Raw genomic sequence first — 112,468 nt, 5'->3', positions numbered from 1 at the left:
CGGCTCCCCCGACGGCCGGCTCGGCTCCCCCGACGGCCGGCTCGGCTCCCCCGACGGCCGGCTCGGCTCCCCCGACGGCCGGCTCGGCTCCCGCGACGTCCGGCTCGGCTCCCGCGATGTTCCGCGTGTGGGCCTGGCGCTCGTCGAACTCGGTGATCTGCAGGTGCCGCTGCCCCTTCAGATCGACATACCGCACCTCGACCCGCTGGTACGCCGGCGCCTCGCCCCCACGCCGCCGCCCGGACGCGACCGCCCGCACCAAACCGCTCTGATCCAGCAAGGCAGCACGAACCACGCCCAGCGCCCCGGCCTCCGCCGCCCGCGCCGGCTCGCCCGACCGCACCACTGGTTGCATCGCGCCATTGTCTCCGACCCCCACCCCCGATCTCAAAAGGGCCTCGCAAACCCACCGTCGCCGCCGCCCAACTCCGTGTACATTTCCTCCGCACCCCCGACGCAGTTGTGGCTTGTTCACGACGGTCGGTCATGTAGCACATGTGCTACCTTGGATCCATGGACGCCTTGGGACTTCGTGAGCTGCGGCAGCACGCAAGCGATCTCGTCCGCCGAGCCGAAGCCGGCGAGCACTTGGTGATCACCGTCTCCGGCCGCCCCGCGGCTGTGCTCGGCCCGCCCGAACGCGACCATTGGCGGCATTACGACGAGATCGCAGACGTCCTGAGTCGGCGCGCCGACGATGACTGGGAGACCGATCGCGACCTGATCGACCAAGACCTCGTCGACCCCTGGGAGCCGACGGAATGAGGGCATTGCTCGACACCAGTGTCCTGATCAAGGGCCTGGAGGAGCCTGTCGATGCGGAGTTCGCGATCAGCACCGTCAGTCTCGCCGAGTTGCACTTCGGCGTGCTGGTCGCGAAGTCGCCGGAGATCCGCGCCGCCCGACTGCGCCGCCTCGCCGGTATTGAACGTGCTTTTGAGGCACTACCCGTGACTGACGCCGTGGCCCGCACATACGGCTCCTTCGCAGCGGCGGTCGCGGCAGCGGGAGCGCAGCCCCGCGCCCGCGCCTTCGACCTGCTAATCGCGGCCACAGCAGCCACCCACGAGGCCGCCCTCTACACCCGAAACCCGAAGGACTTCCGCGCAGTCCAGGAATTCGTCGAGATCGTCGCCGTCTGACCGGCCGCGAGCCGGAGACTGCTCCGGTAAGCGCCCGCCTGTTAGGCGAGCGAGCCGGAGACTGCTCGGTAAGAGTCCGCCGCGACGACCTTCGCTCGATTCACGCGCGCAGAGCTCCGCCCTGGACAACGCAGCCCGCAACACCTGAGGCGGCGGCCTTTGCGCAGTCCCCCTGCCCGCAGTCCGGCACGAGCGGAGAGCACGCATCACCACAGTCCACGCGCCGCCGAAGGCGGCCAAAAGAACAGTCGCCGCCTCGGTTGCCCCGAGAACCTGATCGTGACGAGGGACGGCAGGTAGGAGGCGGCGGCCTTTGCGTGATCTCCCGTCTGCAGTCCGGCCGGAGCAGGCAGCACACCATTACACAGTTCGCGCGCCGCCGAAGGCGGCCAAAAAGACCAGTCGCCGCCTCGGTTGCCCCGAGCACCTGATCGTGACGAGGGACGGTCGGTAGGAGGCGGCGGCCTTTTGCGGGCGTCTGGGGGGTTGGGTTATTCGAGTTTTTGGTCGTCGGTGAGGAGGCCTAGGGAGCGGAGGCGGGTGGCTATGCCGCCTTCCTGGCGGCCGAGGGTGGTGACGAGTTCGTCCTTGGTGGCGCCGTTGTGGAACATCTCGATCAGGGTCTGCTCGTCTTCGGGGGACCACTGGCTGAAGGCCTTCGGGTGGTTCTTGCGGGCGCGCTCGATCTTGCGGGTCATCGAGCGGACGTTGAGCAGTTCGAGGGAGCGGATCCGGGCCTGGCGGTGGCGGCCGACTTCCTCGCCCTCGCGCCAGAACACCACCGCCCCGTCGTCGAACGTCATCAGGTCGGCGGGGACGTCGCAGTAGTCGGCGTCCTCGAGCGTCACGCGCATCATTGCTGGTTCTCTCCATTCACGGTGGATGCGTGGTCGACAGAGAAGATGCCGCGATCCGGCCCACCCCGACGCCCCGATCCGCAACCTGTGGACAACCAACCGCAGAACTTCTTTGCAAAATCTCTTTGCAAAGAGTCTTTGCAGTCCTATGCTCAACACCATGAGCGACGAGACCACCCCCGCGAGCGCCACCCCAGCCACTCCCGAGCCGGGCCGCACAGTCCGGCTGGACCGCCACCTGGTGCGCGCCCTCGCCCACCCGATGCGGAACCGGATCGTCGGCCTGCTCCGGGTGTACGGCCCCCAGACCGCCACCACCCTGGCCGGTCGGCTCGGCGTGAACACCGGCGCGACCAGCTACCACCTCCGCCAGCTGGCCGACGCCGGCCTGGTGGTCGAGGACGACACCCGCGGCAACGCCCGCGACCGCTGGTGGAGGTCCGCCCACCAAGGCACAGAGTTCAACAAGGCCGAGCTGCTCGAGCAGGAGCCCGAGCTCGCGCTGGGCTTCCTGCACGGCGTCGGCCAGACGTACGCCGAGAACATGTTCGGCTACATCGACGCGATGCAGACGATGCCCGAGGACTGGCGTGACGCCAGCGTGCTCTCCGACTACTTCTTCCACCTGCGGGCCGACCAGCTCGACGCGATGATGCACGAGGTCATGGCGGTGCTGGAGAAGTACAAGACACCCGACCTGACCGCTCCCCTGCCGGAGGGCGCCGAACAGGTGACGGTCCAGATCCAGGCCTTCCCGCGCGAGACGCGGCAGTAGGGCAGAGGGCGGTGAGGCAGATGAGCGACAAAGGAAACCGCGCCCCGCTGATCGCGTTCCTGGTAGCGAACGTGGTGTCGATCTGTGGCACCCGGGTGAGCGCCATCGCAATCCCCTGGTTCGTACTGATCACCACCGGCTCGCCGGTCAAGACCGGTCTGGTCGCCATGGCCGAGATGACCCCGCTGGTCATCGTGAAGGCCGTCGGCGGCCCGCTGATCGACAAGGTCGGCGCACGCCGGATCAGCGTGGTCGCGGACACAGCAAGTACTGCGATTGTCGGCCTCGTCCCGCTCCTCCACACACTCGGCCTACTGCACTTCCCCACGCTCCTCGTGCTGGTCGCCATCGCCGGCGCCTTCCGCGGCCCGGGCGACTCCGCCAAAGAGACCCTGATCCCGGACATCGCCCGAGCAGCCCGCGTACCCCTGGAGCGAGTGACAGGCCTGGAGAGTACGACGGAACGCCTGGCCGGCTTCTTCGCGTACGCACTGGCCGGCGGACTCATCACCCTGGTCGGAGCGGTCAACGCACTCTGGATCGACGCCGCATCGTTCGGCGTGTGCGCCCTACTCATTGCCCGCTGGATCCCCAAGCTCGCCAAGCCGGAGATCACCAACGAACCCGAGCAGGGCTACGGACAACGGCTCCTCGTGGGCTGGCACTTCCTCCGCTCCGACAAGCTACTGCTCCCCCTCGTCACGATGATCGCCGTGACCAATCTGCTCGACGCCGCGACCAGCACGGTCCTGCTACCGGTCTGGATCAAGACACACGGCTACGGCCCCGGACACACCAGCCTGATCCTCACCGCGTTCGGAGTGACCGCGACCGCATTCGCCTTACTGGCTTCGGCAATCGGCGACCGCATCCCGCGCAAGCTGGTCTTCACCGTCGCCTTCCTCATCGCCGGCGCACCCCGCTTCATCGCTCTGGCGGCAGGCGCACCGATCTGGGTGCTGATGGCGGTGTACGCCGTAGGCGGTATCGGAGCTGGCTTCATCAACCCCGTGCTCGGCGCGATCCGGGCCGAACGGATCCCGCGCCACCTGCTCGGCCGAGTCAACTCGCTGTCGAATGCCGCCTGCTGGACCGGCGTACCGCTCGGTGGTGTGGTCGCCGGCGTGGCCATCGCAGCCGTCGGCTTTGCGCCTGCCGTACTCGCGGGCGGCGCGATCTATCTGATCGCGACCATGTCCCCGGTGCTGATCGGCCGGCACGAGAACTGGAAGGCTACACAGGATCCGACGGGTCCTCCGGGAACGGTGGCTGATCCGGATCGGGTGGCAGTCGCAGCGCCTTAGTCTTCGTAGCGCTCGCCAGCTCGCGCTGCATCCGGTCCCGCTCCGCCCGCAGCAGACCGAGCATCACCAGGTCCAGCAGCATCCCACCGGCAGCCGCGAACTGGGTGGCAGCGAACTGGAAGACCTGTGTCATCAGCAACGACACCAGGACGGCCAGCTCGAACAGCCGCACCGCCCGGACCCGGTTGCCCTTCCGCAGCGCCAGCGCGCCCCGCACCGTGAACGTTGCTGACAGCAAGCTTCCTACGGTCACCCCCAACACAGGAAGGTGGTTGAGCCCGTCGCCGACCACGATCGCGATCAACAGCGCACCGACAACCTGCAGAGCCAGTACGGCGACAGCCACCCGCGGAGCCTTCGGGTGGGTGGCCAGCCGCTCGAGCCCACGCTGCAGCGCCTGCCAGCCCGCGTCGATCGGAGCGGCCAGCTCGACCTCGTCAGCAGGGCAGGCGGCGAGCAGCTCCCTGGTCTCGCGCCGCCCCTGCACCGCCTGGGGTACGGCGCGCAGCAACGCCGCCGCCTCCGCACGGCGGCGACGGGAGAGGCCACCGGCCACACCCTCGACGGCGTGGTCGATGACGTTGGCCAGCTCCTCCCGCGGGTCGATCGGCCGCCGCGTGCTGAGGAACCGGAACCCGAGCACGATCAGCACGAAGACGACGTACACGATCGCCGCGGTCGGCTTGTAGAAGTAGTTGTTGTCCGAGGTGACGAACTTCCCCACCTCGTCGATGAACAGCCCGAACCCGATCCCGCCGACCGTCGCGGCGGCCGGCCGGACGACGGGTCCGACGTACCCGAGCAGCAGTGAGATCGCGATCAGCATCAGCAGACCGCCGGGCAGCACGTGTGCGATGTGCAGACCCTTGCCGCCGATCTGCGGGTAGCCGCTGAGGCTGAGGATCAGCCGGGTCACCAGGACGGTCGCCACCCCCGACACCACGAACGTGGTCAGGTGCTCCCCGGACCGCACGTTGCGGACCAATCCGGCCCGCATCAGGTACGACGACCGCGCGGCGGTGCTGTTCGTCATTGGCGGGACGTTACCGCTGCCTCGGATCCAGCACAGCAGCAGAGCGTTTGAGACGTGTGAATACGAATCCACTGAGCTATTGCGCTTCAACGCACAGCGACCTAATCTCTCGCGTAGCGGAATGCCACTTCCACTAAGTGGTACCCGTTGGTGCTGCCCACAGACCGGCCGAAGACCTTCACAGACCGCCCCCGAAGGCTTCGGCCGATTTTCCGGCCAGTTTCTACATCGGTGAAGAAGGACTCCTGAGAGGAGGCCACCATGAGCACGAGCACCGAGATCTCTGCTCCGGCAGGCCGCGAACCGACAGCTGAGATCCCTCCCCCGGCAACCCGTCCCAGACCTGCCCGGCGCACGGACCGGGTCGCCTATCTCTTCCTGCTCCCCTGGTTCGCGGGACTGCTGCTGCTGACCGCCGCACCCCTGCTCGGATCCCTGTATCTGTCGTTCACGAAGTTCAATCTGCTGCAGGCGCCCGCCTGGAACGGCTTCGGCAACTACGTGAAGATGTTCACCGACGACCCGCGCTACCTGCAGTCGTTGAAGGTCACCTTCATCTACGTCGCCCTCACCGTCCCGCTGCAGCTGGGATTCGCGCTCGCGGTCGCGGTCATGCTGAACCGGCCGATGCGCGGGATGGCCTTGTACCGCTCGATCTACTACATCCCGTCGCTGCTCGGCGGCAGCGTCGCGATCGCCGTGATCTGGGGTCAGCTGTTCGACAACGACGGCGTACTCAACGCCTTCCTCGCGTTCTTCGGCGTCGGCGGGCGTAGCTGGATCTCCAACCCCGACACGGCTCTCTACACGCTGGTCCTACTGAACATCTGGCAGTTCGGCTCGCCGATGGTGATCTTCCTGGCCGGGCTCAAGCAGATACCGCAGGAGCTGTACGACGCCGCGTCGGTCGACGGCGCGAACGCCTGGCGACGGTTCTGGTCGGTCACCGTGCCGCTGCTGACACCGATCATCTTCTTCAACGTCGTGCTGCAGATCATCCAGGCCTTCCAGGCCTTCACCCCGGCGTACGTCGTGAGCGGCGGCAGCGGCGGCCCGTCCGACTCCACGTTGTTCTACACGCTTTACCTGTACCAGCAGGGATTCACGAACCTGAACATGGGCTACGCCTCCGCGATGGCGTGGGTGCTGCTGCTGATCATCGCGATCTTCACGCTGATCAACTTCGGGCTCGCCCGTCGCTGGGTCTACTACGAGGACCGCTGATGACGACACTCCAGCACGCTCCCGCAGCCCGGCGTCGTACCCGCAGGTGGCTGACCCATCTCGCGCTGATCGCCGGCACCCTGGTGATGGTCTATCCGCTGCTCTGGATGGTCGGCGGGTCCTTCAAGGACGAGTCCGACATCTTCTCGCAGCTCAACCCGTTCCCGAGTTCGTTCGACCCGCGCAACTACATCGCCGGCTGGACCGCGACCGATCCGACGTTCACCCGGTTCTACCTCAACTCGATGCTGATCGCGGTGCTCGCGGTGGCCGGCAACGTGATCGCCTGCACGCTGACGGCGTACGCGTTCGCCCGGCTGGAGTTCCGCGGCAAGAAGGTGTTCTTCGCGATCATGCTCGGCTCGATCATGCTGCCGGCGCACGCGCTGCTGATCCCGCAGTACGTGCTGTTCTTCCACCTCGGCTGGGTGAACACCTATCTGCCGCTGGTGGTGCCGAAGTTCCTGGCCACCGACGCGTTCTTCATCTTCTTGATGGTCCAGTTCATCCGCACGATCCCGCGGACGCTGGACGAGGCGGCGATGATCGACGGCTGCGGCAAGGTCCGCATCTTCAGCCGGATCATCCTGCCGCTGACCGGACCGGTGCTGATCACCACGATGATCTTCACCTTCATCTGGACGTACAACGACTTCTTCTCCCAGCTGATCTACCTGTCCTACCCGAGCAGTGAGACCGTGCCGGTCGCGCTGCGGCGGTTCGTCGACGCGACCGGCGACTCGTCGTACGGACAACTGCTGGCCATGTCGGTGCTGTCGCTGGTGCCGACCTTCATCGTCTTCCTTCTCGCCCAGCGCCGGATCGTCGAGGGCATCGCCACGACCGGCCTGAAGGGCTAGCCCGAAAGGACCCCAGTCATGACCACACAGCTCAACCGGCGGCGCTTCCTGCAGGCCGGACTCGCGGCCGGCGTACTCGCACCTCTGCTCTCGGCCTGCAACCTCGACCCGGCGGCGAAGGAGGCGAAGAACTCGGTCCGGTTCTCGAGCTACGGGGACCCGACCAAGCTCGGCCTGCGCAGCAAGCTCGCGGACCAGTACACCGCCAGCCATCAGAACGTGAAGATGGTCTTCGAGGGCACCGCGACCGCGGAGTACTGGGACAAGCTCGCCACCCAGATGGCCGGCGGCAACGCCCCGGACGTGATCAACATCGACGCTCCGCGGATCGGCCAGTACGGCGCGGCCGGAGCGCTGCAGTCACTGCAGAAGTACATCCCAGACACCATCGACACGAAGCCGATCGACCACAACCTGCTGATCCAGGGCCAGTTGAAGGGCGAGCAGTTCGGCATCCCGGTCGCGATGAGCACCTACAGCATCGGGTACGACGTGACCGTGCTCGATCAGCTCGGGCTGGAGCACCCGCAGGAGACATGGACGTGGTCCGACTACGCGACCCTGGCCAACCAGATCCGGCAGAAGTCCGGCAAGAAGGTCTACGGCGCGGAGGACCCCAGTGGAGACACGGCGTCGTTGCAGATCTTCCTGCGCGGTAAGGGCGAGGACCTCTATAAGGACGGCTCGCTCGCGTTCACCGATGCGTCGCTGACCGAGTGGTTCGAGTACTGGGCCGCGCTGCGGGCCAGCGGCGGCACGATCCCCGCCGACATCGCGGCGCAGGCCGTGTACGGCGACTGGCCGAACAGCCCGCTGGTCAAGAAACAGGCGGCGCTCGCGCACATCCAGACGCCCAACCTCAAGGGCGGATTCCAGGACCTGACCGACCACACCATCGACATCACCCTGCCACCACGGCACACGAAGAGCGGCAAGTGCGGGACCTTCCCGGCACCGAGCAGCTTCCTGTCGCTGAACGCGAAGAGCCAGCGCCAGGACGACGCCGCCGCATTCATCAACTGGTTCGCGAACGGCGCGGATGCCGCGAAGACCTTGCGGCTGATCAGCGGCCCGCCTGCCTCGGCCGCCGGCCGGGACGTGCTGTTGAAGGGCAGCGACCTGTCCGCGAGCGAGAAGCAGGTGCTGGCCTACACCGACCTGGCACTGAAGAACTCGTCCGCCCCGCCGCAGGCCTCCCCGGCTGCATCGACCGCGGTCGGCGACCTGTTGCTGAAGGTCAGCCAGGACATCGCGTTCAACAAGATCTCGATCAAGCAAGGCGTGCCGAAGTTCATGGCCGACGCCGGCAAGACCCTCGACGGCAAGTGATTGGAGACCCCTATGAACCCCGTCACCACCGGCCGCACCGCGACCTGGGCGATGGAGCAGCTCGTCCGAGCCCTGGCGGAGAAAGGCATAGCCGACGTACCGGTCCGGCTGGCCACCCCCGACGAGGTGCCCGCCCCGGACCTCGCAGACGTTCCCGAGTCGTACGCCGTAGTCCGTGACGGCGACGAGATCGTTGTCGTCAGCAACGACGAGACCGGCCTGCGCTGCGGCGTACTCGAGCTGGCGGACCGCGTCGCCGCGGGCGAGGATCTCGCCGGTACGACGTCCTACGCCGAGCAGCCCGCCGTACCCGTCCGGGGTGTGGTGCGGTCGTTCTCCAGCGTGGACGAGGACACGCCCTGGTTCCACGACCAGCAGTTCTGGACCGAGTACCTGACCTGGCTGGCCGCGGCCCGGTTCAACCGGTTCCACCTGGCGCTCGGGATGCAGTACAACTACGGCGCCGATCGGCACGGCGCGACCGACAACTACCTGTGCTTCGTGTACCCGTTCCTGTTCGACGTGGACGGGTACGACGTACAGGCCGAGGGCGTCGGCGCGGACGAGCAGAAGCGCAACCTGGACACGCTGCGCTTCATCGCGGCCGAGAGCAAGCGCCGCGGGCTGAAGTTCCAGCTCGGTCTGTGGAACCACGCGTACGACTACGGCCGGGACTCGGTGCACCGCTACCCGATCACCGGGATAAGTCCGGACACCCATGCGGAGTACTGCAAGGCCGGTATCGCCAAGCTGCTCACGGAATGCCCAGACATCGACGGGCTGACGTTCCGGGTGCACTACGAGGGCGGTATCGCCGACCATCAGCACGAGATCTTCTGGCGGGCGGTGTTCGAAGGCGCGAACTCGGTCGGGCGGCCACTGGAGATCGACATGCATGCCAAGGGCGTCGACCAGGCCCTGCTCGACGCCGTCGACCTACCGAACCTCTCGCCGGTGCTGTCGGCGAAGTACTGGGCCGAGCACGTCGGGCTGCCGTACCACCAGGCCTCGATCCGGGCGAAGGAGGCGGCCAAGCCGATCCCGCCCGGCCACGAACTGAAGGGCATCACCGAGTTCTCCCGCCGGTTCACCCGCTACGGGTACGGCGACTTCCTGCGCGAAGACCGGACCGTCGACCTGATATTCCGGGTCTGGCCGGGAACCCAGAAGCTGCTGGCCTGGGGCGATCCCGCGATCGCGGCCGGGTACGGGCGACTGTCGACGTTCGGCGGATCCCGCGGCGTCGACCTGTGCGAACCCCTGTTCTTCAAGGGACGCAAGGGCAGCGGCGAGGTGGGCAAGCGCGACCCGTACGTCCGCGAGGACCTCAGGTTGTCTGACAACCGGGAGTGGACCAAGTACCGCTACGGCTACCTGTTGTGGGGCCGGCTCCTCTACAACCCCGATGCCGAGCCCGAGACGTGGCGCCGCCACCTGAGGTCGACGTACGGCGAGGCCGCGGCGCACGTCGAGGACGCCCTTAGCCCGCTCAGCCGGATCCTCCCGCTGGTGACCGTGGTCCACGGCGTCGGCGGATCGAACAACGGCTACTGGCCCGAGGCGTACCTCAACCTCCCGATCTCGTCGCGGGTCGAATCGCCGCACTACGCCGGCGACACCGATCCGCCGGCGAACTGGGGCGGCGTCAGCCCGTTCGACCCGACGACGTTCTACGCCATCGACGAGTACGTCGCGGCGGTGGCGAGCCGCTCGGTGTCAGCGAAGTACACGCCGCTCGAGGTGGCCGCGTGGATCGAGCGACTGGTCGACGACGGACAGCAGGCCCTGGCCCGTGTCCGCCAGACCGCGGACCAATCGGACGCACAAGTCCGCCGGGTACTGATCGATCTGGAGATCCTGGTCAGGCTGGGCCGGTTCTTCGCCGGCAAGTTCCGGGCGGCGGTCGACTACTCGATCTTCCGCACCACCGAGGACGTCGCTTCGCTGCAGTCAGCCCTACGGCATTACCGGGCCGCGCGGGACGCGTACGCCGAGATCCCGGTCCTCGTCGAGGGTGTCTACCAACGGGATCTGCGCTTCGGGATCGAGACCTCCGAACACGGCCACTGGGCCGATCGAGTCCCGGACATGGACGTCGATCTGGCTGCCCTCAACGAGGAGCTACGGGAGGCAGCAGGCACGGAGCCGGCTGCCGCGTTGCTCGCGGCACCAGTCCGGCCAGCTGCGCCCGGCGTGGAACACACGGTGCCGGAGAGCTTCGATCGGGGCAGACCGGTCACGCTGTCGCTGGACGTCGTGGACCCGGACGTGATCGGCGCAACACTGCACTACCGGCACGTGGACCAGTCGAAGCCCTGGCAGCAGGTCCCGATGGAGCTGTCCGGGCAGACCTTGTCCGGCACGATCGACGGTGACTACACGGCGTCGACGTACCCGCTGATGTACTTCTTCAGCGTGCAGCACCGGTCCGGTGGGCAGGCGCTCTACCCCGGTCTGGCCGCCGACCTGTCCAACCAGCCGTACGTCGTCCTGGACTCCGCAACCGTCAACGGATGATCGCTGCGATCACGACGATCGCGACGAGCGCTACCAGCACGACAGAGGTGATGAGTCGACGGGTCCGGGGGTCCACTTGCTCAGGCTAGTGGACCCCCGTCCGGGTCGTTCACACCAGTGGGTAGTTGCCGACCAGCACACCGAGTGGGTCGACCCGCTGCTTGATCTCACGGAGTCTGGCCAGGTCGGGCTCGCTGATGGAGTCCTGCAGCGACTCCCACGCGGACAGACCGGTCGGCGGCAGCTCATCGGCGTGCCAGGGCGCCAGAGTCTCCTTCAGCGCGCGCAATGCGGTCTCCGCTGACTCCTGCAACTCCGGCACCGGCACGATCGACACCGCCAGCACCATGTACTGCGCTGCCGGGTCAGCCGCCGCCACGCCGGGGTGACCAACCTCACCACTCGCCCGCAGGTGGCGGATCTGCACCTGGAAGATCAGCGACGGCTGACCGGCGTACTCGAGCAGTGTGCCGATCAGCTCCGGCGTGAGCTCGTCGAACGTGCTGGTGATCAGTGACAGCGCCTGCGGCGGCGCCGGCACCGCATTTATCTCCGCAACCCCACTCGGCGACAGCGGAGTGAACGAGTCAGCAACAGGTGATCCAGCCGCGCGGATAGTGGAAAGCACTCCTTCAAGCGCGGCTGGCTCGTACGGCGTGATCGCGTCGACCATGCAGAACGACTTCCCGCGTACTGCGTCCGGCAGCGTCGGCGAGTGCGGGTAGTGGATCAGGTACGCCCACAACGTCACCTGCTCCGGCGCCTCCTGCGTCGCCTTCGCGTACGCCGTCAGCACCGCCTCGGACTGCTCGATCGGGAACATCAGCCGCCCACCGGTGATCTCCGGAGCCGGATGCAGCTCCACCTCGACCGACGTCACCACACCGAAGTTCCCGCCGCCCCCACGCAGCGCCCACATCAGGTCCGCGTCAACCGAGTCGTCGATCCATCGGCAGATCCCGGAACCGTCGACGATCTCCGCAGCCCGCAGACTGCCCGCACCGCTCCCGTACGGCCGCGAGAACCACGAGAACCCACCACTCGTGCAGAAGCCGGCCACCGAGATGTTGCTGCTCGTTCCAGGCAGTCCGGTGAGCCGGTGCCGTCGAGCGCGGCCTGCACAGTCCCCCAGCGCACTCCGGCACCCAGCCGAGCGATGCGGGCCTGCGAGTCGACCGAGATGTCATCCAGCGCGGAGGTCCGCACCACGATCGTCCCGTCGAGCGCACGAGTCGCACCGTGCCCACCTGCTTGCGCAGCCACCTTCAGTCCGCGTGCACCGGCGTACGCGATCGTGAACTCGATGTCGTTCGGCCCACTCGCCTCCACGACGGCCGCAGGCTGCTGGTCGACGGACAGGTTCCACCCCCGCCGCACCTGCTCCCAGTCCGGGTCGTCGGGCGTCACCAGCCGACCCTTCAAAACCTGACGCAGTTCATGCATGATCCGGCCACCTCTCCCCCGGCGGTATCCCTCGGATCCATGATGGCCCAGCAGCGGTCCAGACCGATTAGTGCAGATTGATCAGGGGTTCCGGGCGGTGGACGCCGCGGGGGCGGTAGCCGAGGGCGTCGGACAGGCCGAGGTAGTCGGACAGCAGCCAGATGATGGCCAGCCACATCTCGGTGCCTTGCAGGCCGGGGATCGCGCGGTCGTCGGTGCCGTCGGGAGCGAACGCGAAGCCTGCGCCGTCGACCCAGCGCGGGAGGATCGCGCGCAGTTGTTCCTCGGCCCAGCGGCGACCCTCCTGCTCGCCGTACGTCGTCTGCTTGCGGGCCAGCCACAGCGGGTGGATGACGTCGAGTACGTTGCAGGAGTTGTAGTTGTCGCCGGTGAACATCCGACGGTCGTTGCTGTGGGCAAAGACGGTGGCGACAGCTTGTTCGGGGTACGGCAGCGGGAGGCCGAACTGGGCGTAGGTGCCGCGGGTCAGACGGTAGAAACCGTTGACGACCTGCAGCCAGCCGTCGTCGGGGTGCTGGTGACCCCAAGCGCCGGTCGTTGGGTCGACCCTCGTTACGAGCCAGCCCATCAGGGCTTCGAGCGGGCCGGATTCGTTGTGGTCGTGGAGATTCCGGGCGATCGCGGTGCCGAGGTGATCGATACCAGCTCCGGCCGACCAGGCTTTCCTTGCCCAGGGCAAATTGTCCAGATCGGCAAAACCGAAGGCCGTGTCGATCGGGTGCTCGAAGCTGCTGTCGAGGACCTGGAGCGCGTAGCCGACACACAGCACGTGATAGCCGGCCGGCCCTTCCAGGACAGAGAGTTTGCTGTCGTCCGGCAGGTCCAGCCCGGCGTCCGACAGGTCTCCTGGTGCGACCAGTCCGGTCTTCGGATCCTGCCGGTGACGGAGACGGCGGACCAGGTCGTCACGGGTGTGGCCGGCCGGAGTTCGGCGTACCAGCAGGTCGGCGATCTCGATCGCGTCGCACCATGGGCGAACCGCCGGCTCGTGGCCGAGGTCGGGACGGTCGACGAAACGCTCACCGTCCCAAGAGCGAGCGAGCACGTCGTCGACCTGCGCACGCGCTTTGGCGGCGAAGGCGGTCAGTTGGGTGCGGAGGTCACCTGACATGGAGGATCCTGTTCGCGAGCGGAGGACGCGGGCGGGGTTGCCGGCGGCGACCGAGTTGGCCGGGATGTTCTTGGTGACGACCGCGCCGGCGCCGATGATGGTGTGCGGGCCGACGGTGACGCCGTCGAGGATCGTCACGTTGGAGCCGATCCAGACGTCGTCGCCGATCGTGATGCCGAGGGCGGTGTGAGGTTGCTTGAAGATCGGCTGACCGGGAGCCGTGCCGTGGTTGAAGGCGAGCAGCGACGTGTGGGCGCCGATCCGTACGCCGTCGCCGATCGTCACGTTGCCGCGGACGGCGGAGAACGGGTTGATCGTGGAGTCGGATCCGAGCGTGATGTTGCCGGTGACGTAGGCGTGCGCGGCGACGTACGAGCGCTCCCCCATCGTCAGTTCGTCGCAGTACACCGCGGCCGACTCCGCGACGTACACGTCGGCGGCGAGCCGGACCGACCCGCCGAGCCGCGCCTGCCGTTCGGCCTGGCGTTCGCGGTCGGCGTCGGAGGCCGTTCGCTTGTACTCCCACGGCAGGAAATCGAGTCGCAACGGCTCATTCGGCAGCATGGGAAAACGCTATCCAAAACACCGCAGCCCCGCCAGCCCCGAAATGCCGCTGCTAACCTCCCGTCTGTGCGGGGAGCCAGGCGATGACGACGAGCGGATCTGTGACCGACGGCGGTGAGGTCGGCGACGACGGCCCGCAGGGCGGCACGCGCCGCAGTCATCGGGTCACGATCAGCGATCTCGCGCGGCGGCTGCACATCTCGAAGGCGTCGGTCTCCTACGCGCTGAACGGGCGGGCCGGAGTCAGCGAGGAGACCCGGCAGCGGGTGCTCGATCTGGCCGAGGAGCTGGGCTTCCACCCGAACTCCGCCGCGGTCGCGCTGTCGGCCAGCCGGACGCGGACGATCGGGATCGTGATCGCTCGCGACCCGGCGCTGATCTCGACCGAAGCGTTCTACATGCGGACGCTGGTCGGCATCGAGCAGTACCTGAACGAGGTCGATTCGTCGCTGCTGCTCCGGCTCACGGGCGAGCACGGCGAGGATCTCGACGTACTGCGGCGATGGTCGCGGCAGGGGCGGGTCGACGGGTTCATCCTGTTCGACGAGCACGACGACGACCCGAGAATCCCGCTGCTGAAGGAACTCGGGGTGCCGTGTGTGGTGGTGAGTTCGAACGCGCCGGACGACTCGGTCGGGCGGTTGATCAGCTCGCCCGAGGAGACGGTCGGGCTGCTGCTCGATCATCTGGTCGAGCTCGGACACCGGAACGTCGCGCATATCAGCGGGCCGTTCACGTTCGTCCACGAGCGGTTGCGGGTGAAGATCCTGCAGGAACAGGCCGCCGCGCGCGGGGTCGCCGTACGGCATATCGAGGGCAGCTACCGGTACGACGACGGCGCCGAACTCACCCGTCAGTTGCTGACCGATCCGAACCCGCCGAGCGCGATCGTGCTCGGGAACGACTTGATGGCGGTCGCGGCGCTGCGGGTCGCGCTGGACCTCGGTACGGCGGTGCCGGCCGAGGTCTCGATTCTCGCCTGGGACGACTCGCCGCTGTGCGAACTCGCCCGCCCCGGCATCACCGCGGTCGACCAGAAAACGATGGAACGCGGGCGCGCGGCCGCCGATCTGCTCCTGCGAATCGTCACCGGCGATAACGAAATTCACGAGGAAGCACCCGCGGGCGAGCTGCGCCCCCGCGATTCGAGCGGACCGGCACCTTTCTGAGCACTTTCAAGACTCTGTGAATTCATTCGGATTCGGAGGGTGTTGGATTGCGTTTGCCGTGGGCACACGAGAGGTTGGATCAGTCACGAGGTCGTAACGAAGACCCCGGAACTGAACCGGTTAGGGTTTCGAAACTTAACCGGTTAGGTCAGTATGGGGCCGATCCGCCTTCGCAGCTCTGTGGAGGCTCGACGGGACGAGGGAGTCCGACGTGAGACTGCGTTCGTTTGTAGCCGCGGTGGCGGCGACCGCCATGGGAATCAGCCTCGCCGCGTGCGGTGGTGGCGACAAGAACGATTCCTCCGGCGGCGGTTCTGGTGGTGACCAGACGCTGACCTACTGGGCCAGCAACCAGGGCACCAGCCTGGACAACGACAAGGAGGTGCTGACCCCGGTCCTGCAGAAGTTCACCCAGGACACCGGCATCAAGGTCAACCTCGAGGTGATCGGCTGGAACGATCTGCAGACGCGGATCCAGACCGCGATCACCTCCGGCCAGGCGCCGGACGTGGTCAACATCGGCAACACCTGGGCGGCCTCGCTGCAGGCGACCGACGCGTTCCTGCCGTTCGACGGCGACGCGATGGGCGCCATCGGCGGGAAGGACAAGTTCGTGCCGACGGCTCTGGCGACCGGCGGCAAGGAAGGCACCGACCCGACCTCGGTCCCGCTCTACGGTCTGGCCTACGGCCTGTACTACAACAAGGCGATGTTCGCCGCGGCCGGCCTGCAGCCGCCGAAGACCTGGGAAGAGATGGTCACCGACGCGCAGAAGCTGACCGTCCCCGCCAAGAAGCAGTGGGGGATGGCGCTCGCGGCCGGCAGCTACACCGAGAACGTGCACTTCGCGTTCATCAACGCCGCGCAGAACAAGGCCGACTGGTTCGACGCCGACGGCAAGCCGACCTTCACCGGTGACGGCAACGTGCAGGGCGTCCTGCGGTACCTCGACCTGATGCAGAAGGACAAGGTCGCGAACCCGTCGAACGCGCAGTACGACAACGGCACCAAGTCGGTGAACGACTTCGCCACCAAGAAGGTCGCGATGGTCATCAACCAGAACAACGCCGACTCCTCGATCGTTGCCAACGGCATGAAGGCCGGCGAGTACGGCGTCGTACCGTTCCCGGCTCCGTCGGGCGCCGAGCAGGTCGCCAGCCACGTGGCCGGTATCAACCTGTCGGTGTTCAAGAACACCAAGCACAAGGACGCGGCGCTGAAGTTCGTCAAGTACATGACGGACGCGACCACGCAGACCACGCTGGGCAAGCCGTTCTCCTCGCTGCCGGTGCTGAAGGACGCGAAGCCGGTGTTCACCACCGACGCGGCCGAGGCGGCGACGTTCCAGGACGTCTACAACACCAAGTCCAAGCCGCTGCCGCTGGTGCCGGCCGAGGACCAGTTCGAGAGCACCGTCGGCAAGGCGATGAACTCGATGTTCGCCAAGATCGCGACCGGCGGAACGGTCACGGCCGACGACGTGAAGGCGGCGCTGAAGACCGCCCAGGATCAGGTGGCCGCAGGTAGCTGACCCGCGCTCAGTGGCCCGGACGACCCGTCCGGGCCACTGCCCGCGTCAGCCCCCACCACCGATCCGACAGACAGGAGGCGACCAGTCGATGTCCGTCGCCACACAGGAAGCGACGCCGGCCGCCGCGAAGCCTGCGAAGAAGAAGACCAAGCGCAGCCCCGAACACCGTCCCGGCCTGAACCGGTGGCTGCCGTATCTGCTGCTGGCACCGGCCGTCCTGGCCGAACTGCTGATCCACATCATCCCGATGGTGGTCGGCATCTGGATGAGTTTCATCAAGCTGACCAAGTTCTTCATCGCGAACTGGTCCGCCGCGCCCAGCGCCGGGCTCAACAACTACAAGGTCGCACTGGACTTCAATAACGCGGTCGGTGAGGGCCTGCTGAAGTCGTTCGGCGTCACCGTCGCGTTCTCGCTGATCACGGTCGCGCTGTCCTGGGTGCTCGGCATGGCCGCCGCGGTCGCGCTGCAGCCGCCGTTCCGCGGTCGCGGCATCATCCGGACCTTCTTCCTGGTGCCGTACGCGCTTCCGGCGTACGCCGGGATCCTGACCTGGAACTTCATGCTCCAGCGCGACACCGGCGCCGTGAACCACGTGCTGAACCAGCTGCACCTGAGCGACGGCCGGACGTTCTGGCTGATCGGCAGCAACGCGCTGGTCTCGCTGATCACGGTCGCGACCTGGAAGCTGTGGACGTTCGCGTTCCTCACGCTGATGGCCGGCCTGCAGAGCATCCCGGGCGACCTGTACGAGGCCGCGTCGGTGGACGGCGCGGGCAACCTCCGGCAGTGGCGCAACATCACGCTGCCGTCGCTGCGACCGGTCAACCTGGTGCTCGTACTCGTCCTTTTCCTGTGGACGTTCAGCGACTTCAACACGCCGTACGTGCTGTTCGGTACGGCGCAGCCGCCGGCCGGTGACCTGATCACGTTCCACATCTACAACGCGTCGTTCCTGACCTGGAACTTCGGCACCGGTGCGGCGATGTCCGTGCTGCTGCTGATCTTCTTGATGATCGTCACCGGCGCGTATCTGCTCGTCACCGGAAGGAGGTCGCGTCGTGCGTGAGACCCAGGGGTTCAAGATCTACCGCGGTGTCGTGCTGACCGTGCTCGGCCTGTTCGTCCTCGTCCCGCTGTACGTGATGATCACGTCGTCGCTGAAGCCGCTGAAGGACGTGCAGGGCGCGTTCAGCTGGTGGCCGTCGAACCTGACGCTGGCGCCGTTCGTGGACATGTGGAAGACGGTGCCGCTGGCCCGGTACTTCGTGAACAGCACGATCGTGTCCGTGTCGGCGACGGTGTTCTCGGTGGCGATCGCGATCCTGGCGGCGTTCGCGGTGTCGCGGTTCCGGTTCCGCGGGCGGACGGCGTTCACGACGACCGTGTTGTCGACGCAGATGTTCCCGGGTGTGCTGTTCCTGCTGCCGTTGTTCCTGATCTTCGTGAACATCAACAACTCGTTCGGGCTGCAGCTGGTCGGGACGCGGCTCGGCTTGATCATCACGTACCTGACGTTCAGCCTGCCGTTCTCGATCTGGATGCTCGCCGGGTACTTCGACAGCATCCCGCGCGAGCTCGACGAGGCCGCCCTGGTCGACGGCTGCGGACCGATGGGCGCCCTGTGGCGCGTCGTACTGCCTGCTGCTCGGCCCGGCGTGATCGCGGTCGCGATCTACTCGTTCATGACCGCGTGGGGCGAGGTCCTGTTCGCCTCGGTCATGACGACTGAGGCGAACCGCACGCTGTCCGTCGGCCTACGCCAGTACTCCACCCAAACCAACATCTACTGGAACCAGATCATGGCCGCCGCCCTGGTGGTCAGCATCCCAGTAGTAATCGGCTTCCTCCTCGCCCAACGCCACTTCGTCGCCGGCGTCACCGCCGGCGCGGTGAAGTAGTCAGACGAAGAGTTTTTCGCCCCAGTACCCGCCGGGGGTTACCCCCGGCGGGCAGGCGAAGATGCCGGAGCCTACGTGGTGGATGTATTCGTTCATCGTGTCGTTCTTGGCCAGTTGGTTCTGGATGGGGATGAACTGTTTGCGGGGGTCGCGTTGGTAGGCGAGGAAGAAGAGGCCGGCGTCCAGGCGGCCGAGGCCGTCGGAGCCGTCGACGAAGTTGTAGCCGCGGCGGAGTAGTTCGGCGCCTTTGTTGAAGGTGGGGTGGGCCAGGCGGACGTGTGAGTCGGCCGGGATCTTCGGCTGGCCGTCCGCCTGTTTGGCGTTGAAGTCGATGGTGTCGAACTCGTCGGCCTTGCCGAGTGGCGCGCCGGTGCCTTTGCCGCGGCCGATGATGCCTTCTTGTTCGCCGAGCGAGGTGCGGTCCCAGATCTCGATGTTCATCCGGATCCGGCGCGAGACCAGGTAGGAGCCGCCGACCATCCAGTCGGGGCCGTCCTCGGGCTGGACCCAGAGCTGCTGCTCGAGCTTGTCGGCGTCCTCGAGCTTCAGGTTGTTGGTGCCGTCCTTGAAGCCGAACAGGTTCCGCGGCGTCGACTGGGCGCGGGACGTGGACGACGTACGGCCGAAGCCGAGCTGGGAATACCGTACGGCGACGCGTCCGAAGCCGATCCGGGCCAGGTTGCGGATGGCGTGTACGGCGACCTGGGGGTCGTCGGAGCAGGCCTGTACGGCGATGTCGCCGTACGAGCGGTTGGGGTCGAGGTCGTCGCCGATGAAGTGCGGCAGGTCGACCAAGGCCTTCGGGCGTTTCGCGGCCAGGCCGAAGCGCTTGTCGAACAGGGTCGGGCCGAAGCCGACGGTGATCGTCAGCCGTGCGGGTGGCAGGCCGACTGCTTCGCCGGTGTCCTCGGGCGGGGCCTCGTCCGGCCCGTTCACCGCGCCGTACTGGCCGATGTCGCGGCCGGCTGTCAGGAGGGCGGCTGCGGCGGTCCATTCCTTCAGCAGCCCGATCAGCTCGTCGCGGCTGGTCGTCGTCACATCAAACGCGGCGAAGTGCAGCCGATCCTGAACCGGCGTGGTGATGCCGGCCTGGTGCGGCCCGTGAAACTCAACCGGTCCGTTGGCGTCAGCAGCCTGCGACGGCTGGGTGGAGACCGCCGAGCGCACCGCATAACCGGCGACCCCGGTTGCCACCGCGGCACCGGCGGCGCCGAACAGTCCGCGCCGCGAGAAACCCCGTCGCGGGTTCTCGGTTGGGGGTGTGGGTTCGTCGGTCATTTCTGTGCGATTGCTCCTGCTACCTTGCTGACCGGTTCGGCCAGGCCGTCGACCACGGCGCCGAGGGCCTTCTTCTCCGCCTCGGATGCGGTGTACGGCTTGAAGCCGTCGCCGTCGCGGTACTTGTCGAGGGACGCGAAGACCGCCTTGAAGTTCGTGTCCAGCTGCGTCACCAGCGCCGCGTCACGCGACTGCAGCGCGGGACGGAGTGCCTGGACCGCGGCTTGCGACCCTTCGACGTTCGCCTGGAAGTCCCACAGGTCGGTGTGCGAGTAGCGGTCCTCCTCGCCGGTGACCTTGCCGGTCGCGACCTCGTCGAGCAGTTCCTTCGCGCCGTTGGCCAGCTGCAGCGGAGTCAGCTTCACGACCTTGGCCTTCGCCACCACCGTCTTCACGTCGGTCAGCAACTGGTCGGCGTACTTGTCCATGCCCTTGGTGCTGTTGGAGACCCACAGCGCCTGCTCGATCCGGTGGTACCCGGTCCACTCGGTCCCCGGCTCGACGTCGTTGACCCGGGCGTCGATCTTCGGGTCGAGGTCGCCGAACGACTCCGCGACTGGCTCGATCCGCTCCCAGTACGTCCGCGACACCGGGAACAGCGCCTTCGCCTTCGCGACGTCGCCGGCCTTCACCGCGGTCACGAACTCGGTGGTCTTCTGCTCCAGCGCGACCGCCTGCGAGTTCACGTACCGCTGGTAGCTCTCGGTCGCCTGCTTGAGCTCGGTGTCGGTGTCGACCTGCGCGGGCGCGTCACCGCTGACGGTCAGGTCGCCACGGATGCCGTCGCCGACCATGCCCGGCTTGCAGACCGCCTGGTACTTGCCGGTCGGCAGCTCGACGATCAGATCCCGCTTCAGGCCCGGGCCGATGTTCTCGACCTCGCCCATCACCCGGTCGCCATCGGCGTACACGTAGAACTCGGTGACCTTGCTGCCGCCGTTCGACACCGAGAACGTGCTGGTGCCGGACTTCACGTCGCGGCGGCTGAGGTCACAGCCCGAGTCGGACGCCTTCACCGAGACGGGGCCGGTGCCGTCGTCCTTGGCCGCGGGCGTGTCCTTCGCGCACGCGGTCAGCGCGCCGATACCGATGACGACGCCGAGGACGGCGGCCCGACGGGGCAATGAGCTGGACATGGTTCTCCTGAGCGGGGATGTGAGGGGTGGATCAGGCCGCTTCGCCGGCGGTCTTGGCCGCCGGTACGGCGGGCGGCGTGGAGCTCTTCACCGGACGGAAGTAGAGCACCATCACCGGGACCAGATAGACGACCCACGCGGTTGCCTCGAGCACGGTGGGGGTCGGGTTGAAGTTGAAGATGCCCTTGAGCAGTACGCCGTACCAGCTGTCCGGCGGGATCACGTGCGAGATGTCGAACGCGAGATGGTCCAGGCCGGGCAGGATGCCCGCCTCCTGCAGGTCGTGGAACCCGTACGCGAAGATGCCGGCCGCGACCAGGATCAGCACCGCGCCGGTCCACTTGAAGAACACGGCCAGGTTGATCTTCACCGCGCCCTTGTAGATCGCGACCCCCAGCAGCACCGACGTACCGAGGCCGAGCAGCACCCCGATCAGCGGTACGGCGGTGGTCGCGGTGGCGGCCGACGCGTACACGATGAACGCGGTCTCGATGCTCTCCCGGAACACCGCCAGGAACGCGAGGATGACGACGGCGCGGGACCCGACCTCGAGCGCCTGCCCCATCCGCTCGCGCAGTTCCTTGGCGATACTGCGGGACGCCTTGCGCATCCAGAAGATCATCCAGGTGACGAAGCCGACCGCGAGGATCGACATCACCCCGCCGACGGTCTCCTGGGTGGTGAACGACTTCGCGGTCAGCGAGGTGACGAACTGGAGCAGGCCCCAGGCGACGGCCGCGACACCGAGCGCCGTCGCGACACCGATCCAGACCAGTTTCAGGCGATCGCGATGCCCCGATTTGACCAGGAACGTGGCGAGGATGCTGACAACCAGCGAAGCCTCGAGTCCCTCACGGAGTCCGATCAGATAGTTCGCGAGCATGGCGGCGACACTTCCAGAGCATTAGGTACGGCTAACCTTGCTGAGGTTAACCTAAGAAGTCCCATTCGCCTACTGTGTCGTACGCCGCACTTTGCCCCGGACCCTCACCGAGCCGGGATTGAATCAACTGCAGGCTACCCGCGGTCCAGACCGGACCGTCGTAGGTGTCGAAAACCCTGACCCACCTGGTCACGTCGATCGGTCGCCGCAACCTTGCCAGGGTCACATGCGGGGTGAACTTACGGCCCTCGACGGTGACGCCGGCCCGACTCGCCGCCGACCGCGTGGTCATCGACAGGTGCTTCAGCGATTCGGTGTCGTCGCGTACTCCGGCGTACAGCACCCGCGCATCCGGTACGCCGGGGAACGCGCCCGCGCCGGTCAGCTGCAACTCGAACGGCTTCTGCCGTTGCGCGACCGCCTCCAGCCGCTCCTCGAGCTCCTCGTTCTTCCAGTCCGGTACGTCGCCGAGGAACGCCAGCGTGATGTGCCAGTGCTGCTCCGAGGCCCACCGGATGTCGTCATCCGGATGCTCTCGCCGCGGCTCGACGAACTCGCTCAGATCCTCCACAACTTCGATGGGCGGCACCACGGCCACGAACAATCGCATCCCGAAATGCTATCGGTGGTGGAAACTGCTTTGTGTGGAACTCAAACTGCCGTCGCCGTGTGTGGTGATCCTGGTGGGGCCAGGGGCGTCGGGGAAGTCGACGTGGGCGGCGGAGCTGTTCGCGCCGGAGCTGGTCGTGTCGAGTGATCGGTTGCGGGCGTTGGTCGGGGCCGGGGAAGACGATATTGCGGCCAGTGCGGATGCGTTCGCGTTGCTGGATGTGGTGGTGCGGCAACGAATCGGGCGGCAGTTGACGACTGTGATCGACACGCTGGGGCTGGACAAGGAACGGCGGGTGGAGTGGCTGCGGCTGGCGCGTGAGGTCGGGATGGCCTGTGTGGCGGTGGGGTTCGATACGCCGGCCGAGGAATGCCGGCGGCGGAATCGGGAGCGGTCGGCCAAGCGGATCCCGGCTGATGTGCTGACCTCGCAGTTGCGGTCGTGGACGGCGGTGAAGAAGGAGTTGCCGGACGAGGGGTACGACCAGGTTCTACAACCGACGGCTGTTCGGGTGGTCCCTGAGGCGTTTGTGGACGCGGGCGCGGCGGCCGTGCGTCAGGTGGAGAAGCCGAGCGGGCTGAGGTTCGGGTTGCAGCTGAGCAGCTACACGCATCCAGGTGGTCGGGCGGGGCTGGCGGCTTGGGTGCGGGAGGTGGCTTCGAAGGCTGAGGCGGTGGGGTTCGACTCGATCTATGTGATGGATCATTTCCGGCAGATCCCGCAGGTCGGGCGGGCGTGGGACGACTTCCTGGAGAGTTGGACGACGCTGGGGTATCTGGCCGCCTGCACCACCCGCGTACGCCTCGGCACGTTGGTCTCGGGGATCACGTACCGGAACGTCGCCCACCTCGGGAAGATCGCGGCGACGCTCGACGTGTTGACTGGTGGGCGGGCGGTGTGCGGCGTCGGGCTCGCGTGGTTCGAGGCCGAGCACAAGGCCTACGGATGGTCGTTCCCGCCGGTGAGTGAACGGTACGCCTTGCTCGAGGACGCGTTGCAGTTACTCCCGGTTTTGTGGGGACCAGGCAACAAACCGTTCCACGGCAAGGTTCTCGACGTACCGGACACCACGTGCTACCCGCGGCCGCTGCAGGAACACCTGCCCGTGCTGGTCGGCGGGAGTGGGCCGCGGACGCTCAGGCTGGCGGCGCGGTACGCCGATGCCGTGAACGTCTTCGGGGACGCCGCCGCGGTCCGGAAGGCTGCCGGTCACCTCGGCGATCGCCCCGTCGAGTTGACCCACCTGTCGACAACCCTTGTGGGTAAGGACTCCCGGCAGCTGGACGAGCTCGTGCAGAAGCTGCGCCCGCGGAACGTGAACCCGGCGCGGTATGCCGCGATGGTGAACGCCGGCACCGTGGACGATCAGATCGGTCGGTTCCGCGAGCTGTCCGAGGCGGGGGTGGCCGAGGTGATGATCAGCCTGCCCGACCTCGAGACGCTCGACACGGTCGCCGACGTGATCTCAGCCTTCCGGGTGTAGATCCAGCTGCAGCAACGCGTTCTCGATCAGTTCGGGCATCGCCGGATGGATCCAGTACTGCTGACGCGCCATCGAGTACGCGTCCAGGCCGAAACTCATCGCCTGGATGATCGGCTGGATCACGGTCGGCGCCTGCGGTCCCATGATGTGCGCGCCGATGATCTGACCGGTCTTCGGGTCGGCCAGGATCTTCGCGAACCCGGTCGTGTCCTCCATCGCCCAGCCGTACGCGATATCGGCGTACCGCTGAACCGCTTTCACATAAGGGATCCCGCGCTCCTTCGCCTGCTCCTCGGTCAGGCCGACGGAGGCGATCTGCGGCGCGCTGAAGACCGCGTGCGGTACGAAGCGGTGGTCGGACTCGACCCGGTCGTCCGGGTTGAGCAGGTTGTGCTTGACCACCCGGGCCTCGTGGTTCGCGACGTGCTTCAGCTGGTGCGGGGTGGTCACATCACCGAGCGCGTAGATGCCGTCGACGGTGGTCTGCTGGTACTTGTCGACGACTACGCGTGCCTCGCTGTCGATCTCGACACCGGTGGCGTCCAGGTTCAGCAGGTCGGAGTTCGGTTCCCGGCCGACCGCGACCAGGAGCTCGTCGACGACCAGGGTGTCGACCCCGGCCGGGTGCAGCATCTTGAGCGCGATCGAGCCGTCCTCATGGCGTGCCACCCGGACGGTCTCGTGGTTCAGGCGTACGTCGTACAGCTCCTGGGCGATCTTCGTGTACGCCGAGGCGAGCTCGCCGTCCTCGTGCCGGAGCAGCACGTTCGAGCGGGCGATGATCGTCACCTCGACCCCGAACGACGCGAACACGTGCGCGAACTCGGCCGCGACGAACCCGCTGCCGATGATCGCCAGCCGGCGCGGCAGCTCGTCGAGCCGCATGATCGTGTTCGAGGTGTGGAAGCCGGTCTCCTCGAGCCCCGGGATCGGCGGCACGATCGGCCGGCTGCCGGTGGCGAGCACGAACTGGTCGGCGCTGAACACGCTCGTCGACCCGTCCTTGTTGTCGACGGTCAGCTCCTTGAACCCGGTGAACCGGCCGGTCCCGTCGTACACGGTGACGTTGGCGTTGTCCGGGCTGTGGTGCCGGTACTCCGAGCCGCCCGCCGCGATCGGGTCGATCCGGCCGAAGATCCGGTCCCGGACGTCGGGCCAGCGGACGTCGAGCAGTTGCTCGTCGACGCCGTACCGTGAGCTCTCCGACGGGGTCGCGGCCACGTCGGCGGCGTGCACGAACATCTTGGTCGGGATACAACCGACGTTGAGGCAGGTGCCGCCGAAGGTACCGCGCTCGACGATCGCGACCTTCCGGTCCGCGAACCGCTTGTTCACGATCGTGTTGCCGGATCCTGTCCCAATGACTACCAGGTCGTAATGGGTCACACCTCATTGTGCCGCTTACACGCAAGAACCTGCGGTGGACCCGCTCAGGAGGGAAGATGGGGAGGGTGGGAAGCGGTGAGCTGAAAAGCACGAACGGCACGGTCGTCTGGGACGGCATCGGGATCCTTCGCCTCCGGTACGACGGAACGCAAGCCGGACTCGATGCGCTGACCAGCTCGTTGCGGACCCGCCTGGGCGAACGGATCCTGCCGGTCGAGGCCCTGAACGCGGTCGAGGTCAGCGAGGCCGGTCTCAAGCTCATCCTGCGCGACGGCGCCGACCCGCTGCAGTCAGTGACCGGCGGTCAGGTCGTGATGGATCTGTACGACTTCCCGGAGGTCGACCCCGCGCTCGCGGAGCAGATCGCCCGCGACATCCGCAGTACCCTCGTCCGCCGCGACGTACCGGCGACGACGTCCGCGCGTTGGTTGCTCGCACCGCCGGTCGCGCCGGACCGGCTCACGGGCCGGGACGCGACGCTGTCGGTGGCGAACGGGCGGCTCACGTTCGACTACAAACGGTCCGCGGGCCGGAGGAAGAAAGCGCTCGGCGCGCAGTGGTCGGTGCCGCTGGTCGACATCATCGACGTCGAGTGGTCGCCGACCCCTGGGCGATTCGGCGCCCGCGGCTTCCTCCGGATCGCCACGGCCGGTACGCCGGACGAGCGCCCGAAGCCGAAGCACGACCCGGCGGCGATGCTGATCGAGGCCGGCGCCGACGTCGACGCCCTGTTCTTCGCCGCCCGCCTGCTGACCCGGATCCGGCCCTAAGCGACTCTCGGTCCGACGTCCTGCTTCGCGCCGGGCTCGTCCTTGAGCGCCACGGGCTCGTCGTCGAGCGGGACGGTCTCGAGGACTGCCTTGTCGCCGAGCAGCTCGGTCTGCGGCAGCACCTCGAGATGCGGGCGCGGCAGCAACCGCGGCCGGATCGCGAGACCGCGTCGGCGGGAGAAGTACAGCACCGAGGCGACGGTCCCGAGCACGGTCAGTCCACCGCCGACGATCAGCGAGTACCGCGCGCCGAACACCTGCCCGATCCAGCCGATGAACGGCGACCCGATCGGCGTACCACCCATCAGGACCGTCATGTACAGCGCCATCACCCGGCCGCGCATCGTCGGCTCGATGCTCAGCTGCATGGTCGCGTTCGCCGAGGTCAGCATGGTCAGCGAGGCCAGACCGACGATCGGCAGCACCAGCGCGAAGGTCAGGTACGTCGGCATCAGGGCGCTGACGATCTCGGCGATACCGAACGCCAGCGCGGCGCCGATCACCAGGCGGGCCCGGATCCGGACCCGGCGTGCGGCGAGCAACGCACCGGCCAGCGAGCCGATCGCGAGCACCGAGCCGAGGATGCCGTACTCCCCCGCGCCCTTGTGGAACACACTCGTTGCCATCAGCGCCGAGGTCAGCTGGAAGTTCAGGCCGAACGTGCCGGCGAAGAACACCGCGACCAGGACCATCATCAGGTCCGGCCGGCGCCACAGGTAGCGCATGCCGTCCCGGATCATGCCCTTCTCGCGGCCCGCGGGCTTCGGGGTGTGCAGCTCGGAGACGCGCATCAGCCGCAGCGAGAGGATCACCGCGGCGTACGTGAAGCCGTTGACCAGGATCACCGGACCGGTGCCGATCCAGTTGATCAGCAGACCGGCCAGCGCCGGGCCGAGCAGCCGGGCGGCGTTGAACGAGGCCGAGTTCAGCCCGACGGCGTTGGACAGCTCGTCGCGGCCGACCATCTCGACGACGAAGGACTGCCGGGTCGGGGCGTCGAACGCAGTACCGACACCGAACAGCAGGGCGAGCAGGTACACATGCCAGGTCTGTACGACGCCGCCGATCGTGAGGCCACCGAGCGTCAGGGCGACGCTGGCCATCGCGATCTGGGTGACGGTCAGCACGGTCCGCTTCGGGAAGCGGTCGGCGACCAGACCGGCGTACGGGCCGAGCAAGAGGGCAGGCAGGAACTGGAGTCCGGTGACGATACCGAGCGCCGTACCGGAGTGGGTCAGCTCCAGGACCAGCCAGTCCTGGGCGACACGCTGCATCCAGGTGCCGACGTTCGAGACGATCGCGCCGGTGGCGTAGAGACGGAAGTTACGGACTTTGAACGCGCGGAAGGTCGGGCTCACTGGGCCGCCAGGCGTTCGAGAACAGGTGCTGCCTTGCGCAGGATGTCGCGCTCCTCGGGGGTCAATTGCTTCAGCTTGGTCTGCAGCCATTCGTCGCGGCGCCGGCGGTTCGCCAGGATCAGCTCATCGGCGCGGTCGGTCAGCTCGACGACGATCTGGCGCTTGTCGGTCGGGTGCGGGCGGCGGATCACCAGACCCGCCTCCTCCATGTTCGTCACGATCCGCGTCATCGACGGCGGCTTCACCTGCTCGTGGGAGGCCAGCTCGCCGATCGTCATCGACTCGTGCTTGGACAGCGCGCCGAGCACGCTGAGCTGGTTCGCGGTGAGGTCGTGACCGGGCTCACGCTGACGCCGGATCTGCCGGGACAACCTGAGCGTCGACGACCGCAGGGCACTGGCCAGCCCGACGTCACTCTTCACCTGCTGGGCTACGACTTCGGGCATGTCTTTACCTTAACTCATTACCTTTGCTAACTAAAACCGGTGACCGGTGGCTGGTATTCCCGGCCCCGCTAGAGTTCCGGTTCATGAGCGCCGAGCTGGAGCGGTACGAGCAGCGGTTCCGGCAGGCCGGGCTACCGCTGTTCATCGAGGACTTCTCGCCGACGCACGACATCTTCACGCGGGCGACACCGCTGCTGGTGCTGGTGTTCCTGGCCGAGATGCTCGGTGCGATCTCGCTGAACTGGCCGCTCTGGGTGAACCTGCTCGCCGCGCTCGGCGGTCTCGCGTTCCTGATCGGCGGGTTCGGCGTCCTGAACCGGCTCCGCGGCCGGCCCTTCTGGTCGCTGCCGAAACGCTTCGGAACCCCCGAGCTGGCGGTCTTCGTGCTGCTGCCGGCCAGCCTGCCGGTGGTCTCCGACGGTCAGGTGCGTCAGTTCTTCGGAGTTGCCGCCGGCAACCTGCTGCTCGTCGGCCTCGTGTACGCCGTGGTCGGCTACGGCCTCGTCGGTACGACGCTGTGGGGGCTGCGCCGGCTCGCGGGTGAGCTGGCGAACTCCGTGGCCAGCCTGGTCCGGGCACTACCGCTGCTGCTGATCTTCTCGCTGGTGCTGTTCATCACCGCGGACACGTGGCAGGTGTTCGCGGGCATGCCGGTCGCCTTCGTCGTGTTCCTTGCGGTCGGCTTCGCCGTACTCAGCAATCTGTTTCTGATGCTGCGGCTGCCGCGAGAGCTGGAGGCGATCGAGCGCGACGTCAGCTCCGGGCCGCCACTGCGCCGGGTCCAGCGGATGAACCTCAGCCTCAGCCTGGTGATCCGGCAGTGGATGCAGGTCCTCGTCGTCAGCAGTGGGGTCGGCCTGTTCTTCGTTGCCTTCGGCATGCTCGCGATCAGCGACCACATCTACCAGCAGTGGGGCATCGACCACGGCGGGTGGTCCCACACGTTGCTGATCCTGAACCACCCGGTGGTGATCAGCTCGTCGCTGGTGAAGGTTGCCGTCGGCATCGCAACCTTCACCGGCCTGTACTACTCGATCGCGCTCCTGACGGATGCGACGTACCGTGCCGACTTCCTCGAAAGCCTCACCACCGAACTCCGCGAGCTGTTCGTCACCCGCGCGGAGTACCTCGATCAGCGCGCTCAGGTGAGCCAGTCGGTGAGCGGGCCGATGGCGAAGTAGATGACGAACAGGGCGGCGACCACCCACATCAGCGGGTGGACCTGGCGGGCCTTGCCGCGGACGGACTTGAGGATGACGTAGAAGACGAAGCCGGCGCCGATACCTGCCGAGATCGAGTACGTGAACGGCATCAGGACGATGGTCAGGAACGCCGGGAACGCGACCTCGATGTCGTCGAAGTCGATGCCCTTGACCTGCGTCATCATCAGGAAGCCGACCAGGATCAGCGCCGGCGTCGCGGCCTCGTACGGGACCAGCGTGACGAGCGGCGCAACCACCATCGAGATCAGGAAGCAGATCCCGGTCACCACGCTCGCCAGACCGGTCCGCGCGCCTTCACCGACACCCGACGCGGATTCGATGTACGACGTGTTGCTGGAGACGCTCGCCGCGCCGCCGGCCGCGGCCGCGACGCTGTCGACGATCAGGATGCGCTGCGAGTTCGGCGGGATGCCGTCCTTGTCGAGCAGGCCAGCCTCGGCGCCGATCGCGGTCATCGTGCCCATGGTGTCGAAGAAGTCGGCCAGCATCAGCGTGAAGATCAGCAGGATCGCCGACACCGCGCCGATCTTCTCGAACGAGCCGAACAGGCTGAACTCGCCGATCGTGTCCAGGTTCGGTTTCGTGAACCACTGGTCCGGCAGCTTCGGCACGCTCAGGCCCCAGCCGCCGGGGTTGTCCGCGGTCCGGGCACCGACGTTCGCGATCGCCTCGATGATGATCGCCAGCACGGTCGAGGCCAGGATGCCGATCAGGATCGCGCCCTTCACCTTCCGGGCGTACAGCGTGACGATCAGAATCAGCCCGACCACGAACACCAGCACCGGCCAGCCGCGGAGGGTGCCGCCGACGCCCAGTTCGACCGGTGGGCCGGTGGGCGCGGCGGGACGGCGTACGAAGCCAGCGTCGACCACACCGATGAACGCGATGAACAGGCCGATGCCGACGCTGATCGCGATCTTCAGCTGGAGCGGGACCGCCTCGAAGACCGCCTTGCGGAACCCGGTCAGCACCAGGATCAGGATGATCAGGCCCTCGAGCACGACCAGGCCCATCGCGTCGGCCCAGGTCATCTTGGTCGCGACCGAGAACGCGATGAACGCGTTCAGGCCGAGCCCGGTGGCGAGCGCGAGCGGGAAGTTCGCGACCACGCCCATCAGGATCGTGACCACACCGGCCACCAGCGCGGTCGCGACCGCGATCTTCGCGATCGCCGCGGCCGGGTCGGTGCCGCCGCCGACGAACTGGCCGGCGCCGTCCTTGACGGTGCCGATGATCAGCGGGTTCAGCACGACGATGTAGGCCATCGTGAAGAACGTGACCAGCCCACCACGGATCTCCCGGCCGAGCGTGGATCCGCGTTCACTGATCTTGAAGTACGCGTCGAGAGGACCGGAACCGGAGCGGGCCGTCGAGGCCTGGGGCGAGCTCATGCCCGCATCGTGCCAGGTCCTACCGGCCAGTTGCGAGCACTTACACCAATCCGTTGCGGGTTAGAGTGAGGGTGTGAGCGAGGAGCAGGACGGACCGAAGAAGCGCACCGACCCGACGAGCCAGTTGGCCCGCGGGGAGCTGGTGCACGCCGAGGTCAAACCGCTGGACCTGTCCGGCATCCCCAGCGTCATCACCGGCATCGCCCTGTGGGCGGTCGCCTTCGTCGTGCTGCTGATCTTCCGCGACCGCCTGAAGGACAACGGCCTCGGCTGGTGGCTCTGGGTCCCCGTCGCCGGCTTCGGCCTGGGCCTGATCGGCCTCTGGTACTGCAAACGCCGCTGGACCGCCATCCAAGCCGGCCACCGCCCGGCAACGGAGGACTGAGCCGTACCGGAGGAGAGTCGGGTTGCCCGTCGAGTATGAGGCGAAGGTGCTGGACGTTGATCCGGCGCTCGTCGCGGAGAAGATCCTCGGGCTGGGTGGGCGTCGGGTCGCGGACCGGGTGATGCGGCGGTTGGTGTACGACGTTGCCGTGGGCGACGAGTCACGCTGGATCCGGCTGCGGGACAGCGGGACCGAGGTGACGCTCACCGTAAAGGAGATCGCCCACGACGGGATCGACGGTACGACGGAGACCGAGGTCGCGGTCAACTCGTTCGAGACCACGGCCGAACTGCTCCGCCGGATCGGCTTCGCACCCAAGTCCTACCAGGAGAACCGCCGCACCAGCTTCGAGCTGTACGGCGCCCAGCTCGAGCTGGACCACTGGCCCCACATCCCGCCGTACCTCGAGATCGAGAGCCACTCTCGCGAACACGTCGTAGAAGTCGCCGCGACCCTCGGCTACCCCGAACACGACCTCACCGGCGAGAACACCACCAAGGTGTACGCCCGCTACGGCATCAACCTGTCCGACATCTCAGACCTCAGGTTCACTACAACCTGACACCCAGCCAGTTCCTGTTGCCGCGGGGAGTCAGGCGGGGTCGACGTACGGGAAGGCCGGTCGGCGCAGGTTTTCGTTGGCCGACGGGTCCAGGCCAGACGGTACGGCGGTGCCGGCAACCATCGAGAGCATGAGCTCCGGGGCGTTGTCGGCGAGACCGCGCCCGTTGCGGGTCGCGAATCCGAAGCTCGCCGGCGTGCCGACGACGTACGGGAGAACGTCGGGCAGCAGTTGGCGGGCGACCGTCTCACCGTAGCCGTGCGAGTCGCCCGCGGCGCCTCCGGCCGCGACCACCGCGGCGACCCTGTCCGCCAGGTTCTTGCCGTCGGCAGTGAAGTCCTGCGACGGGTGGCGGGTGTTGGCCGGGTACGTGAAGCGGGTGTCGTCCGGCCAGAAGATCGGCCACATCATCGGATTGCCGGCCCGGTTGATCTGCCGCCAGCCGCCGGCATCGGTCGCCAGCTTCGTGGTGCACCACACACCGGTCCGCGTACCCGGCGTAAGCACCGGGTGCTGGTGTGAGATCTCCAGGACGATCGACTCGACAGTGGTACCCGCGAAGCTGTTGCGCGCCTCCTCGGGCCGCCATCCGGACAGGGCAACCGCCGTACCGTCGTGTACGGCGGCGTTGACCCGGGAGAGCAGCGACAGGTCGATGTAGAACGAGTCGTGGATCCGGCCGGCCCACACCCGCAGCCCCGCACCCTCGGCCTGCTCGCCGGTCCTCCCCTCGAGGACGAGCTCTCCGTCGACGCTGTCCTCCCGGGCGTCGTCGCCGGTCAGCACGTGTACGGCGAGGGGCTGCCGGCCGGCCGCATCGTGTTCGCCGAAGGAGATCCGGTAGGTGAGCGACTCGTACTCCGCGTCGTCGACGTGCACCTTGAATTCGTAGCGGGCCTCGTGGTGGAACCCCGGCTGGACGTCGTCCCCGGTGATCGTGGAGTTGACGTCCATGACGAACACCGTGCTGTCGTCCCCGGAGAAGACGTAGAGGTCGTCGATGTAGAGCTGTCCGTTCTGCCTGGCGAGTGGTGTGTCGAGGTGGTGCGACATGGTCCGCTTCCCTTCGTTCGGTGACCGTTGTCGGCCTTGCCACCGAGCATCACCGGGTGCGGCGAACGGGAGTACCCGCCAATGCAGTAACTCCTCATAATGAATGGTTATGAGCGAAACCTCGCTGGACCTCGACAGCCTGCGGCTGCTGACACTGGTCGCCGAGCTCGGCAGCCTCGGCCAGGCCGCGGAGCGGATGCGGATCAGCCAGCCTGCCGCCAGCAAACGTCTGGGCATGCTGGAACGCCGGCTCGGGCTACAACTTGCCGAGCGTGACACTCGTGGCTCGGCTTTGACCACCGAAGGCAAGGCCGTGTGTCACTGGTCCGAACAGGTACTTGCCGAGGCCGCGAACCTGCTGGCCGGTGCGGCGGCTCTTCGTGCCGAGCGCGGGCGTGACCTGCGAGTGGCGACCAGCATGACGCTGGCCGAGAGCTTCCTGCCGGGCTGGGTCGCCGAGCTCCAGCGGCAGTCGCCCGGCGTACAGCTCAGCCTGAAGGTGACCAACTCCGAGCAGGTCGCCGCGCTGGCGTCACGCCACGAGATCAGCATCGGGTTCGTCGAGGGACCCGCGGTGCCGCACGGACTCAGCTCACGGACAGTCGCCACCGACCGGCTCGTCGTCGTAGTCACCCGTGCACATCCCTGGGCACGACGTCGCCAGCCGGTACAACTCGCCGAACTCGCGGCCACCCCACTCATCGTGCGCGAGCCAGGCTCCGGGACCCGGGAGACCCTGGAGCGGGTCTTCACCCGCGCCGGCCTCCAACCGGTAGACCCCCTGATGGTCCTCGACGTCAACGCCGCCGTCCGCAGCGCAGCCGCCGCAAGCATCGGCCCCGCCGTCCTGAGCGCCGCCACAGTCGAAGACGACCTGGCCCTCGGCCACCTAGTCGAGATCCGCCTAGCCGGAGCCGACCTCCACCGCAAACTCCGAGCCATCTGGCCAAAAACCCGCCCCCTACCACCAGCCGCCGAGACGTTACTCCAAATAGCCCGCAGCCCCCGCTGACCGCGATTCCCCAACCCCACCGAAGGCGTCGCAGCCGCTAGGCCGTGCCCGACTGGCCTCACCCGCCAGCAAACGCGTCCACCAGACCCCACCCCAGCCGCGGTCGTTAGCCCGTGCCCGATCCAGCGCACACGCCGGCGCACCCGACCAGCAGCCCCCATCGCAGCTGCTTGGCGGCCAACCCCTACGCTCGAGCGCGGGACCAACTCCCGCCGAAGGCGGCAACAAGAACTGTCGCGGCCGTTAGGTCGTGTCCGATTCCGGTCGTACGCCGGCGAACGCGGCCAGCAGGCTCCGCCGCAGTTGCATGGCGGCGACTTTCCCGCTCGAACGCGTGACCAGCCCCGCCGAAGGCGGCTAAAAGAGAACTGTCGCGGCCGTTAGGCCGTGTCCTTTGCCGTTAGTCTTCGGCGAGTTCTTCGGCGGCTCGGGGGGTTACGGCGACCTCGGGCTCGGTGAGTTCGAGGTTGTCGTAGCCGGTGGTGTCGAACGCGTGGTCGGGGGTGGGGGGTTCGGGGATGTCGATGGTGGCGTCAGAGTGCGCGCCGCAGCCGTAGTCGTACGCGACGACGCGGGCCTCGCCCGGAGCCATCTCGTTGGCACATACCCCGAACGCCTGGCCGAGGCTGTCGGCGAGGCGGATCCAGTAGCCGCAGGAGTGGCACTTGTACGGAACGGCCTGCGCGATCGGCGACGTCGGCCCGAAGTCACCGGCGTACCAACGCTCGGCCGCCTCCTCCCGCCCGAACGGCGACAGCACCCGCTCGCGACCGAGACCGAGCTCCTCGACCACCGTGAGAACGTCCTCAGGAGCGTCCGCGGTGTCGGTGAACCCCGGCTCGAGGCGCGGGTCCTCGGGAGCGGTCGGGAAAAGGTCGCCGGGACGAAGATCCCCGGGCTGCACCCGATCCGACCACGGGACCCACTCAGGCGCGACGATCGCGACGTCTCCCGGCAGCATCACGACCTCGTTGATCGTGACGGTCTTGGCGCGGGAGGCGCGCGTGACGGTGACCGCCCAGCGCCACCCGCGGTACCCGGGATGCGTGGACGCGAAGTAGTGCGTGACGAGGCGCTCACCCTCGACCAGATGACCGAGGTGCTCACCGACCTGCGCGGCGCCGGCCTCGGCGATCGCAGCCTCACGGGCCGGTTCGACCGCCGCGACGCAGACGGCGTCGGGCTTGGCACGGACCGGTTCCGGAGTTCTGACGGGAGTCACAATCGCCCATTCTCGCACGCCGCTCCCAGTACGCCGAACCGCCCGTCGCAGCACGCCGGACCTGCCTGCCGCCGTACGCCGGCCCTGCCTGTCCCCGTACGCCGGCCCTGCCTGTCCCCGTACGCCGAACCGCCGTCGCCGAACCGCATCCGGGCCGCTCGCACGCGCGGTGACTGCGCTCTGTCCCCGGTGCGAGGCAGGATGGTTCCATGCATCCCCCCGACTCCGACGACCCGAACGCCGGACGCGGCAGGCGCGACGGCGACGCCGCCGGCCGGTCGCGCGGCGACACGGACCGAGGCCGGGAGGAGAATAGGGACGGACGCGCATCGAACCGAGCGGCTGCGGACAAGCGGGCGGGTGGTGGCATGGGGGGCGACACGGGGGAAGCCGGCCGGTCCGGCGGAGCAGAGCGCCCCGGGGCGACGAGCGGCGGACCACGCCCCGGCGCGCCCGGCGGCGCACGTCCGGGGCCGACCAACGGCGGAGCACGCTCGGGTGCGCCTGGCGGCGAGACTGGCGGCGAGGCTGGGAAGTCGGCGGGTGATCGGTTCAGTGATGCTCGGGGGCGGGTGGGGTCTGCGAGCAAGAAGGTCGGGCATGCCTCCAAGGTCGGTGCCGAGGGCGTCGCGTCGGCGTCGAAGAAGGCGGCCGAGGTCAGCGGGAAGGTCGGTCGTGCGACCGGCCGACGGATCCGCGGTCTGACGGGCGCTCAAGGCGCCGGTGAGTCAGGACTTTCGCGGCTGATTGAACTGGGCGCGGTCAACGCGGCCGGCGATACGGCGTTCGCGGTGTCGCTCGCCGGGACTGTGTTCTTCACCGTGCCGAGCGACCAGGCGCGCGACCGGGTGGCGTTGTTCCTGCTGCTGACGATGGCTCCGTTCGCGTTGATGGCGCCGCTGATCGGCCCGATGCTCGACCGGTTCAGGCACGGTCGGCGCTGGGCGATCGGCGCGACACTCGGCGTACGTGCGTTCCTGGTCTGGAGTCTCGCGTCCTCGATCTCCGGCCACGGATCCGCCTGGCTGTATCCGGCCGCCCTCGGCTGCCTCGTCGCATCCAAGGCGTACGGCGTCACGCGCGCCTCCGCCGTACCGCGCCTGCTCCCGAAGCAGATCACGCTCGTCACGGCCAACTCGCGCATCTCGCTGGCCGGTGTCGCCGGTGCGACCATCGGCGCCGGGATCGCCGCTGCGTTCGCCGCGATCGGGCCGGAGTGGTCGCTGCGGTGGGCGGCGCTGGTGTACATCGTCGGGCTGATCCTCGCGATCCGGCTGCCGAGCGCGGTCGACTCCCCCGCGGATGAAGAAGTCACGGGTACGGCGGGACGCGATGCGCGGCGGCGGGCGATCACGGCCGCGGTGTCGCGCGGGATCCGGTGCAATCTCGGGCTGCGGTTCGTGTCCGGGTTCCTGACGATGTATCTGGCGTTCCTGTTGCGGGACCAGCCGATCAGCGGAGTGAAGGGCGCGGTCGCGGCCGGTGCGGTGATCGCGGCGGCCGGGATCGGGAACAGTCTCGGCACCGTCCTCGGATCGTTGCTCAAGGCACGTAAACCGGAAGCGGTCGTGCTGGCGGTGCTGCTCGCGGACGCGATCGTCGCGGTCGCGGTGGCCGTTCTGTACGGGCTGCCGATCCTGATCGCGCTCGGGCTGGTGGCGGGGTTGTGCAGTTCGCTCGGGAAGCTGTCGCTGGACGCGATGATCCAGCGGGACGTGCCGGAGTCCGTGCGTACGTCGGTGTTCGCGCGCTCGGAGACCGTGCTGCAGCTGGCCTGGGTGATCGGCGGCGGGTGCGGAATTGTGCTGCCGCTGATCCCGCGGCTCGGGTTCGGGTTCCTGGCCGGGGTGCTGGTGGTCGTGGTCTTCCTCGTACTGCGGATGCGCCCGGCGGCTCGCCCCGCCGACGGACCGCTGCGTCCGGGCGGTCTCGGCGGGCCGCGAACCGGGTCGCAGTCGAGGCGGCCGTCCGGGGATCGACACGATGACGGGTCGCACGACAGGCCGCGCCCGGAGAGCACCACGCGGACGATCCTCACCACAAGCGTCGCCGAGCAACGCGCGAACCGGGCGCGTCGCTCGGACTCCGGCGAAGAACCGACCATCGAATGGCGTGGCGATCAGCCACCAACAGTCCCCCCATCGGACCGCCGCCCAGAACCCGCGAGCCCTCCGAACCCGCCTGCCGGCCGGTGGTGGAGCGGCCAGCCCGACGAGGACGACGACACCCAGAACCAGTCCCCCTGGGCCGAAGAACCAACCGAAGAACGCACCCGAGGCAACCTCTTCAAACGCCGCCCCGGCGGAACCAACCCCCGCCACCCACCCCGCTAACCCCAGCCTGCGGCTGAGGGGTCGGGGGGATCGAGACAGCCGCGCCCGGCGGCGAAGACCAGGCGCGGAGCGGCGGCGGGCGCTAGGCGGCGGGCGCGGGGCGGCGGCTGAGTAGTCGAGGGGCGGCGCAGCCGCGGCCGGGCGGAGTGGCCAGAAGCCGAGCGGCGGCTCAGGCGCGGGGCGGTCGTTGACGCGCCGGGGCGGTCGTTGACGCGCCGGGGCAGTGGTTGACGTGGGCGGCGGCCGGGGTGAGGGTTCACGCCGGCCGCCGGTTGGGTGGGGTGGGGTGGGGTGGGTTAGAGGGCTGGGGTTAGGGCTGGCTCCTCGGTGGCGGGGTCGGGGGTTTGGGTGGGGGTTGGGTGGGTGGTGCCGCGGAGGGTGAGGGTGGCGGTTACGGCGGTGGCCAGGAGGAGGAGGGTGCCTACGAGGGCGACCACGTTCATGCTGTGGGTGAAGGCGCGTTGGGCGGTGGTTAGGACGGTGTCGGCGAGCTGACCGGGGAGGTGGGTGGCGGCGGCAGTGGCGGCCGGGAGGCCCTCGCGGACGGGGGCGGCGACACCGGCGGGGAGGGACGACGGAAGGTCTGAGCGGTACGCCGCGGTGCCGATCGAACCCAGGATCGCGATGCCCAGCGCCCCGCCGAACTCCGAGCAGGTCTCCATCACCGCGGACGCCGAGCCGGCCCGCTCCGGGGCGACCGAACCGACGACAGCCTCGGTGACCAGAGTCATCACCATCACCAGTCCCGCGGCCAGCAGACCCGCACCGGCCAGCGGCACCGCCAGCGACGAGTCGACGTGCACCTGGGTGAGTACGGCGTACCCGGAAGCCGCGAGCACGAACGCTCCACCGATCACATACGCCCGGTCCAGCTTCCCAGCCAGCGCGGTCGCCAACGGAGCCGCGCCTCCGACCAGCACCGACGGAGCCAGCGACCACAACGCGGCCTTGAGCGGCGAAAGCCCGTGCACCAGCTGCAGGTACTGGGTCAGGAACACCGCGTTCCCCACCAGCGCCAAAGTCCCGATTGTGTTGGCAGCCAACGACCCGCTGAACGCCCGGTTCCGGAACATCGACAGATCGACCATCGGGTACGCCGCGGTCCGCTGCCGCTGGACGAACAGCACCCCGAACACCAGCCCGGCCACGATCGCCACCACCGGCAGCACCGCCGCACCGTTCGCCGCGATCTCCTTGATCCCCCAGATGACCGGAAGCACGGCCGCCAGCGACAACACCGAACCCAGCAAGTCGAACCGTCCCCCGGCAGGGGTCTTGAACTCCGGCAGCAGGACCGGCGCGAGCACCAGCAGCAGGATCATCGCCGGGGTGTTGATCAGGAACACCGAGCCCCACCAGAAGTGCTCCAGCAGGAACCCGCCGAGCACCGGACCGAGGGTGATCCCGCCCATCATCACCGCGCTCCAGAACGCGATCGCCTTCGACCGCTGCTTCGGGTCGTGGAACATGTTCCGGATCAGCGCCAGGGTCGACGGCATCAGGGTCGCCCCGCCGATGCCGAGGAGCGCGCGGGCCGCGATCAGCTGCTCCGGGTTCTGCGCGTACGCCGCCGCGACCGAGGCGAGCCCGAAGCCGACCGCACCGAAGATCAGCAGCCGGCGTCGCCCGATCCGGTCGCCGAGCGAACCCATGGTGATCAGCAGACCGGCCAGAACGAACCCGTAGATGTCGAAGATCCACAGCTGCTCGGTCGCCGACACGCCGAGATCCGCGCTGATGAACGGGACCGCGAAGTACAGCACCGAGACGTCCATCGAGACCAGCAGCAGCGGCAGCGCGAGCACGCCGAGCGCGATCCATTCCTTGCGTCCCGCGAGTTCCGGCTTACTCATGATGCCCCTCCGAAGATTTATCTGTTTACACCGCACACTGTGTGCGCCATACACAGACCATACACAAGACTGTCTATGCTGTAAACAGATAAGATCAAGAGCAAAAAGAAGCCTCGCTCCGCTCGGCGGAGGGGGAGAGGATGGCGACCATGGAAGACGACGAACTGCCGCGGGTGCTTCAGCAGCTCTGGGGGATCGAGGGGCGGAGCCGGCCGGGGCCGAAGCCTGCGTTTCAGGTGCAGGACATCGGCGAAGCGGCGATCAGGCTCGCGGACGCCGGCGGGCTGACCGCGGTCTCGATGAGCAAGGTCGCGGCCGAGCTCGGCGTCACCACGATGGCGCTCTACCGGTACGTCGAGGCGAAGGACGACCTGTACGTCGTCATGCTCGACCAGGCGTTCGGCCTGCCACCCGAGGTGAGCGAGACCGCCGACTGGCGCGAGCGCATAACCACGTGGGCCGAGGCGTTCCAGGCGGCGCTGCAGAAGCACCCATGGATCCTGCAGGTCCCGGTGTTCGAGCCGCCGCTCTCACCGAACCAGCTGGTCTGGATGGAGACCGGCCTGAAGGCGTTCGAAGGTACGCCGTTGACCTCCAACGACCGGATGTCCGCGATGCTGCTGGTGAACATCTTCGTCCGCGGCACGACCGGACTCAGCGTGAACATGCTGAACATGCCCCCGGACGAGGCCGCCGCGGCCGGCGAACGCTACGCCCGCAGGCTGCGGATGCTCGCAACCCCGGATCGATTCCCGGCGATCGCGACGACGATGGACGGGCCGCAGGACTTCATCGACAACGACCCGACCGAGTTCCGGTTCGGTTTGACCACAGTCCTCGACGGGATCGACTCGTTGATCAGCCGGAGCGGCTGACGGTCAGAAGTCGAGCTTGTCGGCGACGCCGCGCAGTACCGTCGCCACCTGCTTGGCGGACTTGTTGTCAGGCTGGCGGCCGCGGCGGTAGTTCTCGCCGATCCGGTCGAGGAGTTTGATCAGGTCCTCGATGACGACCTGCATCTCCTCCGGCTTCGGGCGCATCGCCTTCGCCACCGACGGCGGCGGGTCGATCAGCCGGACCTGCAGGGCCTGCTCGCCCTTACGCCCCTCGACGACGCCGAACTCGACCTTCTGCCCGGGCTTCAGGTTGGTGACACCGGCCGGCAAGGCCTCGGCGCGGACGTAGACGTCCCCGCCCTCCTCCTTGCTGAGGAAACCGAACCCCTTGTCGGAGTCGTACCACTTCACCTTGCCAACGGGCACGGGAACCTCTTCATCAGTATCGTCGGAAGCGATCGAGCCGTGAGGCCCGATCAGGAAACCCAGCGTACGTGACCCGGCGCAACCGCGCCTCCGGGAAACTACCTGATCCGGCAGTCTTCCCGCACCTCACAAACTCCGATACTTTTCGGGATCCGCGAGCCGCTCGTTCATCGACCCGGACCGGAACCCGCGCGGGTCCACCTGCGCCGCCGCGAACCCTTCGGCGATGACCGCATCGACCAGCTCCTGATGGTCGACCCGATCCAGCAGATCGGAGTCGATCTCGATCGAGGCGCTCTCACCGAGATCACGCACCCGCACGTTCTGCACGTCGTACGACGCCAGCCGCGCGCGGACCGTCTGCTCGGCCCGGTCGACCCTCACGAGCAGGTTCGGCGTGATGCGGATGCCGTACGCGATCCGGCTCGACAGGCACGCCGCGGCCGGCTTGTCCGAGGTCTCGAGTCCCCAGCTGCGCGACGCCGTACGGATCTGCGACTTGGTCAGCCGCGCATCCCGCAGCGGCGTCAGCGCGCCCCGCTCGAACGCGGCGCGGATACCCGGCCGGAACCCTGCGATCGCGTCGTCGGCGTTGGTCCCGGTGGCGATAGCGGTGATCCCGAACTCGTCCGCGATCGGCTGCAGCGTCTCGATCAGCTCGGCCTTGCAGAAGTAGCACCGGGCACCCGAGTTGGCCTGGTAGCCCTCGCGCTCCATCTCGTGCGTGTGCGGGGTGACATGCCGTACGCCGATGGTGTCCGCGAACCGCGCCGCCGGCTCGAGCTCGGCCGCCGGAAGCGACGGCGAGATCGCGGTCGCCGCGACGACGTTGGCCGGCCCGATCGCGCGGCCCGCGGCCGCGAGCAGGAACGCCGAGTCGGCGCCACCGCTGAACGCGACGACCATCTTGTCGTACGACGACAGCCGCTTCATCAACGCTTCCAGCCGCTGCTCGAGCACGTACTCCTCGAGCCACTCCGGGAACTCCGTGAGGTCGTTCAGTACGACGTCGGCGCCGTACGCCCGCAGCTCATCCGCGGTGAACGGGCCGGTCGCGACCGATACCGCCAGCGCTCCGGCCGCGTGTGCCCCGTCGATGTCGGCGGTGTGGTCGCCGACGTAGATCGTGGCCTCGTGCTCGCGCAGCGCCGTACCCTTCTCGGCTCCGTGCAGATCACCGACCGGCTCGTCGATGTCGAACCCGAGATGCTCCAGGTGCAGCCGCACCGATGGAGTGTACTTCGCAGACACGACCATCGTCCGCCCGCGCAATGCCCGGATCGCGGCCAGCGACTCGGCCACGCCCGGCAGCGGCAGGCTGCCGGTGATCGCGTGCGACGGGTACAGCTCCCGGTATCGCGCGATCAGCGGCTCGACCTGCTCCGGCGGGAACCAGTTCGCCATCTCCCAGGTCAGCGGCGGCCCGAGCCGGCTCACCACCAGGTCGGTGTCGATCGGCACACCGGTCTCGGCGGCCAGCAGATCCCAGACAGCCTGGATCCCCGGCCGGGAGTCGATCAGCGTCATGTCCAGGTCGAATCCGACCACGAGCTCCGGCACATCGGCGGCGGTCGGGGCGGGCTGGATCTCGGCGGTTGACACGTCCCCAACCCTACGTGCTCCGGCCGGCCGAAGGGTCTCGCATCCCGAAACGGCCGATAAGTCTACTAATCCAGTCGGATTATGGATGATAACCGACCGTGAGGGAGTACTCATGACCACGCAACTGCAGGCACCGGAGATCACCGTCGCGAAGGCCGGCGGGGCGCTCGGCGCGGTGATCGGCAACGTCCGGCTCGGCGGCGAGCTGGCGCCTGAGACAGTGGCCGCGATCCGGCAGGCACTGCTCGACCACAAGGTGATCTTCTTCCGCGAGCAGCACCATCTCGATGACGCCGGCCAGCTGGCATTCGCCCAGCTTCTCGGTACGCCGACGCTCGCGCACCCGACATCGAAGAGCCTCGACGGCGCCGCGAACGTGCTGCCGATCGATTCCGACTACAGCAAGGCGAACAGCTGGCACACCGACGTCACGTTCGTCGACCGCATCCCCGCGATCAGCCTGCTCAGGGCCGTCACGCTGCCCGCGTACGGCGGGGCGACCAGCTGGGCGAACACGGTTGCGGCGTACGCGAAGCTGCCGCAGGCCTTGCAGGCGTTGGTCGATCGGCTGTGGGCGGTGCACAGCAACGTGTACGACTACGCCGGCCACGCGGACGAGGGCCGGATCGGTGGCGTCGACGTGAAGTACGAGGAGCACCACAAGCAGTTCGAGTCCAAGCGCTTCGAGACCGAGCATCCGGTGGTTCGCGTCCACCCCGAGACCGGCGAGCGGTCGCTTGTGCTCGGCCACTTCGTACGCCGCTTCGTCGGACTGACCAGTGCGGAGACGACCGCGTTGTTCCAGCTCCTGCAGAACCGGGTCACCAACCTCGACAACACCGTCCGCTGGCAGTGGCAGCCGGGGGACCTGGCGATCTGGGACAACCGCGCGACCCAGCACTTCGGCGTCGCCGACTACGACGACCAGCCGCGCCGGCTGCACCGGATCACGCTCGCCGGCGACGTCCCGGTCAGCGTCGACGGCGTCCGCAGTACGCCGCGAACAGGCGACGCGTCGCACTACTCGTCACTTGACAGCTGAGGACACTCTGTCCGAACACTTGACATCAGGAGCAGTTTTGTAAACCCTCGATGTCATGACCTCGTTTGTCGATCGGACCAAACGCCGGCTGCGTGACGAGTTGCTCGACGCGGCGCAGGAAGCGGTCGTCTCCGGCGGGTACGACGGACTCCGGATGGCCGAGGTGGCTCGCCGGACCGGGGTCTCGCGGCAGACCGTCTACAACGAGTTCGGCGACAAATGGGGCCTGCTGGAAGCAGTCGCGGCCCGTGAGACCGAACGGTTCCTGCTCGATGTGAACGCGGCGATCGCCGAGCAGTCCGACCCGATCGACGGTCTCCGGGCCGCCGTCGAGCGAGCCTTGACGCTGGCCGCGGAGAACCCGCTGATCAAGGCGGCGCTGAGCCAACCGGGATCCGACCAGGCCAGTCAGCTGCTGACCACGCGGGGGCAGCAGGTGCTCGAGCTGGCCCACCTCCGACTCGGTGCCCACGTCAGGGAGCACTGGCCGGAGGTTCCCGCAGAGGACGCGACCAGCTGCGTGGACGTCGCCTTGCGCGTCGTCATCAGCCACATCGTCACGCCGGGCCCTCCCCCGGCGGCGGTGGCCGATCAGCTGGCTCGCGTCCTCTCACCCTTCCTGGCCGAGTCTCGGAGGTTGCACGTATGAACGAGTTGCACCGCAATGGCTTCACCACACTGAAGGCCGGCGGCCTCAACTGGGACGCACTGCCGTTGCGCCTGTTCGACAAGGGCAACCGCAAGTTCTGGAACCCGCGCGACATCGACTTCAGTCAGGACGCGAAGGACTGGCAGGAGCTGAGCGCGGACGACAAGGACAACGCATTGATGCTCTGCTCGCAGTTCATCGCGGGCGAGGAGGCGGTGACCGAGGACCTGCAGCCGTTCCTGCAGGCTATGGCCGCCGAGGGCCGGTTCGGCGACGAGATGTACCTGACGCAGTTCTGCTTCGAGGAGGCCAAGCACACCGCGGTCTTCCGACTCTGGCTGGACGCGGTCGGCGTCACCGATGACCTGCACCACTACGTCGAGAACAACCCGGGGTACCGCGCGATCTTCTACGAAGCCCTTCCGGTCGCGTTGAAGTCGCTCGCCGACGACCCCTCGCCGGCGAACCAGGTCCGCGCGTCGGTCACGTACAACCACGTGGTGGAAGGGACTCTGGCCCTCACCGGCTACCACGCATGGAACCTGCTGTGTACGGCGCGCGGCGTACTGCCCGGGATGCAGGAGCTGATCCGCCGGATCGGCGACGACGAACGTCGCCACATGGCGTGGGGCACGTTCACCTGCCGCCGGCACGTCGCCGCGGACGAGGGGAACTGGAAGGTCGTCACCGACACGATGGAGGAGCTCCTCCCGCATGCGCTGGTGCAGATCCAGTGGGCGATGGACAACACCGCCGCCCTCCCGCCGGAGATCAACCCGACCGCGCTGATGACGTACGCCGGTGATCGCGCCACCCGGCGGCTCGGCGCGATCGAGTCGGCGGTCGGCGCGGACGTGGCCGGGATCGACCTCGACTACTCCCCCGAGAAGCTCGAGGACGACTTCGGCGATGAGGACTCAGCCGCGCTGGCGGCGGTTCGCTAGCAGGACGATCAGCGCCGCGGTCGCCAGGATTGCGGGGAGCCAGGTGACCGTCGTCGTACCGAGGTGGTCGGCGACCTGGCCGCCGGTGAAGGCGCCCAGTGCGATCGATCCGTTGTAGACACCTACCAGCACTGCAGAGGATGACTCGGCGGCGTGGGGTGCGGCGGCGTGGCCCCAGGCTTGCGTGCTGACGCTGGTTCCGCCGTACGCGAGGCCCCAGATCATCAGTAGGACAAGGGATCCGGCGACGGTGATGCCGAGGACGGGCATGGCGAGGGTCGCGACGGCGATGCCGGATGCGATGACGGCTAGGGCACGGGTCGGACGGAGGGCGCCGGCGAGGAAGTTGCCGAGGACACCGGCCACGCCGTACGCGAGGAGCAAGGTGCCGATCAGTGCGGGGCCGGTGTGTGGCTCGAGGAGCGGACGGATGTAGGTGTACGCCGCGAAGTGGCCGGTCACGATCAGGGCAACTAGGACGAGACCGACGCGAACCTGCTTGATGCGCAGGACCTGGATGACGTCGTCGAACCGCACAGCCTGCTCGGGCGCGAGTGGTGGGAGGTGGCTGATCAGTGCGGCCGCGAGCACCAGCGAGAGGACTCCGACGCCGGCGAAGGCCCAGCGCCAGCCGACGAGCTCGCCGACGAACGCGCCGGCGGGAATCCCAAGCACAGAAGCGATTCCGATGCCGCTGAAGATGAGCGAGGTCGCCGGACCGGCCGCATGCTCGGGTACGACGCGGCGCGCCAGCCCGACCGTCAGCAGCCAGACACCGCCGATCGAGATACCCATCAGGACCCGTGCCGCGATGAAGACCCAGTAGACCGGTGCGATCGCGGCGACGAACGCCGCGAACGCGAGCAACACCATCAGTCCACCCAGAACCGCGCGGCGATCCAGTCGACCGAGGCCGAGCGGGAGGATCGGCGCGGCCAACGCTGAGACGACGCCTGTCGTGGTCAGTGCCAAGCCTGCGGTGCCTTCGGTGATGTGGAGCGAGTCGCCCATCGGAGTGAGCAGCCCGACCGGGAGCATCTCGGCCGTCACCACCGTGAACACGGTCGCCGACATGACAATGGACGCCGCCCATCCTCGGGTGGCCACGTCGTCCGCGCAGATCGTCGTCATACCTCCAGTGAGCGGCCTCGGCGTACTGCGGAACAACGGCGATCTGGTCATCCTTGTATTAGCTGAGCTAATCGATCAGGGTGGAGCCATGGCCATCGAGATCCGCGAACTGGAGTGCTTCCTCGTGCTCGCGGACGAGCTCCACTTCGGCCGTACGGCGGAACGCCTGTACCTCTCGCAGAGCCGGGTCAGCCAGCTGCTCCAGTCGCTCGAGCGCCGGATCGGCGGCCCGCTGTTCGAGCGGACGAGCCGCCGCGTCGCGCTGACGCCGCTCGGCAAGGAGTTCCTGACCTCGCTGCGACCGGCGTACGCGGCGCTGGAGCGGGTCGTCGGGGATGCCCGCGAATACGCCGCGAATGTGAAGGGCAAGCTCCGGATCGGCTTCCAGGGCGCGGCCAACGACACCGTCCTCGGCGCCGTGTCGGAGTTCCAGTCCCATCACCCGGACTGTTTGATCGACGTCTGCGAACTGCCGCTCAACGATCCCTTCGGCGCGGTACGCCGCGGTGCCGTCGACGCCGCGGTCGTCATGCTGCCGGTGGCCGAGGACGACCTCGTGCTGGGCCCGGTGTTCTCGCGGCAGCAGCAGACCCTGACGGTCGGCTCGGGTCATCGGCTCGCCTCGCGGTCGTCGATCGACGCGGAGGAACTGGCCGAGGAGACGCTGATCGCGATCGCGGGGCCGGCGCCTGGCTATTGGCGGCAGGCGCAGGCGCCGACTCAGACGCCGGGCGGCGCGCTGATCCACCGCGGTCCGGATGTCCGGACGCTGCAGGAGGGCTTGTCGCTGATCGCCGCGGGTCGCGGCGGGATGCTTGTCTGCCGCCCGACCGCCGAGCGCAACCAGCACTGGGACGGGATCGTCAGCATCCCGCTCACCGGCGTACCCGAGTCTGCTCTTGGGCTGGTCTGGCGTCGCGGTGAGGACACTCCGGCGCTGAAGGCGTTCGCGGATCAGCTACGCCGGAAGTAGCCCTCGCGCCGCCGGGTTTGGGGCGGTTGGCAGACTGGGGCCTGTGACAACGGTGTTGACACCTGCCGAGCGGCGGGGTGCGTCGTTCGCGAATGCGATGGCTGCCGTGGTCCGGCGGTTGCCGTGGGGGTTGTCGCGGCTTCCGGCCAGCTTGCTCGGATTCGTGGTGATCAACGGGTTCACGTTCGGCGTGGATCTGGCGCTGCTGACCGGGTTGCGGTCGTGGGCGCGGCTGCCGCTCTGGCTGGCGATCACTCTCGCGTACGCCGCTGCGTTCGGGCTGAGCTACGTGCTCAATCGCACGCTGAACTTCCGCTCGCACGGCGAGGTCGGTCCGCAGGTCGCGAAGTACGTGGGCGTGATCGTGGTCAACTACCTGGTCTGGATCCTCGGGGTCGGGGCTGGGTTGGGCGCGCTCGGGGTCGAGTATCACCTCAGCCGCGTGATCGCGGGTGCCTGCGAGGGCGTTTACATGTACTGCGCATTTCGCTGGTTCGTGTTCCGGAGCAGCAGCTCGTAGAGGTCCAAGTGCGCCTCCGCGGCCGCTGTCCAGGTGTAGGTCGCGGCGACCTTGCGACCGAGGTCGGCGCGGCTGCGGTCTGTCAGCGCGTCGCGGAGAGCTTGTGCGAGCGCGGCCGGACCGGTCGCGTAGGTCGCAGCGTCGCCAAAGATCCCGCGGAAGACGGGCAGATCCGAGACGACGAGCGGGACGCCCGCCGCCAGCGCTTCCAGCGGGGCGAGCCCGAACCCCTCCTTGACCGAGGGAAACGCGAACACCTCAGCGCCGGCCACAAGAGCCGGCAGGTCGACATCATCAACAGGCCCGAGCACGACGGGCGCCACACCGAGCTGAGCGGCCCGCTCGTCCCAGGCAGCACGGTAGGACCGGTAGTCGAAAAGCGTCTCACCACCAGCGATCACCAACTGCAGCCGCCGGTCGTCGTCGCCCGCGGCGACGGTGGTCCGCTCCGCCAGCCCGCTGGCCGCGGCCGCGGAGCTGGAGCTTGGCTCAGCCGACGTCAGCCGACCGGAGGCGCCCGCCGCTGTCATGCGGGCATAGGCCTCGAGCAGGTCTAGTGAGCCTTTGCGGGGCTCGATGCCGCCGACTGTCAGCACGTATCGGCCCAGCCGGCTACGCCAACCGTCTCGTCGAGCTTTTGCGGACGGGGCGTCCGACGCGGCTGTTGTGAAGCGGGTCGCGTCTACGCCGTTCGGGATTACTGTTGCCTTGAGCCCCCAACCGGAGAGGAGCTCGTCGGCGACCGCGGCGGAGACGCAGACGTGGGCGTACGGGTCGACGATCGCGCGTTCGTGGCAGGCTGCCAGCTCTGGTGTGGTGAAGTGGTCGAGGTGATGCACGGTCCGGATGCAGCGGCCGGCCGCGTTGGCGCTGATGCAGTCCTGCGCGTGCACGACGTCGTACTGCGATCCGTCGAACGCGTCACGTAGTACAGCAATCGACCGCAGGATGCGCTCACCCACCCCTTCGCCGGGCCGATCGGGAAACGGGACCAGCGACAACCGCACCCGCGGATCGACCGGCCGGAAGAAGCCCTCGTCGCCACCACGCGCGAGCGACCAAACGGTCACATCAGCGCCGGCCGCCGCCAGCGCCTCCGCCAGGTAGAGCGTGTGCACGACACCGCCGCGCGGTTTGGTCGAGTAGCTGAGGAGCGCGATCCGCATCAGTACACCTCCGGACGGCGTTCGCCGAGATGGTGCAGCACCCGGCGGGCGGTCTCGAGCTCGGCGCGTACGTCGACCTCCGCGATCGCGATCCCGGCCTTCGACCAGGTCCGGGCGACGATGTCGCCACCCGGACCGACCACCTTCGACTGGCCGAGGAACCGCAGCCCGCCGATCGATCCGGTGAGGTTCGACGAGACCAGCACGACCTGGTTCTCGGCCGCGCGGGACCGGTCGTACAGGTCGAACAACCGCGACTGCCGGTCCTCGTTCATCCGCGCGGCCCGGTTGGTGATGCTGGTCGGCCACGCGCACAGGCACGCGATCACGTCGGCGCCGTCGACGGCGAGCGCCCGGGCCGCCTCCGGGAAGGTCTTGTCGTAGTCGATCATCATCCCGATCCGGCCGACCGGGGTGTCGAACCCGGTGAACTCGTTGCCTGCGGCATAGATCGTGCGTTCGCCCGGCGGCTGGTGCACCTTGCGATGCCGGCCGAGGACGCCGTCACCGGTGACGCACAGCGCGGTGTTGAAGCGGTCCGGCCCGTCCGCCTCGCAGAAGCCGAAGCAGACCACCATCTCGCCGGCCATCGCGATCACCTTGGAGATCAGCGGATCGTCGAGCGTGAGCGCAGGCGGGAGATCGTCGTACGTCGGATTGCTCAGGTCGTTGAGGTACCCGCCGAGCACCGCATCCGGCAGCACGAGCAGCTGGACCTCCTCGCGCCGCCCGTGCCGGATCAGCGCCTCGACCCGGGACAGGTCGAACTCCAGGTCCCGGGTGAACCCTGCAGCGACCGCTCCGATCTTCAGACCCATGCCAGCTCGTAGGCCTCCGGCCTGCGATCGCGCAGATGTCCCATCGACCGGCGGGCCAGCTCCAGCGCCTGCTCGACGTCCAGTTCGGCGATCGCCATCCCCTCGACCACCCCGGTGTCCGCCAGGACCTCGCCGCCGGGGTCGACCACCTTGGCGCTCGCCACGAACCGCAGTGAACCGAACGTGCCGGACTGGTTCGCCGACACCCAGACCACCTGGTTCTCCAGCGCCCGAGCCCGGTCGAACAGATCGAACCGCCGCTTCCAACGATCCTTCGCGAGGTCCGGGTCCGGGTTCGTCCGCGCACCCGGCCAGGCCGACACGCAGACGATGATCTGCGCGCCGTCGAGGGCGAGCGTCCGCGCCGCCTCCGGAAACGCCTTGTCGTAACAGATCATCATCCCCAGCCGCCCGACCGGTGTATCGAACGCCTCGAACCGGTCGCCGGCCGCGAAATGCGCGTCCTCGTGCAACGGCTGATGCACTTTGCGGTGATGTCCGAGTACGCCGTCACCGGTGACGCAGACGGCGCTGTTGTAGATCAGTCCGTCGACTGCCTCGGCGTACCCGGCGGTGACGACCAGGTCGCCTGCGAGCTTGGCCAGGCGGGCGATCTCGGGGCCGACGGTGGTGAACGCGGGCGGCGGCTCCGCGGTGCCGTCGAGGCTGAGCAGGTACCCGCCGAGCGCGCCTTCGGGGAGCGCGAGCAGTTTCACGCCGGCCGCGCGGGCCTGGTTGATCAGCTGCTCCACCCGCACGAAGTCGGCTTCGAGGTCGCGGTCGAAGTTCGCGGCCACGGCCGCCATTCTGAGCGTCATGCTGCTCCCATCCCGGTCACTCCGGCGGCCAGCGCCTCGGTGACCTCGCCGTCCGGCCAGCGCAGTACGACGCCTTGTCCGGTGGTCAGCTCGCCGCACACGGCGCTTGTCGCCGGGCCTGCGTCGATCGGACCGGTGGTCAGCATCGCGAAACCGGGGAAGCAGGTCAGCCAGTCCCCCATCGATGCCGCCTCCGGTTTCGGTACGGCGGCGACGTCGAGGACCGCCGCGCAGCCGGAGGCCTCGGCGAGCATCCCGAGCGTGCCGACGACTCCGGCCATCGAGACGTCCTTCGCCGCCGACGGGCGCGCGCGGCCTACGGCAGTCACCATGGCGTGCAGTTCGTCCGGGGTGCGATGGCTGGACGAGTCCCATTGGCGGCTGGCGTACCCGGGTCGCCAGCCGCCGCCGAGATCGGCCGTCAACCGGACCTGCTCGCCCGGACGTCCGCCGCCACCGGGCACCGAGTGCGCGGTCCGGCCGAACGCGGTCACACTCAGAGCCGCCGGTACGCCGAGTTGCGTGTGCCCACCGAGAATCGGTACGCCGAAGGCGGCGGAGGCTCGCTTGAGCCCAGTCAGAACGCGCGCGGCGGCGGCAGCGTCGCGGGCGCCGAGCGCATCCAGCAGGCCGACCGGCACAGCACCCATCGCGGCCAGATCGTTGACGTTCACCAGGACCGAACACCAGCCGGCCCACTCCGGATCCCGCTCGACCATCGCCGGCAGGATCGCATCACACGCCGCAACAAGCTCACTGCCCGGCACCGGCGCACCGTCGTCGCCGACGTACCCATTCGGCCCGATCCCTTGCAGCAAAGGACCGAGCCCACTCTTGGTCGCCACCACAAGCCTGGCAATCCGCCCGATCGGCCACCGCATCAACACATGCGGCGTACTCGCAACCGTCACCGGCCGAACGGTCTCCCACCCAAGCCGCGCAAAGAACCGCTGAGTCCCAAGCTGCACAGTCGCGTCAAACCGCAGCGCGCCCTCCGCCTCAGCCCGAGCACAAGCAGCTCGCACCAAGGCGGCTCCCACCCCAGCCAGCTTGGTGGGGATGGAGGGGGCGCCGCTCGCCTGCCCTGGCGCTCGGCTGCCTGCGACGACCAGGCGGCCGCCCTGCCACCAGCCGATGTCTGGGCCGGGTGTTGCTGGGCCCAGGCGGACGCCGCCGATTACTGTGCCGTCGGGTGTGCGGGCGACGAGGACGATCGTGCGCGGGTCGGCGTCGCGGTCGTCGAGGTCGGTGCTTTGGAACAGACCTTGGTGGTCGACGAAGGCTTCGTGGCGTAAGCGGTAGTAGGCGCGACGAGCGGTGGTGTCCGCCTCCTCGATCAGGAAGGGGGGTGGCGGGTCACCCAGCAGGGCGCGGACGTCGGCTGCTCGCATCACGCCGGCGGTTTGGATCACCGTCGTACTCATGAACCGGCCGCCGACAACAAACTGCAGGCACCGCAGGCAGCACAACCGGCGCCCTGGTCGGCACCTCGCATGTCGGCCGCAGCTAGCAGCGCAGCGACGCGGGCTGTGACGTCACGGACCACGGCAGGATCCGGCGCCGTCACCCCATCAGCCCGAGCAAGCGTCCCCAGCATCGGCCGCAGCGGTACGACGAACGGGTACACCCCGCGCTCGATCAGCCGCCCAGCCCCGGCGACCAGCTCGTCCGGGTCCTCCCCCATCCCGATCAGCAGGTACGTCGACACCCGGTTCCGCCCGAACACCCGGACAGCCTCGTCCCAAGCCGCCTCGTACTCCGCCATGCTGACCGTCGACTTCCCCGGCATCCACTTCCGTCGTACGTCGTCATCCAGCGACTCGACATGGATCCCGATCGACGTCGCCCCCGCCTCACGCAACTCGGCCAACACGGACAGATCACCCGGCGGCTCGATCTGCACCTGGATCGGCAACCCCGGCACGGCATCCAGCACAGCCTTCACCGACCGCACCAGATTCCGCGCACCTCGATCCCGCCCGGTCGTCGTACCCGTCGTCATAACCATCTGCGTAACGCCATCCAGCCGCACCGCAGCCTCAGCGACCTCGGCCAACTGCGCAGGTGTCTTCGCCGCGATCGTCGCCCCGGCCCGCAGCGACTCCTCGATCGAGCAGAACCGGCAACGCGTGGACTCGTCGTACCGAATGCAGGTCTGAACGACCGTAGTAGCCAGCACATCCTTCCCATGCAGCAACGCGATCTGCCGGTACGGAACCCCGTCCGCCGTCGTCAGGTCGTAGAACCGCGGCCGTCGCACCGGCTCGACCGACAACCCCAGACTCACCCCGTCACGAAACACCCCGCCGTCCCGGACCTGATAGGGGCTATCGGCAACGATCGGGAGGGTGGCGTTGGCACCGTCGACGACCAGGTGCCCGTCGTCGCTCGGCCCGGCGCCCTTGCTGCGACGGACGGGTGCGTCCACCTGCACGCCGTACACGGCCATCTCGGCCCGGACGGCCAAGGCTTCCTCGGTGCCAACGCTCATGGTCGACCGCCTCAGAACATGTAGGTCGAGTTGATGATGGCGCCCTTGCGGGCGTAGTGGATCAGCGCGTCCTGCACGTCCAGCGGGTGGGTCGGGATGACACCCTCGATCAGGTCCTCCTCGCGGGCACCGTGCAGCGACAGGCCGAACCGGCAGCAGTACACCTTGCCGCCCTCGGCGATGAACGTCTTCAGCGACTCGTTGATGTTGTGCTCGCCGGGGAAGGCCGAGTTGCCGGTGGTCGGGAACCCACGCGTGGCCAGGCAGTTCAGCGAACCCGGGCCGTAGAAGTAGATCGCGGACTCGAACCCCTTCCGCTGCGCCCGGGTCGCCTGCAGGATCGCGACGAAGCTCACCGAGGACTCGTGCGCGATGCCGTGCACCAGCGTGAAGTAGGTCTCGCCGTCCTCGGCCTGGTAGTCCGGGAACACCTTGGTGCCGCCGTAGATGCTGGAGCCCTGCGGCAGCGACGGGTGCGGGATCTCGCCCAGGCTCTTGGTCTCGAGGTCGGTCAGTTCGGCGGTTTCGGGCATCTCGTTTGCTCCTTGATCAGTCGTACAGGTGGGAGAAGGTGCGGTGGAAAACCTGGTCGGCGAGTTCGCCGTCGCCCATCGCGGCGCGCATCCGGGCGAGCTCGCCGGCGTGGTCGCCCCAGGGCTGGTCGCTGGCGAACAGCACCCGGTCGTGACCGATGCCGCGGCGCTCGATCTCGGCGGCCAGCCAGCCCGGGGCGAAGCCGATCGCCCAGGACAGATCGGTGTAGACCTGCTTACCGGATTCGATCCAGTCGAAGAACCGGGAGCCGATCAGCTTGATATGACCGCTCATCCCGCCACCGAAATGGACCAGATGCAGCGGTACGGCGTCGGCGTACGTCTCGACCAGGTGACCGATGTGGTCGATGTCGGACGCGGCGCCGGGTGAGGTGTGCACGTGAACGACGAGCCCGTGCGTACGCGCGGTCGCGAAGATCTCGTCCAGCTGAGGACGTACGGCGTCGTCGGTCGGATGGCCGCCGAGCAGGAAGCTCAGCTTGAGCACCCGTACGCCGGGCTCCGTCGCCAGTGTGAGCGCCTTCGCGGTCAACTCGGCATCCTGCGGCCGAGGCGAGACCCAGAGGCCGGCGCGGATCCGGTCGTCCCGGGCGGCTGCCTCGACCACGAGCTCGTTGAACCCGAACGAGACGGCGACATCCGGTACGCCGTAGTTGGGGATCACCAGCGCCCGGTCCGTCCGCTCGGCGTCGAGGTCCGCGATCAACTCGTCGATCGTCGCGCGCGCCGTGATGTCGGGGTTGACCGGAGGCCCGCCGTAGAAGGGGTAGGCCGGGAGTACGCCGAGATGGCGGTGGGCGTCACACACGTACATGTCAGGCCACCGTCCGATGCAGGCCCGCGATCCAGTGGACGCCGGCCCGCTGCTCGACGATCCGCTCGGCGACGTACTGCGCATCGTCCGCAACCCCGCCGAAGCGACCCGAGCCCCAGGTGTGTTGCCAGGGCAGACCGATGAAGTACAGGCCGGGGACGTTCGTCACCCCGCGCCGGTGGGTCGGATAGCCCTGGCCGTCGAAGACCGGCACCCGGATCCACGAGTCGTCCCGCCGGAACCCGGTGCTCCAGATGACCGCCCCGATCCCTTGCAGAGAAAGGGTTTCCGGTGCCGTGTCCGGGTGCCAGACGGGCTTGTAGCGCGCTTCCTCGGGAGCGTCGATTCGCTCGGCGGCGATGTACGCGTCGATCGAGTCCTTGATGCCTTCGGACACGGCATCGGCGTGGTCGAGGTTCCGCTTCAGGTCGTCGGCGAAGCGCAGCGTGTCGCGGTCCGCGTCGATCAGACGACCGTAGAGCCGCATCCCTTCCAGGGCGAACTTCCGCAGGTCGATGTCCCGGCCGCCGTCGCGACCGGTGACGTAATGGTTCGCCCGCAGCCGGACCGCGTCCGCATCGTCGAACTCCTCGATCCCCTTGCGGTAGTAGCCCATCCGGTCCAGCCAGGTGACCACGTCAAGCCCGCGGTAGAACCGCGCCACCCGCGGCGCACTACCGGTCGCGAGATGGACCGTCCGCCCGGCCAGGTGCAGGTCCTCGGCGATCTGGCACCCGGACTGCCCGGTGCCGACCACGACGACGTCACCGTCGGGCAATTGCTCAGGACGCTTGTACTGCGAGGAATGCAACTGCTCGACCGGGAGCCGCTCAGCCAGTCGCGGGATCTTCGGCAACTGGTACGGACCGGTCGCGACCACTACCTGGCCGGCTGTGATCGTCCCGGCCGTGGTGACGATGCGGAACCCGGCGTCGAGCCGGGTCGCCCGAACGCCCTCGACGATCGGCACATCGAACGCCTGGCGGTAGTTCTCCAGGTAGTCGACGATCTCGTCGCGGACCATGAAGCCGTCCGGATCGGCACCGTCGTACGGGAAGCCCGGTAGACGGCATTGCCAGTTCGGGGTGACCAGGCAGAACGAGTCCCAGCGGCGGTTCCGCCACTCGGCACCGACGCGATCTGCCTCCAGGACAACGTGATCCACGCCGTGCCGGGACAACTGCCAACTGGTCGCGAGGCCCGCCTGGCCGCCGCCGATCACGACGACGGGGTGGTGCGCACCGTCGGTGAGTTGCATGCCGGCTCCCGGGGTCTCGGTCCGTCCTGGATGTGTTCCAGTGAAGGACCGCCCGATTGCCCCGCTGTTGCCCCCGGAACAAACTCAGGTTTCCAAATCGGCGCCTGGTGTTTCGGGTGGGTAACCGCGTCAGGGGAGTTTGTGGACCTCGGTATCGGCCGAGGTGAGCAGGCGACCGTCGGCCGCATGGACCTCCAGCGGCTTCAACGGCTGCTGGTCGCGGCGGTCGAGGAGCTCTGAGTGCGGCTCGCCTGGATCGAAGGCGAAGGCCTCGCCCCACTGTCGAAGGGCCACGATCACCGGGAAGAGTGCCTCGCCCTTGGCGGTCAGCTCGTACCCGGTCGGCGCCTGCTCGAGGATGCCGTTCTCGACCAGCGCGCGCAGACGGGCGCTGAGGATGTTCTTCGCCACGCCGAGACTGCGCTGGAACTCGCCGAACCGCCGGCTGCCGTCGAACGCGTCCCGCACGATCAGCAGCGACCACCAATCGCCGACCGCGTCCACCGACCGCGCGACCGGACAGCTCTCCTCGTCGAACCGGGTCCGCTTGACCATCTTGCACCTCCTGGTTGCAACATGCTACCAACTTCTCCTACGGTGGCAACATGCAACCAAGCCAGCGCGTGTTCCTCGCGGTCGCGGCGGGGGTCGCGGTCTCGACCGTCTACGCGGCCCAGCCGCTCCTGGTCACGATCGGCGCCGATCTCGAGATCGCGCCGGGCAACGTCGGCCTGTTCGTCACCATCACCCAGCTCGGGTACGCCGCCGGCCTGTTCTTCCTTGTCCCGTTGGGTGACCTGCTCGACCGCCGACGGCTGATCCGGCTGCAGTTCTTGCTGCTGGCAATTGCCCTCCTGCTGACCGGGATCGCCAAGAACGCCGCGATGTTGCTGGCCGGCGTGGCCGCGGTCGGCGCGCTAGCCGTCGTCACCCAGTCCTTGGTCGCGTACGGCGCCTCGCTGAGTGCACCGGCCGAGCGCGGACGTACCGTCGGCACGATCACCACCGGCATCGTCATCGGCATTCTGCTGAGCCGGACCGCGTCCGGCATCCTCACCGACCTCGCCGGCTGGCGAGCCGTCTACCTGACCGCGTGCGCCGCCTGCCTCGCCATCGGATATTGCATGCCCCGCACGGTCCCGCAGCCCAAGGCTGGCTTGACCTATGGCGCGCTACTCCGATCCACGATCGGCCTTTGGCGCGAGCCATCGTTCCGCGAGAGCGCCGTCCGCGCGTTCTTCATCTTCGGCTCGTTCAGCACACTGTGGAGCTCGATCGCGCTGCCGCTGACCTCGCGTGGGTTGTCGCACACGGAGATCGGCGCCTTCGGGCTGATCGGCGCGGCCGGCGCACTGGCTGCCGGTCCGGCCGGCCGACTGGCTGATCGGGGCCATGGGCAACTGATCACGATCGCAGCTTCGGTGCTGCTGGCAACGAGTTGGCTGGCAACGGCCCATCTCCCGGCCGGGCTGGTGATCGGCGCGATCCTGCTCGATCTCGCCGTGCAAGCCATCCACGTCACCAACCAGAGCAGCATCTATCGACCGGAACTCGGGAGCCGGTTGATCGGCGGCTACATGGTGTTCTACTCGCTGGGCAGCGGGCTGGGCGCGATCGCGTCGACAGCGCTCTACGAACGTGCCGGCTGGAACGCTGTCTGTCTGCTCGGCGCCGCCTTCGGCGTGGGCAGTCTGGTCACGTCAGTCCGAGGAGCTCGACGGAGCGCTCGCGCATCTCGACCTTGCGAATCTTGCCCGTGACGGTCATCGGGAAGTCGTCGACCAGCAGCACGTACTTCGGGATCTTGAAGTGCGCGAGCTTGCCGGTGGCAAACGCCTTGATCGCGTCGGCATCGAGCGGATCCGCGCCGGCCTTGAGCTTGATCCAGGCGCAGAGCTCCTCGCCGTACCTCTCGTCCGGTACGCCGATCACCTGGACGTCGGCGATCGACGGATGGGTGTACAGGAACTCCTCGATCTCGCGAGGATAGACGTTCTCGCCGCCGCGGATGACCATGTCCTTGATCCGGCCGACGATGTTCACGTACCCGTCCTCGCGCATCGTCGCGAGATCGCCCGTGTGCATCCACCGGGCCTGGTCGATCGCCTCCGCGGTCTTCTCGGGCTCGTCCCAGTAGCCGAGCATCACGGAGTACCCACGGGTGCACAGTTCTCCGGGCTCGTTCCGCGGTACGACGAGACCGGTGGCCGGGTCGACGAGCTTCACCTCGACGTGGGGCATCACGCGGCCGACTGTCGACGTACGGCGGTCGAGATCGTCGTCGCGCCTGGTCTGCGTCGACACCGGCGACGTCTCGGTCATGCCGTAGCAGATCGCGACCTCGGCCATATGCATGTCCGCGACGCAACGCTTCATCACCTCGACAGGGCAGGGCGATCCGGCCATCACGCCCGTACGCAGACTGGTCAGGTCGTACTCCGCGAAGTCCGGCAGACCGAGCTCCGCGATGAACATCGTCGGTACGCCGTACAGCCCCGTGCAGCGCTCGTCCTGCACGGCCTGCAGCGTCGCGGCCGGATCGAACGCGGGACCGGGGATCACCATGCAGGCGCCATGAGTGGTGCAGCCCAGATTGCCCATCACCATGCCGAAGCAGTGGTAGAACGGCACCGGGATGCAGAGCCGGTCGTCGGCGGTGAACGCGATCGTCTCGGTGACGAAGAAGCCGTTGTTCAGGATGTTGTGGTGGCTGAGGGTCGCGCCCTTCGGGAATCCCGTTGTCCCGCTGGTGTACTGGATGTTGATCGGGTCGTCGAAGGACAGCTCGGCCTCGCGCTCGTGGAGCTGGTCGACGCTGATCCGGCCGGCGTCGTCGCGGAGTGCGTCCCAGTCGCCGGTGCCGAGGTAGACCGTCTCCTCGAGCGCGGGGCACTTCGGCCGGACCTCTTCGACCATCTCGCGGTAGTTGCTGGTCTTGAACTCGGTCGCGGAGACAAGCATCCGGACACCGGACTGGTTCAGCGCATAGGCGAGTTCGTGGGTCCGGTACGCCGGGTTGATGTTCACCAGGATCGCGCCCATCAACGCGGTCGCGTACTGCGTGATCGTCCATTCCGCCTGGTTCGGCGCCCAGATGCCGACCCGATCGCCCTTCGCGATCCCCCGCGCCAGCAGGCCGCGCGCGACCAGTTCGACCTCCGCGCCGAACTCGTCGTACGTCCAGCGCCTTCCGGTCTGGACCTCCACCAGGGCCTCACGATCGCCGTACTCGCTGATCGTTCGTCTCAGGTTGGCCCCGATCGTTTCACCCAGCAACGGAACCTCGGACACCCCGGACGCGTACGACGGAAGGCTCATCTTTCAATCGTCACCTCGCTCCAAAGCCTCTGCAAGTGCACGTGCGGCAGGAAACAGGGGGCTCCCCCTCCCCTTCCTTGAAGGCGAGACACGGGAAAGTGCACGTGCGGCAGGAAACAGGGGGTGGACGGCAAGCAATGTATTTACCAACTCTGTGTCACAACGGTAGCGCTGTGTGGTTGGACCGTTACATTAGTTGTGAGAGGTGTGAGGCGATGGACCGATCGATGGAAGGTCACGCCCGCAGCGACCGTCCGCCCGGACGAACCGCCGAGGCGGCCCAACGTACCGCTGCGGTACAGGAGCGCGTCCAGGTCCTGGCCGACATCCTGGCCGACGCGCTGGCTGTCGATGTCAACGGCACCGATCTGCAGACCCTCAAACGCGCTCCCCGGCGAGCCCCACCGACCGTGTCGCCGGCCGATCTCCAAGCGCATCCCGGACCTGTCTGGGATGCGTTCGTGCCCCACCCGCCCTTTCGGTGGTGGGGTGCCCAGCGCCGGTACGCGCGCCGGCTCGCCGACGCCGAGGACCGGTTCGCGGAGGCGATCGAACGGCACCGGGCTTCCGAGGAGACCCGTCGCGAACGGGTCGCCAAGGCGCTGCGGGAGCAGGTCGAACACCAGCGCCGGCTCGACGAGGCGACCGCGGAACAGCATGCGCGGATCGACGCGTACGAGCGCGCGGTGGAGAACCGCGGCCGCGCGGCGGTGACGCGGTACTTCACCAAGGCGCTGGACCGGGTGCCGGAACCGCTGGACTTCCCACGCCGGCGCAAGGTCGGGTACGTGCCCGAGTCGACGCTGCTCGCGGTGGAGTGGGACCTCCCCGACGTCAGCGTGGTGCCGGCCGAGGCGTCGTACCGCTATGACCGTGCTCTTGACGCGGTGCTCGCCGTACCGCGGGATCCGCTCGAGCTGCGGCGGCTGTACCAGCAGCTGGTGGCGCAGTTGGCCTTGCGGGCCTTGCACCTGATCTTCGGCAGTGACCGGTACGGCGTGGTCGACACCGTCGTGTTCAATGGGATGGTCGAGTCGGTGGACCTCACCACCGGGCAGACCGTGCGGCCATGCCTGATCACCTTGCGGGCAACGCGGGAGCAGTTCCAGGCGCTGGTGCTCGACCAGCTCGATCCGGTGGCCTGCGTACGACACTACTTCGCCGCGGAGGTGTCACGGCACCCGGAGGAGCTGCAGCCGGTGGAGCCGGTGCTGGAGTTCGACCTCGCCGACCCACGCACCATCGAGGCGGTCGACGTGATCAGTGAGATCGACGCCAGGCCGAACCTGCTCGACCTGAGCCCCGAGTCCTTCGAGCACCTGGTGCACAACCTGCTCACCCGCATGGGCCTGGAAACCCGTCTGTTCCGCCAAGGCACCGACGGCGGCATCGACTGCGTCGCGTACGACCCCAGGCCGATCACCGGCGGCAAGTTCGTCGTACAGGCCAAGCTCTGGACCCGCACCGTCCCGCCGTCCGCCGTCCGCGACCTCTTCGGCACCGTCGTAGACGCCGGCGCCACCAAAGGCATCCTCATCACCACCTCCGGCTTCGGCCCCACCAGCTACCAGTTCGCCAACGGCAAACCCCTCCAGCTGATAGACGGCACAGCCCTCCTGTCCCTCTGCCACCTCCACAACATCCCGGCCCGGATAATCCCCAGAGCGAGCTGACCACCTGCCAGACTGGCCGACATGGACACAGGGGTGAGTGTTATCGGGTCAGGACAGGTCAGCGGGACACCGGATGTGCTGCGGGTGTCGTTGGGTGTCGAGCACTCGGCACCGGATGTGGCGTCCGCGGTTGCGCGCGTCGGAGAGCGCACCGATGCGGTGATGGCCGCACTGCGCGGCCAGGGGCTCGAGGAGTCGCAGCTGGCGACCAGTGCGGTGAACGTGTTCCAGGAGTACCGGGAGCCCGATTCGGCGCCGGCGTACCGGGCGTCGCACACGATCTCCGTCGAGACCAAGGACCTGACCGGGTTCGGCGCGTTGCTGAATGCGGCTGTCGATGCCGTCGGCAACAGCCTGAGCCTGCACGGGCTGCAGTTCGATGTCGAGGACAAGACCGCACTGCTCGCTCAGGCCCGTGAGCTCGCGTTCGAGCAGGCCAAGGAGCGGGCCGGACAGCTGGCCGCGCTGGCAGGGTTCTCGCTCGGCTCGGTCACGGCGATCGCGGAGACCTATCAGCAGGAGGGGATCCCGCGCGTGCGGCTGTCCGCCTCCAAGGCCGCGTACGATTCAGCGCTCAACATCACTCCCGGCGACCACACGGTCAGCGTCTCGCTCGAGGTCAACTTCTCCTGGGCGTAAGTCGCGTCTCAAAAGCAGAACAGGGGTTGCGTTGTCGGTGGTGTCGTACAGACTGCTCTCATGTACGCACCGGCGCCGCTTCGGCGGCAACTGAGCCGGTCCGGGCTTTTGCTGCTCGGGCCGGCCTTTGTTGCGGCCGTTGCGTATGTCGACCCGGGGAACTTCGCGACCAACATCGCGGCCGGCGCTACGTACGGTTACCTGCTCTGCTGGGTGGTCGTCGGCGCGAACCTGATGGCCGTCCTGGTGCAGTACCTCGCTGCCAAGGCGAGCATCGCGACCGGGCGGACGTTGCCGCAGCTGTGCCGTGACCACTTCCGGCGGTCGACGTCGACCGGGCTGTGGGCGCAGGCCGAGGTGGTGGCGATCGCGACCGACCTGGCCGAGGTCGTCGGCGGCGCGATCGCGCTCAACCTGCTGTTCAAGATCCCCCTCCTGCTCGGCGGAGCGATCACCGGCGCAGTCTCGTTCGCATTGCTGATCTACCAGTCGAAGCGCGGGCAACGCCCCTTCGAGGCAGCGATCATCGGCCTGCTCGCCGTCGTACTCATCGGCTTCGTCGTCTCGACGGCAAAGTCGGACCCGTCCGCGTCCGGCGTGGTCGGCGGCCTCGTGCCGCGCCTGGACGGGACGCAGTCGCTCGTGCTCGCGGCCGGCATGCTCGGCGCGACCGTGATGCCGCACGCGATCTGGCTGCACGGCGCCCTGGTCACCGACCGCCACTGGAAGAGCATCCGCTCCCAGGAAGGCAAATCCCGCGTACTGCGTGCCACCCGCCTGGACGTCGCGATCGCCATGGCGCTGGCCGGCGCGGTCAACCTGGCAATGGTCGTCCTCGCCGCCGCCGCACTGAAGGGCTCCGGCGCCGACTCGCTCGACGCAGCCCACATCGCGATCGGCGACCGCCTCGGCCAACTCCCCGCCCTACTGTTCGCGCTCGCCCTGCTGGCCAGCGGATTTGCCTCCTCCTCGGTTGGGACGTACGCCGGTTCCGTCATCCTCGACGGCTTCTGGCAGCGCCGCGTCCCGCTCGCAGCCCGCCGCCTGATCACGCTGATCCCGGCCCTGCTGGTCCTCGCCATCGGCATCGACCCCAGCCGCGCACTGGTCGTCTCGCAGGTCGTCCTGAGCTTCGGCATCCCCTGCGCGCTCTGGCCGTTGGTGAGATTGACCGCATCCCGGCGCGTCATGGGTAACCTCGTCAACCGCTGGGCGACTACTCTCGCCGCATGCCTGGTAGCGACCGCCGTCACGGCCCTCAACGTCGTACTGATCGTGCTGACCATTCGGGGATGACGTGACCCGGGTGTTCGCCGTGAGCGACATCCACGGCCACCTGGAGAAACTGACCGCCGCCCTGCACGACGCCGGCCTCACCGATGCCGACGGCAACTGGGCCGGCGAGGACGCCCGGCTGTGGTTCCTCGGCGACTTCTTCGACCGCGGCCCGGACGGCATCGGCGTACTGCGCTATGTCCGCGGCCTGATCGACCAGGCACCGGACGGCGCGATCCAGATGCTGCTCGGCAACCACGAGATCCTCGCGCTGGGGATGCGGAAGTTCGACGACACGTTCGTCCCGCACGACGGCCTCACCCTGCGCAGCTTCGAGCGTTCCTGGGCCCTGAACGGCGGCCAGGACCGCGACCAGGAGCTGCTCACCGACGACGACGTGGCCTGGCTGCTCGACCGGCCGATGATCGCGCTGGACGCCGGCCACCTGCTGATGCACTCCGACACCGCGGAGTACGTCGAGTGGGGCGACTCGATCGACGCGATCAACGCCGCGGCGAGCGCCGAGCTGCACTCCGACGACATCGAGGTGTGGTGGGAGATCTGGCGCCGGATGACGTCGCGGTACGCGTTCCGCGGTGACGGCGGGCCGGAGATCGCCCGCATCCTGCTCGAGCACCTCGGCGGTCACCGGATCGTGCACGGGCACAGCATCGTGGCCGACCAGCTCGGCATCGACCCGCAGTACCTGACCGAGCCGCTGCTGTACGCCGACGGTCTCGTGCTCGGCATCGACGGCGGTGCGTTCGACGGCGGACCCTGCCTAGTCGTCGAGCTGGAAGAGCTCTCCGCGGAGTGAGCCCACCACGGCGTCCAGGCAGGACCGAAAGGTCCGCTGCCCACCGCCGTCGATCCAACGACTGAAGGCGTTCTGGAACACCGCCGACCCGACCTGCGCGACCAGCGCCGCATCCTCCGGCGACAACCCGCGCTCTTCGAGGCCACTGCGCAGGGCGTCGGTGACTGAGGCCAGCTTGGTCCGCTCCCGCTCCTGCAGCTCAGGACTGGCCGCGATGACAGCACGCCGTACGTCGGAGTTCTCAGCGATCTCGGCCAGCTGAGCACCGATCACCTCGGCCGCCTGGAGCACGGCCGGCCACGGGGCTACGGCCGGATCGACTGACCGGATCGCCTCGATGACGGCTGGGGCGAGGCGCTCCGAGCCGGCGAACAGGACCTCGCGCTTGTCCGGGAAGTAGCGGAAGTACGAGCGCCGGGTCAGGCCGGCGTGCTCGGCGATCTGGTTGACGGTCACGGCGTCGTACCCGTGCGCGGAGTACAGCTCGAGGGCGGCCTTGCGCAGCCGCTCCTCCGCACCGGGATCCCATCGCGCCATGGGCCCGAGCTTAGCGTGACGTCCCACAGTGTCATCAATCGTGCTACGGTCGATGATGACACCCTGAGACATCACTGGAGAGCTGATGACGATCTGGATTCTTGGCGCGACCGGGCGGACCGGCCGCGAGATCGCGACCCGCGTCGCCGCCCGCGGCGGTGCGCCGGTGCTGGTCGGGCGGAACGCGGATCGCCTCCGCAAGACCGCCGCGGATCTCGGCCTCGACGACGTACTCGTGACCGATGACCTGCCCGGCGAGATCGCGCGGCGTCGGCCGACCGTCGTCGTCAACACCATCGGCGGGTACGCCGACACCGCCGTACCGATCGCGCGGGCCTGCCTGCCGGGTGGGCATTACGTTGACCTGGCCAACGATCTGGTCGCGATGCCGCGGCTGCTGGCGTTGCACGACGAAGCGGTCGCGGCGGGGAGCACGTTCGTGACGGGTGCGGGGTTCGGCGTACTGGGGGTCGAGTCGGTCGTCGCTCATCTCTGCGCGGACCGGCCGACGCCGAGCCACGTGCGCGTGGATGCATTGCCGTCGGTCGCGATCGAGGGCGGTCCGTTGGGTGAGGCGCTGGCGCGGTCGATCGTTTCCGGGCTCACCACCGGCGGGCTGGTATTCGAGAACGGTCAGCTGACGAAGGCCCGGTTGGCGGCTGATCCGCGCGAGCACGCGCTGCCGGACGGGCAGACGGCGAAGTCCGCCGGCGCTCCGACCGGCGAGCTGCTCGCGGCTCAGCTGTCGAGTGGTGCGCCGTCGGTTGTTTCCACGTCGGGCTTGATGCCGACGGCACCGATCGTGCGGGTGGTGTTGCCGGCGGTCGGTGCGCTACTCAAGATCCCGGCGGTACGACGATTCGCCGTACGCCGGATGGCTGCGATCGAGGGCAAGCCGACGCCGCGTCCGCGGGAGCACTCGTGGGGACATGCGATCGTGACGTGGTCCGACGGCACCACGCTGGAGGAGTGGCTGCGGGCGGGGGACGCGATGGAGTTCACCGCGAGCGCGGTCGCGGAGACCGCCGTACGGCTGGCTCGCGGCGAGGGCCAGGCCGGTGCGTACACGCCCGCCCGTGCCCTCGGCGCCGAACTCGCGGAAGCCGCGGGCGGGACGTTCCTTACCTCTACCTGGGAATGAGTCCGCGGCGACCGGGGTTGTCAGCAGGTATGGCGGAGAAGACTGTGAAGATTCCTGGGCCGGACCACCCGATCACCGTCGGGAAGAACCCGGACCGCGTGGTCGTGAAGGTCGGCGACCAGGTGATCGCGGATACGCACGACGCGCTGTCGCTGCAGGAAGCCAACTACCCGGCGGTGCAGTACATCCCGCGGAAGGACGTCGACCTCACGCAACTCGAGCGGACCGACCACGAGTCGTACTGCCCGTACAAGGGCGACGCGGCGTACTACAGCGTCCTCCCCGCCGGGGCGGACGGGGTGAACGCGGTGTGGACCTACGAGCAGCCGTACGACGCGGTCGCGGACATCCGCGAGCACGTCGCGTTCTACCCCGACAAGGTGTCGATCGAGATCATCGCCGACTGACGAAGTCGGTGAGGACCGGAGCGAGCAGCTCCGGTGGTACGACATGGCTCTGGCCCGCGAGCTCGACGAGTTCGGCCGCGGGCAGGATCGTCACGATCCGGTGCGCCGCGTCGACCATGAACGGCGCCGACGCCGTCCCGGCGAGGACGAGCGTCTCTGGCTTGATCGTGCGGAGCAGCTCGACCGGAGTACCGGTGCCGGCGTGGCCGTGTTCCATCACGGCGAAGTCGTAGGCCAGCGTCGGCGCGCGGTCGGCAACAGTCGGCGCGTATTCGAGCGCGGCCTGCTTGGGCAGGCCCGTCATCATCAGGAACAGCTCGACAGCCTCCTGGTTCTGTCCCTCGCGGATCCGCTCGAGGACCTGCTCGCCGTCGTCTGACGGGTCCACGTCGTCCGGCCCGTACGGCGGCTCGTGCAGCAGGACGTGCGTGAACGGCAGTCCGGTGCTGGCTGCGATCGCTGCGAGTCCGGCGCCGGACGAGTGCCCGTAGATGGCCGCCGTACCGCCGAGTGCCGTCACCAGGGCGGCGATGTCGTCCACCTCGCGCTCAACGGCGTACGGCGTGATGTCGCCGGAGTCACCGCGACCGCGCCGGTCGTACGTCACCACGTCGAAGTCGCTGGCCAGTACGTCGGCCAGCGGCCGGAGCGATTCCCGGTCGCACAACGCTCCCCCGACCAGGACCAACGGGTGCCCGCTGCCCAGCCGGTCGTAGGCGATCCTCGTACCGTCCGCTGACGTCACTGTCTGCATGCTGTCCTCCAGTTTGGCGTTGACGAACGTGACGTCGGAGCCGATCCGCAGCTTTCGACATATCCGTTGGCGGTTGACCGGACTGAGTGATTCACTGCGTTTCGATGATCACCAGAGTCGACACCTACCTCCATAGCGTCCCGCTGTCCGGTGCAGTCGCCGAGCAGGTCGGACCATTCACCCTGTTCCGCAGTACGACGGTGTGGCCGTACTACGCGCGCCCCGTGCCGGGCTCCGATGTCACGATCAAGCCGGACGACGTCGAGCTCGTGCGGGCGCGGTGTGCCGAGCTGGAGATCCCGCTGAGCTTCGAGTGGGTCGTGGACACCTGTCCGTCGCTGGGACCGGCCGCAGCTGCTGCGGGCCTGACTGTGGTCGAGCATCCGTTGCTGGTGCTCGAGCGCGACGACTTCCGACCTGTTGTGGCTGATGCTCGGGTGGAGATCCTGTCTGCCGACGAGGACGTGGTCCGGGCGGCCCGGGCGGTGGCCAACCTGGCGTTCAGCGACCCGGGTACTGCGGTCGGCGCGGCTGGGCCGGCGGAGCGGGACGCGGCCGCCGCCGAGACGCGGGACGACATGGTGGCGACGCTGTCCGACCGGGCACGCCGGGGTATCTCGGTCACGGCTGGAGCGTTCACCGACGACGGCATGGTCGCCAGCGGAACCCATCAACCGGTCGACTCCGCCACCGAGATCGTCGGCGTCGGCACCCTACCGTCGATGCGTCGCCGCGGGCTGGGCGCAGCCGTAACGTCCGCACTGGTCGAGCACGCCCTCTCGCACGGCGTGGACCTCGTACTCCTGTCAGCCGAGTCGGACGCCGTAGCAGCCGTCTACGAACGCGTCGGCTTCCACCGAATCGGAAGCGCCGGAGCAGCAGAGTGACCGGCAGCCCGACCTCCCGCCTCGTCGTACTACGCGGAAACTCGGGCTCCGGCAAATCCACCAGACCGGTCCGGAGAGTTCACTGGACCAAACCGTGGGTCAGATCCTGACCGACCTTGGGGTGGAGACCGACGGGGCCGTACCGTTGTAGGGATGAGCACTTCCGAGCCGACCCGCCCCCGTACCCTCGCTGAGGCGTTGCGGACGTGGGATGACGCCGGGCTCGGTGAGCTGCTGCGGCGGCGGCCGGATCTGGCGCTGCCTATTCCTGCGGACACCGGGCAGCTGGCGGCGCGGGCGACGAGCAACGCGTCGGCCGCGCGGGCCGTCAACCGGCTCGACGAGTTCGGAGTGGATCTGCTGGAGTCGCTGTCCGCTCTGCCCGAGCCGGTCGACTTGGAGGCGCTGGCCCGGGGTGTGGATCAGCCGGTGGCGGTGGTCCGGCCGCGGGTGACCGAGTTGCTCGACCTCGCGCTGGTGTGGGGCACCGAGGACGACCTGCGCCCGATCCGCGCCGTACACGAACTGCTCGGTCCGACACCTGCCGGCCTCGGTCCGGTCACCACGCGGCACTTCGGCGATCTGGACAAGCTGATCGAGGAGGCCGGTCCGGATGCGAAGGCAGTGCTCGACAAGCTGACCTGGGGTCCGCCGACGGGTTCGGTGGAGAAGGCGGAGCGCCCGGTGACGATCGCGTCCGCCCGTACTCCGGTGGAGCGGTTGCTGGCGCGAGGTCTCGTCGTACCGAAGGATCCGAACACCGTCGTACTGCCAAGGCAGATCGGGCTGCACCTGCGTGGTGGACGTGTGCTGGCGTCGACCAGGCCGACGCCGCCGCCGTTGGACGGCAAGAAGGTGTCAGCCACGATCGCCGACCGGGCCGCGGCCGGCGCCGCGCTCGACCTCGTGCGGCTGGTGGACCGGGCGCTGGAGCAGCTGGGGACCGAGCCGCCGCCCGTACTGCGGACCGGTGGCATCGGCGTCCGTGAGCTGCGCAACGTGGCCGGGAAGATCGGTGCGGAGGAGCAGAACACCGCAGCGGTCCTGGAGATGGCGTACGCCGCTGGACTCGTTGCAGCAGTGGAGGTTGGGACCAGCGAGCTATGGCTGCCCACCGGCGCCTACGACGACTGGCTCGAGCTGGACCTGGCGCATCGGTGGGCCCAGCTCGTCATCGCCTGGTTCTCCGGACTGAGGGCGATCGGACTGATCGGTCGGCGGGACAGCGGCGCTGGTACGGCGGCTGCACGCGAGCGGCTGATCAACGCGCTCGCGCCGGACCTGGAGCGGTTGCTGGCGCCGGAGATCCGCGTGCTTGCGTTGCAGGCGCTGGCCGGAGCTGGTGCTGGTACCGCGCCTGCTCCCGAGACTGTGGTGACTTGGGTCGCGTGGCACCGGCCTCGGCGTGGTGGGCAGTTCCGGGACGACCTGGTCGAGTGGAGCGTGTCTGAGGCCGCCCTGCTCGGGCTGACCGGTCTGGGTGCGCTGGCGAGTCATGCCCAGCCGCTGCTCGGTGCTGAGCCGACTGCTGACGAGCTGGCCGAGGCGATCAGCCCGTTGATGCCGGAGCCGGTGTCGGAGGTGCTGCTGCAGGCTGACCTGACTGCTATCGCACCTGGTCCCCTGGTGCGCGTCGTGCAGGACGAGCTGTCCGCGATGGCAGATGTCGAGTCGGACGGCGGTGCTGGGGTCTATCGGTTCAGTGAGAGCTCGGTGCGGCGCGCGTTCGACCTCGGGCGTACTGCGGATCAGCTGCACACGTGGCTGGTCGAGCACTCGCGTACTCCGGTGCCGCAGCCGCTCACGTACCTCATCGACGACGTTGCCCGACGGCATGGCGTACTGCGGCTTGGCACGGCGTCGACGTACTTGCGGTGTGACGACGAGACCGTGCTGACGCAGCTGCTCAACTCGAACCTGCCTGGTGTCCGCTTCCGTCGGTTGGCGCCGACCGTGGTGGTATCGCCGTCGCCGCCGGACATAGTGCTGGCCCGACTGCGGGACGCCGGACTGGCGCCGCTGGCGGAGACGTTCGACGGGGCGCTGCACGTGACGGGTACGCCGCGACGTGGTGAGGCGCCACGACGCCGTACCAGCAGGGACTTCAACGAGAGCGCGTTCGACCTGACCGACGACCAGGTGAAGGCCGTCATCGAGAAGGTCCGCGCCGGCGACCGCATCGCCGCCGAACGCCCCGACGACCAGGGCCTGGTCGAACCAGCAGCCCCCGCCGAAACCATCGCCGTACTCACCAACGCGGCGGAGTCCCACAGCCGCACCTGGATCGCCTACGTCGACCACAACGGCACCTCATCCGAACGCATCGTAGAACCGGTCCGAGTAGCCGACGGCTGGCTGACCGCCTACGACGACACCACCGACAACCCCCGCACCTACGCCCTCCACCGAATCTCCGCCGCCCGAGGCGTCGATTGACCGCTCAGGCACAATGGAAGGTCGGGGCGAGATTGAGGAGTAACGGGTGACAGACGGTCCACTGATCGTGCAGTCGGACAAGACGTTGTTGTTGGAGACCGCACATGCGGAAGCCAACGAGTGTCGGAAGGCTATTGCGCCGTTCTCCGAGTTGGAGCGGGCGCCGGAGCATGTGCACACCTATCGGCTGACGCCGCTGGGGCTGTGGAACGCCCGTGCCGCGGGGCACGACGCGGAGCAGGTGATCGACGTACTGCTGCGCTACAGCCGCTACCCGGTCCCCCACTCGCTGCTGGTCGACATCGCCGAGACGCTCGACCGGTACGGGCGGCTGCGGCTGGAGAAGCACCCGCAGCACGGACTGGTACTGGTGACCACCGATCGGCCGGTGCTGGAGGAGGTGCTGCGCAGCAACAAGGTGAAGCCGATGCTGGGCGACCGCATCGACGACGACACCGTCCTCGTGCACCCGTCGGAGCGCGGTCACCTCAAGCAGACCCTGCTGAAGCTCGGCTGGCCCGCGGAGGACCTGGCCGGATACGTCGACGGCGAGGCGCACAAGATCGAGCTGGCGCTGGACGGCTGGGAGATGCGTCCGTACCAGCAGCAGGCGGTCGACTCGTTCTGGCACGGTGGTTCCGGTGTCGTCGTACTGCCCTGTGGCGCCGGTAAGACGATCGTCGGCGCGGCTGCGATGGCACAGGCGTCCTCGACCACGCTGATCCTCGTCACGAACACGGTGTCCGCACGGCAGTGGAAGGACGAGCTGCTCAAGCGCACCAGCCTGACCGAGGAGGAGATCGGCGAGTACTCCGGTGCGCGCAAGGAGATCCGGCCGGTCACGATCGCGACGTACCAGGTGATGACGACGCGCCGGAAGGGCGTGTACTCGCACCTGGAGCTGTTCGACGCCCGCGACTGGGGCCTGATCGTGTACGACGAGGTGCACCTGCTGCCCGCACCGATCTTCCGGATGACCGCGGACCTGCAGACCCGGCGCCGGATCGGTCTGACCGCGACGCTGGTCCGTGAGGACGGGCGCGAGGGTGACGTGTTCTCGCTGATCGGCCCGAAGCGGTACGACGCGCCGTGGAAGGACATCGAGGCGCAGGGCTGGATCGCGCCGGCGGACTGCATCGAGGTCCGGGTGGATCTCGAGCAGACCGAGCGGTTCGTCTACGCGACCGCCGAGCCCGAGGACCGCTACCGGCTTGCCGCGTCGACGCCGGCGAAGTCCCGGCTGGTACGGCGGATCGCCGAGCATCACGCGGGCGAGCCGCTGCTCGTCATCGGTCAGTACATCGACCAGCTGGACGAGCTGGGTGAACGCCTCGAGTGCCCGGTGATCAAGGGCGAGACGACGGTGAAGGAACGGCAGCGCTTGTTCCAGGCCTTCCGGACCGGTGAGATCAACCGGCTCGTGGTGTCGAAGGTCGCGAACTTCTCCATCGACCTTCCCGAGGCGTCGGTCGCCATCCAGGTCTCCGGCACCTTCGGCTCCCGCCAGGAAGAGGCCCAGCGCCTCGGCCGAGTCCTACGCCCCAAGGGCGACGGCCGCACCGCCCGCTTCTACTCCATCGTCGCCCGAGACACCATCGACGCCGAATTCGCCGCCCACCGCCAACGTTTCCTAGCTGAGCAAGGCTATGCGTACACGATCGTCGACGCGGAGAACCTATTCGCCTAGGCGTGTATGGATGCCGTTGAAGTGGCTTTTCATGGAGTGGGCGTAGGTGTCGGGGTTTGCCGACTCCAAGGCGTTGAGGAGGTCTCGGTGCCAGGCGGCGGCGTCTGCGGGGGTGTAGCGGGCGCCGGGGAGGCGGGCGTCCACCTGGGCGAAGGTGCGCCAGAAGACCGACAGTAGGTCGATCACGAGGGCGTTGCCGAGAGGTTCGTAGAGCGCCTGGTGGAAGGCCCAGTCCTCGTCGGGGAAGTACTGCCCGTCGCCGGCCTTGGCCTCCATCCGCTGGACGATCGGCTCCAACGTGTCGTACCCGTACTGCTTGAAGTGTGCGACCACGTCGTCCGCCAGACCGACCTCGATGGCCTGGCGGACCTCCAGGACGTTCTGTACGTCGCGGAGGTCGCCGGCCATCGACTGGGACATGCGGAACGCGAGTCCGTCCTCGAGCGACTGCAGGTTCACCTCGCCGACGTACGTCCCGTACCCGTGCCGGATCTCGATGATCCCGACGGCCTGCAGCGCCTTCATCGCCTCCCGCAGCGGGTGCCGGCCGACGCCGAGCTGCGCCATCAGCTCCTGCTCGTTGGGCAGCGGGTCACCCGCCTTCAGCCCACGCTCCAGGATGTACGACTTCATCGCATCCCGGATGAAGGACTGATTCCCCGCCGCACCTCGTGCCCGGCTGAGCCCACCCGTTGTCACTGCCGGCCTCCCTTGGTTAGGACCGCTCAGTGTAATCCGGCGCGGTCCAGGAGTGGCCGGACCGCGGCGATCTCCGTGTCGTTCAAAGGAATACATGGGTACGCCGTCACCGGACTGTCGATCACACCGAGCAGATGCAGCCCGGCCTTGAACGCACCGAGCGCGGCCGAGCTCGCGCCCATCCGCGACCGGTCCGCGACGTTGATGATGTCGAACAGCCGGAACAGCCGGTCCTGCTCTGCCCTTGCCGTTGCCGCGTCACCTGCGACGGCCGCCTTGAAGAGCCGCACATAACCAGCAGGATCCACGTTCCCCAGACCAGGTACGACGCCGTCGACGCCGAAAGCCAGTGCGGAGTCAACCGTTACCTCGGACCCGGTCATGATCGCGAAGTTCTCCAACTGCTTCTCGCGACGGGACAACACCAGCTCGCGCAACGACGTCTCCTGGCCGGACGAATCCTTCACGCCAGCGATCACGCCCTGCTCGCCCAGCGAGATCACGACAGAGGCCGGGAGCTTGGCGCCAACCCGGGAAGGGATGTCGTAGGCATAGAGCGGAGTGTCGCCGGCCTGCGCGGCCAACCGAGTGAAGTGGCGTTCGATCTCCGCCCGGTGCGTGGCGGCGTAGAACGGAGCCGTGGCGACCAGCGCGTCCACACCGGCCTTGAGAGCAGCGGAGACGTGCGCGGCGACCCGGTTGGTCGATGTGTCGATGACGCCGGCCAGCACCGGCACCTGTCCCGCCACCTCCGCCACGGTCGTCTCCAGCACGACCTGCCGCTGCTCGTCGGTCAGGAACGTGCCCTCACCGGACGTGCCGAGCACGAACACCCCGTTCACACCCCCGGCCAACTGGTACTGGATCAGCCGCGCCAGCGATGCGGTGTCGACGTCGTACGACGGGGTGAGCGGAGTGACGAGCGGCGGTACGACGCCGGTCAAACGGGCGGATGCGGTCAAGGGGTCTCCCAACCTCAAAGGGCGAATGTGGCAAAGCGCAAGGTCGCGAACGAGGACGTCTCACCGGCCTCGTAGAAAATGCCGACCGAGCCGTCTGACAGCAGTACGAGATCGGAGTAACCGGCCATGCCCTCGTGCACGACCAGAGCCGGCTCCCACGACACACCGGAGTCCTCGGAAACGAAGAGGGTCAGCTCCCGGCGCGAGGACGGGTTGACCGGTGTCGACAGCAGCAGCCGGCCGTCCGGCAAGCAGACGACGCTCCCCTGGATACCCGGTGCGGTGATCTCGGGAATCCCGGCGTACGGCGCATCGAGCGTCTGACCGCTGTCGGACGACCAGGCGTGCACGCGGGCCGGTCCGGTGCCCTGGTGGTTGCGGGCGTTGAAGTAGAGCCGTCCGTCGGGCAGCTCGGCCACCGTGGTCTCGTTGGCATTGATCTCCGCGCCGTCATTGCGGTCGACGAAGCCGACGGACCAGCTCACCCCACCGTCATCGCTGTAGATGCAGTGCCCGCCGTTGAGCCGGATCAGATCGTCCACCGGCTCGGATGGCACGAACGAGTGGTTCGCCGGTACGACGAGACGCCCGGACCGCAGCGTGATCCCGTGGCAGGGCCCGGTCGCGTACCAGCCCCAGTCCGCCGGCTTGACCTGCGAAGTGATCTCCACGGTCGGCGTCCACGAAGCACCGTCGTCCGACGAGCGCTGCACGAACACACGCCGCCCGGACTCCGGATCGGTGCCGCGGGCAAGCGACATCTCGACAGCGTGCGCGCCGTTCTCCACCGTGACCAGTACGACGTCGCCCGACACCGGGTCGAACAGCGGCACCGGGTTCCCACAGGTCTTGCCGGCCTTGGCCGACACCACCTGCAGCGGCAGCCAGGTCTGCCCGCCGTCCAGCGAACGCCGCAGGACGATCTCGATCTCACCCGCGTCACCGGACCCGTGCAGCCGTCCCTCGCAGAACGCCAGCACCAGCGAACCCCGCGCCACCACGGACGGGATCCGGAATGTGTGGTAGCCGCTCCCGGCGGGGTCGAAGACGATTTCCATCGCGCCGACTCTTGAAGACATAGGACGTACTATGTCATGGTGTGGCCCTCCGATGGAAGTGAGGCCCAATGCCAGTCAGCAGAAGAACTTTCCTCGGCGGTGGCCTGGCCGCCGCCGCTGTCGCGGTCACGGGTACGCCGCTGCTGGCGGGGTGCGCGTCGGACAAGAAGAACACCGCGGCCGCCAACTCGGCGGTGAAACTGCCCACGTACACGAAGTACGGCGAGATCAAGCCGGACCTGCCCGGCACCGACGTGGTGCTGGACGGGTTCCTGAAGTACCCGGCGAGCCCGGTGAAGGCGATCACCGACGTCCCCGGCGACGGCAAGCCGATCACGTTCATGACCAACATCCCGGGCGCGATCCCGCCGTCGGTCGACAAGAACCAGTTCTGGCAGGAGCTGAACAAGCGGCTCGGCTCCGAGCTGCAGATCAGCATGGCGTCGAACGACGAGTACAACGACAAGTTCGCCACCCGGATCGCCGGCGGCGACCTGCCGGACATCCTGAACGTCCCGCCGGGTACGCCGCAGATCCCCGGACTGCTCAAGGCCAAGGCGATGGACCTGACCGAGCACCTGTCCGGCGACGCGGTCAAGAAGTACCCGTTCCTGGCGAACATCCCGACCGAGTTCTGGAAGGGCTGCGTCTTCAACGGCGCGATCTACGGCGTCCCGGTGCCGCGCGGCATGTCCCGTACGTCGCTGCCGCTGTACCGCACCGATCTGCTCGCCGCGAAGGGCATCAAGGACCCGGCGCCGAAGAACTTCGAGGAGTTCTTCGACATCTGCAAGGAGATGACCGCGGCGAAGGAGAACCGCTGGGCGTGGACGCGGGTGCCCACGTCGTACATCCGGATGATGCTCGGCCTGCCGAACAACTGGAAGCAGGAGGGCGGCAAGTTCACCTCGGTGTTCGAGGCGGACGGCAACGAGGACGCACTCGAGGCGAGCCGCAAGATGGTGGCCGCCGGCGTCATCAACCCGGACACGTTCAGCGCCAAGGCGGCCGCCCGCAAGCAGTGGTTCAACGGCGGTACCGCGGCCTTCGACTACGACAGCTTCGTGGCCTGGAACCAGTACTACTCCGACAACACCGCGGGTGACGCGTTCGGCGTCAACATGCTCGACGTACCGGGCTTCAGCAGTGGTGACGGCAAGGTGTGGATGGGGGCGGCGCTGAACAACGTCACCGCGTTCAACAAGTCCACCAAGCACTCCGTGGAGACGCTGCTCAAGGTGGCGAACTGGATGGCCGCACCGTTCGGCACGGAGGAGTACCTGTTCCGCAAGTACGGCGTGGCGGGCCGGCACTACTCCATGCAGGGCACCGACCCGGTCCCGACCAAGACCGGCGTCGTGGAGACGGGTATCGGCCTGCAGTACATCTCCGACTCGACGCTGGCGCTCTACTGGGCCGGCAAGCCCGACGTACCGCAGAAGCAGCACGCGATCCAGCAGAAGGTCGCGGACCGGCTCGTGTACGACGCGTCGTACGGGCTGTACTCCGACACGATGTCGAAGCAGTGGGGTCAGCTGACCGGCGTACTGACCGACCTGGAGAACCAGATCGTGCAGGGCAAGAAGCAGGTGTCCGAGTGGGCGCCCGCGGTCAAGACCTTCCTGTCCTCGGGCGGTGAGAAGATCCGCGGCGAGCTGCAGGACGCCTTCACCGCGGCAGGCGGGAAGTAATGCTGCAACGATCCTCGAAGCGCCCGCAGCAGCAGCTGAGCCTCGGCCGGCGGCTGCTGCGGGACCGCGTCCTGCTGCTGTTCGCGCTGCCCGGCTGCGCGCTGATCATCGTGTTCCACTACGTGCCGCTGCTGGGCAACGTGATCGCGTTCAAGGACTACCAGCCGTTCCTCGGCATCACCAGCAGCGACTGGTCCGGCTGGGCGAACTTCGGCGTGATCTTCAACGGCGACCCGGCGTTCCTGCGGGCGCTGAAGAACACGCTGATCCTCACCTGCCTGCAGTCGATCTTCGTGTTCCCGGCGCCGATCCTGCTCGCGCTGCTGCTGAACTCGCTGTTCTCCGAGCGGATCAAGCGGATCGCGCAGAGCATCCTCTACCTGCCGCATTTCATGTCCTGGGTGATCGTGGTCGCGCTGTTCCAGCAGATGCTCGGCGGCAGCGGGTTGCTGAACAACTACCTGCGCTCGCACGACCTGGCCACGATCAACATCATCGGGAACTCCGAGCTGTTCCACGTGCTGCTGACGTCGCAGATCATCTGGAAGGACACCGGGTGGGCGACCATCCTGTTCCTGGCCGCGCTGTCCCAGATCGACTCGCAGCTGTACGAGGCGGCGAGTGTGGACGGCGCGAGCCGGATGAAACAGCTGTGGCACGTCACGCTGCCCGGACTGCGCGGGATCATCATCCTGCTGTTCATTCTGCGGCTCGGTGACTCGCTCACCGTCGGGTTCGAGCAGATCATCCTGCAGCAACAGGCGGTCGGCCGGGACGTCAGCGAAGTACTCGACACGTACGTCTACAACAACGGCGTACTCGGTGGGGCCTGGGGTGTCGCGGCCGCGGTCGGACTGGTGAAGGGCGTCGTCGGCGTGATCCTCGTTCTCACCGCGAACAAGGTCGCCCACATCTTCGGCGAGCAAGGGGTGTACCAGCGATGAGTACCAAGATCGTCCAGGGCGTGCCGATGCCCGGCTGGCCGATGCGGGCCTTCAAGGGTCTCGTGCTGCTGGTCTTCTGCGCGGTGGTGATCATCCCGTTCGTCGGCGTGATCTCGACCAGCGTGGCGCCGAACAAGCAGATCAACGAGTCCGGCGGCCTGGTGCTGTTCCCGAAGTCGGTGAACTTCGCGGCGTACGAATCGCTGTTCGCCGGCGGCGTGGTGACGCAGGCGCTGTTCGTCAGCATCTTCGTCACCGTGATCGGCACCGTCCTCAGTCTGACCGTGTCGTGTCTGCTCGCGTACGCGCTGGCACGGCCCTCGTTCACGGCCGGGCGGCCGATCCTGCTGATCGTGCTGTTCAGCATGCTGTTCTCGCCGGGCATCATCCCGACGTACCTGACCGTGAAGGGCGTCGGGCTGCTGGACAGCATCTGGGCGCTGATCGTGCCGACGATGATCAGCGCGTTCAACGTCGTCGTACTGCGGGCGTTCTTCATGAACCTGCCGAACGAGATCACCGAGAGCGCCCGGATCGACGGCGCGGGTGAGCTGAAGACGTTCACCTACATCGTGCTGCCGCTGTCGAAGGCGGTGCTGTCGGTGATCGGTCTGTTCTACGCAGTGGCGTACTGGAACGCGTTCTTCTCCGCACTGCTGTACCTCAACGACTCCAAGCTCTGGCCGTTGCAGCTGGTACTGCGGACGTACGTCATCAACGACACGCAGCTGGGCAGCGCCGAGCTGGGCACCGAGCTGCTCCCGCCGCAGGCGTCGATCCAGATGGCGATCCTGGTCGTCTCGATCGTGCCGATCCTCGTCATCTACCCGTTCCTGCAGCGGCACTTCGCCAAGGGCGTCCTGACCGGCGCCGTCAAGGGCTGATCACAGCTCCGTCTCAAAGTGCCTTTCGGGGGTTGCCCAGGGCAACGCCAGGGTTGCGCCTGGGCAAACCCTGTGGGAACGGCGGGTACCGTCGAAAAGTATGGGGATCGAAGCGCTGGAGCGGGTGGGGCAGGGTGGCGAACAGCAGCAACGAGGGGTCCAGGTCTTCTGGAGGGTGGTCCGGGAAGCAGTCCTGTTGGCCACCCTCTTCCTCGTCTACAGTGCGGGCCGGCAGATCGCGGCCCGGCATACCGGCTCCGCGTTCGACCACGCACACGAGGTGTTGTCGTTCCAGAACTGGCTGCACCTGCCGAACGAGGCCACGCTCCAGCAATGGGCGCTGCAGTTCCCCCACCTGGTCCAAGGCGCCAACATGTACTACGCGAGCGTGCATGCACCGCTGACCGCCGCCGTACTGCTCTGGCTGAGCATCTGGCGGCCGAAGGCGTACTCGCATGTCCGGTGGACGATGGTGTCGCTGACCGGACTGGCACTGGTCGGTCACATCGTGTTCCCGCTGGCGCCGCCGCGGATGATGCCGGGCTTCGTCGACACCGGTCTGCGGTTCGGTCAGTCCGTGTACGGCCCGGACCACACCGGCGGGCCGGCGAACCAGTTCGCCGCGATGCCGAGCCTGCACGTCGGCTGGGCGGCTCTGATCGCGTTGTCGATGATCCTGATCACCAGGTCCCGCTGGCGCTGGTTGTGGCTGCTGCACCCGATCATCACGTTCAGCGTGGTCGTGGTGACCGGCAATCACTACTGGCTGGACGGCATCGTCGCGCTACTCCTCCTCGCGGTAAGCCTGCCGTTCCTGCTCCGGTCCGGGCTGCACGCCGACAGGCCGCGCTCGCGTAATTCGGTACCACCGCGGAAGGTGCTCAAGTAACGTAGCTGGGCTCCCCCACTGCTGCCGGAGGTTTCTGCATGCCCCCCGATACGTCTGACACCCTCCAGGCCGAGAAGGACTACCTCAAGAACTCCCGGGCCGCGCTGGCGGTCATGCGGGAGAAGACCGGCGCGCTGGAGGTCCACAGCGCGGACCGGGTCAACCAGGAGTACCTGATGGCCGCGATCTTCCGGCGGATGAAGGAGCTGGAGGACGACCCGGACGTACCGCTGTTCTTCGGGCGGCTGGACTACATCGAGCCGACCGACGAGACGTTCCACATCGGCCGCCGTCACGTGAACGACGAGCTGGGCGAGCCGCTGGTGGTGGACTGGCGAGCAGACATCTCGGTGCCGTTCTACCGCGCCAGCAAGACCGAACCGATGGGCGTGGGGGTACGCCGCCGGTTCGGCTTCACGCACGGCGAGATGACGGCGTTCGAGGACGAGGACCTGACTGCGAGCGGTCAGGTCGAGCAGCACAGCAACATCCTGGACGCGGAGATCGAGCGGCCACGCTCCGGCCCGATGCGTGACATCGTCGCAACCATCCAGCCGGAGCAGGACGTGATCGTCCGGGCCGGCGTCGACGACACCATCTGCGTACAGGGAGCGCCTGGCACCGGTAAAACCGCGGTCGGGCTGCACAGGGCGGCGTACCTGCTTTATGCGTACCGGGACCAGCTCAGCCGGGCCGGAGTGCTCGTGGTCGGACCGAACGCGAGTTTCCTGCGCTACATCGGCGATGTCCTCCCCGCACTGGGTGAGATCGAGGCGAAGCAGACCACCGTCGAGGAGCTGGTCGCCCGGGTGAAGATCGCCGGGCCGGGGCCCGCGCTGGTCGACGTACTCAAGGGCGATGCGCGGATGGCCGAAGTACTGCATCGCGCCGTCTGGTCGAACGTGAACCTGCCCAAGGAGTCCCTGGTCGTACCGCGGGGCGCGCACCGCTGGCGCGTCGCGGCGTACCAGGCCGAGGAGCTGATCACCGAGCTGCGCAACCGTGGCATCCGGTACGGCGCCGGTCGGGCGATGCTGCCGCAACGACTGGCCCACGCGGTGCTGCTGCGGATGGAGGCCGCTGGCGACTCCCCCGACGACCGCGTGCAGGACTCTGTCGCTCGGAGCCGACCGGTCAAGCAGTACGCCGAGGCACTCTGGCCGGCCGTGGACCCTGCGAAGCTGCTGTTCCGGCTCTTCACCGACCCGGAGCTGCTGGCCGAGCACGCCGACGGCATCCTCACCGCTGACGAGCAGGCGATGCTGATCTGGGACAAGGTGCCGCGGTCCGCCGGTGCGGCCAAGTGGTCCGTCGCCGATGCCACTCTGATCGATGAGATCGCCGATCTGGTCGACCGTACGCCGTCGCTCGGCCACGTCGTACTGGACGAGGCGCAGGACCTGTCGGCGATGCAGCTGCGAGCTGTCGGACGACGCTGCTCGACCGGCTCGATGACTGTGCTCGGCGACATCGCGCAGGGCACCACGCCGTGGGCTACGCCGTCCTGGGACGAGGCGTTGAAGCACCTGGGCAAGACGGGTGCGCACACCGAGGAGCTGACGGCAGGCTTCCGCGTCCCGGGCCAAGTGATCGAGTACGCCGCACGCCTCCTCCCGACGATCGCGCCGCACCTCAAGCCCCCGACAGCAGTACGGCGGGCGCGTGGTGAGCTGACGATCTCCCGCGTACCGGACAGCCTCGCGGCCGCGGTCAGCGCCGTACGTGAGGTGTCTGAGCGTCCGGGGTCGATCGGCCTGATCGTTCCGGATGCGCTGGTGGCAGCGACGCGGAAAGCCCTGCAGGGCATGGCGTTCTCGGTGCTGGGTGACGAGGACGACGTGGACGCGCACCTGGACGTCGTACCGGCGTCTCTCGCCAAGGGTCTCGAGTTCGACCATGTGGTGCTGGTGGAGCCGGCCGGCATCGTCGCAGGTGAGGCCGACGAGCGGACCGGGCTGCGTCGGCTTTACGTCTGCCTGACCCGTGCGGTCACCTCACTGGTCGTCGTACACAACGAAGACCTTCCCGAGGTACTAGAAGCCGCGTGAGCCACCGGACCGGCGCGACGAGCGCCGGGACGAGCCGCCACCGCTGGAGCGGGTCCGGGACGACCAGCTCGACCTCCGCGACCTGCCACTGGACCAGCTGTCGCCGTCGCTCGAACTGCTGTTCGACGAGGCCGCCCAGTCGCCGACGGAGCTGCCGACGTCCGAGCTGAACCGGCTGAAGCGTGCTCCCGGCCGACGGGCCCGCCAGCGCGACCGCATCTGCTCGCTGCGACGCCGGAAGTCCGAGTCCGGGAACCACCACACCCGGCCGTCACCCTGCGACCAATAGCCGTCGACGTACGCAGCGAGGTCCTCGGCGTGCTCCCAGTACGGCGTCGAGAGCTGCCAGCCCTTCACCATCCGGATCTGGGGCTCCTCACCGGCCTCGTCCCGCTCCTTGCAGGCCGCGCAGACGTCGACCGCCCTGGCTGCGCCGTCCTCGGGCTTCCACTCGACCTCTGCCGTACTCGGCCCGTGCCGTGGGTCGAAGAAGCACGGCGCCGTCGGCTCCGGGATCGGCTTGCCGGCACGCACCGCGTCCAGGCACACCATCCCGTAGCGGGCGGAGCCGAGCAGCGTGGTGACCGCCTCGATGTCCTTGTCGCCCTTGGCCTCGTCCAGCCGGTGCCGCGCCTTCTCGACCGTGTCGAGCACGTCCTTCGACAACTTGGACTGTTGCGGGTCCGACACCGTCGGCAACGCAGAGACCTGCTGCGAGAGCGCGATGATCTCCTCGTCCAGCAAGGGCTTAGTGACCTTGAGATGCGCCTTCTCGTCCTGCCGCCGCGTCCTGCGAGCTCCCCAGGCGGTCAGTCCGTACCAGAGCCCGATCACCCCGGCCAGGCCACCGGCGTACGGCGCCGCGTCGACGTAGAACGGCTTGTCGACCACCTGAGCACGCTGGATGAACCGTTCGAGCATCGGCTCGTAGTCGGGTGCACAGCAGTCGACCGCCTCGTCGACCGCGCTCCCCACCTTGTACGTCGGTCCGTGGTCGGCCCGCTGAACGGCATGGAACCCGCGGCCGGCGGACTGCGAGTTGGCGTCGACCAGTACGCCGTACACGCCCTCGACGCCGACGCGGTCGTACAACTGGTCCGCGATCTCCTCACCTTCCCAGGCCATGTCGAACTTGGCTGCTGGGATGACGGCGATGCGAATCGGAGCGGATGCGCTCTTGGCGGCGGCGTCGAGGGTGGCGACTTCGCTGAACGTCAGCTCCTTCACGTCGGGGTCGACCCAGACGCCGGTGTCGCCGAGGTGGCCGGCCACTTCGTTCATGTACGCGTCCGGATCCGTGTCCGCGTGCGCAGGCAACGCGGGCAGGGCCGACAGAGCGATGATCGCGAACGCACCGAGCAGACGTTTCATCGTGATCCTCCCGAGAGGCGGTCGCGGCAGCCGCTACAGACCGGGACTTCCCGTGGCTTGCCGCCGGGTGGCGTGTACATCCAGTCGGTCACGGACGTGCCGTGGCTGGGGTCGAAGAAGCATGCGGCTCTGCGGGCCGGAGCAGGTGTACCGGCGACCTTCGCCTGTGCGCAGGCCAGTCGCCAGCGCCCGTACTCGACCGTGGCCCGGACCTCGCGCAGCTTGTCGTCGTCGGGCTCGCCGTCGACGACTCGACCCGCATCGGCGTACGCATCCATCGCCGCCTGCACGTCGGCCCCGGTATCCACGCCATCCAGACGCACGTCCGCGGCATCCAGTTCCTCACCGAACCGGGTCACGTCCTCACGCGCCGTCGCCCGCCGCTCGTCCAGCGTGTCCACCTCATCCGGCAACACCTCGTACGACGGCCGGTACAGCGCGGGCCCCTCGTCCTTGCGCGGACGCGACTTCCACCAGCGCAGCGCCAGCCCGCCGGCGATCAGCACGACGATCACGATCAGCAGCGGCCACAGCCAACCGGGCGGACCACTCGACGCCTTCGGTACGTCGAGTTGGTCGAGCACCCCGTTAAGAGTGCCGACCGGATCCGAGCGGCTGTGCTTGCCGAGCTCGTCGGTGAGGATCTCCGCGATCGGGGTGTCGACACCGACCGCGCTCCCCCAGCTGATCGCGCCGCCGAACACCACCAGGTAGATGCCATCCGCCTGCTGCCGATCCACCAGCTGGTCGACGTACGCGCGGGCCGCCGCACTCTGATCACCGGCTTGGAGTACGGCGGCGGGCACGACCGCGATGCGAATCGCCGGGTCGTGCCCGCTCACCCGTTCAGCCAGCTCGGCGGCGTCCTTGTCCGGCACCAGCGACCGCTGTGCCGGATCGACGTACACCGGTGAGGATTTCCAGCCGTCGACCACTGCCGCCGGATCGCTGGAGCCCGTCAGAGTCGAGGCGAGCAACAGCACACCGGCAAGCAGACGCATGGGCAGAAGCCTGCCCTACAGCAGGTTCTCCTCAGTCGGCCGCGGCTGTGACGAAGATGTCCTCGTCGCGCTCGAGCTCCTCGACCCGCTGGAGTGCGGAGTCACGCCAGAGCGCGTAGACCAGACCGAGCACGACCAGCGACAGTGCGCTCGCCAGCACCGGCAGGTAGCCGACACCGAACGACTGGATCACCAGTCCACCGACGATGGCCGACAGTCCGGCGCCCAGATAGATCGCGGATGCGTTGAGCGAGATGAGCAGGCCGCCACCGAGCTCCAGCAGCAGGTTCTGGATCGGAGGGTTGAAGGACCAGGTGAGCATGCCCCACACCAGCAGCGCGGCGCCGGCACCCACCTCGGTCGTCAGCGTGACGTCGAGCGTCGCCAGGACGGCGGTGATGCCGATCATGAGGACGGCCAGAGTACGGAGACTGCCGAAGCGGTCCGTAACCCGTCCGCCGAGGAAGTTGCCGATGACCGCGCCCACGCCGTACAGCAGAAGCAGCAGGCTGGTGGTGTTGCCGGTCAGGCCGGCAGTGTGCTTCAGCAGCGGGACGATGTAGATGTACACGCTGAAGGCGGCGAGCACTGCGAGGACGGTGATCGCCAGGATGATCTGCACGCGCCGATCGGTCACACCGGCGAAGCGCTCGCGCAGACTGACCGCTGGAGGCGCGTCGACCGTTGGCAATGCGGCCCGCTCGGCGATCGCGACCAGTACGGCGACTGCAGTGATGAGTGCGAAGACGCCCTTGTAGCCAAGGTTCGGGCCGAGCAACGTGCCGGCAGGTACGCCGAGCACCAGAGCGAACGTCAGACCGCCGAAGACGATGGCGACTGCTCTACCTCGCTCTTCCGGTCGCATCAGGCTGGTCGCGAACAGCGTGGCCGCCGGCGTGTACATCGCGGCACCCAAGGCGGCTACGACCCGGCCGGCGATCAGGATCGGGTAGTTGACGGCCAGCGCGGCGATCAGGTTGCCGAGCGCGGCCAGGACCAGTGCAGCGATCAGGAGCGTACGGCGCTCCCACCGGCCGGTCAGCGTGGACAGGATCGGCGCACCGATCGCATAAGACAGTGAGAACGCGGTGGCGAGCTGGCCCGCGGCGGTCAGCGAGACATGCAGCTCGGAGCTGACGTCGGGGAGCACACCGGACACGACGTATGCGCTGGTGCCGACCGCGAACGCACCGGCGCCGAGCAGGTAGATCCGTGCGGACATCGAAGGCCTTCCGGGAAGAGGTTCACTAGTTCGATCGTCATCGTACTACGATCTTCATCGAACTTCGACGGGCGTCGTAGTATGGACACATGGCCACCAAGGTTCTCCCGCAGCCGGAGCGGGAAGAGATCCGCGTCGAAGCGGTTCTGCAGGCGCTGGGCGAGCCTGTCCGGCTCACGATCGTCCGTGCGTTGGCCGACAACCCGGCAGGTGTCTGCTGCGGTGAGATCGAGCTCCCCGTCACCGCGTCGACCCGCGCCCATCACCTCAAGACGCTCCGCGAGGCCGGCGTGCTCTCCACGCACACCGACGGCACCCGCCGGATCAGCATCCTGCGCCGCGAGGACCTCGAGGCGCTCTACCCGGGCCTGCTGACGGGCATCCTGTCCGCCAAGCAGTAATCACCTGCACACACCCGGTGAACCTGCACGCCAACCGCAAGGTGGCGGTGGGGTGATCGAGGGCTGGTTGTAGAGGTGCTGCTGGCAGACTGAAGCAGTGGTGGAGCTTCGGGCGCGGTGGGCTGACCTGGTGCCCGGGTCTGCCTCGCTGGCGGACGAGCTGATCGCGCGGTACGTCGACCGCAACCGCCGCGCGTACCGGGACCAGTACCTCGCCATCGTGCTCACCGCACTGGACTCGTTCATCCAGCTCTCCACCGACCCGACCAGCGTCCGGCTCGCGGCCTGGTTCCACCGCGCGGTCCACGAGCCGGGCGGGACCCCAGCCGAGGACGCCGAGGCTTCGGCCCGGTTGGCCGAGCAACTGCTCCCGCAGTACGGCGTACCGCCGATCCGCATCGCCGAGGTGGCCCGGCTGATCCGCCTGACCGGTGACCTCGCCGCACCGCCACCCGATGCCTACGCCCCACCCCGCCGCGACGCGAACGGCGACGTACTGCTCGACGCGGTCAACGCGATCCTCGCCTCCGACCCCAGCCGGTACGCCGTCCACACCGCCGAAGTACGACGCGACGCCACCGACCGCAAGGCCGCACTCGAGCGCCGGTACGACGAAGTACGCGAACTGCTCGACGGCCACCTGTACCGCACGCAGCTGGCGCGCCAGCGGCTCGGCCCGGTCGCCCGCGTCAACCTCGAGTCAGAGCTGGCTGGACTCGACAGTGAACTCCCCGCCCCATGGCGTGGTTGGCAACAAGCCGCACTGACCGCGACTGCCACTTTCACGGCGATCGCTGCCGCCGTCGTGGCGATCGCAGCCTCTGGTGCCTCCTGGCAAACCCCACCGACGCAGGACGAACCCGGCTGGCCGCCGATCGCGCTGGCCATCCTGTCGTTCTTCAGCGCACCGATCCTGTTCCGCTGCGCCCGTAGCGCCAGTCAGCGCGCCCGCCTCATCGCCGGCGCCGTACTGGCGATTGCAGTGACCGGACTGCTCGTCGCCTGGGCGCAAGCACCCCGGACGAACGTTGCCGTCGGCGTCGGCCTCCGCGTCCCGTTGATGATCTCCGCACTGCTCCTGCTGCTGATCGCAAGCGCTGCGGCTCTTGTCGCCTCGCTGCTCCGCACCAGGACGGCCCGCTTCCTCCCCGCGCGCAACCTGGGCCAGCAACTCGCCTGGCTCGCCGCACCGGCCGTAGTCGCTCTCACGCTGTTGCTGATCATCCAGCCACTGTCGCGCGGCTACGTGCTCGGCTCCAACGAGCGAGTCGAGGGGACACCAGACGAAGCGGGAAAGGCTGTCCCGTCCGTCCTCGACGGCAGCGTCGCGTGGGTCAGCGAGTCGGTTGTCGGTACTGGCGCAGAAGAAGCGATCGGTACCCGGTACGGCGTCGCGATCCCCCGCCCGAGCGGCGTGGTCGAGATGCTCGACGCAGCCACCGGCAAACTGCGCTGGCGCTACAGCCGATCCGACTCCGACGAGAAGCCAGCCATCGCAGCGACCGGCAACGGCGACTACGTCCTCGCCCAGTTCGCGGACGTCGGCTATCTCCTGCTGGACGCCAACACCGGCCAGCGCAAGGCCGCCTGGCCCGGCCGGACGCGAGACAGGTTCATCCAGCAGTCCCAACCTCTCCTGACCGGCGAACGCTCCGGCAAGCTGCACGGCGTGGACCCGAGCGGCCACGAGCGCTGGACGTACGACTCCGGCGACTGCACCGACCTGGGAGCGATCGCCACCGCCGAGACCGTGGTCACGTTCGTCAGTCACACCTGCGACGACCGCCCCGATGAGATGGCCGCGCTGGACGTCCAGTCCGGTAAGAAGCTGTGGACCAAGACGTCCGACACGTACCGACGGCCGGTAGTAGTCGCCGGCCTGGTGGTCGTTGCCGAGCCAGGCGGGGACTCGGACGTACCAGCGGCACTGACGGCGATCGAGCCGCGGACCGGGGACGTCCGCTGGCGCTGGGAGGTGCCGAGGACCTGGTCCTGCCGCACTCTCCTCAACTCCGCCGGCAAGTATCTGATCGTCGTCGACTGCCCCGGCCCAAGCAGTCTGGAGAACCGCAAGACGATCGTCACCGCGATCGACGCCAACACCGGTCTGACCGCCTGGCAGACCCAGGCACCCGTCAGCCCGCGCGTGAAGGTCACGGTGACTGCGGACGGTCGCGTCATCTCACTGGGCCGTGGGGCGACCGGCTGCATCGCGAACGTCATCAGCCAGACCGGCTTCCGTCAGGTCCGCCTGCCGACCGGCATCTCCTGCAACCGCGATCCGCGCGCCATCGGCAACCTGGTCCTCACGTCCGGCACGGACACAGTCATCGCCCTGCGCTGAGCTGCTTCTGTGCCGAAGCCAGTAGCTCGACGATGTGGGTGCCGTAGGCCACGTCGGTCGGGTGGGACTCACCTGACTCAGCTGCCACGACCAGCTCCTCCGCAGCGAGGCTGAGCGCGTCCGCGGCGGCGGTCGTGCGCTCCGGGAGCAGCGCCGTACCGGACTCGCCCCAGACGCCGGTCTCGAAGTTCCGACCTGCAGGCGGGGCGGACAGCGTGATGCTGACGGTGCTGGTCGCACCCGACTCGTGGGTCATGACCATGTGGATCAGACCGGCTTCGCCGCCGACCGCGCGCAGCTCGCCGATCGGACCGAGCATCGAGGTGAGGTTGGACAGCGCGTGCGGGCCGACGTCCCAGAGCGACCCCCACTGCTCACGCCGCCAGACCGAGTTCACATACGGGTTGCCCGGCGCGTCCAGCGAGGCGAGCATCCGGCTCCAGCCGCCCTTCCAGCCACCCGTGGCGGCGAGCTCGGCGAAGAACGTCCGCATCGGCGGCTCGAACCGCTGGGTCAGGAACACGACCGACGCGATGCCCTCGTCCTCGGCCTCGTCGACCAGCGCGCGGGCGTCGTCCAGCGAGTCGGACACCGGCTTGTCGAGCAGCAGATGCTTCCCGACCGCGGCCGCTTCGAGCGCCATCGACGCCTGAACCCGCGGCGGTACGGCGAACGCCACCGCGTCGACCGACTCGAGTAACTCCGCGTAGTCGTCGTACGCCGCCAACCCGAACTCACCCGCGAAGGCGGCCGTTTTCTCCGGATGCCGGCCCCAGACGCCGGCCAGCTCGACTCCGTCCGCCGCCGTCAGCCCCGGAGCGTGCGTGCGCGCCGCCCACCCGCCCGTCCCCACCAGACCGAACCGCATCTCGCCCTCCCAGGCCGAAAGTGTGATCTGCACCGCAATTCCACCGGTGGAATTCGATGCCGGACGCACCTGTCGAACCGGTCAGGTGACGAGCCGATATCGCTTTGGCCACGACCCTATCCGGGAACCCCGGATCGGTCGGTACAGGCTCCTGCGGGGTGCCAGACTCCATAGCCATGGACCTGCGCGACCAGTGGAATCGCCTGCTGCCGCACGCGCAGCCGTTGGGCGACGATCTGCTGGCTCGTTACGCAGAGCAACATCGCCACTACCACGACCAGCGCCACCTGACCGAGGTGCTGGAGACGATCGACGATCTGGCCGAGTACGCCGACGACGCGGACACGGTCCGGCTGGCGGCCTGGTTCCACGACGCGATCTACGACCCGCAGGCCGACCCCGGTGAGAACGAAGAGGTCTCGGCCCAGCTGGCCGAGCTCGAGCTGGCGGCGTACGGCGTCGAGGCCGCGCGGGTCGAGGAGATCGGCCGCCTGGTCCGGCTGACCGCGAAGCACGACTGCGCGCCGGACGACCGCAACGGTGCAGTGCTCTGCGACGCCGACCTGCGGATCCTGAGCCTGCCGCAGCACCGCTACGACGAGTACGCCGCCGGCATCCGGCAGGAGTACGGGCACATCGCGGACCGGGATTTCGCCCGCGGCCGGATGACGTTCCTGCAGGGCCTGAGCGAGACGCGCCTGTACGCGACACCGAGAGGTCATGAGGAGTGGGAACCACCGGCCCGGGACAACCTGACCCGGGAGGTCGGGTCCCTGGGCCCTAGGGCGGCCCGACCGATCGGCGGGCTGATCCCGATCATCTACTTCGGTGCTGCCCTCGGTTCTGTCGTCGCGTCCTCGGTCCTCCTCGGCCGCGGTCTCGGTGCGGCCGCCAAGTGGCCGGCCGACCCCACCGACGCCGGCGGCTTCCCGGTCTGGGCTCCGATCGCCGGTACGGCGGTGGCGGCCGCGCTGACGTGTGCGTGGTTCCGGCGTACGCAGCAGCGGCTGGTGAGCGTTCCGGCGGTCGTCTTCGCGGTTGTCGGTGTAGTCGCGATCGGCTTGTGCTGGTGGCGCTGGCCGGCCGCACAGCCGGGTGCAGCCATGTCGGAGCGCTGGCCGTACCTGATGCTCGCTTCGGTGGCCCTGGTGCTGGCCGGCGCGCTGTTGGCGCTGGCGAGACGGTTGCGCCTCGCACCGCCGTACGCACAGGCTCCCCCGCGTTGGCTGGGCGTCGGTGCGACCGCGATCTGCGGTGCGCTGCTGGCGTGGGTCGTGGTGTCGGCCGGTGAGCCGTTCGTGCAGGCCCGGCTGGAGACCGCCAACACAGTCAGTACGACGACCACGATCGAGCCGACCCAGCTGCCCGTGCAGCTCGACGGAACGCTGGCGTGGAGCCGTGAGGTCCCCGCGACCGGTGCGATCACGGGTACGGCGGGTGGAGTCGCCGAACTGCGGTCCGACGGCGTGGTGATGTCCGACGCGGCTACTGGCCAGATCCGCTGGCGTTACTCGCGTGCCGACGTACAGGACGCCGCGTCGGGTGGCGCGAAGGGTCTGCTGGTGTCGGCGGACACGAGGACGATCGCTGCACATCTCCCGCACTCGGCGTACCGCGAGCCCGCGGGCATCGATCTGCCGACGTACGCCGTACTGGATGCGGTGAGCGGGAAGGTGCTGACCGAGGTTCACACCGACGGTACGGCGCTGGCAGTCGACGAGAACCAGCTGCTCGTGGCTGAAGGCAACTACGTCGTCGCGCACGGCGTCAGCAGCCCGACGCATTGGCGCGCGCAGGTGCGCTGCAACGTGACCCAGGGCGAGCTGATCGGCGACCAGGCGGTCGTCGTGGACGCGTGTGCCGGGAACAGCGCCGTCGTACGCGGACTGGACCTCAAGACCGGCGCTCAGCGCTGGGAGGTCGACCTGGGTGCGCGGATCGACCTGAGTGCTGAGCTGGACCCGTCCACGTGGGTCGGAGACCTGGTCGCCGTACCGGACACCCGCGAGGTGTCAGGGCTGATCTGGACCGGCGCTGCCGGCGGGACGCTGTACCAGTGGAGCGTCGACGTCGGCGAGGGCCGCATCATCTGGACCACGCCGGTGCCGGGCACACCGCGACCGCGACTCGGGTCGTCGTCGTGCGACGCGCAGTTGGCGGCAACGCATGCGTCACTCGTACTGGTGACATGCCGCACCGGGAACGATCCCGGCCAGCCGCAGACGTACGACGTGTCGTCGTCGAGCCCGGCTGATGGCACGCCGCAATGGCACCACCTCTTGCAGGTGCCGCCGAAGCTGCAGCAACCGGAGTATCCGCGGAACGGGTTCGGACTGCTGCCGGACGGGCGCGTGGTGACGCTGATGCCACAGCCGAACGGGAGCTGCTCCCCCGTCATGATCGGCACCACCGGTGTGCAGCCCCGACCGATCCTGCCGAGTGTCAACGCCCAGCCGGTCGCGAAGTCCGAAGAAGTCACCTGCAACAAGCCGGCCGTCACCGTGGCCGCCGCCCGCCCGGTCTTCTCCGACGGCACCCGGCTGTTCGCGCTCAACTAGGGAATTACTTTGCCGTCGGCACGGTTCTTATCTACCGTGATCCGCATGTTCTACGTGGTTTCAGAGTTCGACCTGTCAGGCAAGGGCCTGACGGGCGCTCCCACGTGGGCGTTGTCAGTCGATTCAGCCACCGGCACTCGAAGCTGACCCTCCTCCTGCTGCGCAGGACCCGCGGAGGAGGGTGGCCTGAGACCGGCCCCCTCCACGCGGTGACAGCACTGGAGGGCTTGCCGGAGGGTCCTGGCTCTCATCGAATCCTCTGACATACAAGGGAAAACTCATGGCCAAGAGCCAGTTCGTGCGGACCAAGCCGCACCTCAACATCGGCACGATGGGTCACGTGGACCACGGCAAGACCACGCTGACCGCCGCGATCACCAAGGTGCTCGCGGAGCGCGACCCGAGTGTCAACCGCTTCGTCGCCTTCGACGGGATCGACCGTGCGCCGGAGGAGATCCAGCGCGGGATCACGATCAACATCTCGCACGTCGAGTACGAGACCGCGACCCGTCACTACGCGCATGTCGACATGCCCGGGCACGCCGACTACGTGAAGAACATGATCACCGGCGCCGCGCAGGTGGACGCCGCGATCCTGGTCGTCTCCGCACAGGACGGCGCCATGCCGCAGACGCGGGAGCACGTGCTGCTCGCGCGCCGGGTGGGCGTGCCGTACCTGGTGGTCGCACTGAACAAGGCGGACACCGTCGACGACCCCGAGCTGCTCGACCTGGTCGAGCTGGAGGTCCGTGAACTCCTGTCGGAGTACGGCTTCCCGGGTGACGACGTACCGGTCGTACGCGTGTCCGGTCTGAAGGCGCTGGAAGGCGACCCGAAGTGGACCGCGGCGATCGGTGAGCTGCTGGACGCAGTCGACAGCTACGTGCCGGTGCCGGACCGTGAGCTGGGCGAGCCGTTCCTGATGCCGATCGAGAACGTGCTCACCATCAGCGGCCGCGGCACAGTGGTCACCGGTGCGGTCGAGCGCGGTTCGCTGAAGCTCGGCGACGCGGTCGAGGTCGTCGGTCTCGGTCCGACGGTCACCAGTACGGCGATCGGTATGGAGACGTTCGGCAAGTCGCTGGAGTCCGCGGACGCGGGCGACAACGCGGCGGTGCTGCTGCGTGGCGTGAAGCGCGACGAGGTCCGTCGCGGCCAGGTGGTGGCGTTGCCGGGCAGTGTGCAGCCGCACCGGAAGTTCCGGGCGACCCTGCACGCACTGTCCACGGCAGAGGGTGGTCGACACACCCCGTTCGCCGCGGACTACCGCCCACAGTTCTACTTCCGTACGACGGACGTGTCGGGCGGCATCGACCTCGGTGAGATCACCCTGGTGATGCCCGGCGACACGATCGACCTCGGCGTGGAACTGGAGAAGCCGATCGCGATGAACGTCGGCCTCGGCTTCGCGGTCCGCGAAGGCGGCCACACCGTAGCCGCCGGGACTGTGACCGAACTGCTCGACTGAACAACGAACGGCCCCCGATCTACTCGGTCGGGGGCCGTTTCCTGTGCCGGAGACCTGCTGCGGTGATCCGCTGGACCAGCTCGCGGCTGGAGACCGGTACGGCGCCGGCGGCGATGAGGGCGTCGTACTTGTCGCTGGGTACGTCGTAGTGGTCGCGGTCGAAGCCGCGGGACGGGATGCCTGCTGCCTTGGCGAACGCGTGGAGCTCCTCGTAGGACTCGTCGCTGACCAGGTGGGACCAGACTCTGTCCCAGGCCGGCCAGGCGGGTGGGTCGATGAGGATCATTCGCGGGCGTCCTGGGCGTCGAGCAGGTTGCGCCAGGAGCGGACGAACCGGGAGTTCACGTACGCCTTGGTCCACGAGCCGTCCTGGCGGACCGACGTACCGACGTGGAACCGGCGTACGCCGCTCTGGAACAGCCACGGGACATGCTCCGGCTGCAGACCACCGCCGGCCATCATCACGCCGGCGACAGCTGGGTCCTCTTTGGCCAGCTTGCACAGGTCGTCCAGCCCGTGGCTGACACCGATCGACGAGCCGGCAGTCAGTACGCAGTCCAGCCCGGGCAGGGTGCGCAGCGCAGTCCACGCCCGCTGCTGCTCGAGTACGGCGTCGATAGCGCGGTGGAACGTCCACGGCGTACCGGCGAACGTGCTGGTCAGCGCAGACACCGACTCGACGTCCACCTGGTTGTCCGGGGTCAGGAAGCCCAGCACGAAGCCGTCCGCTCCGGCAGACAGGTAGGACTGCGCCATGGCGGTCAGCCGGTTCAGCTCGGCGCCGTTGGTGGTGAACGAGTTCTCCAGCCGCAGCATGACCCGCAACGGCAGATCGGTGACCCGCCGGATCGCACTGACCGTGGACACCGACGGACACAGCCCGTCTGCCTCCATCGAGGCGCACAGCTCCAGCCGGTCCGCCCCACCCTCCTGCGCCGCCTCCGCGTCCGCCGGATGCAACGCGATGATCTCCAGCAACGAACCCATGCGGGCCATCATCTCCCATATTGCTGTTGCACTCTCCGACGACCTTCTGTATCGTTTTTCTAGATCGATTTAGAAGAACGATACAGAAGAGGTGAGTGAGATGGCCGGAGTGACGCTGAAGACGGTGGCCAAGGCCGTCGGCGTGTCGCCGTCGACCGTCTCCAACGCGTACAACAAGCCCGACCAGCTCTCCACCGCGCTCCGCGAGCGGATCCTGGCCACCGCCCACGAGCTCGGGTACGCCGGACCGGACGCCTCGGCCCGCGCTCTACGGAGCGGCAAGGCCGGCGCGGTCGGGGTGCTCTTCACGGACAAACTGGCCTACGCCTTCTCGGACCCGTACGCGGTCGGCTTCCTGGCCGGGCTCGCCGAGGTCGCGGAGGAGTTCGCCACCAGCCTGCTGCTGATGCCGCTCAGTTCGACCGACATCGCCGGCGGCAGCAACGCAGTACAACAGGCCGCCATCGACGCGGCGGCGATCTTCTGCGTGCCGGGCGGGCATCCAGCGCTCGACATCCTCGCCAACCGCGGGATCCCTGCCGTTTCGACCGATCGGGGCGACCACCCGGACCTGTCCTGGGTCGCGATCGACGAGGTGGAGGCGGCCGCGCAGCTGGGCGAGCATCTGGCCCGGCTCGGTCACCGCGACGTCGTCGTACTCGTCGACAACGCCCAGGCCGCGGGCGGTCACCCGGTCGAGCTGACGCTCGACGAGGTCGGGTACACCGACTGCGAGCTGCGGATCCGTGGCCTGCAGAAGACGATGCCGGACGCGCGGCTGCGCATCGTCTCCGGCGGGCACAACGCGTTCGCGTCCGGAGTGCGAGGCGCGGAGTACGTGCTCGACTCGCAGGACCGGCCGACCGCGATCGTCGGACTGAGCGACGTCCAGGCGCTCGGCGCGATGGAAGCGATGAAGGTCCGTGGCCTCACCCCGGGTCGCGATCTGACCCTGGCCGGGTTCGACGACATCCCGGCCGCGGAACCTGCCGGACTGACCACGGTCCGCCAGCCGATCAAGGACAAAGGACGCCGGGTCGGACGGATCCTGCTGGACCCGTCATCCACCGAGCGCCAAGTACTGATGCCGACGCAGCTCATCGTCCGCTCCAGCAGCGGACCGGCTCCGAAGCGCTGACAACTCCACACACCTCCCTGGAACCGACCGGTTCCCGGGCTGATCAAACACGCTCTCAGGAGGGAGCAGAACCATGACGTACTTCATCCCCGGCAACACCGCGGTCGAAAACGCCCGCAACCTAGCCCAGTCCGCTCTTCCGAACGCTCCCCAGGAGGAGTACGACGAACCCCGCCGGCCGCTGGCAATCCGCACGCGGTTGAGCGCCGTACTGCGAACCGCGGCCAGGCACGAACTGCGACTGGCGGACCGGATCGACCCGACCTGCTCAACCGCCCTCGGCTGATCCACCCTCCAAACCCCACGTCCTGCAAGGGCCGTGGGGTTTGGTCTGCTGGTGGGGTCTGTCCCCGCGTGCTACGCAGGCGCTTCCTTCGTCGCGATGCTCCTCAGCGCGCCCACTCCACACGCACCCCACCCACCCCCGGCTCAGCGCCGTGCATCCTTTCCGGCTATCGCCGGTGTTTCCGGCTACCGCCGGGCGTGGCCGGCTGCCGCCGGCGGGTGCTCGCTCCGCTCGCGGTCGACTGCCGAGGTGGTCCCGCGGACTCGCTCCGCCAGAGCCGGCTGCCACGCGCCGGCTACGCGAGCTCCTTCGTCGCGCGCTACGCCAGCGCTCTCGACGTCCCAGCGTCCGGCAGGGTGTCCGGCATCTCCACGGATCAGGCGTGGAACTGCTAGGTCAAGTGGCCGAGCGGGGCGACTGCGATGCCGGCTCGTTCGCACACCCAGTGGGGGTCCGGGCCGAGCTCTGGTTCTATCCGGAGCTCGTGGTCGTGGAGGTCGTCGCACGCGGTGCAGCGTGGCCAGCGGACTCCGGAGTCGACCAGGCGATCTTGCACGTCCTGCGCGACCAGCCCGGCGATGTGCTCGGCGCCGTCAGGCCACTGGTCCAGCCACCACTGACGACCGGCCACGGCATCCTCCAGCAGCGACACCATCACCGCATCGTCAAAGCCCCGCGCGGCGAGGTCATGCAGCACCATCGCCCGCGCAGTCAGCAACACCCCTGGCTCGTTCATCGCCCTTCAGAGTGCCAGACAACACCGACAAAACCCCATCACAGGATCTCCGAAGCCCAGCAGCTCGTCGTCGCGGCTGACCACGATCCGGGGCGCAGCGGGCAGGCCCAGGTGCGCCAACCGGTCCACGAGGTCCTCGATGAGGCCCACCGCCACAGCTCGGCGCTACAGACCCGCGTAGCCGATCGCGATCAAGCCGACGACTCCACCTTGAGAGCACCGGCGTAGCGCGCGACGAAGGAGCTCGCGTAGCCGGCGCGTGGCAGCCGCCTCCGGCCGAGCAAGTCGGCGGGATCACCTCGGCAGTCGACCGCGAGCGGCAGCTCGCAACTCGCCGGCGGCAGCCGGCCACGTCCGGCGATAGCCGGAAGACCCGGCGATAGCCGGATGGGGATGCACGGCGCTGAGCCGGGGGTGGGCGGGTGCGTGTGGAGCGGGTGCGCTGAGGAGCATCGCGACGAAGAAAGCGCCCGCGTAGCACGCGGGGGAACACCTCCGGGTAATACCTGATTGCCCTACATGTAGTCAGGCTACTATTGTCTGTCTACATGAAGGCTTTGATGGTGCTCCGGGTGACGGCTGGGCTGCATGCCGTAGCGATCTGTCTGCAGCCGATATTCGCCGGGATCTATCTCGACGGATCGCCGAGCGGAATCCGGATGCACGAGCCCACCGGTCTGGCGATCGTCTTCCTCGGCCTGGCGCAGTTGCTGATAGCAACAATCTGGTGGCGTACCGGCGGACGACCAGCGGCAGCGGGGATGAGCCTGCTCATCTTCGTCGGCGAAGTCGTGCAAGTCTCGATTGGCTACAGCCGCCAGCTAGCGATCCATATCCCGCTCGGCATTGCGCTGGTTGCCGGCACCGTCGCCCTCGCAGTCTGGATCAACCGTCAGCGGATCCGCAACCAGCACGACGACCGTCAAGAGGTGGCCGCATGACCGCCACCATCGAGCAGCCGACGAAGGTACGCCGTCCCCGCGCGACCCTCCAACTGCTCCGCATCACCCTCGTCCTGCACGCCCTGCTGATAGTCGCCCAGCCGATCGCCGCCGGCTACTTCCTCGCCGGCAACGTCGACGCGATGACCGACATCCACGCGACCATCGGCGGATCCGTCTGGATAGTCGCGTTCCTCCAGACGATCGTCGCCGCGTGCTACACGATCGCGGGCCACGGTCGGCTCTGGCCGACCATCACCTCCGCAGCACTCGTCATCGCGGAGTTCGTCCAGCTCACCTTCGGGTACGCGCAGAACTTCGCCGTACACGTCCCGCTCGGCACTGCCATCGTCACCGCCGTCGTCTGGATGACGGTCTGGTCGTTCCGTTCCACTGCACGCCTGAGTCGCCGGGAGGCCAAGCGATGAAGATGTCCCGCCGAGGATTCCTGGCAGCCAGCGCCGGCGCAGCAGCCGTCACGCTCACCAGCTGCGGCCAAGAGGCGAAGCCCGCACAGGCCGGAGAACTCCTGCGCAGCAAGGCGAAACTCCCCGCGCCGTTCCAGCTCCCGCTCCCGATCCCGCCGGTCAAGAAGCCGATCCGCTCGGACGCCAAGGCCGACTACTACCGGGTCGTCCAGCGCAAGGCGAGCCTCGAGATCCTCCCCGGCCTCAAGACCGAAGTGATGGGGTACGACGGCCTGTTCCCCGGGCCGACCTTCGACGTACGCAGCGGTCGCACGACCGTCGTCGAGCAGGTCAACGAACTCGACGTATCGACCGTCGTACACCTCCACGGCGGCCACACCCCGGCGCCGAGCGACGGCTGGCCGCTGGACTTCATCATGCCGACGAGCGGCGAGCACGGCGACCACCACATGATGGGCGGCGGCGACATGACGATGGGCCGTCGTACGTACACGTACCCGAACACCCAGCGCGCGGCGACGCTCTGGTACCACGACCACACGATGGACTACACCGGACCACAGGTCTATCGCGGGCTGTTCGGTCTGCACCTCATCCGCGACGACGAGGAGGACAACCTCCCGTTCCCGAACGGCGATCGCGAGATCCCGCTCGTCATCGCGGACCGCGCGTTCGACGCCGACGGCTCGTTCCTTTACCCGGCCGCGAAGGACGGTCCCGGCGTCGAATCCGCCTACATGGAAGGGGTGGTCGCGGACGTCACGCTGGTCAACGGCGCACCCTGGCCGGTGCATGAGGTCGACGCAGTCCGCTACCGCTTCCGCATTCTCAACGCCAGCAACGCCCGCAGGTACGAACTTGCCTTCAGCAACGGACCGGCCGAGTTCGTCCAGATCGGCAGCGACGGCGGACTGCTCGACGTGCCGGTCGAACACCAGACGATCGTGATCGCGCCGGCCGAGCGGTTCGACGTGATCGTGGACTTCTCGCAGTACCAGCCGGGCGACGAGGTCACGCTCGTCAACAAGCTCGACAACAACGCCAACGTCATGCGGTTCAAGGTCGCACGCAAGGCCGTTGACGAGAGCAACATCCCGGCCAGACTCTCGTCGTACGCCGTGACGCCGCGGCCGACCGGTGTCGTACGGCGGGAGTGGCGCTTCCGGCGCGGTGGCGATCACTCGGGCTGGACGATCAACGGGAAGGCTTTCGATCCCGCGGTGATGCAGGCGCAGGTGAAGCTGGATCAGTACGAGATCTGGACCTTCGTCACCGACGTACACCACCCGGTGCATGTCCACCTCGCGCCGTTCCAGGTGCTCAGCCGAGGCGGCAAGGCCAAGCTCGCAGAGTTCGACCACGGTTGGAAGGACACCGTCGACATCCGGCCCGCCGAGGTCGTCGAGGTACTCGTCAAGTTCACCGCCCACAAAGGCAAGTACCTGATCCACTGCCACAACCTCGAACACGAGGACATGGCCATGATGGCCGCCTTCGAAACGATCTAGGTACGCCGCAACCGCACCGCGAGCGCGACCGTGAATCCCCAGCCGATCACGACCGCGAGCCGCTGGAACAACCCGCCCACCGCAACCAACCCGGCCGTCTGGTTGAAGCCGGCACTGGCAAGAAAGAAGCAGATCAGATACACCGTTGCGCTGAGCAACGAATACGCCAACCACTTCCGGCCGTTGCCGCGACACAGCACGAGCTGCGCAACGAACAGCGCCAAGAAGGCCGGCAACGAGAAGCCGTCATGCAGTGCGCCGGAGGTGGTGTAGTCCGACGTCGCCGGCGTACCGAGCGGAAAGCCGCTCACCGGATCCGTCGTGAACAAGCCCGCGCCGAGCAGCCCTAGGCCCCACACACCGATCAGCACGGCCCCCACGCGATACCCGGACCGCCAGACACCAACAGAGAACACCATCGTCAACACCCCGGCGACGAGGAAGTTCACGACCTGGACCCAGCCGCCGGCGCCGAGTGCCAGCGAGCTGACCGGATGCCGAAGTACGTCGTACCCAGCGCCCTTGAACACGCCCTCGAGCAGGAACACGACCACGAAGAGCGGGCCGGCCACCAGACCGCAGGCCAGCAGCCGATCAGTCAGGCTTCGGCGGTCGACGACCATCGGCGCAGACATCAGCGCGTTCCTGCCGCTAGCGCTTCGGTTGCCCGAGCGCGGAGGGCAATAAGGTCTACGCCGGCAGCTTCGAGGGCTCGGGCGACCCGGCCGCGCTCGGTGGCGAGGAGGCCGACCAGGATGCGCATCGGGCCGATCCGACCGCCGCCCAGTTTCGGTGCGGCGTCCATCGCGCGGTGCAGCAGGAGTTTGGTCGACTCGCCGATGTGCGGGTCGCGACCCCGTTCCGGTGTTGCTTCTGGCAACAGTCCCATCCGGACCGCGATCCCGGCGACGGCCAGGCTCTGCTCCCATTCGCGGTTCAGGGCGGTCCGGATCGCATCCTCGGTCAACCCGACCTCGGCCAGCAACTGCGCGGCCGCGGTGTCGTGCTGCCCGGCGAGCGCGAGCAGCACGTGCTCGGCCTCGATCGTCCGGGAGCCGTCGCGGCGGGCCTCGGCGCGGGCCGACCGCACCAGGATCGAGCGAACATCGGTCGACATCAGCGCCTCCTCAGGGCAACGCCGGCGGCGAGCAGCCGCCGGGCATGTTTCTTGTGCACCGCCTGCCGGGTGACCCCCAGCACCTCGGCCACCTCGGCCCAGCTCCAGCCGGACCGCATCGCGCGCTCCACCTGGCTGTCCTCCAGCCGGTCGGCCAGCCGACGCAACGCCACCACCGCAGCCAGCCCGGCCGCAGGGTCCTCGGGATCCACCAACTCGGTCATGTAAGCAACTTAGGTTGACAACGCGGAACTGTCAACCAAGGTTGCTAAGACTCCCCCTTGACCAGCCCCGCACAGCGTTCCTATAGTCAACACATCGGTTGATCAAAGGAATGGTTGATAAACATGACAGTTGATGACGATCAGCTCGACCGGTCGTTCGCGGCACTCGCCGACCCGGTCCGGCGGGCGATGATCGCGCGGCTGTCGCGCGGACCGGCCACAGTGAACGAGCTGGCCGAACCGTTCCCGATCACCAAGCAGGCGGTGTCGCGGCACATCCAGGTGCTCGAGGCCGCCGGGCTGATCACCAGGACGCGGGACGGCCAGCGCCGCCCGTGCCACCTGGTGCCGGCCGCCCTCGAAGCACTGACGAGCTGGATCGACAACTACCGGCTCGAGACCGAACGCCGCTTCCGCCGGATGGAAGCACTATTGAAGGAGCAGGAAGCATGACTGGCACTGTCATCAACACCCCGGCCGGCACCCCGTTCGTCGAGGTCACCCGGGAGTTCGCCGCCACGCCGGCCCAGCTGTTCAGGATCATGACCGACCGCGACCTGGTGGCGGACTGGCTCGGCCCGCGCGACCTGGACGCGACCATCGAGGAGTACGACGTACGCCCCGGCGGCACCTACCGCTACATCCACCGCGACGACTCGGGTGAGTACGCATTCCGCGGCGTCTTCCACTCCGTCGAGCAGGACAAGCTGATCATCCAGACCTTCGAGTGGGAAGGCGCGCCGGGCCAGGTCTGCATCGAGAAGATGACGCTCGAGCCGACCGACAGCGGCGTACGGCTGCACCAGCAGTCGGTGTTCCCGTCGGTCGACGCCCGCGACCAGTCGATCGAGTACGGCATGGAGAGCGGCATCAACGACTCGATGGACCGCCTCGCCGAACTGCTCGCGAAGGAGAGCTGACTGATGAGCCAGGTCGTTGTGGACCTCTCGGTCTCACTGGACGGATACGTCACCGGGCCCAACGTGGGGCTGAAGAACGGGCTCGGTGACGGCGGCATGGCCCTGCACGACTGGGTCTTCCACGGCACCGACGCAGACCGCGCCGTACTGGACGCCTCCTTCGAGACGACCGGTGCGGTGATCCAGGGCCGGAACCTGTTCGACATCATCGACGCCCCCGGTGGGTGGAGCGAGGAGATGGGGTACGGCGCCAAGCCGACCGGCGAGGTGAATCCGCCGGTGTTCGTGGTCACCCACACGCCGCCGGAGAAGACCCGCCTCGGCGACCGGTTCCGGTTCGTGTCCACCCCCTCGGACGCAGTCGCCCAAGGGCTGGAAGTTGCTGGCAGCAAGGATGTTGTCGTGATGGGCGGTGGGCAGATCTGCCACCAGGTGCTCGCGGCCGGGCTCGCCGACGTACTGCGGTTGCACCTGGCGCCTCTCGTACTCGGCGACGGGACCCGGCTGTTCCCGGCCGGTGCCGCGCCGGGTTACGCGCTGGAGCTGAGCGAGGCTGTCTCGACGCCGTCGGCGCAGCACCTCACGTACCGGGTGGTGAAGTAGCCATGGGCAACGTTATTGCGACCGCGGCGGTCTCGCTGGACGGGTTCGTCGCGGACACCGAGGATGCGGTCGGGCCGCTGTTCGACTGGTACAACAACGGGCCGGTCGAGGTCTACGGGTCCGACCCGGGACGGCCGTTCCACCTCAGCCGGGCGAGCGCCGACTACATCAACGCGACCTGGCCGAACGTCCGCTCGTGTGTGATCGGACGCCGGCTGTTCGACATCACCAACGGCTGGAACGGCGTACCGGCCGTCGGCGAACACGTCTTCGTCGTCACCCACGAACCGCCGACCGACTGGCCGTTCCCGGACGCGCCGTTCACGTTCGTCAACGGCATCGAGGAGGCGATCACGCAGGCCCGCGAGTACGCCGGCGACCACGACATCAGCGTCACCGGCGGCAACCTCACCGGCCAGGCACTGGCCGCCGGCCTCGTCGACGAGATCGCCTACAACCTCGTGCCGGCCCTCCTCGGCACCGGCCGCAAGTTCTTCGGCGACTACGTCGGCCCGCAGATCCTCCTCGACAACCCCCGCGTAGTAGAAGGCGACCGAGTCACCCACCTCCACTACCGCGTCATCCGGTGAGTCGCGGGTGGTCCGCGATGACGGTGCGGGAGCCGGGTTCGACCTCGGTGAAGCCGGCGTCCTGGACCACGGGGAGGCCGCTTCGTAGGAGGCGCTTCCACTGCGCGGGGGTCGCCGTACGGACGGCCAGGGCGAAGTCCGCCGCCTCCCACTCCTTGCGGGCCTCGTCGGACAAGTCCCACCAGGCGAGTTGTGCGGCGTGACCGCATTGCGCCATCGCCTTGCCGCTCGACATCTCCAAGGCCGGGTTGACCCAGAGGACGGGTACGCCGGGCACGAGCGGCGGTAGAGCGGCTGAGTCCTCGAAGTCGGTGCCGCTCACCTGCAGGTTGGCGAGCTCCGGCGGTACGGCGTCCACCGCCGTCGGCGGGAAGACCCGCACCTCGGCGACATTCGCCGGATCCTCCGCACCCGCTCCACTTCCCAGCACAGTGATCCCCGGCACGCCCGTCGCCCGCCGCCACTCCGCGCCGCGGGACCGCTTGACGATCTTGCGGATCCGGTCGTCCTGCCAGGTGCCCATCGCCGACGCCCACTCGCCCTCGCCGTACGACCGCTCGTCCGCCAGGATCGCCAGCACCGCACGAGCCGCCGTCTCCAGCGCATCGGTCTGCGCGGGCCGCGCATTCTTCTCGACTCGCACCACGAGAGTCAGCACTTGTTCCACGCCGCGAGTCTGCCAGGGCTGTAGGTTGGCTCCATGCAGCAGTACCTGGATCTTCTTCGGCATGTGTTGGACAACGGGGCGGAGAAGGGCGACCGGACCGGGACGGGCACGTTGAGTGTGTTCGGGTACCAGTCGCGGTACGACCTCAGCCAGGGTTTCCCGGCAGTGACGACGAAGAAGCTGCATCTGCGCTCGGTGATCGGGGAACTGATCTGGTTCCTCAGCGGCTCCACGAACATCAAGTGGCTGCACGAGAACAACATCTCGATCTGGGACGAGTGGGCCGACGCGGACGGCGAACTCGGCCCGGTCTACGGCTATCAGTGGCGCTCCTGGCCGACGCCGGACGGGCGGCACGTCGACCAGATCGCGAAGCTGATCGAGTCGATCAAGAACAACCCGGACTCGCGGCGCCACATCGTCAGCGCGTGGAACGTGGCCGACGTGGACGACATGGCGTTGCCGCCGTGTCACACCATGTTCCAGTTCTACGTCGCGGACGGCCGGCTGTCCTGCCAGCTGTACCAGCGGTCCGCCGACATCTTCCTCGGCGTGCCGTTCAACATCGCGTCGTACGCACTGCTCACGCACATGGTCGCGCAGCAGACCGGACTCGAGGTCGGCGACTTCGTCCACACGCTCGGCGACGCGCACCTGTACCTGAACCACCTCGACCAGGCCCGCCTGCAGCTCACCCGCGAGCCGCGGCCGCTGCCGACACTGCAGCTGAACAAGCGCGACTCGATCGACGGGTACGAGATCGCCGACGTCGAGCTGGTCGGTTACGACCCGCACCCAGGCATCAAGGCGCCCATCGCCGTATGAGCGTCATCCTCATCGCCGCGGTCGGCCGCAACGGTGTGATCGGGCGGGACAACGACCTGCCCTTCCGGATCCGTGAGGACCTGCAACGGTTCAAGCAGCTCACCCTCGGCCACACGCTCGTCATGGGCCGCAAGACCTACGACTCGATCGGCCGCCCGCTCCCGGGCCGCCGTACCGTCGTCGTCACCCGCCAACCCGACTGGTCCGCCGACGGCGTCGCCGTGGCCCACTCGCTCGACGAGGCCCTGCAGTACGACGGCACGCTGTACGTCGCCGGCGGCGGCGAGATCTACCGCCAGGCCCTCCCCCACGCGCACGCCCTCGAACTCACCGAGGTCGACCAGTCTCCCGACGGCGACGTTACGTTCCCGGAGATCAGCCGGGCAGACTGGACAGAAACCACCCGTGACCCCCGCGACGGCTACTGCTTCGTTAGTTACCGCCGCAGCTAACAACGAGTAGGCAACAGGCCCACCACAGGGACCTGGAACCGACTAGATTGTGTGCGCGTCACGGAGGTGACAGGGCGCGGGCGCGGGGACGCCTCGCAGAGGCCACCGGAGGGGAACGACGATGACCGAAGCAGATAACACCGCAGGTGCGGCGGCGGCACAGCCGGCTGCTGCACCGCTCCAGCCGCCGACGGCCACCGCGCCGGGGCTGATACTGACCGCGCCACCGCCGTCACAGCCTGTTGCCGAGACGGCCGCGCCGAGCATGGCGCCCGCGGTCGACCCGGCCGCGCAGCCGGGGCTCGACGCGAAGGTCGACACGTTCCTGACCTCGCTGATGGCGGCCGAGCCGCGGTCGCCGGAGTTCGCGGCGAAGGCGAGCGACGTCCGCAGCATGGGCGACGTCGACATCCGCGCCGCCGCCGAGAGCTCGAACCGGTTGCTCCAGCAGCCGGTCAAGGCGCTGCAGAGCGGTGGCCTGTCGGAGGGTTCGACCGTCGGCAAGACGCTGCTCGAACTGCGTCGTACCGTCGAGGACCTGGACCCGAAGGAAGCGACCGGGCCGAAGAAGCTGCTCGGGATGATCCCGTTCGGCGACAAGATCGAGGACTACTTCCGCAAGTACCAGAGCGCGCAGACCCACCTCGAGGGCATCCTGCACAGCCTGCGCAACGGCCAGGACGAGCTCGGCAAGGACAACGCCGCGCTGAACCTGGAGAAGCAGAACCTCTGGGACGCGATGACCCGGCTGAACCAGTACGTGTACGTCGCCGAGCGCCTCGACGCGCGCCTGTCCGCGGCGATCGCGGAACTCGAGGCGACGAACCCGGACAAGGCGAAGGCGTTCCGCGAGGACGTGCTGTTCTACGTCCGGCAGAAGCACCAGGACATCCTGACCCAGCTGGCCGTGTCGATCCAGAACTACCTGGCCATCGACATCGTGATCAAGAACAACATCGAGCTGATCAAGGGCGTCGACCGCGCGTCGACCACCACGGTCTCGGCGCTGCGTACGGCGGTCATCGTCGCGCAGGCCCTGGGCAACCAGAAGCTCGTGCTGGACCAGATCACCGCGCTGAACACGACCACCAGCGGCATGATCGAGCGCACCTCGCAGATGCTGCGGGACAACTCGGTGGCGATCCAGCAGCAGGCCGCGTCGGCGACGATCGGGCTGCCGCAACTGCAGGCGGCGTTCGCGAACATCTACGCGACCATGGACGCGATCGACACGTTCAAGGTCGAGGCCCTCGACAACATGGCTGCCACCATCGGCACGCTGGAGACCGAGGTGACCAAGTCCCGCAGCTACCTGGACCGGGTCGCCCAACAGAACCAGCAGGTCGTGCACGGCAGCCTCGACCTGAACCTGGGTCGCTGATTCCGGCGTCGGCCGGTGGACGGGAAACTGCATGGCAATCGGTGACTTCTTCGCGCGGCTGACCGGCCGCAAGCAGGAAGCGCCCGAACCTGCCGCGGTCCCCCGTCCGCCGACCACCGACGACCTGCTCGCGTCCCTGGTCCGCGTCGAGCAGTTGGTTGCCAACGGCGCCGTACCGGCCGTGGTCGCGTCGCGGGTCGGGCGGGTGGTCCGCGTCGTACGGGAGACGATCCCGCGGCTCGGCAACCTCGGCGGCAGCGCACAGGCGTACTCCGTGATGGCGACGGCGACCGACTACCTGCCGGAGGCGATCGGTGGGTACCTGCGCCTGCCGCGGCAGTGGGCGGACACCCGGCCGGTCGACCGGGGCAAGACGTCGCTGATGATCCTGATCGATCAGTTGGACCTCTTGGCCGCGACGATGGACAAGGTGTTCGACGCGGTGAACCGGGCCGACGCGGCGGCGCTGATCGCGCACGGCAGGTTCCTGCAGGAGAAGTTCGGCACCGGCTCCACCGGCGGAGCCCTGGCCCTCGGCCCGACCGAGTCGACTCCGCCACCGGACCTCGGGTCGGGACCACTGGCACCACCACCTGGACGAGGAGGGTCATGAGCACCGCGGGGGGACTACAGGACGCGCTGTCCGGCCTGCTCACGGTCGCGGCCCGGGCCGGCGTCGCGGAAGATGCTGCCCGGGGTGAGGCGCTCTCACTCGCCGCCGCTCTGGCAGAGTCCGCGCCGGGCGCACCTGCTGACTGGGCCAAGGCCGTGCCTGGCGGGACCACCCAGGACTTCTTCGACGCAGCAGTCCGTGGACGCCGCTGGCGAGGCGCACCGACGGCCGTGCTGACCGAGCTCATCGCGAACAGCTCGCCAGAGAAGGCGGCGTACGCCGAAGCGCTGGCCGAGATCGCTTCCGCAGCCTGCACGCTGGGCGAGCCGACCATGCGGGTCGTCGGGAACGCGTCGGTCGCAGCGGCCGCGCAACTGCAGGCGGCAGGCGCCCGCCAGTTGCAGGTGGGTGCCATCACCCCACCAGCTGATGCATCCCACGCAGCACCCGCCCCGGCGGAGGCAGCGGCCTCGGCGGAGGCGGTGGAAACGGCTGAGCCGGCGAAGACTGTGGAGGAGCTGCTGGGTGAGCTCGACGAGCTGACGGGGTTGGCTCGTGTGAAGCAGGAAGTGCACCGACAGGTCGCCGTACTGCGGGTTGAGAAACTGCGGACCGAGGCCGGACTCAAGAGCCCGACCATCACCCGCCACCTGGTATTCGTGGGCAATCCAGGGACCGGCAAGACCACCGTCGCGCGGCTGGTCAGCGGGATCTACAAGGCACTCGGTCTGCTCTCCAAGGGCCAGCTGATCGAGGTCGACCGTTCGGAGCTCGTGGCCGGCTACCTAGGACAGACCGCGACGAAGACCGCCGAGGTGGTCGCATCCGCGGCCGGCGGCGTGCTGTTCATCGACGAGGCGTACAGCCTGACCGCAGGCGACACCGGCGCCGACCAGTACGGGCGGGAAGCCGTCGACACGCTGGTCAAGGAGATGGAGGACCGGCGCGACGACCTGGTCGTGATCGTCGCCGGGTACCCCGAGCCGATGGAGGCGTTCATCGCCGCGAACCCGGGTCTGGCCAGCCGGTTCCGGACCACGATCGAGTTCGAGAACTACACCGACGACGAGCTGACCGACATCCTCACCGGGCTTGCCGAAGCGTCGGACTACGAGCTCGTACCCGAGTCGCTGGACAAGTTCCGCGAGATCCTGGTCGCGACTCCGCGCGACAGCTCGTTCGGCAACGGGCGATTCGCCCGCAACGTGCTGGAGGCCGCGATCGGCCGGCACGCCTGGCGCCTGCGCGACGTGACGGCACCGACCACGGACCAACTGCGTCAGATCCTCGCCGAGGACCTCACCGACGAGCAGATCGAGGACGAAGACCAAGGAGATCAGGCGTGACCCAAACCCAGAGTGCGCCCCCCGCGACTTGGTCGCCGCCCGCCCCACCCACGGGTACGGCGCAACCCGCCGCCCAGGCACCGAGCCGCCGTAACGCGATCGCCCAATGGTTCCAGGGCACCCCGGGCCGCATGCGCGCCTTCCTGATCCTGGCCGCGGTGGTCAGCATCCTGTTCGGCATCGCCGCCGCCCAGGGCCACGCCCAGTCGAACGGCGCCCTCGAACGCGCCGAAGCGAACGCCGCCCAACTGGTCCGGATCCAAGGGATCCACACCAACCTGGTCAGCGCCAACGCCGACGCCACGAACGCCTTCCTGGTCGGCGGCCTCGAACCGCCGGTGCAGCGCCAGCACTTCGTCGACTCGATGGCCGCGGCCGCCCGGCTGATCTCCGAGGCCTCGACCGCCCAGCCCGCCGACCAGAACGTCCTCGGCCAGCTGAACACCACGCTCATCACCTACAACGGCCTGATCGAGCAGGCCCGCGCGAACAACCGCCAGGGCCTGCCGATCGGATCGCAGTACCTCAGGGACGCGAACTCCGTACTCCAGGACGACTCGCTTCCGCTCGTGAACGCGCTGGTCCAGGCGAACGAGAAGCGGGTGGACGACGAGTTCAGCGGGGTCGGACGCGGGACGATCTGGGTCCTCGTCGGCGGACTGCTGACGCTGGCGGTCTTCGTGATCACGCTGCGCTGGCTGGCCCGGCGTACGCATCGCTATCTGAACATCCCGATCGTGGTCGGTGCCGCGCTCGCCCTGATCGTCACGATCCTGGGCGGCGTCTCGCTCTCGTCGGCCTCGAGTGCCGCCTCCGACACCAGGTCGGACGCGTACGCGAAGACGCTGGCGTTGTCGACGGCCCGGATCGCGGCGTACGACGCCCGCTCGAACGAGAGCCTGACCCTGATCGCCCGCGGCTCCGGCGACGCCTTCGACAAGGCGTTCAACACCGCGTCTGCCACGGTCGACGACCAACTCGGCAAGTCATCGGGTACGACGGATGGCCTGCAGGGCCTGTGGTCCGATTACAAAGCCGTCCACAAGAAGGTGCGCGACACCGACACCAGTGGCAACTGGGACGAGGCCGTGAACATAGCCGTAGGTACGTCGAAGTCCGAGAACAACTCGGTCGAGACGTTCAAGGCCTTCGACACCCAGTCGGCCGGCCAACTCCAGTCCACCAGCGACGACGTCTCCAACAAACTGTCCGACGCCCGATCCAGCATCCGCTTCTTCGGCTGGCTAGGCCTCCCGATCGGCATCCTCGCCGCCCTACTAGTCGCCTGGGGCATGTCCCAGCGCCTGGAGGAGTACCGATGAAAAAGCTGATCCCGATCGCGGTAGCAACCGCCCTCCTCCTCACCGCCTGCGGCTCCGGCAACTACGCAGCCACTCAACTCCCCGCCGAGCCGCAAGCCGCTCCAACCACGTCGACCACGCCGGCGCCCGCGAGACCATGCACGGACGGTCTGGGCCCGCTCGCGTCGTACGCGCCGGACAACACCACTCCGGCTCCCGGCGGCGTGATGCCGGCCGGCTCGTGGATGGAAGAGATCCAGAAGCGTGGCCGGCTCATCGCCGGCGTATCCGCGGACAGCCTGAACCTCGGCTACCGCGATCCGATCACCGGCAAGATCCAGGGCTTCGACATCGACATGATCAATGCGGTCGCGGCGGCGATCTTCCCGGATGCGCCGACGAACCCGAGGCGGGTCGAGCTGCGCGTCATCTCCAGCCCGCAGCGCATCCCGTCGCTGAAGGCCACCACCAATCCGGTCGACATCGTGGCCCGCAACATGACCATCAACTGCGACCGCTGGCACGACATCGCGTTCTCGGCCGAGTACTACCGGTCCGGGCAGAAGACGCTGGTACCGCGGGACTCGACGGTGACCAGCGTCAAGCAGCTGTCCGGCAAGACGATCTGCGCACCGGCGGGCTCGACCAGCCTGGACAACCTGAAGAAGGCCAACCCGGAGGTCATGCCGATCACGGCCGACACCGACACGGGCTGCCTGGTGTTGTTCCAGCAGGGCAAGGCGTACGGCATCAGCGGTGACGACACGGTGCTGGCCGGCGACGCCGCGCAGGACCCGTACGCGCGAATCATCACGACCGAGCGCTTCAGCGAGGAGCCGTACGGTCTGGGCATCAGCCTGCTGCATCCGGAGTTCGTCCGCTTCGTGAACGTCGTTCTCCAGCAGATGAAGGACAGGGGCGCCTGGAAGGACTCGTACGACAAGTGGCTGAAGGCTGCGCTGGGGCCGGCCCCGGTTCCGCCGAAGCCGATCTACGGTCGGGTTCCGGTGAAGCGATGACGGTTCGTACGCCGACGGTCTCGGCGCCGGCGCCGCCGGGGAGGATGGGGAGCAGTGTTCCGGCTTCGGAGCTGCTTTCCTTTCTTGGGGCGCTTGGGGAGTGGCGGGATCGGCGGAAGGCGGAGCTGGACGAGCTTGATCAGGCTGCCCTGCACTCGCCGGAGGCGGACGCGCTGAGTGCGGATGTCGTGCTCAGCATGACCGTCTGGAAGGCCGTCTCAGACCGGTACGAACTGATCCTGGTGACCTGGGACTCGGGCCGCGTCGGGCAGACGGAGACCGAGCGGATCTCGGCGTTGATCTGGGGCGGGCTCGACGCGGGCGGCGCCGGCGGGTCGCTCGCGGTTTCGTTGCCCGAGGCATGCAAATTGTCGGACGCGCTGGCGGCAACACTCCGCGCCAAGCTCGCCCTCGACCCCGGCGACGCCGACCTGGCCGCGCGCCTGCGGCAGCTGCGCGCGCAGGTCGAGCGGATCAGCGACCTGGTCAAGCTGGAGCCGGCCAACGTCCGCGACCAAGCACTCGCCCAGCACCACGACCTCGATCGCCGCCTGACGGACCTTGCCGACCGCAACAAACGCGGCGCGGACATCGGCGGTCTGATCGGCCCGTTCGAGATCGACGCGGCCCGCGCCGAGCGCGACCTGATCGTCGGCGCCGCCACCCGCAAGGAGCGGGCCGCCGACGTGGCCCGGGCGCGCACGCTGCGCGGCGAGCTCGAGGCGCAAGGTACGGCGGTCCGAGCGCTCGCCGACAAGGCTGTCGCCACGGTGACCCCGGCGCCACGCCTCGCCGTACCCGATGTCACCGCACTCGGACCGGTGCCAAACACCCCGGCCGAGCTCGAGAAGTACCTGACCCGGTTGGACGCCGTACGACGGGCGCTCGGGCAGGCGCAGGCGGCGTACGGCACTGCGATCGGGAAACGTGACGAGCTGGCCCAGTTGCTGGACGCCTATCAGGTGAAGGCGGCAAGTGTTGCCAAGGGCAACGAAGATCTCGCCGAGCTGTACCGGCGCGGCCGAGCGGTGATCGAGGCGGAGCCGGTGGACCTGGCGCGCCTCGGTGCACTGGTAGCGGCCTACCAGGCCTACCTGGAAGGGACGAAATGACGACCTGCACTCAACCGGGCTGCACCGGCACCATAGTCGACGGATACTGCGACGTCTGCGGGTCCCCCGCCGCGCCAAGCCAAGCGGCCACAAGCCAAGCAGCCCCAAGCCAAGCGGCAGCCCCGGCGACCGGCGCGTGCACCCAGCCCGGCTGCACCGGCACCTACGTCGACGGGTACTGCGACGTCTGCGGCTCCCCCGCATCCTCAACCCCCAGCGCAGCCGCAGCAGACCCGGACCCGCTCAGCTCGGTCTCGACCGTCTCCCGCGCGTCCAACCGCCTGGCCTCCACCCCGCTCGGCTCCGCCCGCGCCGCCCAGGCCGGCTCGAAGCTGACCCGCAAACTCGGTACGTCGTCCACCCGCCTCCGCGGCGCCCGACTCGGCGCCGGCCTGACGCACGTGCCGTCGATCCCCGCGATCGACGCCAGCAAGGCGATCCTGGCCAACCCGATGGTCCCGGAGGACCGTCGCAACTGCCCGAACTGCGGCAACCCGGTCGGCCGGTCCCGCGACGGCCAGCCCGGCCGGACAGAGGGGTTCTGCCCGCATTGCCGCAGCCGGTACTCGTTCTCGCCCAAGCTCAAGGCCGGCGACCTGGTCGGCGGGCAGTACGAGGTCCGCGGTTGCCTCGCGCACGGCGGTTTCGGCTGGATCTACCTGGCCCAGGACCGCAACGTGTCCGACCGCTGGGTCGTCCTGAAGGGCCTGCTGAACTCCGAGGACCCGGACGCCGTCGCGGCCGCGATCGCCGAGCAGCAGTTCCTCGCCCGCGTCGAGCACCCGCTGATCGTCGAGATCTACAACTTCGTCACCCACGACGGCGCCGGCTACATCGTGATGGAGTACGTCGGCGGAACCTCGCTGAAAACGTTGCTCAAGCAACGAATGACCGCGAACAACGGCCAGTACGACGCACTCCCGATCGACCAGGCCATCGCGTACCTGCTGGAGATCCTGCCCGCGTTCTCGTACCTGCACGATCTCGGCCTGGTGTACTGCGACTTCAAGCCGGACAACATCATCCAGGTCGGCGACGCGGTCAAGCTGATCGACCTCGGCGGCGTACGACGGATCGACGACCTGGACTCGGCGATCTACGGCACGGTCGGCTTCCAGGCGCCCGAGGTGGCCGAGGTCGGCCCGTCCGTTGCCTCTGACATCTTCACGCTCGGCCGGACGCTGTGCGTGCTGGCGATGGAGTTCCGCGGGTACCAGGGCCGGTACGTCGACTCGCTGCCGCCGGTGGCCGAAGTACCGCTCTTCCAGAAGTACGACTCGGTGTACCGCCTGCTGGCCAAGGCCTGCGCGAAGGACCCGGCGGACCGGTTCCAGTCCGCCGACGAGTTCCGCGTGCAGCTCCTCGGCGTACTGCGTGAGGTCGTGGCAGACAAGCAGGGCACCAAGGCGGCCCAGCACTCCGCCTCGTCGCTGCTCTTCGGTACTCCCGGTGACAAGTCGACCGGACTGGGCGACACGGTCGAGCCGTGGCAGCAGCTGCCGTCGCTGGCGCCGGACGAGAGCGACAAGATGGCCGGCTGGCTGAAGACCGTGAGCGTGCCGGACCCGGCCAAGCGGCTCGAGTTGCTGATCGACGCGCCGGAGCAGTCCGCGCAGACGCTGCTGGAGGTCGCGGAAGCCGCACTGGAGGTCGGACCCGAGCGCTACGACATGGTCGACACTGCGGTGGCCGACCTGCTCAACGCGGACCCGTGGGAGTGGCGTGCGGTCTGGATGGCCGGACTGGTCGCTCTGGCTCGCGGTGACTCGGCTGCGGCGCAGTCCGCGTTCAACGCCGTCTACGGCCAGGTGCCGGGCGAGCTGGGGCCGAAGCTGGCGCTGGCGATCGCCTGTGAGCACAGCGGCGAGTACGACGTTGCCGAGGGCCTCTACCTGACCTGTGCCCGCACCGACGCCAACTACATCGCACCGTCAGCCTTCGGCCTGGCCACGATCCGTACGTCGCGCAACGACCTCGACGGCGCGCTCGGCGCGCTGGACCTGGTCCCCCGCACCAGCGGCGCATATGTGCGGGCCCGTCGCCAGCGAGCCGGACTGCTGGCAGGATCAGGGCGTGGCCTTCCCGCGCTCGCCCAGGCGATGGACAGCATCACCGCGCTGACCATCGACCCGGTCGACCGGGCCAACCTGGCTGCGGACGTGTTCCGGACCGCGCTGGCCGAAGTCCAGCAGTCCGGTCCGCAGGAGGCTCTACGGATCGACGGGCGGGCGGCGACCGAGTCGGCCCTGCGGGACGGGCTCGAGGCGACCTACCGGTTGCTGGCCGACCAGGCCGAGTCCCGGCCGGAACGGATCGCCCTGGTCGACCAGGCCAACGAGGTTCGAGGATGGACGTTGCGATGACGAGTACGACCGAGACGGTCTGCCCCAGCTGTGGCGGGCCGGTGTCCGAGACCGATCGCTTCTGCGAGGCCTGCGGCGCCGAGCTCACCCCGGCGACCACGCCGAGCTCGACAGCGCTGGACACCGACACCGAGCCGACGATCGAGATCACCGCGGCGACGGTCGAGGAGGTCGGTCCGTGCAAGTCGTGCGGCGGCACCATCGGTCCAGACGGGTACTGCGAGACGTGCGGCACCAAAGCTGCGAAGCCGCGGGACCACTTCGAGGAGCAGCCCGCACCGTGGGTGGCCGGCGTCTGCGACCGCGGCATCCGGCACAGCCGGAACGAGGACGCGATGGCGATCGCGGCCGACGCCGAGCCGGGCAGCCGGGCGCTGCTCGTGGTCTGCGACGGCGTCAGCTCCTCGCTCGACTCCGATGTGGCGTCGCTGGCGGCCGCGAGGGCGGCGTGCGAGGTACTGCAGGCCGGGCACGCCCAGGGCCTTGGCACCGAGTCGTCCCGGGGCAGTGCGATCGCGGCGCGGCTCAAGGCGGCGGCGGACGCTGCGAGTGACGCCGTACTCGACAACACCAGTCCGGACAGCCCGAACCCGGCGTCCTGCACGTTCGTGGCAGCGGTCTTGGAAGACGGCCTGCTCGTGGCCGGCAATGTCGGGGACAGCCGGGCGTACTGGTTCCCGGACGAGGCCGAGGCGGTCGCGCTGACCGTCGACGACTCGTGGGCA

At 68.2% G+C, this 112,468-nt stretch carries 109 protein-coding genes (2 of these 109 only partly in view); 63 read left to right on the top strand and 46 right to left on the bottom strand.

Annotated elements, in window-relative coordinates; translation table 11 throughout:
• Positions 1 to 355, bottom strand: the start of a protein-coding gene (locus FDA38_RS37240; protein WP_233715152.1) for a class I SAM-dependent methyltransferase. Its footprint begins 1,052 nt before the window's first position; the window shows 355 of its 1,407 coding nt (coding positions 1-355); it begins with the start codon at positions 353 to 355; the stop codon falls past the left edge of the window.
• Between the two features lie 158 nt (positions 356 to 513).
• Between FDA38_RS37240 and FDA38_RS37230 the strand changes: the two genes are divergently transcribed.
• Both FDA38_RS37230 and FDA38_RS37225 read left to right on the top strand, forming a co-directional pair.
• A complete protein-coding gene (locus tag FDA38_RS37230) occupies positions 514 to 765 on the top strand; it encodes a type II toxin-antitoxin system Phd/YefM family antitoxin (protein ID WP_137258871.1) in 252 nt (83 codons plus the stop codon).
• Positions 762 to 1,142, top strand: coding sequence for a PIN domain-containing protein (locus FDA38_RS37225; protein ID WP_137258870.1), 381 nt, complete (start codon positions 762 to 764; stop codon positions 1,140 to 1,142). Before FDA38_RS37230 ends, FDA38_RS37225 begins: the two co-directional genes overlap by 4 nt.
• A gap of 491 nt (positions 1,143 to 1,633) precedes the next feature.
• Here the strand turns inward: FDA38_RS37225 and FDA38_RS37220 are convergent, their stop codons facing one another.
• Positions 1,634 to 1,999 carry a hypothetical protein gene (locus tag FDA38_RS37220; RefSeq protein WP_137258869.1) on the bottom strand — a complete coding sequence of 122 codons (366 nt, stop codon included), beginning with the start codon at positions 1,997 to 1,999 and terminating at the stop codon, positions 1,634 to 1,636.
• A 160-nt stretch (positions 2,000 to 2,159) separates the two neighbouring features.
• Between FDA38_RS37220 and FDA38_RS37215 the strand changes: the two genes are divergently transcribed.
• Both FDA38_RS37215 and FDA38_RS37210 read left to right on the top strand, forming a co-directional pair.
• Positions 2,160 to 2,774, top strand: a complete 615-nt coding sequence (locus FDA38_RS37215; protein ID WP_170989996.1) for a helix-turn-helix domain-containing protein — start codon at positions 2,160 to 2,162, stop codon at positions 2,772 to 2,774.
• A 20-nt stretch (positions 2,775 to 2,794) separates the two neighbouring features.
• Positions 2,795 to 4,078 (top strand): MFS transporter, encoded by a 1,284-nt coding sequence (locus tag FDA38_RS37210; RefSeq protein WP_137258867.1) that lies wholly within the window; start codon positions 2,795 to 2,797, stop codon positions 4,076 to 4,078.
• Here the strand turns inward: FDA38_RS37210 and FDA38_RS37205 are convergent.
• Positions 4,008 to 5,111 (bottom strand): hypothetical protein, encoded by a 1,104-nt coding sequence (locus FDA38_RS37205; protein WP_233715151.1) that lies wholly within the window; start codon positions 5,109 to 5,111, stop codon positions 4,008 to 4,010. The two genes, FDA38_RS37210 and FDA38_RS37205, sit on opposite strands and share 71 nt — an antisense overlap.
• Positions 5,112 to 5,372: 261 nt before the next feature.
• Between FDA38_RS37205 and FDA38_RS37200 the strand changes: the two genes are divergently transcribed.
• From FDA38_RS37200 to FDA38_RS37185, 4 genes are read left to right on the top strand one after another with little or no spacing between them, the layout of a single operon-like run.
• On the top strand, positions 5,373 to 6,335 hold the full coding sequence (locus FDA38_RS37200) for a carbohydrate ABC transporter permease (RefSeq protein WP_137258866.1): 963 nt from the start codon (positions 5,373 to 5,375) through the stop codon (positions 6,333 to 6,335).
• Positions 6,335 to 7,195, top strand: coding sequence for a carbohydrate ABC transporter permease (locus FDA38_RS37195; RefSeq protein ID WP_137258865.1), 861 nt, complete (start codon positions 6,335 to 6,337; stop codon positions 7,193 to 7,195). The genes FDA38_RS37200 and FDA38_RS37195 overlap by 1 nt, the downstream gene beginning before the upstream one ends.
• Positions 7,196 to 7,213: 18 nt before the next feature.
• Positions 7,214 to 8,524, top strand: a complete 1,311-nt coding sequence (locus FDA38_RS37190) for an ABC transporter substrate-binding protein (RefSeq protein WP_137258864.1) — start codon at positions 7,214 to 7,216, stop codon at positions 8,522 to 8,524.
• Positions 8,525 to 8,536: 12 nt separating this feature from the next.
• Positions 8,537 to 11,041, top strand: a complete 2,505-nt coding sequence (locus FDA38_RS37185; RefSeq protein ID WP_137258863.1) for a hypothetical protein — start codon at positions 8,537 to 8,539, stop codon at positions 11,039 to 11,041.
• Between the two features lie 109 nt (positions 11,042 to 11,150).
• On the opposite strand, the gene FDA38_RS37180 is transcribed toward FDA38_RS37185, so the two are convergent.
• From FDA38_RS37180 to FDA38_RS37170, 3 genes are all read right to left on the bottom strand, one after another.
• Positions 11,151 to 11,960, bottom strand: a complete 810-nt coding sequence (locus tag FDA38_RS37180; protein WP_137258862.1) for an FAD-binding oxidoreductase — start codon at positions 11,958 to 11,960, stop codon at positions 11,151 to 11,153.
• Complete coding sequence (locus FDA38_RS37175; protein WP_137258861.1) at positions 11,960 to 12,484, bottom strand: FAD-binding oxidoreductase; 525 nt, start codon at positions 12,482 to 12,484, stop codon at positions 11,960 to 11,962. Before FDA38_RS37175 ends, FDA38_RS37180 begins: the two co-directional genes overlap by 1 nt.
• Positions 12,485 to 12,551: 67 nt before the next feature.
• On the bottom strand, positions 12,552 to 14,180 hold the full coding sequence (locus FDA38_RS37170; RefSeq protein WP_137258860.1) for an acyltransferase: 1,629 nt from the start codon (positions 14,178 to 14,180) through the stop codon (positions 12,552 to 12,554).
• An 83-nt stretch (positions 14,181 to 14,263) separates the two neighbouring features.
• Here FDA38_RS37170 and FDA38_RS37165 point away from each other — a divergent pair, with 83 nt between their 5' ends.
• The 4 genes from FDA38_RS37165 (at position 14,264) to FDA38_RS37150 (ending at position 18,781) form a co-directional block, all read left to right on the top strand.
• Positions 14,264 to 15,349 (top strand): LacI family DNA-binding transcriptional regulator, encoded by a 1,086-nt coding sequence (locus tag FDA38_RS37165; RefSeq protein WP_137258859.1) that lies wholly within the window; start codon positions 14,264 to 14,266, stop codon positions 15,347 to 15,349.
• A gap of 211 nt (positions 15,350 to 15,560) precedes the next feature.
• Positions 15,561 to 16,880, top strand: coding sequence for an ABC transporter substrate-binding protein (locus tag FDA38_RS37160; RefSeq protein WP_202878016.1), 1,320 nt, complete (start codon positions 15,561 to 15,563; stop codon positions 16,878 to 16,880).
• Between the two features lie 88 nt (positions 16,881 to 16,968).
• Positions 16,969 to 17,949 (top strand): carbohydrate ABC transporter permease, encoded by a 981-nt coding sequence (locus tag FDA38_RS37155; RefSeq protein ID WP_137258858.1) that lies wholly within the window; start codon positions 16,969 to 16,971, stop codon positions 17,947 to 17,949.
• Entirely contained in the window at positions 17,942 to 18,781 is an 840-nt protein-coding gene (locus tag FDA38_RS37150) for a carbohydrate ABC transporter permease (RefSeq protein WP_137258857.1), read from the top strand. Before FDA38_RS37155 ends, FDA38_RS37150 begins: the two co-directional genes overlap by 8 nt.
• On the opposite strand, the gene efeB is transcribed toward FDA38_RS37150, so the two are convergent.
• Genes efeB through thpR form a run of 4 tightly spaced genes read right to left on the bottom strand, consistent with a single transcriptional unit; the run spans position 18,782 to position 22,688 of the window.
• Positions 18,782 to 20,059 carry an iron uptake transporter deferrochelatase/peroxidase subunit gene (gene efeB, locus FDA38_RS37145; RefSeq protein WP_137258856.1) on the bottom strand — a complete coding sequence of 426 codons (1,278 nt, stop codon included), beginning with the start codon at positions 20,057 to 20,059 and terminating at the stop codon, positions 18,782 to 18,784.
• Positions 20,056 to 21,195, bottom strand: a complete 1,140-nt coding sequence (gene efeO / locus FDA38_RS37140; protein WP_137258855.1) for an iron uptake system protein EfeO — start codon at positions 21,193 to 21,195, stop codon at positions 20,056 to 20,058. The genes efeB and efeO overlap by 4 nt, the downstream gene beginning before the upstream one ends.
• A 31-nt stretch (positions 21,196 to 21,226) precedes the next feature.
• A complete protein-coding gene (gene efeU / locus FDA38_RS37135; protein WP_137258854.1) occupies positions 21,227 to 22,078 on the bottom strand; it encodes an iron uptake transporter permease EfeU in 852 nt (283 codons plus the stop codon).
• 46 nt (positions 22,079 to 22,124) lie between these two features.
• Positions 22,125 to 22,688, bottom strand: a complete 564-nt coding sequence (gene thpR / locus FDA38_RS37130) for an RNA 2',3'-cyclic phosphodiesterase (protein WP_137258853.1) — start codon at positions 22,686 to 22,688, stop codon at positions 22,125 to 22,127.
• 34 nt (positions 22,689 to 22,722) lie between these two features.
• Between thpR and FDA38_RS37125 the strand changes: the two genes are divergently transcribed.
• Positions 22,723 to 24,171: an LLM class flavin-dependent oxidoreductase gene (locus tag FDA38_RS37125; protein ID WP_233715150.1), complete on the top strand. Its 1,449-nt coding sequence runs from the start codon at positions 22,723 to 22,725 to the stop codon at positions 24,169 to 24,171.
• On the opposite strand, the gene FDA38_RS37120 is transcribed toward FDA38_RS37125, so the two are convergent.
• Complete coding sequence (locus tag FDA38_RS37120) at positions 24,154 to 25,557, bottom strand: mycothione reductase (RefSeq protein ID WP_137258851.1); 1,404 nt, start codon at positions 25,555 to 25,557, stop codon at positions 24,154 to 24,156. The two genes, FDA38_RS37125 and FDA38_RS37120, sit on opposite strands and share 18 nt — an antisense overlap.
• A gap of 56 nt (positions 25,558 to 25,613) precedes the next feature.
• Between FDA38_RS37120 and FDA38_RS37115 the strand changes: the two genes are divergently transcribed.
• Positions 25,614 to 26,327, top strand: a complete 714-nt coding sequence (locus FDA38_RS37115; RefSeq protein WP_137258850.1) for a DUF4429 domain-containing protein — start codon at positions 25,614 to 25,616, stop codon at positions 26,325 to 26,327.
• Here FDA38_RS37115 and FDA38_RS37110 read toward each other — a convergent pair.
• Entirely contained in the window at positions 26,324 to 27,685 is a 1,362-nt protein-coding gene (locus tag FDA38_RS37110; RefSeq protein WP_137258849.1) for an MFS transporter, read from the bottom strand. The two genes, FDA38_RS37115 and FDA38_RS37110, sit on opposite strands and share 4 nt — an antisense overlap.
• The gene (locus FDA38_RS37105) at positions 27,682 to 28,131 is read right to left on the bottom strand and encodes a MarR family winged helix-turn-helix transcriptional regulator (protein ID WP_137258848.1); all 450 of its coding nucleotides are present in this window, start codon (positions 28,129 to 28,131) and stop codon (positions 27,682 to 27,684) included. The genes FDA38_RS37110 and FDA38_RS37105 overlap by 4 nt, the downstream gene beginning before the upstream one ends.
• Positions 28,132 to 28,214: 83 nt before the next feature.
• Between FDA38_RS37105 and FDA38_RS37100 the strand changes: the two genes are divergently transcribed.
• Positions 28,215 to 29,312 (top strand): hypothetical protein, encoded by a 1,098-nt coding sequence (locus FDA38_RS37100; RefSeq protein WP_137258847.1) that lies wholly within the window; start codon positions 28,215 to 28,217, stop codon positions 29,310 to 29,312.
• Here the strand turns inward: FDA38_RS37100 and FDA38_RS37095 are convergent.
• Positions 29,273 to 30,745 carry an NCS2 family permease gene (locus FDA38_RS37095; protein ID WP_137258846.1) on the bottom strand — a complete coding sequence of 491 codons (1,473 nt, stop codon included), beginning with the start codon at positions 30,743 to 30,745 and terminating at the stop codon, positions 29,273 to 29,275. The two genes, FDA38_RS37100 and FDA38_RS37095, sit on opposite strands and share 40 nt — an antisense overlap.
• Positions 30,746 to 30,818: 73 nt before the next feature.
• Between FDA38_RS37095 and FDA38_RS37090 the strand changes: the two genes are divergently transcribed.
• Together FDA38_RS37090 and FDA38_RS37085 are read left to right on the top strand one after the other, a co-directional pair.
• A complete protein-coding gene (locus FDA38_RS37090) occupies positions 30,819 to 31,130 on the top strand; it encodes a DUF2530 domain-containing protein (protein ID WP_137258845.1) in 312 nt (103 codons plus the stop codon).
• 22 nt (positions 31,131 to 31,152) lie between these two features.
• Positions 31,153 to 31,692, top strand: a complete 540-nt coding sequence (locus FDA38_RS37085) for a class IV adenylate cyclase (RefSeq protein WP_137258844.1) — start codon at positions 31,153 to 31,155, stop codon at positions 31,690 to 31,692.
• Positions 31,693 to 31,722: 30 nt separating this feature from the next.
• Here the strand turns inward: FDA38_RS37085 and FDA38_RS37080 are convergent, their stop codons facing one another.
• Positions 31,723 to 32,745 (bottom strand): DUF4331 family protein, encoded by a 1,023-nt coding sequence (locus tag FDA38_RS37080; RefSeq protein ID WP_137258843.1) that lies wholly within the window; start codon positions 32,743 to 32,745, stop codon positions 31,723 to 31,725.
• Between the two features lie 109 nt (positions 32,746 to 32,854).
• Between FDA38_RS37080 and FDA38_RS37075 the strand changes: the two genes are divergently transcribed.
• A complete protein-coding gene (locus FDA38_RS37075; protein WP_137258842.1) occupies positions 32,855 to 33,757 on the top strand; it encodes a LysR family transcriptional regulator in 903 nt (300 codons plus the stop codon).
• A 400-nt stretch (positions 33,758 to 34,157) separates the two neighbouring features.
• On the opposite strand, the gene FDA38_RS37070 is transcribed toward FDA38_RS37075, so the two are convergent.
• Positions 34,158 to 34,979: a DUF3027 domain-containing protein gene (locus FDA38_RS37070; protein WP_137258841.1), complete on the bottom strand. Its 822-nt coding sequence runs from the start codon at positions 34,977 to 34,979 to the stop codon at positions 34,158 to 34,160.
• Between the two features lie 368 nt (positions 34,980 to 35,347).
• Here FDA38_RS37070 and FDA38_RS37065 point away from each other — a divergent pair, with 368 nt between their 5' ends.
• Positions 35,348 to 37,312 (top strand): MFS transporter, encoded by a 1,965-nt coding sequence (locus FDA38_RS37065; RefSeq protein WP_233715149.1) that lies wholly within the window; start codon positions 35,348 to 35,350, stop codon positions 37,310 to 37,312.
• A gap of 296 nt (positions 37,313 to 37,608) precedes the next feature.
• Here FDA38_RS37065 and FDA38_RS37060 read toward each other — a convergent pair whose 3' ends face one another.
• Positions 37,609 to 39,165 (bottom strand): MFS transporter, encoded by a 1,557-nt coding sequence (locus FDA38_RS37060; protein ID WP_137258840.1) that lies wholly within the window; start codon positions 39,163 to 39,165, stop codon positions 37,609 to 37,611.
• A gap of 149 nt (positions 39,166 to 39,314) precedes the next feature.
• Here FDA38_RS37060 and FDA38_RS37055 point away from each other — a divergent pair, with 149 nt between their 5' ends.
• A complete protein-coding gene (locus FDA38_RS37055; protein WP_170989995.1) occupies positions 39,315 to 40,040 on the top strand; it encodes a TetR/AcrR family transcriptional regulator in 726 nt (241 codons plus the stop codon).
• A gap of 3 nt (positions 40,041 to 40,043) precedes the next feature.
• On the opposite strand, the gene FDA38_RS37050 is transcribed toward FDA38_RS37055, so the two are convergent.
• A complete protein-coding gene (locus FDA38_RS37050; protein WP_130441062.1) occupies positions 40,044 to 40,427 on the bottom strand; it encodes a cold-shock protein in 384 nt (127 codons plus the stop codon).
• Between the two features lie 126 nt (positions 40,428 to 40,553).
• Entirely contained in the window at positions 40,554 to 42,029 is a 1,476-nt protein-coding gene (gene larE, locus FDA38_RS37045) for an ATP-dependent sacrificial sulfur transferase LarE (protein ID WP_202878015.1), read from the bottom strand.
• Positions 42,030 to 42,141: 112 nt separating this feature from the next.
• Here larE and FDA38_RS37040 point away from each other — a divergent pair, with 112 nt between their 5' ends.
• From FDA38_RS37040 to FDA38_RS37030, 3 genes are read left to right on the top strand one after another with little or no spacing between them, the layout of a single operon-like run.
• The gene (locus FDA38_RS37040) at positions 42,142 to 43,071 is read left to right on the top strand and encodes a TauD/TfdA dioxygenase family protein (protein WP_137258837.1); all 930 of its coding nucleotides are present in this window, start codon (positions 42,142 to 42,144) and stop codon (positions 43,069 to 43,071) included.
• 55 nt (positions 43,072 to 43,126) lie between these two features.
• A complete protein-coding gene (locus FDA38_RS37035) occupies positions 43,127 to 43,720 on the top strand; it encodes a TetR family transcriptional regulator (RefSeq protein WP_137258836.1) in 594 nt (197 codons plus the stop codon).
• Complete coding sequence (locus FDA38_RS37030; RefSeq protein WP_137258835.1) at positions 43,717 to 44,664, top strand: R2-like ligand-binding oxidase; 948 nt, start codon at positions 43,717 to 43,719, stop codon at positions 44,662 to 44,664. Before FDA38_RS37035 ends, FDA38_RS37030 begins: the two co-directional genes overlap by 4 nt.
• On the opposite strand, the gene FDA38_RS37025 is transcribed toward FDA38_RS37030, so the two are convergent.
• A complete protein-coding gene (locus tag FDA38_RS37025; protein ID WP_233715148.1) occupies positions 44,638 to 45,738 on the bottom strand; it encodes an MFS transporter in 1,101 nt (366 codons plus the stop codon). The genes FDA38_RS37030 and FDA38_RS37025 overlap by 27 nt on opposite strands.
• On the opposite strand from FDA38_RS37025, the gene FDA38_RS37020 reads away from it, so the two are divergent.
• Complete coding sequence (locus FDA38_RS37020; RefSeq protein ID WP_202878014.1) at positions 45,737 to 46,768, top strand: LysR family transcriptional regulator; 1,032 nt, start codon at positions 45,737 to 45,739, stop codon at positions 46,766 to 46,768. The two genes, FDA38_RS37025 and FDA38_RS37020, sit on opposite strands and share 2 nt — an antisense overlap.
• Positions 46,769 to 46,811: 43 nt before the next feature.
• Entirely contained in the window at positions 46,812 to 47,288 is a 477-nt protein-coding gene (locus FDA38_RS37015) for a GtrA family protein (RefSeq protein WP_202878013.1), read from the top strand.
• Here FDA38_RS37015 and FDA38_RS37010 read toward each other — a convergent pair.
• The 9 genes from FDA38_RS37010 to FDA38_RS36970 form a co-directional block, all read right to left on the bottom strand.
• Positions 47,237 to 48,454, bottom strand: coding sequence for an MSMEG_0565 family glycosyltransferase (locus FDA38_RS37010; protein ID WP_137258833.1), 1,218 nt, complete (start codon positions 48,452 to 48,454; stop codon positions 47,237 to 47,239). The two genes, FDA38_RS37015 and FDA38_RS37010, sit on opposite strands and share 52 nt — an antisense overlap.
• Positions 48,454 to 49,272, bottom strand: a complete 819-nt coding sequence (locus FDA38_RS37005; protein ID WP_137258832.1) for a carbon-nitrogen hydrolase family protein — start codon at positions 49,270 to 49,272, stop codon at positions 48,454 to 48,456. The genes FDA38_RS37010 and FDA38_RS37005 overlap by 1 nt, the downstream gene beginning before the upstream one ends.
• Positions 49,263 to 50,090 carry a carbon-nitrogen hydrolase family protein gene (locus FDA38_RS37000; RefSeq protein WP_202878012.1) on the bottom strand — a complete coding sequence of 276 codons (828 nt, stop codon included), beginning with the start codon at positions 50,088 to 50,090 and terminating at the stop codon, positions 49,263 to 49,265. The genes FDA38_RS37005 and FDA38_RS37000 overlap by 10 nt, the downstream gene beginning before the upstream one ends.
• Entirely contained in the window at positions 50,087 to 51,514 is a 1,428-nt protein-coding gene (locus FDA38_RS36995; RefSeq protein WP_233715147.1) for an MSMEG_0567/sll0787 family protein, read from the bottom strand. The genes FDA38_RS37000 and FDA38_RS36995 overlap by 4 nt, the downstream gene beginning before the upstream one ends.
• Positions 51,511 to 52,581, bottom strand: a complete 1,071-nt coding sequence (locus FDA38_RS36990; RefSeq protein WP_137258831.1) for an MSMEG_0568 family radical SAM protein — start codon at positions 52,579 to 52,581, stop codon at positions 51,511 to 51,513. The genes FDA38_RS36995 and FDA38_RS36990 overlap by 4 nt, the downstream gene beginning before the upstream one ends.
• Positions 52,582 to 52,592: 11 nt before the next feature.
• The gene (locus tag FDA38_RS36985) at positions 52,593 to 53,114 is read right to left on the bottom strand and encodes an MSMEG_0572/Sll0783 family nitrogen starvation response protein (RefSeq protein WP_130441080.1); all 522 of its coding nucleotides are present in this window, start codon (positions 53,112 to 53,114) and stop codon (positions 52,593 to 52,595) included.
• 16 nt (positions 53,115 to 53,130) lie between these two features.
• On the bottom strand, positions 53,131 to 53,949 hold the full coding sequence (locus FDA38_RS36980) for an amidohydrolase family protein (RefSeq protein WP_137258830.1): 819 nt from the start codon (positions 53,947 to 53,949) through the stop codon (positions 53,131 to 53,133).
• Between the two features lies 1 nt (position 53,950).
• Entirely contained in the window at positions 53,951 to 55,207 is a 1,257-nt protein-coding gene (locus tag FDA38_RS36975) for an MSMEG_0569 family flavin-dependent oxidoreductase (protein WP_137258829.1), read from the bottom strand.
• Between the two features lie 129 nt (positions 55,208 to 55,336).
• On the bottom strand, positions 55,337 to 55,762 hold the full coding sequence (locus FDA38_RS36970) for a winged helix-turn-helix transcriptional regulator (protein WP_137258828.1): 426 nt from the start codon (positions 55,760 to 55,762) through the stop codon (positions 55,337 to 55,339).
• Positions 55,763 to 55,812: 50 nt separating this feature from the next.
• Between FDA38_RS36970 and FDA38_RS36965 the strand changes: the two genes are divergently transcribed.
• Positions 55,813 to 56,967 carry an MFS transporter gene (locus FDA38_RS36965; RefSeq protein ID WP_137258827.1) on the top strand — a complete coding sequence of 385 codons (1,155 nt, stop codon included), beginning with the start codon at positions 55,813 to 55,815 and terminating at the stop codon, positions 56,965 to 56,967.
• Here the strand turns inward: FDA38_RS36965 and FDA38_RS36960 are convergent.
• Positions 56,903 to 58,525, bottom strand: a complete 1,623-nt coding sequence (locus tag FDA38_RS36960; protein ID WP_137258826.1) for an AMP-binding protein — start codon at positions 58,523 to 58,525, stop codon at positions 56,903 to 56,905. The two genes, FDA38_RS36965 and FDA38_RS36960, sit on opposite strands and share 65 nt — an antisense overlap.
• A 215-nt stretch (positions 58,526 to 58,740) precedes the next feature.
• Here FDA38_RS36960 and FDA38_RS36955 point away from each other — a divergent pair, with 215 nt between their 5' ends.
• The 4 genes from FDA38_RS36955 to FDA38_RS36940 are packed head-to-tail and all read left to right on the top strand — an operon-like array spanning position 58,741 to position 62,929.
• Complete coding sequence (locus FDA38_RS36955; protein ID WP_137258825.1) at positions 58,741 to 60,198, top strand: restriction endonuclease; 1,458 nt, start codon at positions 58,741 to 58,743, stop codon at positions 60,196 to 60,198.
• 21 nt (positions 60,199 to 60,219) lie between these two features.
• Positions 60,220 to 60,837, top strand: coding sequence for an SIMPL domain-containing protein (locus tag FDA38_RS36950; RefSeq protein WP_137258824.1), 618 nt, complete (start codon positions 60,220 to 60,222; stop codon positions 60,835 to 60,837).
• Positions 60,838 to 60,897: 60 nt separating this feature from the next.
• Positions 60,898 to 62,133, top strand: coding sequence for an Nramp family divalent metal transporter (locus FDA38_RS36945; protein ID WP_137258823.1), 1,236 nt, complete (start codon positions 60,898 to 60,900; stop codon positions 62,131 to 62,133).
• Positions 62,134 to 62,152: 19 nt separating this feature from the next.
• Positions 62,153 to 62,929 (top strand): metallophosphoesterase, encoded by a 777-nt coding sequence (locus FDA38_RS36940; RefSeq protein WP_233715146.1) that lies wholly within the window; start codon positions 62,153 to 62,155, stop codon positions 62,927 to 62,929.
• On the opposite strand, the gene FDA38_RS36935 is transcribed toward FDA38_RS36940, so the two are convergent.
• The gene (locus tag FDA38_RS36935; protein WP_137258821.1) at positions 62,894 to 63,466 is read right to left on the bottom strand and encodes a TetR/AcrR family transcriptional regulator; all 573 of its coding nucleotides are present in this window, start codon (positions 63,464 to 63,466) and stop codon (positions 62,894 to 62,896) included. The two genes, FDA38_RS36940 and FDA38_RS36935, sit on opposite strands and share 36 nt — an antisense overlap.
• A gap of 85 nt (positions 63,467 to 63,551) precedes the next feature.
• On the opposite strand from FDA38_RS36935, the gene FDA38_RS36930 reads away from it, so the two are divergent.
• Together FDA38_RS36930 and FDA38_RS36925 are read left to right on the top strand one after the other, a co-directional pair.
• Positions 63,552 to 64,607 carry a saccharopine dehydrogenase NADP-binding domain-containing protein gene (locus tag FDA38_RS36930; protein WP_137258820.1) on the top strand — a complete coding sequence of 352 codons (1,056 nt, stop codon included), beginning with the start codon at positions 63,552 to 63,554 and terminating at the stop codon, positions 64,605 to 64,607.
• A gap of 29 nt (positions 64,608 to 64,636) precedes the next feature.
• A complete protein-coding gene (locus FDA38_RS36925) occupies positions 64,637 to 65,014 on the top strand; it encodes a DUF427 domain-containing protein (protein ID WP_137258819.1) in 378 nt (125 codons plus the stop codon).
• On the opposite strand, the gene FDA38_RS36920 is transcribed toward FDA38_RS36925, so the two are convergent.
• Entirely contained in the window at positions 65,001 to 65,768 is a 768-nt protein-coding gene (locus FDA38_RS36920) for an alpha/beta fold hydrolase (protein WP_137258818.1), read from the bottom strand. The two genes, FDA38_RS36925 and FDA38_RS36920, sit on opposite strands and share 14 nt — an antisense overlap.
• 104 nt (positions 65,769 to 65,872) lie before the next feature.
• On the opposite strand from FDA38_RS36920, the gene FDA38_RS36915 reads away from it, so the two are divergent.
• The 3 genes from FDA38_RS36915 (at position 65,873) to FDA38_RS36905 (ending at position 70,778) form a co-directional block, all read left to right on the top strand.
• Positions 65,873 to 66,655 carry a GNAT family N-acetyltransferase gene (locus tag FDA38_RS36915; RefSeq protein ID WP_137258817.1) on the top strand — a complete coding sequence of 261 codons (783 nt, stop codon included), beginning with the start codon at positions 65,873 to 65,875 and terminating at the stop codon, positions 66,653 to 66,655.
• A 153-nt stretch (positions 66,656 to 66,808) separates the two neighbouring features.
• Positions 66,809 to 69,091: a helicase-associated domain-containing protein gene (locus FDA38_RS36910; RefSeq protein WP_137258816.1), complete on the top strand. Its 2,283-nt coding sequence runs from the start codon at positions 66,809 to 66,811 to the stop codon at positions 69,089 to 69,091.
• 46 nt (positions 69,092 to 69,137) lie between these two features.
• Positions 69,138 to 70,778 (top strand): DNA repair helicase XPB, encoded by a 1,641-nt coding sequence (locus FDA38_RS36905; RefSeq protein ID WP_137258815.1) that lies wholly within the window; start codon positions 69,138 to 69,140, stop codon positions 70,776 to 70,778.
• On the opposite strand, the gene FDA38_RS36900 is transcribed toward FDA38_RS36905, so the two are convergent.
• From FDA38_RS36900 to FDA38_RS36890, 3 genes are read right to left on the bottom strand one after another with little or no spacing between them, the layout of a single operon-like run.
• A complete protein-coding gene (locus FDA38_RS36900; protein WP_233715145.1) occupies positions 70,767 to 71,477 on the bottom strand; it encodes a FadR/GntR family transcriptional regulator in 711 nt (236 codons plus the stop codon). The two genes, FDA38_RS36905 and FDA38_RS36900, sit on opposite strands and share 12 nt — an antisense overlap.
• 26 nt (positions 71,478 to 71,503) lie before the next feature.
• Positions 71,504 to 72,439, bottom strand: coding sequence for a dihydrodipicolinate synthase family protein (locus FDA38_RS36895; RefSeq protein WP_137258813.1), 936 nt, complete (start codon positions 72,437 to 72,439; stop codon positions 71,504 to 71,506).
• 14 nt (positions 72,440 to 72,453) lie between these two features.
• Complete coding sequence (locus tag FDA38_RS36890) at positions 72,454 to 73,518, bottom strand: sialidase family protein (protein WP_137258812.1); 1,065 nt, start codon at positions 73,516 to 73,518, stop codon at positions 72,454 to 72,456.
• A gap of 47 nt (positions 73,519 to 73,565) precedes the next feature.
• Between FDA38_RS36890 and FDA38_RS36885 the strand changes: the two genes are divergently transcribed.
• The 5 genes from FDA38_RS36885 to FDA38_RS36865 all read left to right on the top strand — a co-directional run bounded on the left by FDA38_RS36885 (position 73,566) and on the right by FDA38_RS36865 (position 79,953).
• A complete protein-coding gene (locus FDA38_RS36885) occupies positions 73,566 to 75,188 on the top strand; it encodes a type 2 periplasmic-binding domain-containing protein (RefSeq protein ID WP_137258811.1) in 1,623 nt (540 codons plus the stop codon).
• Complete coding sequence (locus FDA38_RS36880; RefSeq protein WP_137258810.1) at positions 75,188 to 76,132, top strand: ABC transporter permease subunit; 945 nt, start codon at positions 75,188 to 75,190, stop codon at positions 76,130 to 76,132. The genes FDA38_RS36885 and FDA38_RS36880 overlap by 1 nt, the downstream gene beginning before the upstream one ends.
• Positions 76,129 to 77,016, top strand: a complete 888-nt coding sequence (locus FDA38_RS36875) for a carbohydrate ABC transporter permease (protein ID WP_137258809.1) — start codon at positions 76,129 to 76,131, stop codon at positions 77,014 to 77,016. The genes FDA38_RS36880 and FDA38_RS36875 overlap by 4 nt, the downstream gene beginning before the upstream one ends.
• 100 nt (positions 77,017 to 77,116) lie before the next feature.
• Positions 77,117 to 77,905, top strand: a complete 789-nt coding sequence (locus FDA38_RS36870) for a phosphatase PAP2 family protein (RefSeq protein ID WP_137258808.1) — start codon at positions 77,117 to 77,119, stop codon at positions 77,903 to 77,905.
• A gap of 38 nt (positions 77,906 to 77,943) precedes the next feature.
• Positions 77,944 to 79,953, top strand: a complete 2,010-nt coding sequence (locus FDA38_RS36865) for a HelD family protein (RefSeq protein ID WP_137258807.1) — start codon at positions 77,944 to 77,946, stop codon at positions 79,951 to 79,953.
• Here the strand turns inward: FDA38_RS36865 and FDA38_RS36860 are convergent.
• From FDA38_RS36860 to FDA38_RS36850, 3 genes are read right to left on the bottom strand one after another with little or no spacing between them, the layout of a single operon-like run.
• A complete protein-coding gene (locus FDA38_RS36860; protein ID WP_137258806.1) occupies positions 79,939 to 81,324 on the bottom strand; it encodes a hypothetical protein in 1,386 nt (461 codons plus the stop codon). The genes FDA38_RS36865 and FDA38_RS36860 overlap by 15 nt on opposite strands.
• Entirely contained in the window at positions 81,321 to 82,325 is a 1,005-nt protein-coding gene (locus FDA38_RS36855; protein WP_137258805.1) for a hypothetical protein, read from the bottom strand. The genes FDA38_RS36860 and FDA38_RS36855 overlap by 4 nt, the downstream gene beginning before the upstream one ends.
• Before the next feature lie 31 nt (positions 82,326 to 82,356).
• Complete coding sequence (locus tag FDA38_RS36850; RefSeq protein ID WP_137258804.1) at positions 82,357 to 83,547, bottom strand: MFS transporter; 1,191 nt, start codon at positions 83,545 to 83,547, stop codon at positions 82,357 to 82,359.
• Between the two features lie 89 nt (positions 83,548 to 83,636).
• Between FDA38_RS36850 and FDA38_RS36845 the strand changes: the two genes are divergently transcribed.
• Positions 83,637 to 83,948 (top strand): ArsR/SmtB family transcription factor, encoded by a 312-nt coding sequence (locus FDA38_RS36845; RefSeq protein ID WP_130441146.1) that lies wholly within the window; start codon positions 83,637 to 83,639, stop codon positions 83,946 to 83,948.
• Positions 83,949 to 84,045: 97 nt separating this feature from the next.
• Positions 84,046 to 86,292 (top strand): outer membrane protein assembly factor BamB family protein, encoded by a 2,247-nt coding sequence (locus FDA38_RS36840; protein ID WP_137258803.1) that lies wholly within the window; start codon positions 84,046 to 84,048, stop codon positions 86,290 to 86,292.
• On the opposite strand, the gene FDA38_RS36835 is transcribed toward FDA38_RS36840, so the two are convergent.
• Positions 86,276 to 87,193, bottom strand: coding sequence for a Gfo/Idh/MocA family protein (locus FDA38_RS36835; protein ID WP_233715144.1), 918 nt, complete (start codon positions 87,191 to 87,193; stop codon positions 86,276 to 86,278). The two genes, FDA38_RS36840 and FDA38_RS36835, sit on opposite strands and share 17 nt — an antisense overlap.
• 143 nt (positions 87,194 to 87,336) lie before the next feature.
• Between FDA38_RS36835 and FDA38_RS36830 the strand changes: the two genes are divergently transcribed.
• Positions 87,337 to 89,718, top strand: coding sequence for a hypothetical protein (locus FDA38_RS36830; RefSeq protein ID WP_137258802.1), 2,382 nt, complete (start codon positions 87,337 to 87,339; stop codon positions 89,716 to 89,718).
• Positions 89,719 to 89,998: 280 nt separating this feature from the next.
• The gene (gene tuf, locus FDA38_RS36825) at positions 89,999 to 91,186 is read left to right on the top strand and encodes an elongation factor Tu (RefSeq protein ID WP_134107448.1); all 1,188 of its coding nucleotides are present in this window, start codon (positions 89,999 to 90,001) and stop codon (positions 91,184 to 91,186) included.
• Positions 91,187 to 91,205: 19 nt separating this feature from the next.
• On the opposite strand, the gene FDA38_RS36820 is transcribed toward tuf, so the two are convergent.
• Positions 91,206 to 91,472 carry a DUF4031 domain-containing protein gene (locus FDA38_RS36820; RefSeq protein ID WP_137258801.1) on the bottom strand — a complete coding sequence of 89 codons (267 nt, stop codon included), beginning with the start codon at positions 91,470 to 91,472 and terminating at the stop codon, positions 91,206 to 91,208.
• Positions 91,469 to 92,173: a copper homeostasis protein CutC gene (locus FDA38_RS36815; RefSeq protein WP_137258800.1), complete on the bottom strand. Its 705-nt coding sequence runs from the start codon at positions 92,171 to 92,173 to the stop codon at positions 91,469 to 91,471. The genes FDA38_RS36820 and FDA38_RS36815 overlap by 4 nt, the downstream gene beginning before the upstream one ends.
• A gap of 100 nt (positions 92,174 to 92,273) precedes the next feature.
• Here FDA38_RS36815 and FDA38_RS36810 point away from each other — a divergent pair, with 100 nt between their 5' ends.
• Entirely contained in the window at positions 92,274 to 93,311 is a 1,038-nt protein-coding gene (locus tag FDA38_RS36810) for a LacI family DNA-binding transcriptional regulator (RefSeq protein ID WP_137258799.1), read from the top strand.
• 73 nt (positions 93,312 to 93,384) lie between these two features.
• Positions 93,385 to 93,597 (top strand): hypothetical protein, encoded by a 213-nt coding sequence (locus FDA38_RS36805; RefSeq protein ID WP_137258798.1) that lies wholly within the window; start codon positions 93,385 to 93,387, stop codon positions 93,595 to 93,597.
• A 391-nt stretch (positions 93,598 to 93,988) separates the two neighbouring features.
• Here the strand turns inward: FDA38_RS36805 and FDA38_RS36800 are convergent, their stop codons facing one another.
• A complete protein-coding gene (locus FDA38_RS36800; RefSeq protein WP_130441164.1) occupies positions 93,989 to 94,333 on the bottom strand; it encodes a hypothetical protein in 345 nt (114 codons plus the stop codon).
• Between the two features lie 572 nt (positions 94,334 to 94,905).
• Between FDA38_RS36800 and FDA38_RS36795 the strand changes: the two genes are divergently transcribed.
• Genes FDA38_RS36795 through FDA38_RS36785 form a run of 3 tightly spaced genes read left to right on the top strand, consistent with a single transcriptional unit; the run spans position 94,906 to position 97,210 of the window.
• Positions 94,906 to 95,274, top strand: a complete 369-nt coding sequence (locus tag FDA38_RS36795; RefSeq protein ID WP_202878011.1) for a hypothetical protein — start codon at positions 94,906 to 94,908, stop codon at positions 95,272 to 95,274.
• Positions 95,271 to 95,702: a hypothetical protein gene (locus FDA38_RS36790; RefSeq protein WP_137258797.1), complete on the top strand. Its 432-nt coding sequence runs from the start codon at positions 95,271 to 95,273 to the stop codon at positions 95,700 to 95,702. The genes FDA38_RS36795 and FDA38_RS36790 overlap by 4 nt, the downstream gene beginning before the upstream one ends.
• On the top strand, positions 95,699 to 97,210 hold the full coding sequence (locus FDA38_RS36785; RefSeq protein WP_137258796.1) for a multicopper oxidase family protein: 1,512 nt from the start codon (positions 95,699 to 95,701) through the stop codon (positions 97,208 to 97,210). The genes FDA38_RS36790 and FDA38_RS36785 overlap by 4 nt, the downstream gene beginning before the upstream one ends.
• Here the strand turns inward: FDA38_RS36785 and FDA38_RS36780 are convergent.
• From FDA38_RS36780 to FDA38_RS36770, 3 genes are read right to left on the bottom strand one after another with little or no spacing between them, the layout of a single operon-like run.
• Positions 97,207 to 97,845, bottom strand: coding sequence for a DUF998 domain-containing protein (locus FDA38_RS36780; protein ID WP_137258795.1), 639 nt, complete (start codon positions 97,843 to 97,845; stop codon positions 97,207 to 97,209). The two genes, FDA38_RS36785 and FDA38_RS36780, sit on opposite strands and share 4 nt — an antisense overlap.
• A complete protein-coding gene (locus tag FDA38_RS36775) occupies positions 97,845 to 98,327 on the bottom strand; it encodes a Clp protease N-terminal domain-containing protein (RefSeq protein WP_137258794.1) in 483 nt (160 codons plus the stop codon). The genes FDA38_RS36780 and FDA38_RS36775 overlap by 1 nt, the downstream gene beginning before the upstream one ends.
• The gene (locus FDA38_RS36770; RefSeq protein ID WP_130441176.1) at positions 98,327 to 98,551 is read right to left on the bottom strand and encodes a hypothetical protein; all 225 of its coding nucleotides are present in this window, start codon (positions 98,549 to 98,551) and stop codon (positions 98,327 to 98,329) included. The genes FDA38_RS36775 and FDA38_RS36770 overlap by 1 nt, the downstream gene beginning before the upstream one ends.
• 123 nt (positions 98,552 to 98,674) lie before the next feature.
• Between FDA38_RS36770 and FDA38_RS36765 the strand changes: the two genes are divergently transcribed.
• The 4 genes from FDA38_RS36765 to FDA38_RS36750 are packed head-to-tail and all read left to right on the top strand — an operon-like array spanning position 98,675 to position 100,664.
• Positions 98,675 to 99,004: an ArsR/SmtB family transcription factor gene (locus FDA38_RS36765; RefSeq protein ID WP_137258793.1), complete on the top strand. Its 330-nt coding sequence runs from the start codon at positions 98,675 to 98,677 to the stop codon at positions 99,002 to 99,004.
• Positions 99,001 to 99,471, top strand: coding sequence for an SRPBCC domain-containing protein (locus FDA38_RS42795; RefSeq protein WP_137258792.1), 471 nt, complete (start codon positions 99,001 to 99,003; stop codon positions 99,469 to 99,471). The genes FDA38_RS36765 and FDA38_RS42795 overlap by 4 nt, the downstream gene beginning before the upstream one ends.
• 3 nt (positions 99,472 to 99,474) lie before the next feature.
• Positions 99,475 to 100,074 (top strand): dihydrofolate reductase family protein, encoded by a 600-nt coding sequence (locus tag FDA38_RS42790; protein ID WP_137258791.1) that lies wholly within the window; start codon positions 99,475 to 99,477, stop codon positions 100,072 to 100,074.
• A 2-nt stretch (positions 100,075 to 100,076) separates the two neighbouring features.
• Positions 100,077 to 100,664 carry a dihydrofolate reductase family protein gene (locus FDA38_RS36750; RefSeq protein ID WP_137258790.1) on the top strand — a complete coding sequence of 196 codons (588 nt, stop codon included), beginning with the start codon at positions 100,077 to 100,079 and terminating at the stop codon, positions 100,662 to 100,664.
• Here the strand turns inward: FDA38_RS36750 and FDA38_RS36745 are convergent.
• Positions 100,654 to 101,331 (bottom strand): peptidyl-tRNA hydrolase, encoded by a 678-nt coding sequence (locus tag FDA38_RS36745; protein WP_233715143.1) that lies wholly within the window; start codon positions 101,329 to 101,331, stop codon positions 100,654 to 100,656. The two genes, FDA38_RS36750 and FDA38_RS36745, sit on opposite strands and share 11 nt — an antisense overlap.
• A gap of 33 nt (positions 101,332 to 101,364) precedes the next feature.
• Here FDA38_RS36745 and FDA38_RS36740 point away from each other — a divergent pair, with 33 nt between their 5' ends.
• From FDA38_RS36740 to FDA38_RS36695, 10 genes are all read left to right on the top strand, one after another.
• On the top strand, positions 101,365 to 102,156 hold the full coding sequence (locus tag FDA38_RS36740; RefSeq protein ID WP_137258788.1) for a thymidylate synthase: 792 nt from the start codon (positions 101,365 to 101,367) through the stop codon (positions 102,154 to 102,156).
• Entirely contained in the window at positions 102,153 to 102,608 is a 456-nt protein-coding gene (locus FDA38_RS36735; protein WP_137258787.1) for a dihydrofolate reductase, read from the top strand. The genes FDA38_RS36740 and FDA38_RS36735 overlap by 4 nt, the downstream gene beginning before the upstream one ends.
• Before the next feature lie 121 nt (positions 102,609 to 102,729).
• Complete coding sequence (locus FDA38_RS36730; RefSeq protein WP_137258786.1) at positions 102,730 to 103,989, top strand: toxic anion resistance protein; 1,260 nt, start codon at positions 102,730 to 102,732, stop codon at positions 103,987 to 103,989.
• 31 nt (positions 103,990 to 104,020) lie between these two features.
• Positions 104,021 to 104,602, top strand: coding sequence for a hypothetical protein (locus FDA38_RS36725; protein ID WP_137258785.1), 582 nt, complete (start codon positions 104,021 to 104,023; stop codon positions 104,600 to 104,602).
• Positions 104,599 to 105,948: an AAA family ATPase gene (locus tag FDA38_RS36720; protein ID WP_137258784.1), complete on the top strand. Its 1,350-nt coding sequence runs from the start codon at positions 104,599 to 104,601 to the stop codon at positions 105,946 to 105,948. Before FDA38_RS36725 ends, FDA38_RS36720 begins: the two co-directional genes overlap by 4 nt.
• Positions 105,945 to 107,270 carry a hypothetical protein gene (locus FDA38_RS36715; protein WP_137258783.1) on the top strand — a complete coding sequence of 442 codons (1,326 nt, stop codon included), beginning with the start codon at positions 105,945 to 105,947 and terminating at the stop codon, positions 107,268 to 107,270. Before FDA38_RS36720 ends, FDA38_RS36715 begins: the two co-directional genes overlap by 4 nt.
• On the top strand, positions 107,267 to 108,268 hold the full coding sequence (locus FDA38_RS36710) for a glutamate ABC transporter substrate-binding protein (protein ID WP_137258782.1): 1,002 nt from the start codon (positions 107,267 to 107,269) through the stop codon (positions 108,266 to 108,268). Before FDA38_RS36715 ends, FDA38_RS36710 begins: the two co-directional genes overlap by 4 nt.
• Entirely contained in the window at positions 108,265 to 109,380 is a 1,116-nt protein-coding gene (locus tag FDA38_RS36705; protein WP_137258781.1) for a hypothetical protein, read from the top strand. The genes FDA38_RS36710 and FDA38_RS36705 overlap by 4 nt, the downstream gene beginning before the upstream one ends.
• On the top strand, positions 109,377 to 111,743 hold the full coding sequence (locus FDA38_RS36700; RefSeq protein WP_137258780.1) for a serine/threonine-protein kinase: 2,367 nt from the start codon (positions 109,377 to 109,379) through the stop codon (positions 111,741 to 111,743). Before FDA38_RS36705 ends, FDA38_RS36700 begins: the two co-directional genes overlap by 4 nt.
• Positions 111,728 to 112,468 carry the 5' portion of a PP2C family protein-serine/threonine phosphatase gene (locus tag FDA38_RS36695; RefSeq protein WP_137258779.1) on the top strand. The gene runs 324 nt beyond the window's last position, so 741 of the gene's 1,065 nt are visible here — the first part of the coding sequence; its start codon is at positions 111,728 to 111,730; its stop codon lies off the right edge, out of view. Before FDA38_RS36700 ends, FDA38_RS36695 begins: the two co-directional genes overlap by 16 nt.

Origin of the sequence: Kribbella jiaozuonensis (assembly GCF_005233875.1) — a bacterium.
GTDB classification, from domain to species: Bacteria; Actinomycetota; Actinomycetes; order Propionibacteriales; family Kribbellaceae; genus Kribbella; species Kribbella jiaozuonensis.
Note: the sequence above shows the minus strand (reverse complement) of the source record. Positions and strands in the feature narration are given on the sequence as shown.

Coding starts and splice junctions, on each gene's coding strand:
- tuf (WP_134107448.1), top strand. CDS start 89,999: ATGGCCAAGAGCCAGTTCGTGCGGACCAAGCCGCACCTCAACATCGGC.
- FDA38_RS37005 (WP_137258832.1), bottom strand. CDS start 49,272: ATGGGTCTGAAGATCGGAGCGGTCGCTGCAGGGTTCACCCGGGACCTG.
- FDA38_RS36870 (WP_137258808.1), top strand. CDS start 77,117: ATGGGGATCGAAGCGCTGGAGCGGGTGGGGCAGGGTGGCGAACAGCAG.
- FDA38_RS36950 (WP_137258824.1), top strand. CDS start 60,220: ATGGACACAGGGGTGAGTGTTATCGGGTCAGGACAGGTCAGCGGGACA.
- FDA38_RS37225 (WP_137258870.1), top strand. CDS start 762: ATGAGGGCATTGCTCGACACCAGTGTCCTGATCAAGGGCCTGGAGGAG.
- FDA38_RS36920 (WP_137258818.1), bottom strand. CDS start 65,768: ATGCAGACAGTGACGTCAGCGGACGGTACGAGGATCGCCTACGACCGG.
- FDA38_RS37040 (WP_137258837.1), top strand. CDS start 42,142: ATGACCACGCAACTGCAGGCACCGGAGATCACCGTCGCGAAGGCCGGC.
- FDA38_RS37175 (WP_137258861.1), bottom strand. CDS start 12,484: ATGCATGAACTGCGTCAGGTTTTGAAGGGTCGGCTGGTGACGCCCGAC.
- FDA38_RS36765 (WP_137258793.1), top strand. CDS start 98,675: ATGACAGTTGATGACGATCAGCTCGACCGGTCGTTCGCGGCACTCGCC.
- FDA38_RS36910 (WP_137258816.1), top strand. CDS start 66,809: ATGAGCACTTCCGAGCCGACCCGCCCCCGTACCCTCGCTGAGGCGTTG.
- efeO (WP_137258855.1), bottom strand. CDS start 21,195: ATGTCCAGCTCATTGCCCCGTCGGGCCGCCGTCCTCGGCGTCGTCATC.
- FDA38_RS37220 (WP_137258869.1), bottom strand. CDS start 1,999: ATGATGCGCGTGACGCTCGAGGACGCCGACTACTGCGACGTCCCCGCC.
- FDA38_RS36710 (WP_137258782.1), top strand. CDS start 107,267: ATGAAAAAGCTGATCCCGATCGCGGTAGCAACCGCCCTCCTCCTCACC.
- FDA38_RS37180 (WP_137258862.1), bottom strand. CDS start 11,960: ATGTGGGCGCTGCGTGGGGGCGGCGGGAACTTCGGTGTGGTGACGTCG.
- FDA38_RS37170 (WP_137258860.1), bottom strand. CDS start 14,180: ATGCTGCCGAATGAGCCGTTGCGACTCGATTTCCTGCCGTGGGAGTAC.
- FDA38_RS36965 (WP_137258827.1), top strand. CDS start 55,813: ATGCAACCAAGCCAGCGCGTGTTCCTCGCGGTCGCGGCGGGGGTCGCG.
- FDA38_RS36925 (WP_137258819.1), top strand. CDS start 64,637: ATGGCGGAGAAGACTGTGAAGATTCCTGGGCCGGACCACCCGATCACC.
- FDA38_RS36775 (WP_137258794.1), bottom strand. CDS start 98,327: ATGTCGACCGATGTTCGCTCGATCCTGGTGCGGTCGGCCCGCGCCGAG.
- FDA38_RS36885 (WP_137258811.1), top strand. CDS start 73,566: ATGCCAGTCAGCAGAAGAACTTTCCTCGGCGGTGGCCTGGCCGCCGCC.
- FDA38_RS36700 (WP_137258780.1), top strand. CDS start 109,377: ATGACGACCTGCACTCAACCGGGCTGCACCGGCACCATAGTCGACGGA.
- FDA38_RS36740 (WP_137258788.1), top strand. CDS start 101,365: ATGCAGCAGTACCTGGATCTTCTTCGGCATGTGTTGGACAACGGGGCG.
- FDA38_RS37060 (WP_137258840.1), bottom strand. CDS start 39,165: ATGAGTAAGCCGGAACTCGCGGGACGCAAGGAATGGATCGCGCTCGGC.
- FDA38_RS37100 (WP_137258847.1), top strand. CDS start 28,215: ATGAGCGCCGAGCTGGAGCGGTACGAGCAGCGGTTCCGGCAGGCCGGG.
- FDA38_RS36860 (WP_137258806.1), bottom strand. CDS start 81,324: ATGAAACGTCTGCTCGGTGCGTTCGCGATCATCGCTCTGTCGGCCCTG.
- FDA38_RS37065 (WP_233715149.1), top strand. CDS start 35,348: ATGGGGGGCGACACGGGGGAAGCCGGCCGGTCCGGCGGAGCAGAGCGC.
- FDA38_RS36955 (WP_137258825.1), top strand. CDS start 58,741: ATGGACCGATCGATGGAAGGTCACGCCCGCAGCGACCGTCCGCCCGGA.
- FDA38_RS42790 (WP_137258791.1), top strand. CDS start 99,475: ATGAGCCAGGTCGTTGTGGACCTCTCGGTCTCACTGGACGGATACGTC.
- FDA38_RS37155 (WP_137258858.1), top strand. CDS start 16,969: ATGTCCGTCGCCACACAGGAAGCGACGCCGGCCGCCGCGAAGCCTGCG.
- FDA38_RS37020 (WP_202878014.1), top strand. CDS start 45,737: ATGACAATGGACGCCGCCCATCCTCGGGTGGCCACGTCGTCCGCGCAG.
- FDA38_RS36800 (WP_130441164.1), bottom strand. CDS start 94,333: ATGAACGAGCCAGGGGTGTTGCTGACTGCGCGGGCGATGGTGCTGCAT.
- FDA38_RS36705 (WP_137258781.1), top strand. CDS start 108,265: ATGACGGTTCGTACGCCGACGGTCTCGGCGCCGGCGCCGCCGGGGAGG.
- efeB (WP_137258856.1), bottom strand. CDS start 20,059: ATGACCGACGAACCCACACCCCCAACCGAGAACCCGCGACGGGGTTTC.
- FDA38_RS36750 (WP_137258790.1), top strand. CDS start 100,077: ATGGGCAACGTTATTGCGACCGCGGCGGTCTCGCTGGACGGGTTCGTC.
- FDA38_RS37095 (WP_137258846.1), bottom strand. CDS start 30,745: ATGAGCTCGCCCCAGGCCTCGACGGCCCGCTCCGGTTCCGGTCCTCTC.
- FDA38_RS36975 (WP_137258829.1), bottom strand. CDS start 55,207: ATGCAACTCACCGACGGTGCGCACCACCCCGTCGTCGTGATCGGCGGC.
- FDA38_RS36935 (WP_137258821.1), bottom strand. CDS start 63,466: ATGGCGCGATGGGATCCCGGTGCGGAGGAGCGGCTGCGCAAGGCCGCC.
- FDA38_RS37080 (WP_137258843.1), bottom strand. CDS start 32,745: ATGTCGCACCACCTCGACACACCACTCGCCAGGCAGAACGGACAGCTC.
- FDA38_RS36970 (WP_137258828.1), bottom strand. CDS start 55,762: ATGGTCAAGCGGACCCGGTTCGACGAGGAGAGCTGTCCGGTCGCGCGG.
- FDA38_RS37185 (WP_137258863.1), top strand. CDS start 8,537: ATGAACCCCGTCACCACCGGCCGCACCGCGACCTGGGCGATGGAGCAG.
- FDA38_RS37195 (WP_137258865.1), top strand. CDS start 6,335: ATGACGACACTCCAGCACGCTCCCGCAGCCCGGCGTCGTACCCGCAGG.
- FDA38_RS36810 (WP_137258799.1), top strand. CDS start 92,274: ATGGCCGGAGTGACGCTGAAGACGGTGGCCAAGGCCGTCGGCGTGTCG.
- FDA38_RS36865 (WP_137258807.1), top strand. CDS start 77,944: ATGCCCCCCGATACGTCTGACACCCTCCAGGCCGAGAAGGACTACCTC.
- FDA38_RS37105 (WP_137258848.1), bottom strand. CDS start 28,131: ATGCCCGAAGTCGTAGCCCAGCAGGTGAAGAGTGACGTCGGGCTGGCC.
- FDA38_RS36780 (WP_137258795.1), bottom strand. CDS start 97,845: ATGTCTGCGCCGATGGTCGTCGACCGCCGAAGCCTGACTGATCGGCTG.
- FDA38_RS36790 (WP_137258797.1), top strand. CDS start 95,271: ATGACCGCCACCATCGAGCAGCCGACGAAGGTACGCCGTCCCCGCGCG.
- FDA38_RS36985 (WP_130441080.1), bottom strand. CDS start 53,114: ATGCCCGAAACCGCCGAACTGACCGACCTCGAGACCAAGAGCCTGGGC.
- FDA38_RS36845 (WP_130441146.1), top strand. CDS start 83,637: ATGGCCACCAAGGTTCTCCCGCAGCCGGAGCGGGAAGAGATCCGCGTC.
- FDA38_RS37025 (WP_233715148.1), bottom strand. CDS start 45,738: ATGTCGGCGACCGTGTTCACGGTGGTGACGGCCGAGATGCTCCCGGTC.
- FDA38_RS37115 (WP_137258850.1), top strand. CDS start 25,614: ATGGGGAGGGTGGGAAGCGGTGAGCTGAAAAGCACGAACGGCACGGTC.
- FDA38_RS37010 (WP_137258833.1), bottom strand. CDS start 48,454: ATGCGGATCGCGCTCCTCAGCTACTCGACCAAACCGCGCGGCGGTGTC.
- FDA38_RS36915 (WP_137258817.1), top strand. CDS start 65,873: ATGATCACCAGAGTCGACACCTACCTCCATAGCGTCCCGCTGTCCGGT.
- FDA38_RS36720 (WP_137258784.1), top strand. CDS start 104,599: ATGAGCACCGCGGGGGGACTACAGGACGCGCTGTCCGGCCTGCTCACG.
- FDA38_RS36735 (WP_137258787.1), top strand. CDS start 102,153: ATGAGCGTCATCCTCATCGCCGCGGTCGGCCGCAACGGTGTGATCGGG.
- thpR (WP_137258853.1), bottom strand. CDS start 22,688: ATGCGATTGTTCGTGGCCGTGGTGCCGCCCATCGAAGTTGTGGAGGAT.
- FDA38_RS37165 (WP_137258859.1), top strand. CDS start 14,264: ATGACGACGAGCGGATCTGTGACCGACGGCGGTGAGGTCGGCGACGAC.
- FDA38_RS37230 (WP_137258871.1), top strand. CDS start 514: ATGGACGCCTTGGGACTTCGTGAGCTGCGGCAGCACGCAAGCGATCTC.
- FDA38_RS36820 (WP_137258801.1), bottom strand. CDS start 91,472: ATGATCCTCATCGACCCACCCGCCTGGCCGGCCTGGGACAGAGTCTGG.
- FDA38_RS36730 (WP_137258786.1), top strand. CDS start 102,730: ATGACCGAAGCAGATAACACCGCAGGTGCGGCGGCGGCACAGCCGGCT.
- FDA38_RS36980 (WP_137258830.1), bottom strand. CDS start 53,949: ATGTACGTGTGTGACGCCCACCGCCATCTCGGCGTACTCCCGGCCTAC.
- FDA38_RS37215 (WP_170989996.1), top strand. CDS start 2,160: ATGAGCGACGAGACCACCCCCGCGAGCGCCACCCCAGCCACTCCCGAG.
- FDA38_RS37035 (WP_137258836.1), top strand. CDS start 43,127: ATGACCTCGTTTGTCGATCGGACCAAACGCCGGCTGCGTGACGAGTTG.
- FDA38_RS37205 (WP_233715151.1), bottom strand. CDS start 5,111: ATGACGAACAGCACCGCCGCGCGGTCGTCGTACCTGATGCGGGCCGGA.
- efeU (WP_137258854.1), bottom strand. CDS start 22,078: ATGCTCGCGAACTATCTGATCGGACTCCGTGAGGGACTCGAGGCTTCG.
- FDA38_RS36850 (WP_137258804.1), bottom strand. CDS start 83,547: ATGTCCGCACGGATCTACCTGCTCGGCGCCGGTGCGTTCGCGGTCGGC.
- FDA38_RS36930 (WP_137258820.1), top strand. CDS start 63,552: ATGACGATCTGGATTCTTGGCGCGACCGGGCGGACCGGCCGCGAGATC.
- FDA38_RS37030 (WP_137258835.1), top strand. CDS start 43,717: ATGAACGAGTTGCACCGCAATGGCTTCACCACACTGAAGGCCGGCGGC.
- FDA38_RS36990 (WP_137258831.1), bottom strand. CDS start 52,581: ATGAGCGTTGGCACCGAGGAAGCCTTGGCCGTCCGGGCCGAGATGGCC.
- FDA38_RS36960 (WP_137258826.1), bottom strand. CDS start 58,525: ATGAGCCTTCCGTCGTACGCGTCCGGGGTGTCCGAGGTTCCGTTGCTG.
- FDA38_RS36785 (WP_137258796.1), top strand. CDS start 95,699: ATGAAGATGTCCCGCCGAGGATTCCTGGCAGCCAGCGCCGGCGCAGCA.
- FDA38_RS37000 (WP_202878012.1), bottom strand. CDS start 50,090: ATGACGCTCAGAATGGCGGCCGTGGCCGCGAACTTCGACCGCGACCTC.
- FDA38_RS36830 (WP_137258802.1), top strand. CDS start 87,337: ATGGACCTGCGCGACCAGTGGAATCGCCTGCTGCCGCACGCGCAGCCG.
- FDA38_RS37210 (WP_137258867.1), top strand. CDS start 2,795: ATGAGCGACAAAGGAAACCGCGCCCCGCTGATCGCGTTCCTGGTAGCG.
- FDA38_RS36725 (WP_137258785.1), top strand. CDS start 104,021: ATGGCAATCGGTGACTTCTTCGCGCGGCTGACCGGCCGCAAGCAGGAA.
- FDA38_RS37190 (WP_137258864.1), top strand. CDS start 7,214: ATGACCACACAGCTCAACCGGCGGCGCTTCCTGCAGGCCGGACTCGCG.
- FDA38_RS36815 (WP_137258800.1), bottom strand. CDS start 92,173: ATGGGTTCGTTGCTGGAGATCATCGCGTTGCATCCGGCGGACGCGGAG.
- FDA38_RS37055 (WP_170989995.1), top strand. CDS start 39,315: ATGGAAGACGACGAACTGCCGCGGGTGCTTCAGCAGCTCTGGGGGATC.
- FDA38_RS36880 (WP_137258810.1), top strand. CDS start 75,188: ATGCTGCAACGATCCTCGAAGCGCCCGCAGCAGCAGCTGAGCCTCGGC.
- FDA38_RS36855 (WP_137258805.1), bottom strand. CDS start 82,325: ATGCGTCTGCTTGCCGGTGTGCTGTTGCTCGCCTCGACTCTGACGGGC.
- FDA38_RS42795 (WP_137258792.1), top strand. CDS start 99,001: ATGACTGGCACTGTCATCAACACCCCGGCCGGCACCCCGTTCGTCGAG.
- FDA38_RS36875 (WP_137258809.1), top strand. CDS start 76,129: ATGAGTACCAAGATCGTCCAGGGCGTGCCGATGCCCGGCTGGCCGATG.
- FDA38_RS36945 (WP_137258823.1), top strand. CDS start 60,898: ATGTACGCACCGGCGCCGCTTCGGCGGCAACTGAGCCGGTCCGGGCTT.
- FDA38_RS36890 (WP_137258812.1), bottom strand. CDS start 73,518: ATGTCTTCAAGAGTCGGCGCGATGGAAATCGTCTTCGACCCCGCCGGG.
- FDA38_RS36805 (WP_137258798.1), top strand. CDS start 93,385: ATGACGTACTTCATCCCCGGCAACACCGCGGTCGAAAACGCCCGCAAC.
- FDA38_RS36995 (WP_233715147.1), bottom strand. CDS start 51,514: ATGAGTACGACGGTGATCCAAACCGCCGGCGTGATGCGAGCAGCCGAC.
- FDA38_RS37200 (WP_137258866.1), top strand. CDS start 5,373: ATGAGCACGAGCACCGAGATCTCTGCTCCGGCAGGCCGCGAACCGACA.
- FDA38_RS36770 (WP_130441176.1), bottom strand. CDS start 98,551: ATGACCGAGTTGGTGGATCCCGAGGACCCTGCGGCCGGGCTGGCTGCG.
- FDA38_RS37075 (WP_137258842.1), top strand. CDS start 32,855: ATGAGCGAAACCTCGCTGGACCTCGACAGCCTGCGGCTGCTGACACTG.